This window comes from Butyricicoccus sp. OF27-2pH9A (assembly GCF_027693185.1).
Taxonomy (GTDB): Bacteria; Bacillota; Clostridia; order Oscillospirales; family Butyricicoccaceae; genus Agathobaculum; species Agathobaculum butyriciproducens.
Map to the genome: position 1 here is coordinate 171,171 of NZ_JAQEXK010000002.1, position 115,343 is coordinate 286,513.

The 115,343-nt window shown below is 55.7% G+C and carries 104 protein-coding genes, 7 tRNA genes, 1 pseudogene and 2 riboswitches (2 of these 114 cut by a window edge); of the genes and pseudogenes, 61 read left to right on the forward strand and 51 right to left on the reverse strand.

Annotated features, from left to right (window positions below; all coding sequences use genetic code 11):
* The 4 genes in view from PG722_RS02865 to PG722_RS02880 are tightly spaced (at most 20 nt apart) and all read right to left on the reverse strand, a layout consistent with a single transcriptional unit that may run on beyond the window.
* Positions 1-196: the start of a hypothetical protein gene (locus PG722_RS02865; RefSeq protein ID WP_270579589.1), read on the reverse strand. Its footprint begins 1,364 nt before the window's first position; only the first 196 of its 1,560 coding nucleotides appear in the window; its start codon is at positions 194-196; its stop codon lies off the left edge, out of view.
* Entirely contained in the window at positions 186-377 is a 192-nt protein-coding gene (locus tag PG722_RS02870; RefSeq protein ID WP_270579590.1) for a hypothetical protein, read from the reverse strand. The genes PG722_RS02865 and PG722_RS02870 overlap by 11 nt, the downstream gene beginning before the upstream one ends.
* A gap of 19 nt (positions 378-396) precedes the next feature.
* A complete protein-coding gene (locus tag PG722_RS02875; protein WP_270579592.1) occupies positions 397-1,671 on the reverse strand; it encodes a phage terminase large subunit in 1,275 nt (424 codons plus the stop codon).
* Between the two features lie 20 nt (positions 1,672-1,691).
* Entirely contained in the window at positions 1,692-1,904 is a 213-nt protein-coding gene (locus PG722_RS02880; protein WP_117489714.1) for a hypothetical protein, read from the reverse strand.
* Between the two features lie 163 nt (positions 1,905-2,067).
* Between PG722_RS02880 and PG722_RS02885 the strand changes: the two genes are divergently transcribed.
* The 5 genes from PG722_RS02885 (at position 2,068) to ppdK (ending at position 10,918) form a co-directional block, all read left to right on the forward strand.
* A complete protein-coding gene (locus PG722_RS02885) occupies positions 2,068-2,889 on the forward strand; it encodes a Cof-type HAD-IIB family hydrolase (protein ID WP_118478082.1) in 822 nt (273 codons plus the stop codon).
* Positions 2,890-3,039: 150 nt separating this feature from the next.
* Positions 3,040-5,607, forward strand: coding sequence for a DNA translocase FtsK (locus PG722_RS02890; RefSeq protein ID WP_270579593.1), 2,568 nt, complete (start codon positions 3,040-3,042; stop codon positions 5,605-5,607).
* Between the two features lie 122 nt (positions 5,608-5,729).
* Positions 5,730-6,224, forward strand: a complete 495-nt coding sequence (locus PG722_RS02895; RefSeq protein WP_118728812.1) for a flavin reductase family protein — start codon at positions 5,730-5,732, stop codon at positions 6,222-6,224.
* A 124-nt stretch (positions 6,225-6,348) separates the two neighbouring features.
* Positions 6,349-8,064, forward strand: a complete 1,716-nt coding sequence (locus PG722_RS02900) for a trypsin-like peptidase domain-containing protein (RefSeq protein ID WP_270579594.1) — start codon at positions 6,349-6,351, stop codon at positions 8,062-8,064.
* Positions 8,065-8,284: 220 nt separating this feature from the next.
* On the forward strand, positions 8,285-10,918 hold the full coding sequence (ppdK, locus tag PG722_RS02905) for a pyruvate, phosphate dikinase (protein WP_270579595.1): 2,634 nt from the start codon (positions 8,285-8,287) through the stop codon (positions 10,916-10,918).
* A 284-nt stretch (positions 10,919-11,202) separates the two neighbouring features.
* Here the strand turns inward: ppdK and PG722_RS02910 are convergent, their stop codons facing one another.
* The 4 genes from PG722_RS02910 to sigK all read right to left on the reverse strand — a co-directional run bounded on the left by PG722_RS02910 (position 11,203) and on the right by sigK (position 14,581).
* Entirely contained in the window at positions 11,203-12,957 is a 1,755-nt protein-coding gene (locus tag PG722_RS02910) for a 1-deoxy-D-xylulose-5-phosphate synthase (RefSeq protein ID WP_270579596.1), read from the reverse strand.
* Positions 12,958-13,077: 120 nt separating this feature from the next.
* Entirely contained in the window at positions 13,078-13,542 is a 465-nt protein-coding gene (locus PG722_RS02915; protein ID WP_270579597.1) for a zinc ribbon domain-containing protein, read from the reverse strand.
* 123 nt (positions 13,543-13,665) lie between these two features.
* Positions 13,666-13,739, reverse strand: a tRNA-Gln gene (locus tag PG722_RS02920).
* A 134-nt stretch (positions 13,740-13,873) separates the two neighbouring features.
* Positions 13,874-14,581, reverse strand: coding sequence for an RNA polymerase sporulation sigma factor SigK (gene sigK, locus PG722_RS02925; RefSeq protein WP_270579599.1), 708 nt, complete (start codon positions 14,579-14,581; stop codon positions 13,874-13,876).
* Between the two features lie 345 nt (positions 14,582-14,926).
* Here sigK and yajC point away from each other — a divergent pair, with 345 nt between their 5' ends.
* From yajC to PG722_RS02980, 11 genes are all read left to right on the forward strand, one after another.
* Positions 14,927-15,280, forward strand: a complete 354-nt coding sequence (yajC, locus tag PG722_RS02930) for a preprotein translocase subunit YajC (RefSeq protein ID WP_242988051.1) — start codon at positions 14,927-14,929, stop codon at positions 15,278-15,280.
* Between the two features lie 60 nt (positions 15,281-15,340).
* Positions 15,341-15,757, forward strand: a complete 417-nt coding sequence (locus PG722_RS02935; RefSeq protein WP_117751058.1) for a TIGR04086 family membrane protein — start codon at positions 15,341-15,343, stop codon at positions 15,755-15,757.
* Positions 15,758-15,769: 12 nt separating this feature from the next.
* Positions 15,770-15,913 carry a six-cysteine ranthipeptide SCIFF gene (scfA, locus tag PG722_RS02940; RefSeq protein WP_110435348.1) on the forward strand — a complete coding sequence of 48 codons (144 nt, stop codon included), beginning with the start codon at positions 15,770-15,772 and terminating at the stop codon, positions 15,911-15,913.
* A 70-nt stretch (positions 15,914-15,983) separates the two neighbouring features.
* The gene (gene scfB / locus PG722_RS02945) at positions 15,984-17,363 is read left to right on the forward strand and encodes a thioether cross-link-forming SCIFF peptide maturase (protein WP_118728816.1); all 1,380 of its coding nucleotides are present in this window, start codon (positions 15,984-15,986) and stop codon (positions 17,361-17,363) included.
* A gap of 98 nt (positions 17,364-17,461) precedes the next feature.
* On the forward strand, positions 17,462-17,956 hold the full coding sequence (locus PG722_RS02950; RefSeq protein ID WP_118478096.1) for an NAD(P)-binding domain-containing protein: 495 nt from the start codon (positions 17,462-17,464) through the stop codon (positions 17,954-17,956).
* Between the two features lie 71 nt (positions 17,957-18,027).
* Positions 18,028-18,561, forward strand: coding sequence for a hypothetical protein (locus tag PG722_RS02955; protein ID WP_270579600.1), 534 nt, complete (start codon positions 18,028-18,030; stop codon positions 18,559-18,561).
* A 225-nt stretch (positions 18,562-18,786) separates the two neighbouring features.
* Complete coding sequence (locus PG722_RS02960) at positions 18,787-19,251, forward strand: MarR family winged helix-turn-helix transcriptional regulator (RefSeq protein ID WP_118359970.1); 465 nt, start codon at positions 18,787-18,789, stop codon at positions 19,249-19,251.
* Complete coding sequence (locus PG722_RS02965; RefSeq protein WP_110435343.1) at positions 19,244-20,194, forward strand: AEC family transporter; 951 nt, start codon at positions 19,244-19,246, stop codon at positions 20,192-20,194. The genes PG722_RS02960 and PG722_RS02965 overlap by 8 nt, the downstream gene beginning before the upstream one ends.
* A 697-nt stretch (positions 20,195-20,891) precedes the next feature.
* The gene (pdxR, locus tag PG722_RS02970; RefSeq protein ID WP_270579601.1) at positions 20,892-22,298 is read left to right on the forward strand and encodes a MocR-like pyridoxine biosynthesis transcription factor PdxR; all 1,407 of its coding nucleotides are present in this window, start codon (positions 20,892-20,894) and stop codon (positions 22,296-22,298) included.
* 87 nt (positions 22,299-22,385) lie between these two features.
* Positions 22,386-22,886 carry an RNA polymerase sigma factor gene (locus PG722_RS02975; RefSeq protein WP_270579602.1) on the forward strand — a complete coding sequence of 167 codons (501 nt, stop codon included), beginning with the start codon at positions 22,386-22,388 and terminating at the stop codon, positions 22,884-22,886.
* On the forward strand, positions 22,852-23,892 hold the full coding sequence (locus tag PG722_RS02980) for a hypothetical protein (protein ID WP_119214338.1): 1,041 nt from the start codon (positions 22,852-22,854) through the stop codon (positions 23,890-23,892). The genes PG722_RS02975 and PG722_RS02980 overlap by 35 nt, the downstream gene beginning before the upstream one ends.
* Before the next feature lie 34 nt (positions 23,893-23,926).
* On the opposite strand, the gene dinB is transcribed toward PG722_RS02980, so the two are convergent.
* Positions 23,927-25,132 (reverse strand): DNA polymerase IV, encoded by a 1,206-nt coding sequence (dinB, locus tag PG722_RS02985; protein ID WP_270579603.1) that lies wholly within the window; start codon positions 25,130-25,132, stop codon positions 23,927-23,929.
* A gap of 98 nt (positions 25,133-25,230) precedes the next feature.
* Positions 25,231-25,333: riboswitch (TPP riboswitch) on the forward strand.
* A gap of 71 nt (positions 25,334-25,404) precedes the next feature.
* Here dinB and thiS point away from each other — a divergent pair.
* On the forward strand, positions 25,405-25,599 hold the full coding sequence (gene thiS, locus PG722_RS02990) for a sulfur carrier protein ThiS (protein WP_202183585.1): 195 nt from the start codon (positions 25,405-25,407) through the stop codon (positions 25,597-25,599).
* 205 nt (positions 25,600-25,804) lie between these two features.
* On the forward strand, positions 25,805-26,440 hold the full coding sequence (gene thiF / locus PG722_RS02995) for a sulfur carrier protein ThiS adenylyltransferase ThiF (protein WP_117751049.1): 636 nt from the start codon (positions 25,805-25,807) through the stop codon (positions 26,438-26,440).
* Positions 26,441-26,487: 47 nt separating this feature from the next.
* On the opposite strand, the gene mscL is transcribed toward thiF, so the two are convergent.
* Positions 26,488-26,901: a large conductance mechanosensitive channel protein MscL gene (gene mscL, locus PG722_RS03000; RefSeq protein WP_270579604.1), complete on the reverse strand. Its 414-nt coding sequence runs from the start codon at positions 26,899-26,901 to the stop codon at positions 26,488-26,490.
* Between the two features lie 79 nt (positions 26,902-26,980).
* Here mscL and PG722_RS03005 point away from each other — a divergent pair, with 79 nt between their 5' ends.
* The 3 genes from PG722_RS03005 to thiC all read left to right on the forward strand — a co-directional run bounded on the left by PG722_RS03005 (position 26,981) and on the right by thiC (position 30,617).
* Positions 26,981-27,745, forward strand: a complete 765-nt coding sequence (locus tag PG722_RS03005) for a thiazole synthase (protein ID WP_116704713.1) — start codon at positions 26,981-26,983, stop codon at positions 27,743-27,745.
* Between the two features lie 22 nt (positions 27,746-27,767).
* Positions 27,768-28,958: a 2-iminoacetate synthase ThiH gene (gene thiH, locus PG722_RS03010; protein WP_270579605.1), complete on the forward strand. Its 1,191-nt coding sequence runs from the start codon at positions 27,768-27,770 to the stop codon at positions 28,956-28,958.
* A 336-nt stretch (positions 28,959-29,294) separates the two neighbouring features.
* Positions 29,295-30,617, forward strand: coding sequence for a phosphomethylpyrimidine synthase ThiC (gene thiC / locus PG722_RS03015; protein ID WP_118760816.1), 1,323 nt, complete (start codon positions 29,295-29,297; stop codon positions 30,615-30,617).
* A 237-nt stretch (positions 30,618-30,854) separates the two neighbouring features.
* On the opposite strand, the gene PG722_RS03020 is transcribed toward thiC, so the two are convergent.
* The gene (locus PG722_RS03020) at positions 30,855-31,172 is read right to left on the reverse strand and encodes an RNA polymerase sigma factor (RefSeq protein WP_110435333.1); all 318 of its coding nucleotides are present in this window, start codon (positions 31,170-31,172) and stop codon (positions 30,855-30,857) included.
* The gene (locus PG722_RS03025; RefSeq protein ID WP_116704711.1) at positions 31,150-31,392 is read right to left on the reverse strand and encodes a hypothetical protein; all 243 of its coding nucleotides are present in this window, start codon (positions 31,390-31,392) and stop codon (positions 31,150-31,152) included. Before PG722_RS03025 ends, PG722_RS03020 begins: the two co-directional genes overlap by 23 nt.
* A 156-nt stretch (positions 31,393-31,548) precedes the next feature.
* On the opposite strand from PG722_RS03025, the gene spoIID reads away from it, so the two are divergent.
* On the forward strand, positions 31,549-32,508 hold the full coding sequence (gene spoIID, locus PG722_RS03030; protein ID WP_270579606.1) for a stage II sporulation protein D: 960 nt from the start codon (positions 31,549-31,551) through the stop codon (positions 32,506-32,508).
* Positions 32,509-32,742: 234 nt separating this feature from the next.
* Here the strand turns inward: spoIID and PG722_RS03035 are convergent, their stop codons facing one another.
* The 10 genes from PG722_RS03035 to PG722_RS03080 all read right to left on the reverse strand — a co-directional run bounded on the left by PG722_RS03035 (position 32,743) and on the right by PG722_RS03080 (position 46,768).
* Positions 32,743-35,190 (reverse strand): glycogen/starch/alpha-glucan phosphorylase, encoded by a 2,448-nt coding sequence (locus PG722_RS03035; protein ID WP_270385298.1) that lies wholly within the window; start codon positions 35,188-35,190, stop codon positions 32,743-32,745.
* A gap of 343 nt (positions 35,191-35,533) precedes the next feature.
* Positions 35,534-36,970, reverse strand: a complete 1,437-nt coding sequence (glgA, locus tag PG722_RS03040) for a glycogen synthase GlgA (protein ID WP_270579607.1) — start codon at positions 36,968-36,970, stop codon at positions 35,534-35,536.
* A 192-nt stretch (positions 36,971-37,162) separates the two neighbouring features.
* Positions 37,163-38,290, reverse strand: coding sequence for a glucose-1-phosphate adenylyltransferase subunit GlgD (gene glgD, locus PG722_RS03045; RefSeq protein ID WP_118284662.1), 1,128 nt, complete (start codon positions 38,288-38,290; stop codon positions 37,163-37,165).
* Positions 38,291-38,305: 15 nt separating this feature from the next.
* Positions 38,306-39,514 (reverse strand): glucose-1-phosphate adenylyltransferase, encoded by a 1,209-nt coding sequence (locus PG722_RS03050; protein ID WP_117489682.1) that lies wholly within the window; start codon positions 39,512-39,514, stop codon positions 38,306-38,308.
* Positions 39,515-39,610: 96 nt separating this feature from the next.
* Complete coding sequence (glgB, locus tag PG722_RS03055; RefSeq protein ID WP_270579608.1) at positions 39,611-41,782, reverse strand: 1,4-alpha-glucan branching protein GlgB; 2,172 nt, start codon at positions 41,780-41,782, stop codon at positions 39,611-39,613.
* A gap of 242 nt (positions 41,783-42,024) precedes the next feature.
* Positions 42,025-43,254, reverse strand: a complete 1,230-nt coding sequence (locus PG722_RS03060; protein ID WP_270385305.1) for a competence/damage-inducible protein A — start codon at positions 43,252-43,254, stop codon at positions 42,025-42,027.
* A gap of 86 nt (positions 43,255-43,340) precedes the next feature.
* Positions 43,341-44,510: a tRNA uracil 4-sulfurtransferase ThiI gene (gene thiI / locus PG722_RS03065; protein ID WP_227109306.1), complete on the reverse strand. Its 1,170-nt coding sequence runs from the start codon at positions 44,508-44,510 to the stop codon at positions 43,341-43,343.
* Between the two features lie 23 nt (positions 44,511-44,533).
* Positions 44,534-44,920, reverse strand: a complete 387-nt coding sequence (locus PG722_RS03070) for a hypothetical protein (protein ID WP_270579611.1) — start codon at positions 44,918-44,920, stop codon at positions 44,534-44,536.
* Positions 44,921-44,925: 5 nt separating this feature from the next.
* On the reverse strand, positions 44,926-45,600 hold the full coding sequence (locus tag PG722_RS03075; protein ID WP_270579613.1) for a hypothetical protein: 675 nt from the start codon (positions 45,598-45,600) through the stop codon (positions 44,926-44,928).
* 40 nt (positions 45,601-45,640) lie between these two features.
* Positions 45,641-46,768 carry a cysteine desulfurase family protein gene (locus tag PG722_RS03080; protein WP_270579614.1) on the reverse strand — a complete coding sequence of 376 codons (1,128 nt, stop codon included), beginning with the start codon at positions 46,766-46,768 and terminating at the stop codon, positions 45,641-45,643.
* A 223-nt stretch (positions 46,769-46,991) separates the two neighbouring features.
* Between PG722_RS03080 and PG722_RS03085 the strand changes: the two genes are divergently transcribed.
* Positions 46,992-48,275, forward strand: a complete 1,284-nt coding sequence (locus PG722_RS03085) for an adenylosuccinate synthase (protein ID WP_110435320.1) — start codon at positions 46,992-46,994, stop codon at positions 48,273-48,275.
* A gap of 407 nt (positions 48,276-48,682) precedes the next feature.
* Here the strand turns inward: PG722_RS03085 and PG722_RS03090 are convergent, their stop codons facing one another.
* Positions 48,683-49,762, reverse strand: a complete 1,080-nt coding sequence (locus tag PG722_RS03090) for a 6-phosphofructokinase (RefSeq protein ID WP_270579615.1) — start codon at positions 49,760-49,762, stop codon at positions 48,683-48,685.
* Positions 49,763-49,953: 191 nt separating this feature from the next.
* Positions 49,954-50,068: riboswitch (ZMP/ZTP riboswitch) on the forward strand.
* Positions 50,069-50,144: 76 nt separating this feature from the next.
* On the opposite strand from PG722_RS03090, the gene pflB reads away from it, so the two are divergent.
* Together pflB and pflA are read left to right on the forward strand one after the other, a co-directional pair.
* Positions 50,145-52,373, forward strand: a complete 2,229-nt coding sequence (gene pflB, locus PG722_RS03095) for a formate C-acetyltransferase (protein WP_270579616.1) — start codon at positions 50,145-50,147, stop codon at positions 52,371-52,373.
* A gap of 182 nt (positions 52,374-52,555) precedes the next feature.
* Complete coding sequence (gene pflA / locus PG722_RS03100) at positions 52,556-53,254, forward strand: pyruvate formate-lyase-activating protein (RefSeq protein WP_118760830.1); 699 nt, start codon at positions 52,556-52,558, stop codon at positions 53,252-53,254.
* 685 nt (positions 53,255-53,939) lie between these two features.
* Here pflA and PG722_RS03105 read toward each other — a convergent pair.
* Entirely contained in the window at positions 53,940-54,095 is a 156-nt protein-coding gene (locus PG722_RS03105; protein ID WP_270579617.1) for a hypothetical protein, read from the reverse strand.
* Positions 54,096-54,401: 306 nt separating this feature from the next.
* Between PG722_RS03105 and PG722_RS03110 the strand changes: the two genes are divergently transcribed.
* The 6 genes from PG722_RS03110 to PG722_RS03135 all read left to right on the forward strand — a co-directional run bounded on the left by PG722_RS03110 (position 54,402) and on the right by PG722_RS03135 (position 58,784).
* Positions 54,402-55,220, forward strand: coding sequence for a P-loop NTPase (locus PG722_RS03110; protein ID WP_117751035.1), 819 nt, complete (start codon positions 54,402-54,404; stop codon positions 55,218-55,220).
* Entirely contained in the window at positions 55,217-55,657 is a 441-nt protein-coding gene (locus PG722_RS03115; RefSeq protein ID WP_110435316.1) for a NifB/NifX family molybdenum-iron cluster-binding protein, read from the forward strand. Before PG722_RS03110 ends, PG722_RS03115 begins: the two co-directional genes overlap by 4 nt.
* Before the next feature lie 203 nt (positions 55,658-55,860).
* Complete coding sequence (locus PG722_RS03120) at positions 55,861-57,165, forward strand: bifunctional folylpolyglutamate synthase/dihydrofolate synthase (protein WP_270579618.1); 1,305 nt, start codon at positions 55,861-55,863, stop codon at positions 57,163-57,165.
* Positions 57,166-57,322: 157 nt separating this feature from the next.
* Positions 57,323-57,643, forward strand: a complete 321-nt coding sequence (locus PG722_RS03125) for an anti-sigma factor antagonist (protein ID WP_110435314.1) — start codon at positions 57,323-57,325, stop codon at positions 57,641-57,643.
* A complete protein-coding gene (gene spoIIAB, locus PG722_RS03130) occupies positions 57,643-58,080 on the forward strand; it encodes an anti-sigma F factor (protein WP_110435313.1) in 438 nt (145 codons plus the stop codon). The genes PG722_RS03125 and spoIIAB overlap by 1 nt, the downstream gene beginning before the upstream one ends.
* Positions 58,077-58,784, forward strand: a complete 708-nt coding sequence (locus tag PG722_RS03135; protein WP_243022076.1) for a sigma-70 family RNA polymerase sigma factor — start codon at positions 58,077-58,079, stop codon at positions 58,782-58,784. The genes spoIIAB and PG722_RS03135 overlap by 4 nt, the downstream gene beginning before the upstream one ends.
* A gap of 257 nt (positions 58,785-59,041) precedes the next feature.
* Here the strand turns inward: PG722_RS03135 and PG722_RS03140 are convergent, their stop codons facing one another.
* Positions 59,042-59,452 (reverse strand): hypothetical protein, encoded by a 411-nt coding sequence (locus PG722_RS03140; protein ID WP_270579619.1) that lies wholly within the window; start codon positions 59,450-59,452, stop codon positions 59,042-59,044.
* Positions 59,449-61,863 (reverse strand): ATP-dependent helicase, encoded by a 2,415-nt coding sequence (locus PG722_RS03145; protein WP_270579621.1) that lies wholly within the window; start codon positions 61,861-61,863, stop codon positions 59,449-59,451. Before PG722_RS03145 ends, PG722_RS03140 begins: the two co-directional genes overlap by 4 nt.
* 138 nt (positions 61,864-62,001) lie before the next feature.
* Between PG722_RS03145 and PG722_RS03150 the strand changes: the two genes are divergently transcribed.
* On the forward strand, positions 62,002-62,376 hold the full coding sequence (locus tag PG722_RS03150) for a DUF4186 domain-containing protein (RefSeq protein ID WP_161273685.1): 375 nt from the start codon (positions 62,002-62,004) through the stop codon (positions 62,374-62,376).
* Positions 62,377-62,457: 81 nt separating this feature from the next.
* Here the strand turns inward: PG722_RS03150 and PG722_RS03155 are convergent, their stop codons facing one another.
* A complete protein-coding gene (locus tag PG722_RS03155) occupies positions 62,458-62,652 on the reverse strand; it encodes a hypothetical protein (RefSeq protein WP_118284672.1) in 195 nt (64 codons plus the stop codon).
* Between the two features lie 439 nt (positions 62,653-63,091).
* Between PG722_RS03155 and PG722_RS03160 the strand changes: the two genes are divergently transcribed.
* The 18 genes from PG722_RS03160 to panD all read left to right on the forward strand — a co-directional run bounded on the left by PG722_RS03160 (position 63,092) and on the right by panD (position 86,799).
* The gene (locus PG722_RS03160) at positions 63,092-63,616 is read left to right on the forward strand and encodes an adenine phosphoribosyltransferase (RefSeq protein ID WP_110435309.1); all 525 of its coding nucleotides are present in this window, start codon (positions 63,092-63,094) and stop codon (positions 63,614-63,616) included.
* Positions 63,617-63,678: 62 nt separating this feature from the next.
* Entirely contained in the window at positions 63,679-65,040 is a 1,362-nt protein-coding gene (locus PG722_RS03165) for an NCS2 family permease (RefSeq protein ID WP_118728844.1), read from the forward strand.
* A gap of 230 nt (positions 65,041-65,270) precedes the next feature.
* A complete protein-coding gene (locus tag PG722_RS03170) occupies positions 65,271-74,576 on the forward strand; it encodes a type II secretion system protein (RefSeq protein ID WP_270579622.1) in 9,306 nt (3,101 codons plus the stop codon).
* 21 nt (positions 74,577-74,597) lie between these two features.
* A complete protein-coding gene (locus tag PG722_RS03175; RefSeq protein WP_270579624.1) occupies positions 74,598-75,452 on the forward strand; it encodes a hypothetical protein in 855 nt (284 codons plus the stop codon).
* Positions 75,445-75,807, forward strand: coding sequence for a type IV pilus modification PilV family protein (locus PG722_RS03180; RefSeq protein WP_270579626.1), 363 nt, complete (start codon positions 75,445-75,447; stop codon positions 75,805-75,807). Before PG722_RS03175 ends, PG722_RS03180 begins: the two co-directional genes overlap by 8 nt.
* Before the next feature lie 4 nt (positions 75,808-75,811).
* The gene (locus PG722_RS03185; protein WP_270477277.1) at positions 75,812-76,507 is read left to right on the forward strand and encodes a type IV pilus modification PilV family protein; all 696 of its coding nucleotides are present in this window, start codon (positions 75,812-75,814) and stop codon (positions 76,505-76,507) included.
* 86 nt (positions 76,508-76,593) lie between these two features.
* Positions 76,594-77,040, forward strand: coding sequence for a prepilin-type N-terminal cleavage/methylation domain-containing protein (locus PG722_RS03190; RefSeq protein ID WP_270579628.1), 447 nt, complete (start codon positions 76,594-76,596; stop codon positions 77,038-77,040).
* Positions 77,040-77,498: a hypothetical protein gene (locus PG722_RS03195; RefSeq protein ID WP_270417777.1), complete on the forward strand. Its 459-nt coding sequence runs from the start codon at positions 77,040-77,042 to the stop codon at positions 77,496-77,498. Before PG722_RS03190 ends, PG722_RS03195 begins: the two co-directional genes overlap by 1 nt.
* A gap of 147 nt (positions 77,499-77,645) precedes the next feature.
* Positions 77,646-78,413, forward strand: coding sequence for a prepilin peptidase (locus PG722_RS03200; protein ID WP_270579630.1), 768 nt, complete (start codon positions 77,646-77,648; stop codon positions 78,411-78,413).
* Positions 78,414-78,434: 21 nt separating this feature from the next.
* The gene (locus PG722_RS03205) at positions 78,435-79,223 is read left to right on the forward strand and encodes a type II secretion system F family protein (RefSeq protein ID WP_270579631.1); all 789 of its coding nucleotides are present in this window, start codon (positions 78,435-78,437) and stop codon (positions 79,221-79,223) included.
* A gap of 9 nt (positions 79,224-79,232) precedes the next feature.
* Positions 79,233-79,691, forward strand: a complete 459-nt coding sequence (locus PG722_RS03210) for a type II secretion system F family protein (protein WP_270579632.1) — start codon at positions 79,233-79,235, stop codon at positions 79,689-79,691.
* Between the two features lie 41 nt (positions 79,692-79,732).
* The gene (gene pilM, locus PG722_RS03215) at positions 79,733-81,169 is read left to right on the forward strand and encodes a type IV pilus biogenesis protein PilM (protein ID WP_270579633.1); all 1,437 of its coding nucleotides are present in this window, start codon (positions 79,733-79,735) and stop codon (positions 81,167-81,169) included.
* Positions 81,166-81,870 carry a hypothetical protein gene (locus PG722_RS03220; RefSeq protein ID WP_270579634.1) on the forward strand — a complete coding sequence of 235 codons (705 nt, stop codon included), beginning with the start codon at positions 81,166-81,168 and terminating at the stop codon, positions 81,868-81,870. Before pilM ends, PG722_RS03220 begins: the two co-directional genes overlap by 4 nt.
* The gene (locus PG722_RS03225; RefSeq protein WP_270579635.1) at positions 81,867-83,549 is read left to right on the forward strand and encodes a GspE/PulE family protein; all 1,683 of its coding nucleotides are present in this window, start codon (positions 81,867-81,869) and stop codon (positions 83,547-83,549) included. The genes PG722_RS03220 and PG722_RS03225 overlap by 4 nt, the downstream gene beginning before the upstream one ends.
* A 273-nt stretch (positions 83,550-83,822) precedes the next feature.
* Complete coding sequence (locus PG722_RS03230) at positions 83,823-84,689, forward strand: Rossmann-like and DUF2520 domain-containing protein (protein ID WP_442867820.1); 867 nt, start codon at positions 83,823-83,825, stop codon at positions 84,687-84,689.
* A complete protein-coding gene (gene panB, locus PG722_RS03235) occupies positions 84,686-85,531 on the forward strand; it encodes a 3-methyl-2-oxobutanoate hydroxymethyltransferase (protein WP_118284685.1) in 846 nt (281 codons plus the stop codon). Before PG722_RS03230 ends, panB begins: the two co-directional genes overlap by 4 nt.
* A gap of 20 nt (positions 85,532-85,551) precedes the next feature.
* The gene (gene panC / locus PG722_RS03240) at positions 85,552-86,400 is read left to right on the forward strand and encodes a pantoate--beta-alanine ligase (protein ID WP_270579636.1); all 849 of its coding nucleotides are present in this window, start codon (positions 85,552-85,554) and stop codon (positions 86,398-86,400) included.
* A 3-nt stretch (positions 86,401-86,403) separates the two neighbouring features.
* Positions 86,404-86,799 (forward strand): aspartate 1-decarboxylase, encoded by a 396-nt coding sequence (gene panD, locus PG722_RS03245; protein ID WP_270579637.1) that lies wholly within the window; start codon positions 86,404-86,406, stop codon positions 86,797-86,799.
* Between the two features lie 622 nt (positions 86,800-87,421).
* On the opposite strand, the gene PG722_RS03250 is transcribed toward panD, so the two are convergent.
* Positions 87,422-87,922, reverse strand: coding sequence for a DUF2798 domain-containing protein (locus PG722_RS03250; protein WP_119189164.1), 501 nt, complete (start codon positions 87,920-87,922; stop codon positions 87,422-87,424).
* Between the two features lie 266 nt (positions 87,923-88,188).
* Here PG722_RS03250 and PG722_RS03255 point away from each other — a divergent pair, with 266 nt between their 5' ends.
* The 4 genes from PG722_RS03255 to PG722_RS03270 all read left to right on the forward strand — a co-directional run bounded on the left by PG722_RS03255 (position 88,189) and on the right by PG722_RS03270 (position 92,455).
* Complete coding sequence (locus PG722_RS03255; RefSeq protein WP_270579638.1) at positions 88,189-90,732, forward strand: heavy metal translocating P-type ATPase; 2,544 nt, start codon at positions 88,189-88,191, stop codon at positions 90,730-90,732.
* The gene (locus PG722_RS03260; protein ID WP_118478176.1) at positions 90,729-90,995 is read left to right on the forward strand and encodes a metal-sensing transcriptional repressor; all 267 of its coding nucleotides are present in this window, start codon (positions 90,729-90,731) and stop codon (positions 90,993-90,995) included. Before PG722_RS03255 ends, PG722_RS03260 begins: the two co-directional genes overlap by 4 nt.
* An 81-nt stretch (positions 90,996-91,076) precedes the next feature.
* Complete coding sequence (locus PG722_RS03265) at positions 91,077-91,493, forward strand: hypothetical protein (protein ID WP_270579639.1); 417 nt, start codon at positions 91,077-91,079, stop codon at positions 91,491-91,493.
* Positions 91,494-91,552: 59 nt separating this feature from the next.
* Positions 91,553-92,455, forward strand: a complete 903-nt coding sequence (locus PG722_RS03270; RefSeq protein WP_270579640.1) for an S-layer homology domain-containing protein — start codon at positions 91,553-91,555, stop codon at positions 92,453-92,455.
* A gap of 111 nt (positions 92,456-92,566) precedes the next feature.
* Here the strand turns inward: PG722_RS03270 and PG722_RS03275 are convergent, their stop codons facing one another.
* Positions 92,567-92,800: a helix-turn-helix domain-containing protein gene (locus PG722_RS03275; RefSeq protein WP_227109326.1), complete on the reverse strand. Its 234-nt coding sequence runs from the start codon at positions 92,798-92,800 to the stop codon at positions 92,567-92,569.
* An 87-nt stretch (positions 92,801-92,887) separates the two neighbouring features.
* On the opposite strand from PG722_RS03275, the gene PG722_RS03280 reads away from it, so the two are divergent.
* Positions 92,888-93,091 (forward strand): hypothetical protein, encoded by a 204-nt coding sequence (locus tag PG722_RS03280; RefSeq protein WP_161273694.1) that lies wholly within the window; start codon positions 92,888-92,890, stop codon positions 93,089-93,091.
* A gap of 499 nt (positions 93,092-93,590) precedes the next feature.
* Here PG722_RS03280 and PG722_RS03285 read toward each other — a convergent pair.
* From PG722_RS03285 to PG722_RS03310, 6 genes are all read right to left on the reverse strand, one after another.
* A tRNA-Val gene (locus PG722_RS03285) sits at positions 93,591-93,666 on the reverse strand.
* Between the two features lie 4 nt (positions 93,667-93,670).
* Positions 93,671-93,746, reverse strand: a tRNA-Lys gene (locus PG722_RS03290).
* Positions 93,747-93,795: 49 nt separating this feature from the next.
* Positions 93,796-93,870, reverse strand: a tRNA-Gln gene (locus tag PG722_RS03295).
* Between the two features lie 71 nt (positions 93,871-93,941).
* Positions 93,942-94,018 (reverse strand) — tRNA-His (locus PG722_RS03300).
* Positions 94,019-94,044: 26 nt separating this feature from the next.
* Positions 94,045-94,121 (reverse strand) — tRNA-Arg (locus PG722_RS03305).
* A gap of 32 nt (positions 94,122-94,153) precedes the next feature.
* Positions 94,154-94,227, reverse strand: a tRNA-Gly gene (locus PG722_RS03310).
* Between the two features lie 155 nt (positions 94,228-94,382).
* On the opposite strand from PG722_RS03310, the gene PG722_RS03315 reads away from it, so the two are divergent.
* Positions 94,383-95,081: a response regulator transcription factor gene (locus PG722_RS03315; protein ID WP_270579642.1), complete on the forward strand. Its 699-nt coding sequence runs from the start codon at positions 94,383-94,385 to the stop codon at positions 95,079-95,081.
* Positions 95,065-96,708: a sensor histidine kinase gene (locus tag PG722_RS03320; RefSeq protein WP_270579643.1), complete on the forward strand. Its 1,644-nt coding sequence runs from the start codon at positions 95,065-95,067 to the stop codon at positions 96,706-96,708. The genes PG722_RS03315 and PG722_RS03320 overlap by 17 nt, the downstream gene beginning before the upstream one ends.
* 34 nt (positions 96,709-96,742) lie before the next feature.
* Here the strand turns inward: PG722_RS03320 and PG722_RS03325 are convergent, their stop codons facing one another.
* From PG722_RS03325 to PG722_RS03370, 10 genes are all read right to left on the reverse strand, one after another.
* Entirely contained in the window at positions 96,743-96,997 is a 255-nt protein-coding gene (locus PG722_RS03325) for a DUF4177 domain-containing protein (RefSeq protein WP_181967608.1), read from the reverse strand.
* Positions 96,998-97,096: 99 nt separating this feature from the next.
* Positions 97,097-99,379, reverse strand: coding sequence for an ATP-dependent Clp protease ATP-binding subunit (locus tag PG722_RS03330; RefSeq protein ID WP_270579644.1), 2,283 nt, complete (start codon positions 99,377-99,379; stop codon positions 97,097-97,099).
* A gap of 64 nt (positions 99,380-99,443) precedes the next feature.
* A complete protein-coding gene (locus PG722_RS03335; protein WP_270579645.1) occupies positions 99,444-100,070 on the reverse strand; it encodes a CvpA family protein in 627 nt (208 codons plus the stop codon).
* The gene (locus PG722_RS03340) at positions 100,057-101,310 is read right to left on the reverse strand and encodes a DUF5711 family protein (RefSeq protein ID WP_270579646.1); all 1,254 of its coding nucleotides are present in this window, start codon (positions 101,308-101,310) and stop codon (positions 100,057-100,059) included. The genes PG722_RS03335 and PG722_RS03340 overlap by 14 nt, the downstream gene beginning before the upstream one ends.
* A 64-nt stretch (positions 101,311-101,374) precedes the next feature.
* Positions 101,375-102,151 carry a tRNA pseudouridine(38-40) synthase TruA gene (gene truA, locus PG722_RS03345; RefSeq protein ID WP_270579647.1) on the reverse strand — a complete coding sequence of 259 codons (777 nt, stop codon included), beginning with the start codon at positions 102,149-102,151 and terminating at the stop codon, positions 101,375-101,377.
* Positions 102,152-102,288: 137 nt separating this feature from the next.
* Positions 102,289-103,092: an energy-coupling factor transporter transmembrane component T family protein gene (locus tag PG722_RS03350; protein ID WP_270579648.1), complete on the reverse strand. Its 804-nt coding sequence runs from the start codon at positions 103,090-103,092 to the stop codon at positions 102,289-102,291.
* Positions 103,086-103,961, reverse strand: coding sequence for an energy-coupling factor transporter ATPase (locus PG722_RS03355; RefSeq protein WP_118646016.1), 876 nt, complete (start codon positions 103,959-103,961; stop codon positions 103,086-103,088). Before PG722_RS03355 ends, PG722_RS03350 begins: the two co-directional genes overlap by 7 nt.
* 19 nt (positions 103,962-103,980) lie before the next feature.
* Positions 103,981-104,832 (reverse strand): energy-coupling factor transporter ATPase, encoded by an 852-nt coding sequence (locus PG722_RS03360; protein WP_118753494.1) that lies wholly within the window; start codon positions 104,830-104,832, stop codon positions 103,981-103,983.
* 88 nt (positions 104,833-104,920) lie between these two features.
* Positions 104,921-105,787, reverse strand: a complete 867-nt coding sequence (locus PG722_RS03365; RefSeq protein ID WP_118359849.1) for a class I SAM-dependent methyltransferase — start codon at positions 105,785-105,787, stop codon at positions 104,921-104,923.
* Positions 105,788-105,973: 186 nt separating this feature from the next.
* Positions 105,974-106,198, reverse strand: a complete 225-nt coding sequence (locus tag PG722_RS03370) for a hypothetical protein (protein WP_118478196.1) — start codon at positions 106,196-106,198, stop codon at positions 105,974-105,976.
* A gap of 183 nt (positions 106,199-106,381) precedes the next feature.
* Here PG722_RS03370 and rlmD point away from each other — a divergent pair, with 183 nt between their 5' ends.
* Both rlmD and PG722_RS03380 read left to right on the forward strand, forming a co-directional pair.
* Positions 106,382-107,746, forward strand: coding sequence for a 23S rRNA (uracil(1939)-C(5))-methyltransferase RlmD (gene rlmD / locus PG722_RS03375; RefSeq protein ID WP_270579650.1), 1,365 nt, complete (start codon positions 106,382-106,384; stop codon positions 107,744-107,746).
* A 14-nt stretch (positions 107,747-107,760) separates the two neighbouring features.
* Positions 107,761-108,009: a hypothetical protein gene (locus PG722_RS03380; protein WP_118359829.1), complete on the forward strand. Its 249-nt coding sequence runs from the start codon at positions 107,761-107,763 to the stop codon at positions 108,007-108,009.
* A gap of 374 nt (positions 108,010-108,383) precedes the next feature.
* On the opposite strand, the gene PG722_RS03385 is transcribed toward PG722_RS03380, so the two are convergent.
* Together PG722_RS03385 and PG722_RS03390 are read right to left on the reverse strand one after the other, a co-directional pair.
* A complete protein-coding gene (locus PG722_RS03385) occupies positions 108,384-108,815 on the reverse strand; it encodes a hypothetical protein (RefSeq protein ID WP_270579651.1) in 432 nt (143 codons plus the stop codon).
* A 13-nt stretch (positions 108,816-108,828) separates the two neighbouring features.
* Positions 108,829-109,437: a recombinase family protein gene (locus PG722_RS03390; RefSeq protein WP_270579704.1), complete on the reverse strand. Its 609-nt coding sequence runs from the start codon at positions 109,435-109,437 to the stop codon at positions 108,829-108,831.
* Between PG722_RS03390 and PG722_RS03395 the strand changes: the two are divergent.
* Positions 109,324-109,761 (forward strand): annotated as a pseudogene (locus PG722_RS03395) (DUF4316 domain-containing protein); the annotation flags it as partial. The gene PG722_RS03390 and the pseudogene PG722_RS03395 overlap by 114 nt on opposite strands.
* Before the next feature lie 420 nt (positions 109,762-110,181).
* On the opposite strand, the gene PG722_RS03400 reads toward PG722_RS03395, so the two are convergent.
* Positions 110,182-110,451, reverse strand: coding sequence for a helix-turn-helix domain-containing protein (locus tag PG722_RS03400; RefSeq protein ID WP_243022604.1), 270 nt, complete (start codon positions 110,449-110,451; stop codon positions 110,182-110,184).
* 229 nt (positions 110,452-110,680) lie between these two features.
* On the opposite strand from PG722_RS03400, the gene PG722_RS03405 reads away from it, so the two are divergent.
* Positions 110,681-110,833, forward strand: coding sequence for a hypothetical protein (locus tag PG722_RS03405; RefSeq protein ID WP_158574609.1), 153 nt, complete (start codon positions 110,681-110,683; stop codon positions 110,831-110,833).
* A 73-nt stretch (positions 110,834-110,906) separates the two neighbouring features.
* Here the strand turns inward: PG722_RS03405 and PG722_RS03410 are convergent, their stop codons facing one another.
* From PG722_RS03410 to PG722_RS03420, 3 genes are all read right to left on the reverse strand, one after another.
* On the reverse strand, positions 110,907-113,336 hold the full coding sequence (locus PG722_RS03410) for an ABC transporter permease (protein WP_270579654.1): 2,430 nt from the start codon (positions 113,334-113,336) through the stop codon (positions 110,907-110,909).
* Positions 113,333-114,007: an ABC transporter ATP-binding protein gene (locus PG722_RS03415; protein ID WP_117489470.1), complete on the reverse strand. Its 675-nt coding sequence runs from the start codon at positions 114,005-114,007 to the stop codon at positions 113,333-113,335. The genes PG722_RS03410 and PG722_RS03415 overlap by 4 nt, the downstream gene beginning before the upstream one ends.
* A gap of 112 nt (positions 114,008-114,119) precedes the next feature.
* Positions 114,120-115,343: the 3' portion of a sensor histidine kinase gene (locus PG722_RS03420; protein WP_270579655.1), read on the reverse strand. The gene runs 27 nt beyond the window's last position; only the last 1,224 of its 1,251 coding nucleotides appear in the window; its start codon lies off the right edge, out of view; its stop codon occupies positions 114,120-114,122.

Here is a 115,343-nt window from a genome sequence, read left to right on the forward strand (position 1 = left end):
CAAACAGGTTGACGCAGCGGCGCAGCACGTTGAAGATCAGCGGGTCGAGGGACTGCACGCGCAGACCCTCCCACTGCCTGCCGAGGTAAAACGCCTCGTTGCGTCGAACACGGTCGTATAAACCGATCGAGCGCTTGTAGTCGCGGTCACGCTCATATTTCTTCCAGATTGCCGTCGGTGACGGATCAAATTTCATCGTTGTCCTCCTCTCGTCCGTAGTTCATCAGCGCCGCCAGATCGCGGCTGAGCGTATCCTCCGGCGTAGATTCTGCCATGTGCTCCTTCGGCAAACGTCGCGGCAGAACCACACCGCCGGAGATGACTGCACCGGTCAAAACCAGCACCGCCGCAGACAGCGTGTAACATAAAATTTCCATCAAATCCTCCTTTGCTGTGCTAAAACCTGAGAAATTCGCCTACCTCGCAGTCATACGCCGACTGAGGGACCGCCTTAACCGGTTCGTACACGGTCGCGGCGTACCCGCGGAGCGCATCCGGCGCATGGGTCAGCTCGTGCGGCGTGTTCGCTGTGTCGGACGGATTGCGCTTGTCGTGCTGCAGCGCAGGCAGCGTGCGGATCAGATTGCGGCAGGTGTCGAAAATCGTCAGTCTGGGACGAACGGCGCCGTCCGTATCCTTGCGCGGCATGAGCAGTTCGTGCAGCGCCAGCCATCCGGCGACGCGTTCATTGCTGCTTTTGACAAAATCCAGTCCGCTGTCCGCGAACAGTTCTACCGCGCTTCTGCCGGTTTCCTGCCGTCGGTTCCACAGATCGGGCGGCGCGAGACGGCAGTCGATGTGTTCTCCCGCCGTCTCACAGGCAAGCATCTGCGCCGCTGCATCCGAAATGATGAGTCCCGGACGGTAGAGTTCGCGGTAGACCACGCTGTGTCCGTCCGGACTTTGCGCGATCCAAAGCGCTGCCAGCATGTCCAGACCGTAGTCGATGGTCAGGCAGCGCCGCCAGTCGTGCGGGATGGCATACGGCTTTACAACATGCAGGTCGCGTGAGAATTCGCTGAAATACTGTCCCTCGTTCAGTTCCCACACGCCGTCGAGCAGTGCTTTCCGGTCGGTGGGAGAGAGCAGCTTCAACCGCTTCTCGTAACCTGCATCCGCCTTGCGGAGAAACGGGTTGTCGCCCAGTCTTGCGGGCAGGAACAGCCGCGTGCCGCCGTCGAACTCGCGCACGGTGTCCGGCGGCATGGAGTCGATAAACCGGCTCTTCACCCACTGGTGACCGACACCGCCGGGATTGGTCGTTGCCTTGACCTGCTTGGGGAATCCGTTCGTGCCGCGGATACGCGACAGCAGATAGGTGAACTGGCTTTCGGTGAAATGTGTCAGCTCATCGAACCGGATGACATCGTATTCCGCGCTCTGGTACCTGGTCACATCGCTTTCCGCGTCGCAGTACCCGAATTCCAGCGCCGAACCGTTTGCAAAATCCCACCGGTGCTCACTCACCTTGTATTTTGCAATGCACTGCGGATACAGCCGCAAAGCCGCCGGTACAAGCGAGCGCTCCAGCTCCGGCATGGTCCGTCGCAGCATGAGCTGCCGCGAACCCGGATAGCACACCGCAAACCGCAAAGCATCGAGCAGCTGACCGTGGCTTTTGCCGCCGCCGGCCGCGCCGCCGAACAGCGTTTCAAGCGTGTCCGACTGCATGAACGCCGCCTGCCGCCGTGTTACGGGGAATTCGTATCGTCTACGATCCGAAACACGATCTCCACCGGCTGAGCTTCGGTCTGCTCGCCGCCCAGCATCACGCCCTTGCCGACCGTCCGGTCGAGGATTTCCTTGATCGCGCTGAGCCGGCTGTTCGCCGGTGCTTCCGCATCGTCTGCGATGTCGTACAGCATGCGGATCAGCCGATCCGGCTTTTCGTTTTCGCTGCACATGGCCTCACCTCCTTTCGATGAGCCATAGAATAGGAGCAAAATCCGAATTTGTCAAGAACAAATGTTCGATTTTTTATTTACTTGCAATTTTTGCCCAGCTGCGGTATGCTGAATAAGATGGAAAATATGCGGCGCAGCAGCGCCAGTATCAGGAGGAAAGAAGATGAAAAAAATCGACCTTATCGCGCTCGATTTAGACGGAACCGCGCTCAATCCGCAGAATCAGGTTTCTCCGGCGACCGCCGATGCCGTGCGCCGTGCCCGCGAGAGCGGTATTCATGTTGTGGTCTCCACCGGACGAATCTGCGGTGAGGCACGCGACTTTGCACTCATGCTCGGCACGGATGACCAGATGGTCACCTCGGGCGGCGCGACGCTGTCGAGTGTGTCGCAGGAGCGCTGCACCATGCGCATGTCCATGCCGTGGGAAGCTGCCGTGCGTGCGTCTGCCGTGGTGGAGCGCATCGGCATGATCACGATGGTGTATGCAGGAGAGACGCTGCTCATTACCCCATATGATGATATCGAATTCGGCAAATATAAGTCGAATGAAGGCTATTTAAGCTCGAAAAAAGTTGTGCCGTCTGTCGCGGAATATATTGCCACAAACCATGTTTCGGTCGATAAAATGTTCATCCGCAGCCATGACCCGGTCATGCTTGTGCGCGCCCGTGCACAGTTGGAACAGATCCCGGGTATCCGCGTGATGAGCAGCGCGGCTGACAACCTCGAGGTCATCACGCCGGCCGCGGACAAGGGCGTTGCCCTCGGCATGCTGTGCCGTGAGCTGGGCACCGACCTCGACCACGCCGCCGCCATCGGTGACAGCGAAAACGACCTCGAAATGCTGAACGCCGTAGCCCTCCCGATTGCGATGGGAAACGCAAGCGCAGCCGTTAAAAATCTGTGCCTGCGCGAGACGCTCACCAACGCACAGGACGGCGTAGCAGCCGCCATCGACCGCATCATCGCGGAGAACGGCTAAACGAGCAGACCGGCCGCTGTTTTCCGGAAAAACAGTGGTAAAAATCGGATTTCTATGCTATAATATACTTGCAGAGTATCCGCAGAAAGCGGAAAAACGGCGCAGAACGCCGTCAGATTGAATCACAAAGAAAGTTGAAGGATAGAAGTTTTGGCTGCAAGGAAAACCACAACTAAAAAATCGACGAAAAGCGCGCCCAAGGGCAAGCGTGCGGCACAGCCGCAGCCGGAGGAACTCGGTCCGATCCTGTCCCGTCCGGTCTGGGGCGCAATCTGGGGCATTGTCGGTCTGCTGTGCCTGCTGTCGATCCTGCCGATCGACGGCGTGCTGCTCAAGTGGCTGCACCGCGGCATCGGTGCGCTCATCGGCAAGGGCGCGTATGTCATGCCGTTTGCGCTGATCGGCATCGCCGTGCTGCTGTTTGCGCGTCCCAAGGGTCCCGTGCGCCTGCGCGGAACGTGTATCGCGCTCATGCCGCTGCTGATCGGCAGTATCATTCACGCCTTTTCGTGTGCAAATGAGTACGACCTGTCCATGAGCACGCTCAGCGGTCTGCTCTCTACCGGCATGGAAGGCTCGTCCGGCGGTCTGCTGGGCGGCGGTCTGTACATCCTGCTCGAGTGGGCGCTCTCGTCCATCGGCGCACTGCTCATCCTGCTGGTGCTGTTCATCGTGACTTTGCTGGTGGCCTGTCGCATCACGCCGCAGGCGTTGTACGACATGGTTCGTCCGCCTGAGTATGAATACGAGGACGAGGAGGAGCGTGAGCGCTACGAAGCGCCTGTTCAGCTGCCGAACATCCACGAAGCGGCAGCTGCGCATGCACAGCGCCGAGAAGAGCGCCGTGCGCACCGTAAATCCGACTTTGACATCCCGATCGACGCCGATCCGCCCGGAGAGGATAAGCCGGGCGAGGAACTGATCGACCCGAACAAGCGTCACGGCAAGGCAATCGCGCCGGACGAATATCTGCGCTCACTGCGCGATAACGTGAAGAAAAAGGCCGGAAGTATTATGGATCTGGTCGAAAACAAGCAGCCGGAGGAAGCATCGGTGCACGTTTCCGAGCCGGAGTTCGAGCAGGAAGCGGCTCCCGCACCGGCATCCAAGCCGAAAAAGACCGAGAACATCTCGGAAATCGAGCAGGCGGCCATGAACGAGCAGATCGACGAGAGCCAGAAGGCTCCCGCGCCGGTGTACGACTACCCGCCGATCGACCTGCTGACGCAGGGCAAGCACGCTTCGGTAGCCGGTGCGGAGACCGAGCTGCGCGAAAGCTCGGCGTGCCTGCTCGATACGCTCGACTCGTTCAACATCGAGGCACAGATCATCGGCATTGTCCGCGGACCGTCGGTCACCCGCTTTGAGCTGACCATCCCGCGCGGTATCAAAATCTCGCGCATCACCGCCCTGTCGGACGACATTGCACTGTCGCTCGGCGCGGCAAACGTGCGTATCGCGCCCATTCCGGATAAGGTCGCGGTCGGCATCGAGGTGCCGAACAAAACCGTCAATACGGTCTTTATCCGCGAGTGTATCGGCTCGCCTGCGTTTGCTAACGCGAAAAGCCGCCTGTCCTTTGCCGTCGGCAAGGACATCACCGGCAAGCCGGTCATCGGTGACATTGCCAAGATGCCGCACATGCTGATTGCCGGTACCACCGGCTCCGGTAAGTCGGTGTGCATCAACTCCATGCTGATCTCGCTGCTGTACAAGTCCACGCCGGAGGAAGTCCGCCTGATCATGGTGGACCCGAAGATGGTTGAGCTGGGCAACTATAACGGCATTCCGCACCTGCTGATTCCGGTTGTTACCGATCCGAAAAAGGCCGCCGGTGCGCTCAACTGGGCGGTTGGTGAGATGGAACGCCGCTATAAGCTGTTCGCAGACCATCAGGTGCGCAATCTGGTCGGCTATAACGACCTCATGCGTTCCGAAAAGGCCAAAGCCGAGCAGACCGAGGACGGTCATCCCGAGCAGTATCAGGTGCTGCCGCAGATCGTCATCGTTATCGACGAGCTGGCTGACCTGATGATGGTCGCCGCCAAGGAAGTCGAGAACTCCATCTGCCGTATCGCGCAGAAGGCACGAGCCGCAGGCATGCACCTTGTTGTAGCAACGCAGCGTCCATCGGCTGACGTTATCACCGGTATCATGAAGGCAAATATCCCGTCGCGTATCGCGTTTGCGGTAGCCAGCCAGATCGAGTCGCGTATCATTCTGGACACGACCGGCGCAGAAAAGCTGATCGGCAAGGGTGATATGCTGTATGCACCGCTCGGTGAGGGCAAGCCGACCCGTGTACAGGGCTGCTTCATCTCCAACGAGGAGATCGAAGCTGTTATTGCCCGCATCAAGGAGACCAGCACCGCCGAGTACAGCGAGGAAATCCTTGAGCACATCGAGCAGCAGGCCGAGCAGGTGGGCAATAACAAGGGCGGCGGCAGCAGCGGCACGAACGATTTGGGCGACGATGAGGATGAACTCATAGAGGAAGCCATCGAGGTCATCATGGACTGCCGCCAGGCATCCACATCCATGCTGCAGCGCCGTCTGAAGCTGGGCTATTCGCGTGCCGCGCGTATCATCGACCAGATCGAGGACCGCGGTATCATCGGCCCGTCCGAAGGCTCCAAGCCGCGCCAGATCCTCATCTCGCGTGAGGACTGGCAGGAGATGAAACTGCGCCGCACAATGCCGCTCGACAAGCAGCAGTAATGGAAAATGAACGCTATCTTTGCGCGCGAAGCGCGTATTGAATCCGGCACTTTGTGCCATTCCATAATTATCCATTTTCAATGCTCAATTTGCTAAACAAATCTCTTAGGAGGTAACATATTATGAAGAAGATCAACATTGCCGAAAAGTCTTTCAATCCGTTCGATCTGATCGGTCAGAAGTGGATGCTGATTTCCGCAGGCACTGAGGACAAGTGGAACACCATGACCGCAAGCTGGGGTGCTGTAGGCGTTATGTGGGGCAAGCCGAGTGCGACCTGCTATATCCGCAAGAGCCGCTTCACCAAGGAATTTGTAGACGCAGGCGAGTATTTCACCCTGACCGTGCTCAAGGACGGCCACCGTGATGCGCTGAACAAGATGGGCTCCAAGTCCGGCCGTGACATGGATAAGATGCACGAGAGCGGCCTGACGCCGGTATTCGTAGAGGGTCAGCCGACCTTCGAGGAGGCCGAGCTGGTACTCATCTGCCGCAAGCGCGGTGTGACCGACATCGCACCGGACGATATGGCGCAGGAAGTGCAGGACAAGTGGTACGGCGATCACGACTACCACACCATGTATATCGGCGAGATCGTAGCCGCTTACGAGAACTGATTTCACAGAAAATTCACCAATTCCTCACGGTTTTGGTGTATCATCAAGAAAGAAGTACAGGGTCGCTCTGCGGCCCTGTATCCCAATCCACAAACCCACGCCTCAAAAGGGAGGAATGCAATTCGTGAAAAAACGATTGCTCAGTCTGATCACAGCGGCTGCGCTGATGGTCGGCATGCTGCCTGCGGCTTTTGCGGGCTATGAAAACTTTACTTCGAAAACAACGTATCCTGCCGGACAGTTCACCGACGTGCCCTCAACCGAGTGGTACGCGCAGAATGTTCAGGCGGCGTATGAATACAAGCTGGTGGACGGCGTAAACGCCACCCAGTTCAAGCCGAACAGCAACCTGACGATCGCACAGGCGATCAAGCTGGCGGCGTGTCTGCACAGCACCTATGTCAGCGGCAGTGCGGATTTTGACAAAGTCCGTCCGTGGTATCAGCCGTATGTGACGTATGCGCTGGAAAATGGTATTATTAACACGACTTATGTGAATTACGATCAGCCGGCGACCCGGGCACAGTTTGCGTCCATCTTTGCAAACGCGCTGCCGGAGGACGCTTTGACCGCGATCAACGACATTGCGGACGGTGCGATTGCGGACGTGGAAATGTCGGCAGGCTATGCCGCTGATGTGTACCGTCTGTACCGGGCGGGCGTGCTCACGGGCAGCAACAACGCGCACGATTTTAAGCCGAACACCAACATTCGCCGCAGCGAGGTTGCGGCTATCGTCACCCGTATGGCAAAGCCGGATCTGCGGCAGAGCTTCACCATCGAAGCACATGTCGGCATGACGGCGGACGAGGTGTTCAGCGCCTGTGTACCGGCGATTTTCAAGCTGTACGCCTACGATTACAAGAATAATATCCTCGGCATCGGCAGCGGCGTTGTGCTCAGCGCACGCGGCGACGCGGTGACCTGCGGACACCTTGTCAACGGCGTTTACCGCCTTGTGGCCGAGATGTACGACGGCACCAAGCGTGAGGTCACGATCTACAACTTTGACGCGGACGCGGACATCGCGCATATCCGTGTCGTCGGCAGCACGCTGCCGTACCTCGGTGTTACCACTGAGGTCGAGAAAGGCGACACGGTCTACGCGCTCGGTTACCCGGGCGGCGGCGCCGCAACGGTCACGACCGGCAAGGTGACCGACCCGGAAAACGACGATTACCTTGCACCGATGATCGAAAGCACGGCGCAGGTCATCAGCGGCAATTCCGGCGGTGCGCTCATCAACGATGAGGGCAAGGTTGTCGGCATTACGGTCAGCAGCCATTCCGGCGGCGTACCGTCTTACTCGGTGCCGATCCGCTACCTGAACAGCCTGATCGGAGACGGTGCGGCGTACTCTCCCGGCGAGTATAACCGCAACCACAAGCCGGATGCGTCGCGCTGCTACAGCAAGCACTATCCGGTGCCGGATTTCGGCACGGTGACCGGTGTCACACTGCTTGGCACCATCCGGGAGGGCACCACGACCACCTACTACTACGACAGGGGAGAGGTAGAAGCCGGCGACAAGATTCTGCTCCGCTACTACGCCGCACTGGGTGAAAATACCTTCTACCAGTTCACCGGCGGCTCGTTCACCTCGTCCTCGACGTATCCGTATTCGGTCAAGCTCTACGAGACCAGCTACGACGGCATCCCTGCGATCAGTGTCGTGGTTTCCAGCAATTCCTTCGCTTCTATCGGCGGTCTGCCTCAGACCGCCGATTTTCTTTGCAGGAATTTGTGCATTACGCCTAATGAAATGAAAGCTGATGGGCATGAAACGTATTTACGCCCAAAACACCGTAAAAATCGAGAAAAACAGGAAAAGATAAAATAAAAATCGGATAAAATTTCTGATAAATTAAAAAGACAGATTTTACGCAAACGTTTGAGTTTTGGTTAAAAATACATAATTGGTCAAAGTGCACAATATATTCGTGGGAAATCGGTATAATACTACAATGGAATATTTCACCGCTAACGTGCTATAATGTGCTTGCGTGATAAAGAGAATGAGTATTAGAGAGAGCATCAATCGAAACGGAGGAAATACCCAAATGAAAAAGTATGTTTACATGTTCCCGGAGGGCAACGGAAAAATGCGTGAGCTGCTTGGCGGCAAGGGTGCCAATCTGGCTGAAATGACCGGACTGGGCATGCCTGTGCCGCAGGGTTTCACCATCACCACCGAGGCCTGCACCCGTTATTATGAGGACGGCAAGACTATTTATCCGGATATTCAGGATCAGATTCTGGAGTACCTCGATCAGCTTGAAAAGGTTACCGGCAAGACTCTCGGCGATCCCGAGAAGCCGCTGCTCGTATCCGTTCGCTCGGGTGCGCGCGCATCCATGCCCGGCATGATGGATACCATCCTCAACCTCGGCATGAACGACGAGATCTGCGAAGCAGTTGCCAAGCTGACCAATAACCCGCGTTTCGCACGCGACTCCTACCGCCGTTTCATTCAGATGTTCTCTGACGTTGTTATGGAGCTGCCTAAGTCCTCCTTCGAACAGTTTATCGATCAGGTTAAGGACAAAAAGGGCGTAAAGATGGACAATGAGCTGGACGCGGACGATATGTCCGAGCTGATCGTCCTGTTCAAGGATCACTACAAGAAGTCCCTCGGCGAAGATTTCCCGCAGGACCCGAAGAAGCAGCTGATGGAGGCTGTCCGCGCAGTATTCCGCTCGTGGGATAATCCGCGTGCAAACACCTACCGCCGCATGAACGACATCCCGCACAGCTGGGGCACTGCCGTAAACGTACAGTCCATGGTATTCGGCAATATGGGCGAGACCTCGGGCACCGGCGTAGCCTTCACCCGCAACCCGGCCACCGGCGAAAAGAAGCTGTACGGCGAGTTCCTGATGAATGCACAGGGCGAGGACGTTGTAGCCGGTATCCGCACGCCGCAGCCGATCTCTGCGCTGGCAGATACCATGCCAGAGGTTTATCAGCAGTTTGTTGACATTTCCAGCCGTCTTGAGAAGCATTACGGCGATATGCAGGATATGGAGTTCACCATCGAAAACGGCAAGCTCTACATGCTGCAGACCCGTAACGGCAAGCGCACCGCACAGGCAGCGCTCAAGGTAGCGGTTGATCTGGTAGACGAAGGCGTCTGCACCAAGGAGCAGGCGGTTATGAAGGTCGAGGCAAAGCAGCTTGACGCACTTCTGCACCCGACGTTCGATCCGGCAGCTCTCAAGGCAGCTACGCCGATCACCACCGGCCTGCCGGCATCGCCCGGTGCAGCCTGCGGCGCGGTTTACTTCACCGCAGATGCTGCAGCTAAGGCCCACAAGACCGGCATCAAGGCTGTCCTCGTCCGTCAGGAGACCTCTCCGGAGGATATCGACGGCATGGCCGTATCCGAAGGCATCATGACCGCCCGCGGCGGCATGACCTCGCACGCAGCCGTAGTAGCCCGCGGCATGGGCACCTGCTGTGTAGCAGGCGTAAACGGCATCAAGGTTTCCGAAGAGGATAAGACCCTGACCTTTGCCGACGGCACGGTAGTGCACGAGGGTGACGTTATTTCGCTCGACGGCTCCACCGGCAACGTATACCTCGGCGAGATCGCAACGCAGGAGGCTGAGCTGACCGGCGACTTCGGCCGCTTCATGGGCTGGGCTGACGAGATTCGCACCCTGCACGTTCGCACCAACGGCGATACCCCGCGTGATGCAACGCAGGCCCGTAAGTTCGGCGCAGAAGGCATCGGCCTCTGCCGTACCGAGCATATGTTCTTCGAGCCGGCCCGCATCAAGGCGGTTCGTGAGATGATTATTTCCGATACGCTCGAGCAGCGCAAGGCGGCTCTGGCCAAGATCCTGCCGATGCAGCGCGGCGACTTTGAGGCAATTTACCGCGCGATGGGCGGCCTGCCGGTAACCATCCGTCTGCTTGACCCGCCGCTCCATGAGTTCCTCCCGCACGAGGATGACGAGATCAAGGAGCTGGCCGATGAGATGGGCGTATCCTTCGACAAGCTCAAGGGCAAGGTAGAAAGCCTGCACGAGTTCAACCCGATGCTGGGTACCCGCGGCTGCCGTCTGGACGTTCTCTATCCGGAGATCGCCGAGATGCAGACCGAGGCTATCGTATCCGCAGCTATCAACGTCTGGAAGGAAGACGACCTGCATATCACGCCGGAGATCATGGTTCCGCTGGTATCCGAGGTCAATGAGCTGCGCTTCGTAAAGAAGGTTATCAAGGCTAAGGCTGACGAGCTGATCGAGCAGTCCGGTCTGAAGATGAAGTATATGGTCGGCACGATGATCGAGACGCCGCGTGCCGCAGTCACCGCAGGCGATGTGGCCAAGGAAGCAGAGTTCTTCTCCTTCGGCACCAATGACCTCACCCAGATGACCTACGGCTTCTCCCGTGATGACGTGGGCCGCATTCTGGAGACTTACTTCGACAAGAAGATCCTCGAGTCCGATCCGTTCGCTCGTCTGGACCAGAACGGCGTAGGCCGCTTGATCCGCTTCGCTGTTGCAGAAGGCAAGCGCACCCGTCCGGACATCAAGCTCGGCATCTGCGGCGAGCACGGCGGCGACCTGTCCTCCGTCGAGTTCTGCCACAATGTTGGTCTGAATTACGTTTCCTGCTCGCCGTTCCGCGTGCCGATCGCACGTCTGGCAGCGGCACAGGCTCGCGTAAAGGAGCTTGGACTGGCATAAACCTCCCCAAACTTGACATACAGCGCGAAAGGCTTCGGAGCAATGCTCCGAAGCCTTTCACGCTTGGGCTGTCGCGGAACCACGGTTCCACCGACAAGCAGGAACGGACCGTGGGCCGTTCCAAAGTCGTCCGAAAGTTCCTATTCAGAAACTTTCTCCCTCCAGATGTAAAAAACCGAACGCTATCCTTGCGCGGCTTTTTTGGCCGCGCTGCGTGGCGCATGTCCTCGGTTTTCTTGCATTTGCAGAGCAAATGCTATTTTATGCGCGCTTACGCGCGATTTTTAGAGAACCTTCTCCACATCCTCCGCAATCTGTTCTGCGGTGAGGTGATTGTCCTTCAGTACCTCGTCTACGTCATAGCGGTCGAGGAACTCCTTCTTGAGACCAAAGTTCAGTACCTTCATGTCAGAGTCACCGTAGAAACGCGCAATCTTCTCACCGAAGCCGCCGTCGAGTACGCCGTCCTCGAGGGTGATGACCACGTCGTGATCTGCCTTGAGGCTCTCGAGCAGGTCAGTATCCACGCCGGTGATATAGTACGGGTTGATAAGGGTCGGCTGTACGCCGGTCTTTTTCTTGATGAGCGCCGCCGCCTGCTCGCCGAGCGGGTAGAACGAACCCAGACCGATCACGGCAACCCGGGCACCCTTCTCCTTAACCTCGTAGGTGTTCAGCCTGCCGAAGTCCTTGGTAACAGCCTTTTCGTCCGAAACCAGTGCGCCGCCCGGCATGCGGATAACGACCGGATGCTCGTTCTGCTCAATGCTCCAGTCGAGCATTGCCAGATATTCTTCCTTGGTAGTCGGCGCCAGATAAACCAGGTTGGGGATGTTCGCCAGCATCGGAATGTCGTACAGACCGAGATGCGTTACATCGTTCATGCCGTAAACCGAGCCCCACGCAACGATAATGGTAGCTGCGTTGCTGTTGATGCACAGGTCCTGCGAAATCTGGTCATAAGCGCGCTGAATGAACGTGCTGTACACGCCGTAGACCGGCTTGCCGCCGTTTGCTGCGATACCGGACGCCAGTGCAACCGCGTTCTCCTCGGCAATGCCTACGTCGATGAACTGCCTGCCGGCCTTCTTACGCATCTCCTCGGTGAAGCCAAGCACGGTCGGCGTACCCGAGGTGATCATACACACAGACGGGTCATCCTGCATCTTCTTCATCATAAAGTCGAGCGTAATGCTCTCGTAGCACTCACCGCTCATGTCCATCAGCGGCTCGCCGGTCTCCGGATGGAACGGAGCACAGTAGTGCCATGCCTCCTTGTGCTGCTCGGCAGGCGCGTAGCCCTTGCCCTTCTGGGTGACGATGTGCACAACAACTGGCTGCGTGCTGTCCTTTACGGCCTGAAATGCCTCGATAAGCGAAGCAATATCGTTGCCGTCGGCTACAAAGCGGTAATCCAGACCCATCGCACGGAACAGGTTGCACTCGGCCTTGCCGCCCGTCTCGCGCAGCAGGCGCAGGTTCTGATACAGACCGCCGTGATTCTCCGCGATGGACATATCGTTGTCGTTGACAAGGATAATCAGGTTTCCGTCCAGCTCTGCCGCATAGTTGAGTGCTTCGAGCGCTTCGCCGCCGCTGAGCGAACCGTCGCCGATGATAGCAACCACGTTGCCGTCCTCACCCTTGAGGTCGCGGCCCTTGGCCAGACCGCAGGCCAGACTGACCGAGGTGGAGGTGTGGCCGATGGTGAAATGGTCGTGCTCGCTCTCGTGCGGGTTGCTGTAGCCGGAAACGTCGTCGTAGTGCTCCTCGTAGAGAAAGGCGTCCTTGCGGCCGGTCAGCATCTTGTGCGGGTAGGACTGGTGGGAAACATCGAATACAAACTTATCCTTCGGGGACTCGAATACATAGTGCAGTGCGATGGTTGCCTCTACCATGCCGAAATTCGGACCGAAATGGCCGCCGTGACGGCTCAGCTTGGTCAGCAGTGCATCACGTATTTCGGACGCAAGCACGGTCATCTGCTTAATGTTCAGCTTCTTCACGTCAGCGGGACCGTTGATGTTCTCGATATACATAGTTTTCCTCCTGAATATTTTTTCTAAACTCACTCTATCACTTGGAGTGTGCTCCAAGTCAAGCGGTTTTACGAAAAATTATGCAAAAATAAAAGCACCTGATACCAGGTGCCTTAATACTCAAATAGATGAGGAAAACGCTTCTCCATTCACCGTCCAGTGCGCTTTTCCGTCCTGCACATACAGCTCGGTGCCGCCGCGTTTGCAGCCGGCGTTCAGAAAAACAGCTGTGCCGTCCGGATTCAGGCGATAGAGATTGTAGCCGAAGTCCTCGGCAGCGCGGTAACGCACGGTGTGCCCGAACACAAAGCCGACCAACGTGCCGTCGTCCAGAGAAACATAGTTGGTAAAATCAAAGCCCGCATACGGCGTCGCGCCAAGCTCGGACTGCTTCATCAGACCGCGCTCGCGCTGATAGGCAGGGGACTCGAGATAAGCCATGCTGTTCGGATACAGCATCGCGTACGAGGGATATTTTTTGCCGGAGGGGACAGCACCTGCGCCGACCTCACCGACCTTTGTGCCGCAGTTCATGCAGAATTTTGCGCCGTCCGGCAGCTGCGTGCCGCAGTTCATGCAAAACATGGTAATCGCTCCTTTACATATGCTTTAGTATATCGGGAGAGAGACCGTCTGTCAAATAGCCGTCACAGGAAAACCACGAAAAGGAAAAAGAAAAACCGTCTTTTCAAAAAAGACGGTTTTCGGTGGCAGCCGAAGAAGGATTCGAACCCTCACAAACAGAGTCAGAGTCTGTCGTGCTACCTTTACACAATTCGGCTATTTGTTAAGTTTTGCTGTCGCTTTTGATGACTCATCGCTGACGACTTGTTTAGTATATATCAGAATCCGGGATTCGTCAACCCTTTTTTCAAAAAAAATTAAAATTTTTTTCGGAAGGGGACAACCGTCGCTTTTACGGCGGCCGTCCCTCGCGTTCGAGAGCCTCCCGCAGCTTTTCGAGCGCACGCTTTTCAATGCGCGAAACATAGCTGCGCGAAATACCCAGCCGCACGGCAATCTCACGCTGCGGCTGGGGAGAGGCCAGACCGATGCCGTACCGCAGGCGGATGATCTCGCGTTCCCGCGGAGAGAGACAGCCTGCCAGCGCGCGGTGCATGGCATGGTATCGGTCCTGTTCCTCAACGGCGGACAGACCGCTGTCCTCGCAGCAGATGATATCCTGCAGGGCAAGCGCATTGCCGTCGCCGTCCGATTCGAGCGTGTCCGAGAGCGAAAGCTCGCCCGCACTCTTGCGCTTCTGCCGGAAATACATCAGCAGCTCGTTCTGGATGCATTTGGAGGCGTATGTCGCCAAGCGGATATTTTTATCCGCCTTAAAGGTGTTCACGGCTTTAATCAGCCCTATCGTGCCGATGGACAGCAGATCATCCTGCTCCGTACTTACGGCGTAATACTTTTTCACAATATGTGCTACCAGTCTGAGATTGTGCTCGATCAGCTTTTCCCGTGCCTCGGCGTCCCCGTCCTGCTGCATGCGGCGCAGCAGAACCGCCTCCTCATCGGGCGTGAGCGGCTTGGGAAACGACCCGTCCGCGCCCTGTACACGCAGCACAAAGAAGAAAAATGCGCCGCCGAGCGCAAATAAAGCAGGAAAAAGCATGGTCAGCACCTCGTTTCGATAAGATACTGCTATTTTATGCTGTGAATAGCTTAAGTAGCACAAATAAAGAGGCAGTACCGCATAATACAGCAAGAGCGATTTACGAGTAAATTTTGCGTACTGATTAGGCGCGGTTTCGCAGCAATGTTTTGTGTATTGCAAGAAATCGCGGCAGCGCGGATGGAACTCGCGCAAGGAACCGGGGCCGACATCAGGATACAAAATTTCCGTAAAGCGCCGCAGCTGAATTATGTGGTATTGCCTCCAAAAAGGACTTGTAATTTGACAGAATATCCAGTATAATATAGTGAGTATTTACAGCAAATTGCATAGGGAGGTGTAACCATGGTTATGGCATTGGACAAAATGCCGGCTCTGTCGGATTATGGCGCGATCATCGCGCAGTTTTTGCCGTTTGTAGTTCTGATCGTCGTATTCTACTTTTTCCTGATCCGTCCTCAGCGCAAGCGCGACAAACAGGAGCGCGATATGCGTAACTCCATCGAGATCGGTGATGAGATTTCCACCATCGGTGGTTTTATCGGCCGCGTAGTCAGCATCAAGGACGACGTTCTGGTCATCGAGTCTTCGAGCGACCGCACGAAGCTCAAGATTTACCGCTGGGCAATCCGCGGTAAGGAGGCTCCGGCGACCGAGACGGTCGAGGCGCCCAAGGAAGCAAAGAAGGACGCAAAGTAATAACCCCATTTCTTGCCGAATAGCATGACATATAAATAAAATTCGGCGGGAGGCTATGAAATGATGAGAAAAACCAATGAGGGTCAGTCGCCGGTCGGTATCCTTTTACCATCGGTGCTTGCCGGATTGCTCGGTACTCTGCTGCTGATGCTGCTCGGTGCGGTGCTCGTTCACCGCGGCACATTGGCAGAAGGGGCAATAGCGCCTTGTGCACTGGTATTCCTTGCACTCGGCAGTGCGCTTGCCGCACTGGTTGCTGCAAAGCGCGCAGGCGAAAAACAGTTTTACTGGTCGCTCGGCGCAGGTTTTGCGGTTTTTCTGATCCTGCTGATCGTTGCGGTGCTGCCGCTCGGTCAATCCATTCATTTTGTACGCACGGTGATCAGCCTGCTCTGCTCGTTGATCGCCTCGGCACTGGGCGGTTACGCCGGTGCCAATATGCGGAAAAAGAAGCGTTACAGCCACATCAAAAAATAGGAGGGAAATCAAATGAAGCATATTTCTACCCTGACTTCTGCAACCCTGAAGCAGACTGCAGCACACGGCGGCTGCGGCGAGTGCCAGACTTCCTGCCAGTCCGCATGCAAGACCTCTTGCACCGTGGCAAACCAGAAGTGCGAGCACGCAAAGTAATCACGCTTAAAAGGAATATGCAAGGCGCGCCTGCGGGTGCGCCTTGTTCCTGTATATCGGAGGAAAATAAATGATTCATCGTTATCAGAAAAAAGGGCTGAATTTCGTGCTCGATGTCAATTCGGGCGCGGTACATCTGCTCGATGATATCAGCTATGCAGTGTCCGGACTGCTGGATGAAAACATGGGTGATACCTGTCCGCAGAGCATCATTGACGCCCTGCCGGACTACACCGCGGACGAGATCCGCGAGGCATATGACGAGCTGTACGAGCTGAAAAAGGCCGGTCAGCTGTTCGCGCAGGATGACTACATCGACGTAAGCCGCTACATTCCGGTGAATGCACCGGTTAAGGCTCTGTGCCTGCACGTAGCGCACGACTGCAACCTGCGCTGCAAGTACTGCTTCGCATCTACCGGCGACTTTGGTCAGGGCCGCAAGATCATGCCGCCTGAGATCGCCAAGAAGGCCATCGACTTTGTTATCGCGCGTTCCGGCGTGCGTCACAACATCGAGGTCGATTTCTTCGGCGGCGAGCCGCTCATGGCGTGGGATACCGTTACCCAGACGGTCGATTATGCCCGCAGCCTGGAGGAGAAGCATAACAAGAAGTTCCGCTTCACCATCACCACCAACGGCCTGCTGCTCGATGAGGACAAGCGCAAGTACATCAACGAGAACATGGACAACTGCGTGCTGTCGCTTGACGGCCGCCGCGAGGTCAACGACGAGTTCCGCAAGACGGTAGCCGGTACGGGCAGCTACGACACCATCGTGCCCAAGTTCAAGGCGCTGGTGGACGAGCGTGACCCGAACCTCGATTACTACGCGCGCGGCACGTTTACCTCGCACAACCTCGATTTTGCTGAGGATGTGCTGAGCATCGCGGATGCAGGCTTTGACCGCCTTTCCGTCGAGCCGGTAACGGCTGACCCGGGCTGCGGCTACGACTTGACCGAGGACGATCTGCCGAAGATTGAGGCCGAGTACGACCGTCTGACCGATATCATGCTCGAGCGTAAGAAGGAAGGCAAGCCGTTTACCTTCTTCCACTTCATGGTCGATCTGGATCAGGGCCCGTGTGTTGTCAAGCGTCTGCGCGGCTGCGGTGCGGGTTATGAGTATGTAGCCGTAACGCCGGACGGCGATATCTATCCCTGCCACCAGTTTGTCGGCAAGGATGAGTTCAAGCAGGGCAGTGTGCTCGACCAGTCCTTCAATATGGACATCGCGCAGAAGTTTGCCGGCATGAACATCTATTCTCGTCCGAAGTGCCAGAAGTGCTGGGCGAAGTTCTACTGCTCGGGCGGCTGCTCGGCAGCAAACTACAACATGAACCACGACATGAACGACTCCTACGACCTCGGCTGCGAGATGGAGCGTAAGCGTCTGGAATGTGCAATTTACCTAAAGGCAATGGATAAAATTTGTGCAAATCAGTCGAAGTGATGAATTGCAAAAAGAATATGTAAAATCCGTTGCGAAACGGGCTGTTTGTGCGTATAATTGCTCTTGTATTTGTACTGCCCTGTGAAGGAGATGATATTATGCCGCAGAATGTACTGGTTTCCGTGCTTGGTGAAGGTGAATATCTTCAGAAGCTGATCCGCGCCATCCTGGAGAAGGAGGTCATACCGCAGCGCAATCTGTTCCTGTCCGCGAAGAATGCGGCGGCCTGCAAGGCTGCAGAGGGCTACGACGAGGTTCGTATCTGCGAGGACGAACTTGCTGCCGTGATCAAGAGTGAGATCGTGCTGCTCACCGCTTCGAAGCGTGAAATGCCGACCGAGCTTGCCAAGATTTCCAGCAGTTCGCAAAAGCGCGTGGTAGTTTCCGTGTGCGACAGCGAAAAGGTGGATCTTGCGTACCTGGCTGACCGCATCGCCGCTGCAACCGAGTTGATCGCGGCCGTGCTGCACCGTGACGAGGAAGGCAAGCTGTATGCAACCTACGAGATCAACAAAAAGGCACGCCCGTTCCTGCGCCAGCCCTGCAAGGACATGGTGGACGCGATGTGCGAGATGATCAACGAGGAAGGCTAAGTCCGTCTGCAGTTCTAAAAAGATAAAACCGGGAATATGCTGTTCTATGACTTTTCCAAGGGGGAAGACGTATGAACAAACAGCATATTCTCGGTTTTTTTGACGATTTGGTGCGGACGCCGGTGTTCCTGTTCCTGTGTGCGATGTTCCTGTGCGGTGCAGCGGCGGGCGGTCTGACCGGTCTGCGGGCCGGCGAAAGGGACGGCGCGGCAGTGCTTTCCGGTCTGCTGGCTGAATTGCCCGCGCATGTGGTGCAGAGCACGCTGTGCGCGCTCATCTGGGTGCTGCTGCCGCTCGTGTGCGCATTTTTGCGCCCGAGAGAGCTGCTGCTGAGTGCGGTTGCCGCGGCACGCGGCTTCGTACTTGCCATGACCGTCGCGGTCAGCGTGGGAGAAGGAAGCGTCCTCATCATCGGAGCAGCCGGCGTACCCGCCGTGCTGAGCGTCTCCGCGCTGCTTGCCGCATGCTCTATGGTCTGGCAGGGCGGCGAAGCCACCGGACGGTATTCGCTTCGAACGTGCAGGATGCCGTATTTCCTGTGTGTTACGCTCGCCGTGCTGAGCGCCCTCCTGAGGGCCGCGATAGCGGCACTGTGCAATGTGTAAGTTTGCACAAAAATGCACAAATGCACGATCAGGATAGCGTGAAACATAGATTGAAAGTTTTGCAAAGAGTGAAGAGATTCTGCAAGGCAGGCGTTCAAAGAGGAAGGGACACCGTAGGTGTCCCTTCCTCTTTGCCCTTGCCGAGGGCACGGCAGTGTTGCAATTTCGACAAATCCATGCTAATATTTAGTTAGATTAACGAACTAACGGAGGGACAGCACGAACATGGAAGACGCAGAGCAGCTCAATTCCTTTCTGGTCGATGTGTTCGGCCGGATCAATAAAATCGAAGAACGCGCTATGGCTGGCGGACTGGGCAGCGCGGTGTCCATCACCGAAATCCATATCATCGAGAAGATCGGTGACAGGGAACCTGTGCGTATGAGCGAGGTTGCCAGGTCAATCGGCGTAACACTGGCCACGCTGACTGTTGCGTGCGACAAGCTGGTCTCCAAGGGACTGGTGCGCCGCGTGCGCAGCCAGGAGGACCGCCGCGTTGTCAATATCATGCTCACTGACAAGGGCAGGGCCGCCTACGAGTACCACAAGGACTTTCACGAGCGCATGATCGCGTCTTTGGTGGACACGCTCTCGCCCGAGCAGACCGCGCTTTTAGCGCAGAGCTTGGAGAAACTGCAGGACTTCTTCCGCCACGAGGAAGCAGCCGTGGAGGGAGAAACCAATGGATAACCTGATATTCTGTCTGAATGCCACCGTGCCGATTTTTGCGATCATCGTGCTTGGCCGCTGGCTGCGCAGCAAAAACTTTTTCACCAAGCAGACGCTGACCGACATCGACCGTCTGTCGTTCAAGGTGCTGCTGCCGATCCTGCTGTTCCGCGATATCGCGCAGGGACGCATCACCGAGCAGTTCGACCCCGTGTTTTTCTTTTTCTGCGCGGGTGCGACGACGGTGTATTTTTTTGCCGTCTGGATCGGCGCGTCCCTCTTTCTCAAGGATAAGAGCATGGTTGGCGCGTTCACACAGGGCGCTTTCCGCGGCTCACAGGCGATTCTGGGCGTGGCCTTTGTGCAGAATCTGTACGGAAATGCCGGTCTTGTGCCGCTGATGATCGTGGCGAGTGTGCCGCTGTACAACATCTTTTCGGTGCTGGTGCTGACTGTCACCGCGCCGGACGCACAGCAAGCGGACCACCGCGGCCTGGTCGGCAAAACGCTACGCGGTATCATCACCAACCCGATCATACTGGGTATTTTCGCGGGTCTGCCGTTCTCGCTCCTGGCAATCGACTTTCCGCCGATGCTGGACAAGGGTCTGTCCATGCTGGGCAACTGCGCAACGCCTATGGCGCTGCTGAGCATCGGCGCGGGCTTTGAGGGCGCAAAGGCCATCAAAAAGCTCGGCCCGACCTGTGCAGCCGTATTTATCAAGCTGGTGCTGCTGAGTGCTATCTTTCTGCCGATGGGCGTGGCGCTCGGCTTCCGCGAGCAGACACTGGTGGCTATCGTCATCCTGTGCGGTGCGCCGAGCACAGCGTCCGGTTATGTTATGGCGAAAAATATGGGCGGTGATCATGTGCTGTCATCGTCGATTATTGTGCTCAGCACGGCGCTGAGTGCGGTTACGCTGACATTGACGCTGTTCATTCTGCGTTCGATGGCGCTTATTTAACGTAAGTTTTTCGCCTTCGAGGCGAGGGGAACGCCGGCGGTTTCGCCGGGGAAACCAAAAGGGTAGACACCTGCGGTTTCTACCCTCTTGGGACTCCCGTTTCCCTTTGGGAGAGCACGGCGAAATTTGCAGAGCTGAGACTATGGGGGAACGGCCGTACTGTTCATCTTCCGTAGGGGCGGCCAATGGCCGCCCATTTCTCAACCGCAGATGCTCAAGCTGTTTTCTGACTGCTACACAGATCGGCGGCTCTATGCTGGGTGCGGCATAACAGTGCCGCACGAATCGTTAGTCTGGAGATTGTAGACAGCACCTGCGAATATAGACACTTGGTAACATTTATCTTCGTAGGTGCCGTCTGTGATAACACGCTAACGAATTGCGCGACACGGGGATGTCGCGCCTGCTGGAAGTAGCCGGTCTGTGTAGCAGTAAGCTATCCGGGAACTGCAAATATTTTACGAAACAAACGCAAGAGTAACCCGACTGTCGTACCCCTATTTTCGCAGCGGTCGCCGGTCTCTGGTCTGCGCCAGACTATGACAGGAAACGGGTGATTCACAAGAGGGTAGAAACCTTGGTGTCTACCCTCTTGTGCGCCCGCGCGGCGTCAGCGCAGATTTCGTTCGCTTGCAAGCGATAACTCATAAAATCAGCACAGATTTTGCAAAAGACGCAAAGAAAGGAGCCTCCGACCATGCTGACTTACCACCTTAAACCGCACGATCAACAGCCGCTCTATGAGCAGCTTTACCACGCTGTCCGCGCGGACATCATGTCCGGCGCCTTGCCCGGCGGCACGCGCCTGCCGAGCAAACGCAAGCTGGCGGCTAATCTGCGCGTCAGCCAGATTACCGTGGAAACCGCCTACGGCCAGCTTGCCGCCGAAGGCTACATCGCCTCTGCGCCACGGCGCGGCTACTTTGTGCAGGAGCAGCTTGCCGTGCCGATTTCCGAGCCACAGGAGCCATCCACACCGCCTTTGCCGCCGATTTCCGCCTCCAAGGAGACCTATCCTTACGATTTTCGCACGGATTTTGTCGATAACGGCTGCTTTCCGTTCTCCACATGGGCGCGGCTGTCGCGCAGTGTGCTGAGCGAATACTCGAGTGCGCTGCTCCGTGCGACCGACCCATGCGGCGCGGCGGAACTTCGAGAGGAGATCGTGCGCTACCTGCACGACTTCCGCGGCATCAATGTCTCGCCGGACAACATCCTCATCGGCGCAGGCTCGGAGTATCTGATGCACCTTGTCATTCAGCTGCTCGGCCGCGACCGCGTGTACGCGCTCGAGAACCCCGGCTACCGCAAGCTGTACCAGATTTTCGCAGCGAACGGTGTGACCGTGCGTCCGACACCGCTGGACAAGCACGGTCTGCGTGCTGACGCGCTGACCGCGAGTGACGCATCGGTGGTATACCTTACGCCGTCGCACCATTTCCCGCTGGGCACGGTTATGACGGCTGCCCGCCGACTGGAAATCCTTCGCTGGGCGTCGGAAGCGCCCGACCGCTACATCATCGAGGATGACTACGACAGCGAATTCCGCTATGCCTCACGCCCGATTCCGGCGTTGGGTGAGCTGGACAGGACCGGACGCGTCGTGTACGTCAACACCTTCGCGAAAAGCCTTGCACCCGGACTGCGCATCGGCTATCTGGTGCTGCCGAATGCGCTGATGGCGCGCTATCGCGAACGGTTTTCGCGGTACTCGTCTACCGTACCGAGCTTTGACCAGCACACGCTGGCGGCCTTCATGCACACCGGCGGCTTCGAGCGGCACATCAGTCGCAGCCGCAAGATCTATCAGGCACGCCGCGACGCGCTCATGGCCGCACTTGACCGCGAGCTGGCCGACCTGCCGCATGAGGTCTCGCGCTCGGAGGCCGGTCTGCACCTGCTGCTGCACATGCGCAACGGCATGCTCGAGCACGAACTTATTGAGCGTGCAAAGGCGGTCGGTGTGCGTGTTTACCCGCTTTCGGCGTACTATACGCCGCCGGTCAAGCCGCCGCGAGCAACGCTTGTGCTCGGCTATGCCGGTCTGACCGAACAGCAGATCGACGAGGCGGCAAAGCTGCTCAAGCAAGCGTGGACAAAATAAATACAACCCGAAATGCGATAAATTTCTGCGAAAATTTGTAGCACTTCGGGTTTTTATTTCGTATTATCGGTGAAAGGAGGATGGAGCATGACCACAAAAACACCCGAACAACTCGTCAGCATCTACGGTGACATGGTATACCGATTGGCGTATGCGCAGACGCGCAGCCGTCACGACGCGGACGATATTTTTCAGGAGGTCTTTCTCCAGACCGTGCGTAAAAAGCCGGTTTTCGACAGTGTGGAGCACGAAAAGGCATGGCTGCTGCGGGTGACGCTCAACTGCCTGAAAAGCCACTGGCGCATGGCATGGCGGCGGCACGACACACCGCTCGATGATCGCATTCCGTTTCCCGAGCCGGAGGACAGCGCGCTGGATGAAGCGTTGCGGCGGCTGACGCCTAAGTACCGCGCGGCAGTGCATTTATTCTACTGCGAGGGTTACACCGCAGAGGAGATTGCGCGCATGAGCGGGGAAAAACCGTCCACGATACGCACACGGCTGACGCGCGCACGGGCACAGCTGCGCGAATTGATGAAAGGAGAACTGGACGATGGATTTTCACAAGCAGTACCGCGACATGAATGAGAATATCACGCCGAGCGACACACTGGTGCAGCAGACGATCGCCAAAATGGAGAGCGGCAGGCCGCACAGAGCGCGAAAACCGCTCAAGATCATCCTTGCGGTTGCGGCGGCACTGGCCTGCGTGAGCACCGCCGTAGCTGCCAATCAGGAGGCGGTTCTGCGGGTGCTGTACCAAATCGCGCCCGGCATGGCAGAGTACCTGCAGCCGGTCGGGCAGGTCTGTGAGGACCGGGGCGTTAAGCTGGAGGTCGTTTCGGCGGACGTGGAAGGCAGCACAGCAAAGGTGTATTTGTCGCTGACCGATACCACCGGCAGCCTGTTCGGCGATGCCGCGCCGGATATGTACGACAGCTGGCATTTGGATTATCCGCGCTTGGGCAGAACTGCACCGCTGTCCTGCGGCTGCTCGACGGTTGACTATGATCCAAGTACCCACACGGCAACATATTTTCTTCAAATTGACGATTTGGGAGGAGATGTTCCGGCAGGCGCGTTCAAGTTTTCGTTTAACAAGCTGCTGATTGGAAAAGTAGAGCAGGAAGATGTTCCGGTAACGGCGGATTTGTCCGCAGTGACGCAGAATGCACCGACCGAGAACCACGATATCAACGGTCTGAGTGCGTCGGATATCTCGCTGTACGAAACCATGCACGACTATGATTTTCTTGTTCCGCAGGGCACTTTGTGGCAGAGTGAGAATGGGGTATGCGCACTGATTGCTGCCGGATGGCGAAATGGAGAACTGCATTTGCATTATCGCACAGATGGTTCGCTGACGCTGGATAATCACGCAGATTTTTCGACCTTGCACCTTGCGGACGGCACGGAACGGATGTGCGAATACGCGGTATCCTACAAGGATTTTGACAACGATATGGATTACACAGAGTACGTTTTCCCGATGGCATACGAGGATGTTGCCGGCTGTACACTTACCGGTGATATCTACACCGCAAGCGACCTGATGGACGGCAGCTGGGCGGTATCCTTCCGGCTGACGCAGTAACGCAAAAATGAGGACATATCCGGTAGATATGTCCTCATTTTTTATCCTTTTTCTTCACCGAACGCGCGAACATGACTGATTTATCACCGAATTTCTGCCGCAGCGCGTCAACCGTCTGGTCGAGCTTATGCTGACGGTCGCGCTTCTGGATATCCTCGGCGGCGTCAAACAGCGTAAGCTGCTCGCACGACTGATTTTCCGGCAGCAGATTGGCTGCTGTGACCGAGAGCAGGCGCACCGGCTTGTCCATCGGCCAGTGCCCGAGCAGCAGCTGCATGGACAGGTCGATGAGCGCACGCGTGGAATTGGTAGGCCGCTCAAGCGTTATTTGACGCGAGCGGTTGTGAAATTCCGGGTCGCGGATGCCGAGCTGCACGGTCTGGCACACCATGCCGCGCTTTCGCAAACGTCTGCCGACATTGTCGCACAGCGCCGTGATGCCCATGCGGCATTCGTCCGCGCCGAGCAGATTGTGCGAGAACGTCATGCTGTTGCCGACCGATTTGACCTCTCGTTCCGCGTAAAATGAGCGCACAGGCTCATCGTCCTCGCCTCTGGCGTAACGCAGCAGAAGATCGCCGTTTTTGCCCAGAATGCTGTGGATAAACGCCGGATCGCAGGCGGCAAGCTCGCCGATCGTGCGTACGCCCAGTCGGTTCAGCCGGTCGCTGGCGCGTTTGCCGACATACAGGAGCGTGTTCGCGGGCAAGGTCCACACGCGCTGCTTGAAATTTTCGCGCGAAAAGACCGTCGTGCCATCCGGCTTTTTGTAATCGCTGCCGAGTTTGGCGAACGCGCGGTTGAACGACACGCCGACCGAGATGGTCAGTCCGACCTCCTCGCGCATGCGGCGGCGCAGCTCGTCCGCGATATGCTCGCCGGAGCCGAACAGGTGCATCGAGCCGGTAACATCAAGGAAGGATTCGTCAATGCCGAACGGATCGACAAGATCGGTGTACTGCAGGTACAACTCGTTGCATTTGCGCGAAAACTTCACATATTCGCTCCGATGCGGTGCTACCAGCCGTAAATCCGGGCATTTTCGTTTCGCCTGCCAGATGGTCTCGGCGGTCTGTACGCCGAAGGCTTTGGCCTTCTCGTTCTTGGCGAGAATGATGCCGTGGCGGCTCTCCGGATCACCGCAGACGGCGGTTGGTCCGTCGGCAAGCGACGGGTCGAGCAGCGTTTCCACACTTGCGAAAAACGAGTTGCAGTCGCAGTGCAGAATGGTTCTGTCCATCGGTCATCATCTCCTCCCGAACGAATGTTTGCATCGTATAACTGCATTATATCCGAAAAAAATGTGCTTGACAAGTGGGAGAATGAGGTGCATACTGTATTTGCAAGCAAGGGTGCCGTGATGAGCGGCTGAGAGGGCGAGAGCCTAACCTTTTGAACCTGTTGGTTAGCACCATCGTAGGGAAGCTGTCGCATACACTTGAAATTTTAATGCTCCGGTTTTACCGCATGGTGAGACCGGAGCATTTTTCTTGCGGAAAAGAGGATATTTGCATGAAAGTAAACGGTAACGAACGCGCTGTTCCCGCAGAGGGCACGGTTCTGGCGCTGCTGAAGGAGCTGGGTCACGACCCGCAGCGTGTGGCTGTCGAGAAGAACGGCACCATCATTCCGCGTGCGCAGTTCGCGGAAGAGCAGCTGACCGATGCCGATCATCTGGAAGTCGTATGCTTTGTGGGCGGCGGCTGATATTCTTCGGTTGAAACTACAGTTTCAATCGAGAGGGGACATATCCGCGTTTTACGCAGTATGGCCCAAAGAAATTTGCGCATCGCAAGCGGCACACAAATTTCTTACTGGTATGAAAACCGAGATACATGCTCCCGGTTTTCATAGAAATTGCAATGCAATTTCCGATTAAATGCACGCTGCGCGTGATTACAGGAGAATTCCCATGATTTTAACCAAAGAACAACTGCATGACGCACTGGTGGAACGCCACGGCGCGGATATTCAGGCTAAGCTGGACAAGGCGTGTGTCGGCATTGCGGGTCTGGGCGGGCTTGGCTCCAACCTTGCGATCTTTCTGGCGCGGCTGGGTGTCGGTCATCTCATCCTCGTGGATTTCGATGTGGTGGACATCACCAACCTCAACCGACAGCATTACACGATGAAAGACCTCGGTATTCCGAAAACGCTCGCACTTGTCGAGCAGCTTGAGGCCATCAATCCCTATCTCACTTACGAGACTTACACCGAGCGGGTCGTTCCGTCCAACGTGGAGCGGCTGTTCTCCGGCTGTGATGTGGTCGTGGAGGCGTTCGACAAGCCGGACCAGAAGGCCATGCTGCTCGAGAATCTGCTTACCAGACTGCCGGAAAAGCCGGTCGTATCGGGCAGCGGCATGGCAGGCTACGGCTCAGCGAACCTGATCAAGACCGAAAAACGCTTCGGCCATGTGTATCTCTGCGGTGACGGTACAAGCGATGTAGCCGACGGTCTCGGCTTGATGGCGCCGCGCGTAGCAGTCTGCTCGGCACACGAGGGAACCATGGTGCTGCGTCTGCTCATCGGCGAAACGGAGCCGTAAATAGAAAATGGAGAACGGAAGCCGCAGCTTTCATTCTCCACTCTCCATTATTCTTTCGGCTGATCGGAACCGCAATGTGCACACTTGACAGCTTTGATCGGAATCTCGCTGCAGCAGAATGGGCAGACCTTGGTGGTCGGCTCTGCGGGTGCTTCCGGCTTTTTGCCGAGCGCGGTCAGCTTATTGACTGCCTTGAGCAGACAGAACAGTACGAACGCCATGATCAAAAAGTTGATGATCGAGGTGATGAACGCACCGTACTTCAGCTCGACGCCGCCAATCTTGAGCACGAACGCGCTCAGGTCGGTGCTCCCGGCCGCACCGAGGATCGGGTTAATGAGGTTATCGGTCAGTGAAGTCACAATGCTGGTGAACGCACCGCCGATGATAACACCGATTGCCATGTCCATCACGTTGCCGCGCAGCGCGAAGGCTTTGAATTCTTCGATAAACTTTTTCATTTTTACGTTCCCCCTTCTTATTTATGCTATCAGTTTATACGTTTCCCTTAAATGGGTCAAGAAAAAAGGAGTTTTTCACATGAAAGATACACTTGTAATCGGCGGACACGAGTTCCAGTCCCGCTTTATCCTTGGTTCCGGCAAGTATTCGCTCGACCTGATCAACGCTGCTGTGCAGAATGCAGGCGCACAGATCATCACGCTGGCGCTGCGCCGAGCAAATGAGGGCGGTACGGCTAACATCCTCGACTATATCCCGGAGGGCGTAACGCTGCTGCCGAACACCTCGGGTGCCCGCAATGCCGACGAGGCAGTTCGCATTGCGCGTCTGTCGCGTGCGTGTGGCTGCGGCGATTTCGTCAAGATCGAAATCATGCGCGACAGCAAGTACCTGCTGCCGGACAATCAGGAGACCATCCGCGCGACCGAGATTCTCGCAAACGAAGGCTTTGTTGTCATGCCGTATATGTATCCCGATCTGAACGTTGCGCGTGATCTGGTCAACGCGGGCGCGGCCTCCATCATGCCGCTGGCGGCTCCCATCGGCACGAACAAGGGTCTTGCTACCCGCGAGTTCATCAAAATCCTGATCGACGAAATCGACCTGCCGATCATTGTAGACGCAGGCATCGGCCGTCCGTCGCAGGCTTGCGAGGCAATGGAAATGGGTGCGGCAGCCATCATGGCGAACACCGCGATTGCCACCGCAGGCGATATTCCGGCGATGGCTGAGGCGTTCAAGCAGGCGATTGAGGCAGGCCGCACGGCGTACCTTGCCGGTCTGGGCCGCGTCCGTGAGACGGCGTCGGCATCCTCTCCGCTGACCGGTTTCCTGCAGGATTAAGACGGAAAGAGGGATATTTGTCATGGAAAACGAAAAAAACGAAATGATTTCCGCGAAATACATCACCGCTGATACCGACCACATGGAGTACCAGCCGGGCATGGACAATATCGGCTCCGAGGTGCAGGACGAGGTCATTTCCCGCATGAACGCCTATGACGCGGATGCCTATACGGCGGCTGACGTACTGCGTGCGCTCCGCAAGGATGTTCTCTCGCCGGAGGACTTCGCGGCGCTGCTGTCTCCCGCGGCGCTGCCGTTCCTTGAGCAGATGGCGCAGCGCGCACAGGCGGAAACGCGCAAGCATTTCGGCAACTCGGTGCAGATGTTCACACCGCTGTATATCGCCAATTACTGCGAGAATTACTGCATTTACTGCGGTTTTAACTGTCATAACAAGATCCGCCGTGCCAAGCTGGATATGGACGAGATCGAACAGGAGCTGAAGGCCATCGCGGAGACCGGTCTGCAGGAAATCCTCATTCTGACCGGCGAGAGCCGTGCCATGTCGCCGGTATCCTACATCGGTGAAGCCGTTAAGCTGGCGCGCAAGTATTTCCGTGTCATCGGCATCGAGATTTATCCGCTCAACGTGGATGAGTACGCTTATCTGCACGAGTGCGGTGTGGACTACGTCACCGTATTTCAGGAGACCTATGACGACCAGAAGTACAAAACCCTGCACCTCGGCGGTCACAAGCGCATTTTCCCGTATCGCCTGAACGCGCAGGAGCGTGCACTGATGGGCGGCATGCGCGGTGTCGGCTTTGCGGCGCTGCTCGGTCTGTCGGACTTCCGCAAGGATGCGTTTGCGACCGGTCTGCACGCGTATCTGCTGCAGCGCAAGTATCCGCACGCAGAGATCGCATTCTCGTGTCCGCGCCTGCGCCCGATCATCAATAACGATAAGATCAACCCGAAGGACGTGCACGAGCCGCAGCTGCTGCAGGTCGTTTGCGCCTACCGCATCTTCATGCCGTTCGCGTCCATCACTATCTCAACCCGCGAGCGCGCGGGCTTCCGCGATAATATCATCGGCATCGCCGCCACCAAGATTTCCGCCGGCGTAGACGTCGGTATCGGCGGTCACTCCGGCGAAGATAAGGGCGATGAGCAGTTCGAGATCTCGGACGGCCGCTCGGTCGATGAGGTGTATAACGCAATCGTAGAGCATAATCTGCAGCCTGTAATGGCCGACTATCTGTACGTTTAACGACTTCTAAGGGGGACTCTGTCCCCCTTAGATACCGAAAAAGTTCCATAGAAACTTTTTCGGATAACCCCCTCACCTTTGCACGGCAAAGGTGGTTCGGGACACGCGTCCCAAAGTATAGGGAACAAAGTCCGGCAAAGCTGGACTTTGTTGAAGTATTGTAACGGCGCATTGCGATGCGCCGAGGGGGACAGCGTCCCCCTTAGAACAAGGCTTGTCAGCCGCCGAAGTGCGGCAATCTGCTGAGGACAGAGCGCACCGCATGCCACTGCAGATTTATATGAAAACCGCACTCCGGAAGCAATAAATTTTATTCCGAAGGAGTATCAGTAAGCCATGAGAAATTATGCAACGCAGATGGATGCCGCAAAGCGCGGTATCGTCACGCCGGAGATCGAAACGGTCGCCAAAAAGGAAAACCGTCCGGTCGAGTTCATCATGGAACGAGTCGCAAAGGGTACGATTGCGATTCCGGCGAACATCAATCACAAAAGCCTGTCCGCAGAGGCGGTCGGCGACGGCACCCGCGTAAAGATCAATGTCAATCTCGGCATTTCGGGTGACTGCAAGGACTACGAGATGGAGCTGCGCAAGGTGCGCATGGCCGTTGACATGGGCGCGGAGTCCATCATGGACCTGTCCAACTACGGCAAGACCAACACCTTCCGCAAGCAGCTGATCGACATGTCGCCCGCGATGATCGGCACCGTGCCGATGTACGACGCGATCGGGTATCTGGAAAAGGATCTGCTCGAGATCACCGCACAGGATTTCCTCAAGGTTGTTGAGGCGCACGCCAAGGAGGGTGTGGACTTCATGACCATTCATGCGGGTATCAATCGCCGTGCGGTCGAAGCCTTTATGCGTGAGGGCCGCAAAATGAATATCGTCTCCCGCGGCGGCTCGCTGCTGTTCGCGTGGATGAAGATGACCGGCAATGAGAATCCGTTCTTTGAGTATTACGACGAGGTGCTGGACATTCTCCGCCGCTACGACGTTACCATTTCGTTGGGTGATGCACTGCGTCCGGGCTGCATTGATGATGCGTCCGACGCGGGTCAGATCAGCGAGCTGATCGAGCTGGGCAATCTTGCACAGCGTGCGTGGGCGAAGGACGTGCAGGTTATGATCGAAGGCCCCGGCCATATGGCGATGAACGAGATTGCGGCCAATATGCAGATGGAAAAGCGCCTTTGCCATGGAGCGCCTTTCTATGTCCTCGGGCCGCTCGTCACCGATATTGCACCGGGTTACGACCATATTACCTCGGCCATCGGCGGCGCTATTGCCGCACAGGCGGGCGCGAACTTCCTGTGTTACGTTACACCGGCGGAGCACCTGCGCCTGCCGGATGAAAATGACGTGCGCGAAGGCATCGTTGCCAGCAAGATCGCGGCCCATGCCGCCGATATCGCACTCGGTTTGCCCGGTGCGCGTGACCGCGATAACGCAATGGCGGACGCGCGTCATAAGCTGGACTGGCCCGCGCAGTTCGCGCTGGCACTCGACCCGGAAAAGGCCGAGCGCTTCTATAATCAGGTTCCGCCGACCGAGCGTCATACCTGCTCGATGTGCGGTAAAATGTGCGCTGTGCGTACCACAAATATGATTCTTGAGGGCAAAGAAGTCAAATTCTGCTCGGAAAAGGGCGCATGCTGATGCTTCGGAATAAAAAAGAGCGGTCGGGAGACCGCTCTTTTTTGAAGCTGTCGAAAAACTAACGTTTTCCGAGCCACTTCTCGATAAAAACCACGCTTTCGGTCGAATTCCGAAGAAAAATCGCGCCTTGCAGGCAGGATTCCGTTTGCTTCGCAAGTGTTCGATCTCGATTCGGCAATCAAACAAAACCGGTACATAAGGAGAAAAACCTCTGTATGTGCCGGTTTTCGCTTGCAGCTAAGAAAAATACTGATGTCTCAGCTCCAGATTGTACGCAAGCAGCGTCCGCAGCCGCTTTTTGCCGCGGGAGCAGTGCCGCGATACCGCCGATGGACTGATCCCAAGCCGTTCAGCGCACTGCTTGCAGGATAATCCCTCCACCTCGATCATCCACAGCACCTCGTACTGCCGCGGTGTCAGCTGCTCGCGCATGGCCCGGAAGAAGGCCGTGCGGAATGCCTGACGGAAGCCGCGGTCGTCCTCCGCGAGCAGACCGAGATACTGCCGGTAGGCCAGCCGTGTCGCTGTGTGCTCAGACAGCGCGACAGTCCGCATGCGCGTCACCTTCTTCGCTGTGGTCGTGGTAGTGCTCCATCAGGAATACGGTCTGGCGGCTTTCGTTGATCAGCGTCTGCAGAAATTTCGCGCGCTGCTTGAGCCGGTAGCGCACCTCCGGCTGACGCGCACGCTTCTGCGCCGCCTGAAGCTGCTTGATACGCAGCTCCAGCAGAGCGACATTTACACGGTATTCCTGTGCCATCTCACACAATTTCATGGCGGCCCCTCCTTACGATATACGAACAAATGTTCGATTCTTTATGTCCCTTATAATACAACATAAAGTATGAGTTGTCAATGAAAAACTATATTTTGTGTTATATTCCAAAAATCCGCATCATACACTGTGGTAGAGAGGGAAGGAGGAGATACCATGCACAGACTGCTGCTGACCGGTGTCGGGCTGGTGCTGGTGCTGTATTTGCTGCCGGTATTTTACCCAGCGGAAACGGACAAGACAGAGCCGCAGACACCCTCAGAAAGCGTCACAGCGGCAGCAACAGACGGCTTAACCATCACGGTTCTGGTGAACGGCAAGGCGCAGGAAATGCCGCTGGAGACCTATGTGGAAGGCGTGACGGCGGCAGAGATTGCGGACGATTTTCCGGTTGAAGCCATCCGCGCACAGGCGGTCGCAGCGCGGACGTACGCGGTGTATAAGCAGTCGAGAGGACGGCCGGCAGAGCATCCGGATGCGGATGTCTGCGACGATTACAGCCATTGTGCGGCATATCAGCCGGACGCGGTCAAGACGTTCAGCACCGGCTATTCGCGGATACGCAAGGCCGTCAAGGACACGGCAGGGCAGATCCTGACCTGCGACGGTGCACCGATTGCGGCTGTGTTCCACTGCGTCAGTGGTCCGAAGACCGAGTCTGCCGCCGATGTCTGGGGCGAGGATATTCCGTATCTGCAAAGCGTGGTCAGTCCGGGCGGCACGCAGTACGCCGGATACGAGAGCGAGGTGACGCTAACGGCGGATGCGTTCCGCGAAAAGGTAGCGCAGACTTTGCCAAAAGCGGATGTGAGCGGTACGCCCGACCGCTGGTTTGCATCCTCGGTGCGCTCGGCGGCTGGCGGTGTGAAAACCGTGAAGCTCGGCGGCGTGACCGTCGAGGGAACCGCAGTGCGGGCGCTGTTCGGCCTGCAGTCCACGAATTTCACCATCACAACCACCGAGGACAGTATTACGTTTCACACCATCGGATACGGACATGGTGTTGGTCTGTCGCAGTACGGTGCTAAATATATGGCGGAGCAGGGAAGCGATTACACAGAAATACTGGCTCACTATTATCCGCATACAGAGTTGAGATTGGAGAGCAGAGAGTGAAGAAAATGGAAAAATGAGAATGGAAAATTGCGAACCTTGTTCGCATATGAAAAGGAGCGCATTGCGCGACAAAAAAGGCAGGACATGTGCCTGCCTTTTTTAACAAACAGGAAAATCCCCCGAAAACCAAGAAGTTTTCGGGGGATTTTTCTGCAATAGCCCTTACAGGCTTGCCTGGCAAGGGCGTTTCTCGATAGAAAGGACGGTTACGTCCTTTCTATCGAAGGCGAAGCCTTAGAATGCAAAGTTGGTCTTAACTCTCCAGATATTCTGTGCATACTCAGCGATCGAGCGGTCCGCTGCGAAGCGGCCGGAGTTTGCAATGTTGATCAGAGCCATGCGGTTCCACTGATCCTGATCGCGGTAAGTCTGGCTTACACGCTCCTGTGCTTCAGCGTAGGATGCGAAGTCCTTCAGGCTCATATAGCGGTCAGCCGGGCCGCCGTTGCCGCCGTGCAGCAGCAGGTTGGCAATATCGGTGTAGTCCACGCCGTCACCGAAGCCGTGGATCATCTGATCGAGCACGCGGCGGATCACCGGATCGTTCTGGTAGATGACCATCGGCTCATAGCTGCCGGAAGCGGCCAGTGCCTCAGCCTCGGGCGTCTCCATACCGAAGATGAAGATGTTCTCCTTGCCGACTGCCTCGCAGATCTCGACGTTTGCGCCGTCCATCGTGCCGATGGTCAGAGCACCGTTCATCATGAACTTCATGTTGCCGGTACCGGACGCTTCCTTGCCGGCGATGGAAATCTGCTCGGAAACCTCGGCAGCCGGCATGATGATCTCAGCCAGCGATACCTTGTAGTCCTCGAGGAATACGACCTTCAGCTTGTCGCGTACTGCCGGATCGTTGTCGATCATCTTGGAGATGGAGTTGATCAGCTGAATGGTCTTTTTCGCAACTGCATAGCCCGGTGCGGCCTTGGAGCCGAAGATAAAGGTGCGCGGAACGAAATCCATATCCGGATTGTCCTTCAGCTTGTGGTACAGGCTGATAATGTGCAGAATGTTCAGCATCTGGCGCTTGTACTCGTGCAGACGCTTAACCTGTACGTCGAAGATGGAGTCCATGTTGACTTCGATGCCGTTGTGCTCCTTGATATAGTCCGCCAGACGCTGCTTGTTGTGGCGCTTGATCTCGCCCAGCTTGTTGAGCAGCTCCTTGTCGTCTGCATAGTTGTTCAGAACCTGCAGCTCGGACGGATGGGTGCGGTAGCCGGTGCCGATCTTGCTCTCGATCAGCTCAGCCAGCTCCGGGTTGGCCTCACACAGCCAGCGGCGGTGTGCAATGCCGTTGGTGACGTTGCAGAACTTGGAGGAGTAGATCTTGTAAAAATCGGTGAATACACGCTCCTTGAGGATCTCGGAATGCAGCGCGGATACGCCGTTGATGGAGAACGAGCCTGCGATAGCCAGATGCGCCATGCGGACGGTATCGTCGGCAACGATAGCCAGCTTGGAGATCTTCTGGAAGTCGTTCGGGAAGTAGTTCCACAGCTCCTTGCAGAAGCGCTCGTTGATTTCGTAGATGATCTGCATAACACGCGGCATCAGCTCCTGAACGAGCGATACCGGCCAGCACTCGAGGGCCTCAGGCATAACGGTGTGGTTGGTGTAAGCAACAGACTGGCTGGTGATGTTCCAGGCCTGCTCCCAGCTCATGTCGTTCTCGTCCATCAGAATGCGCATCAGCTCCGGAATAACCAGGGTCGGGTGCGTATCGTTGATATGCAGGACGTGCTTGTGCGCGAAGTTTTCGAGCGTGCCGTACTTGGCCTTGTGCTTTGCGCAGATGTCCTGCAGGGTTGCGGAAACCAGGAAATACTGCTGCTTGAGACGCAGAGACTGACCCTCGCGGTGGTTATCCTCCGGATAGAGGACCATGGAGATGGTCTCTGCCAGTGCGTGCTTCTCCAGTGCCTTCAGATACTCACCGGAGGAGAACAGCTTCATGTCCAGTGCGATCGGGCTCTGAGCCTTCCACAGGCGCAGACGCGCGATGTTGTTGGTGCCGTAGCCGGAGATCGGCATATCATACGGAACTGCCAGAACCGGCGTGTAATCGTGGTAGTTGACAACCAGCTTGCCGTTATCGTCGAAGTAGGTGTCAACCGTGCCGCCGATCTTGACCTCGCGGGTCTCATCCATTGCCGGAATCTGCCAAACCTCGCCGGTAGACAGCCAGGAATCCGGCAGCTCGACCTGCTGGCCTTCTACGATCTTCTGCTTGAAAATGCCGTGCTCGTAGCGGATGGAGTAGCCGGTGCCGCGTACGCCGTCGGTCGCCATGCCGTCCATGTAGCAGGCAGCCAGACGGCCAAGACCGCCGTTGCCCAGACCGGGATCAGCTTCCTCCTCGAAGATGTCCGCCATCTCGAAGCCCATGTCCTTCAGGGCTGCGGTCAGAGCGTCCAGCATACCGAGGTTGTAGGCGTTGTTGCGCAGGCTGCGGCCGACAAGAAATTCCATGCACAGGTAATGCACCTGACGCTCTCCGTCTTGCTCTACCTCATTCTGGGTTTCGATCATGTGCTCGGTCAGTGCATCGCGCACTACGAGGGCACAAGCCTCGTATACCTGATCCTTGGTAGCGTCCTCTACCTCGCAGGCAAAATGTCGCTGCAGTTTACCTGCAATGGCTTCTTTCAAAGCGGTCTTTGTGTACTGGGTCTTTGGCATGGTCTTTCTTATCTCCTCACATAATTTTGGTAGGCAGTCCCACGCGGTTGCATCGGCGGTGCTTGTCGGAAATTTTGTGCCCTGATTTCGTTGCGGCTTTTTGCAATACACAAAGTATTGCTGCAAACCCGCGCCTCGTCAGGACGCAAAATTTGCTCGACAATCCCTCGCCGCTGAACCGCGCGGGACTGCCTTGGAGGTACTGCTGAGCGATGCGGCTGCCGCATTACTCGTCAGCACCTCTAAGGGTGCCGTAGATTTCAATGGGATGAAAATTACGGAATCACCAGTTACCGTCACCGTATTCCCTCAAATCGGGTGACGGGTCGGGCTGACAGGTCGGTTACTGACCCATCGCGGTCTTGTAAACCTCGATATATTTATCGGCAGAGCTGCCCCAGCTGAAGTCGCTCTGCATACCCTGCATAATCAGCTTGCTCCACGCAGGCTTGTTAAAGCGGAATACGCCGCAGGCCTCGCGGATAACGTGCAGCATGTCGTGCGCGTTGTAGCTTGCAAAGGTGAAGCCGTTGCCCGTGCCGGCATAATCGACAAAGGCGTGAACGGTGTCCTTGAGGCCGCCGGTCTCGCGGACGATCGGAATAGTGCCGTAGCGCAGTGCGATCATCTGTGCCAGGCCGCACGGCTCAAACTTGGACGGCATCAGGAACATATCGGCGCCTGCGTAAATGCGGTTTGCCAGATCGCCGGAGAACATGATGGACGCGGAAACCTTATCCGGCCAGCGGCGCTTTGCCTCGATGAACATCTGCTCATAGCGGTAGTCGCCGGTGCCGAGCACGATCAGACGAACATCATCCGCCAGAATATCCGGCAGGACTGCTTCGATGAGGTCGAGTCCCTTCTGGTCAACAAAGCGAGTGACAATGCCGATAACCGGCGTGTTTGCATCGCCCTCGAGGCCGCAAAGCTTGAGCAGTTCGGTCTTATTGACCTGCTTATCCTGCGGATTGTTCGGGCCGTATTTCTTGAAGATCTTGCTGTCGGTCTCCGGATTGAACGCATCCATGTTGATGCCGTTCAGGATGCCGTGCAGCTTGTAGCTGTTCATGCGCAGCACGGAATCCAGACGGTAGCCGTAGTATTCGGTCTGGATTTCGTTGGCATAGGTCGGTGAAACCGTGGTGACAGCCGTGGAAGCTACGATAGCAGCCTTCATCAGGTTGACGTCGCCGTCCATCGCCATAAAGCCGGAGCGGAAGTGTGCATCGTCAATGCCGAGCACATACTCCAGAATCTCACGGCCGTAGCGGCCCTGGTACTGGATGTTGTGGATAGTGAACACGGTCTTGATGTTCTCGTAGAACGGACGGGAAGCGAACATCAGGTTGTAGTAAACCGGAACGAGGGCGGTCTGCCAGTCGTTGCAGTTGATCACATCCGGCTTCCACTCCAGATCGGGCAGTACCTCGAGTACCGCCTTGGAGTAGTACGCGAAGCGCTCTGCGTCGTCGTACTCGCCGTAGATCTGGCCGCGTGCGAAGTAATACTCATTATCGATGAAATAATAGGTAACGCCGTCTGCCTCATAGCGGAAGATACCGCAGTACTGGTTGCGCCAGCCCAGACGGACGTAAGCGTTTTTGATGTAATAGAACTTTTCGCGCATACTCTGGTCGATCGCAGAATACAGCGGGCAGAATACACGCACGTCATGTCCCTTGGCAGCGAGTGCCTGCGGGAGCGAACCTGCTACATCGCCCAATCCGCCGGTTTTGATGAACGGAGCGCATTCGCTGGTAACATACATGATTTTCATAAAGCCGAGCCTCCCCAACAGAGAGTGCGGAAACAGCGCTGACCGTTTCCGCACCCGTTGTAATTTTATTATACTCGTTTCTGTCTGAATGTAATATAGCAATATTTCACGAACATTTGCGCTGCGGAAAATGCGTTTTTGCTGTGATAGCAACTTCTAAACAGAAGTTTATGCGGATTTAACAGAAAAGGATCAAACGGTTGCGTTTTTTGCGATGGTGATCGGATAATTTTCGTGTCCCATCATCGTGCGGCCATCACGGATAATAACATTGCGGTCGGTGATGACATGACGGAGCGAAGCCTCGGTCAGAATGCGTCCGCCTTCCATGATGATGCAGTTATTGACCTCGGCGCCCTTTTCAATCACAACGTCGCGGAACAGGACGGAGTTCTTTACCTTGCCCTCGATGCGGCAGCCGTCGGCGATGAGGCAGTCCTCTACGTCGGCTTCATCGCCGTAGTAGGTCGGAGCCTCGTCCTTGATGCGGGTCAGGATCGGACGAGTGCGCTTGAATACCTCGTTGCGGACATCCTTGTCGAGCATGTCCATGTTGGAGCGGTAGTAGTCGAAGGTGTCCTCGATCTTGACAGCGTACTCGTTGAACAGGTAGCCAGCTACCGTGCCGTCCATCAGAGCACGGGTGAGGAACTCGCGCTCAAAGTGGATGCAGTTATGGGTTACGCAGTCGGACAGCATGTGGATAAGGTACTGGCGGCTCATGACGTAAATTCCGAGTGCCGCATGCTTGCACTTGCCCTCGTTGCAGTCTCCAACGCGGATGTCAACGGCTTCCTTCTTGCGGTTCAGCTCCACATAGGTGGTGAACGGGGAATTCTTCTGCTTCTTGGTGCATACCATGGTCAGGTCTGCGCCGGACTTGATATGGCGGTCGATCACGTCGTCGAGCGGTACATTGGCAACAATGTCGCCGTCCGCTACGACTACATAGTCTGCACGGTTCTTCTGCAGGAAGTCAACCGCACCGGCCAGTGCGTCAATCTTGCCGCGGTACTCGCCGGTTACCAGCGGAGATGCCTTCTTGGAGTAGGAGTACGGCGGCAGCAAGGTTACGCCGCTGTTCTTGCGGGAAAGATCCCAGTCCTTGGCATTGCCGATGTGGTCGATCAGGGACTGGTACTTGTCCTTCATCAGTACGCCTACGCGGTAAATGCCGCTGTTTACCATATTGGAAAGCATAAAGTCGATAATGCGATACCGGCCGCCCCACTGTACCGCACCGACCGTGCGGTGCTCGGTGATCTCGCGGAGATCGTTGTCGGTATCAAATGCAATGATCATGCCTAAAACGCTGTTCATGTTTGTGCCGCCCCCTTACTTTACGTCCGGCAGATCCTCGTCTGCCATTTCCTTAGCGGCCAGCTTTGCGCCGCTGCCGATGCGAACGCCTTCGGCTACTACCGCAACGCCCCAGTTGTCTACGTCGCTGTCGGACGGGCTGCCGCCGACTTCCGCGCCCTTGGCGATAACGGCCTTTTCGGCTACGATGGAGTAGCGCACGGTCGCGCCTTCCTCAACCACGGCACCCGGCATCAGGATGGAATATTCCACCTTGGCACCCTTGCCAATCTTAACATCCGAGAACAGGACGGACTCGGAAACGTCGCCGTAGATCTCACAGCCCTCGGAGAGCAGGGTATGGGTAACCTTAGCCTGTTTGGAGGTGAAATGCGGAGGCGAACCGGTGGTGCGGCCGTAGATTTTCCAGCTGTCATCGGAAAGCTGCAGGCCGGAGTTCGGAGAGAGCAGATCCATGTTTGCTTCCCACAGGCTCTCGATGGTGCCTACGTCCTTCCAGTAGCCCTTGAAGCGGTAGGAAACCAGCTTTTCACCGTTATTCAGCATCGCCGGAATAATGTCCTTGCCGAAGTCGTTGGAGGACTGCTCGTTGGCCTCGTCATTGATGAGGTATTCCTTCAGCTTCTTCCAGGTGAAAATGTAGATGCCCATGGAAGCCAGCGTGGACTTCGGCTCCTTCGGTTTCTCCTCGAATTCGTAGATGGTGCCGTCCGGCTTGCAGTTCATGATGCCGAAACGGGAAGCCTCGGAAAGCGGAACGTCCAGCACCGCGATGGTCGCGTCAGCGCCGGTCTCCTTGTGCTGCTGGAGCATCTTGTTGTAGTCCATCTTGTAGATGTGGTCGCCCGAGAGAATGAGGACGTACTCGGGATCGTAATCCTCCAGGAACTGAATGTTCTGGTAGATGGCGTTTGCGGTGCCCTTGTACCACTCGGTCTTTTTGCTCTCGTACGGCGGCAGAACATAGACGCCGCCGCGCAGGCGGTCGAGGTCCCACGTCTGGCCGGAACCGATGTAAGCGTTGAGCACATGCGGCTCGTACTGGGTCAGCACGCCGACAGTATCAATGCCGGAGTTGACGCAGTTGGAAAGCGGGAAGTCGATAATACGGTACTTACCGCCGAACGGTACGGCAGGCTTAGCGACCTTTTTGGTCAGCACATACAAACGGCTGCCGCGGCCGCCTGCGAGCAGCATGGCTACGCATTCTTTTTTCCGATACATGTAAATTCTCCTTTTTCACAGTTTGCATCGCTGCGATCTATACGCCGTCTGGCGTATCCCCTCTGTGTATCTCTTTTGCAGCAAACTTGCGCTTGCTTATTTAGAACCGCCGGTTGCGGTTACTGCCTTGTCTGTCGGTACGGAAACCGCTTTTTCGGTGGCTTTCGCAACTGCCTTGGTTCCGGTGCGTGCCACCGCCTTTTCAGTGGTCTTTGCAACGGATTTGGAGCCGGTCTTGGCTACGGCCTTCTCGGTTGTGCGGGCAACGGCCTTGGTGCCGGATTTCGCAACTGCCTTGGTCGAGCGGGTGCGCTTTGCCGGTTTCTTGGCAGCCGCGGCTTTTGCGGCCTCGATCTCTGCCTTGGTGCGGCGCTTGGCTCTTGCCTTGCCCTTGAAGAACAGCACGCCGAAGCGCGGAATCTTCAGAACAATGGACTGTTCCTGACCGTGCATGGGCTTGTTTTCGGTCTTGAGCTTGCCGTTTGCCATGCCGCTGCCGCCGAACTCGGTCTTGTCCGAGGTGAATATCTCCTCATAAGTGCCGGTGATCGGAACGCCGATGCGGTATTCCTGCTGCTCCTCCGGAGAGAAGTTGACAACGACCACGATATCTGAGCCGTCCTTCGCCACACGGCGGAAGGCGATGATGTTGTTGCGGTTGTCCTCATGGCTGATCCATTCAAAGCCGCGCCAGTCGGTATCCTGCTCCCACAGCTGCGGAGTAGCAAGGTAGAAGTGATTGAGCGCCTTGACGTACGCCTGCATCTGGCGGTGCGCCGGATAATCCAGCAGCATCCAGTCCAGTCCGCGCTGGTACGCCCATTCGGAGAACTGTGCAAACTCGCCGCCCATGAACAGCATCTTCTTGCCCGGGTGTGCGGCCATGTAGCCGTACAGCGCGCGCAGACCGCCGAACTGATTTTCATACGGAGGCGGCATCTTGCTAATGAGCGAGCACTTGCCGTGCACGACCTCATCGTGCGAGAGCGGCAGAATGTAGTTTTCGGAAAAGGCGTACATGAACGAGAAGGTGATCTTGTCGTGCATGTCCTTGCGGAAGAACGGGTCCGCCGAGCAGTAGCACAGCATGTCGTTCATCCAGCCCATGTTCCACTTGAAGTTGAAGCCCAGACCGCCGTCATAACCCGGCTTGGTCACCATCGGCCATGCGGTGGACTCTTCGGCGATCATCATAACGTCCGGATGATCGGTCAGGATGTACTCGTTGAGCAGCCGCAGGAAGTCAACGGCCTCGAGGTTCTCACGGCCGCCGTGAACGTTCGGCCGCCATTCGCCCTGACGGTTGTAATCCAGATACAGCATGGAAGCGACCGCGTCCACGCGCAGGCCGTCCATGTGGAATTTCTCGATCCAGAACATCGCGGAGGAGAACAGCAGGTTTCTCGTGGAGACCTTGCCGTAGTCGAATACGCGCGTGCCCCATTCCTTGTGCTCCATCTTGAGCGGATCGGCGTATTCGTACAGGTGCGAGCCGTCAAACTCGACCAGTCCGCAGCCGTCCTTCGGGAAGTGTGCCGGAACCCAGTCCATGATAATGCCCAGACCGGCCTGATGCGCCTTGTCGATCAGGTACATCAGATCCTTCGGCGTGCCGTAGCGGCTGGTGGCGGCAAAGTAGCCGATTACCTGATAGCCCCACGAGCCGTCGAACGGATACTCGGTCAGCGGCATAAACTCGATGTGGGTGTAGCCCATTTCCTTGACATATGGCACAAGCTCGTCCGCCAGCTGGCGGTAGGAGTAGAAGTTGCCGTCCTCGTGCATCTTCCACGAGCCGAGGTGGCATTCGTAGATGTTGACCGGATTGGAATACGGCAGGTGCTTTTTACGCCAGTCCAGCCACGAGGCGTCGCCCCATTCGTAGCCGTCGAGGTCGTACGCCTTGGTGGCGTTGCCCGGACGGGTCTCAAAATGGAAGCCGTACGGGTCGGACTTGTCAAACACATCGCCGGACTTAGCCCATACACTATACTTGTACGCGGCATATTCCGGAATATTCGGAATAAATTTCTCCCAGATACCCTGTTCATCACGCGTCATATAATCGGCGTTGCGGTTCCAGTCGTTGAACTCACCCATGACAGAAACCTTTTCGGCCTCCGGTGCATAAACACGGAACAGATAACCCTGTTCACCATCCTGCACGAAAGGGTGGGCTCCCATGTAATCGAACGCGCGACAATCCCGGCCGGAATAGAAAAGCTCGCTTCGCTTTTCTGCGGCGGGTGCTGCGGATTTTTTCTTCATACAGCATCTCTCCCTTTACAGCCGCCAATGAAGGAAAATACGAATATTTTCCAACAGTTTGTGTACTTCGACAGAATTTTGGCGGAATACCCTCACTTTAGTTAGATATAGTATACATCACATAAATAGAAAAGTCCAGCAATTTAGCACAATTACTGGACTTTCTTTACAGAAATTTTGTTTGCTTTCCACATCATTTGAGCGGAAATGACAAAATAACGTACAATTCGATATAAATTTGTTCAGAAAATATGGCGGCGGATGAGATCAAGCGCAGTAGAAGCAGCCTGCATGCGCACGCGGTCGCGGCCGAGCGAGGACTGCATTTTGCGGGTAAAGAACTTGCCGTCGTACCAAACGCTGATATAGACCAGACCGGTCGGCTTGTCCTCGGTGCCGCCGCCCGGGCCGGCAATGCCAGTGATGCCTACGCCGATGTCCGAGCCGAGCGCATTTGCAACGCCGACAGCCATCTGCTCTGCGGTTTCGGGAGATACCGCGCCGACCGTGTCGAGGGTCTCCTTCTTCACGCCGAGCACTTTCATCTTGACACTGTTGCTGTACGAGCATACGCCGCCGAGGTAGTAATCGGATGCGCCCGGGATGTCGGTCAGACGTTTGGACAGCAGACCGCCGGTGCAGCTTTCGGCTACTGCGAGGGTCAGCTTGCGCTCGCGCAGGCCGTCGCCGACTACCTGCTCGAGAGAGTCAACGTCTACGCCGTAAACGTCGTCGCCGAGCAGCTTCAGGATTTCGTCAACGACCGGATCGAGCAGCTTTTCGCATTCTGCTGGGGTGTCCGCCTTGGCGGTAACGCGCGCGAAGCACTCCGAGGTGCGGGCATACGGCGCAATCGTCGGATTTGCGCTTTTTTCCATCATGTCGTGCAGGATATTCTCCATGTTGCTTTCGCCGAGGCCGAATACGCGGATGTTGCGGGATACGATGCAGCCGCCTGCCAGCTTGTACAGATACGGCATTGCACATTCCTTCCACATCGGGTTGCACTCGCGCGGAGGACCGGGCAGCATGAGAACGTGCTTGCCATCGGCCTCAAACGCACAGCCGGGCGCCGTGCCCCACAGGTTGGTGAATACGGTGCAGCCCTCGGGCAGCCATGCCTGCTTTTCGTTGTTCTTGGTCATTTCGCGGCCAATGGTCTTGAAAAAGTCGGTCAGACGGTCCATGGATGGCTGATGCAGCACCATCTTTTTGCCGAAAACGGTTGCCAGCGTCTCCTTGGTCAGATCATCAAGGGTTGGGCCAAGGCCGCCGGTGGTGATGATGATGTCAGCACGGTCCTTTGCCTCGCGGACTACGCGCTCGAGACGCGCCGGATTGTCACCGACAACGGTCTGGTAGAATACATTGATGCCCAGCTCGGACAGACCCTGCGAGATGAGCTGTGCATCGGTGTTTACGATGTCGCCCAGCAGGATCTCTGTGCCGACTGCGATAAGTTCTGCGTTCAATGGATTTTCCTCCTTTGGAAAAACGTGATAGAGGTTATATTGCAGGGCGGGGTGTCCCCGCCCTGCGGCATAGCGAATACCTGTGTTTACGGCAGATGAATAATCTCCACACCCTTAACCGCCTCGTCCACGAGTGCTTCAACGTCGAGGTGGCTCTCCGCCTCGAGGATTTTCGGCATCTTCGGCTTGGTATTCGGGTGCTTCGGGGTAAATACGGTGCAGCAGTCCTCGTAGGGGAGGATAGAGGTCTCAAAGGTGTCGATCTTACGGGCAATCGTCACAATTTCCTCCTTATCCATGCCGATGCAGGGACGGAACACCGGCAGGTCGCACACTGCACCGGTAACGGCCATGGCGGGCATGGTCTGGCTGGCAACCTGACCGAGCGACTCACCGGTGATGAGTGCGCCGCAGCCGTACTCGACAGCTACGCGCTCGGCAATGCGCATCATAAAGCGGCGCATGATGAGCGTGAACAGCTCCTCGTGGCACTTGTCGCGGATCTCCTCCTGAATGTGGGTGAACGGCACGACCATAACGCTCATGCGGCCGCACCATGCGGTCAGCTTGCGGCCCAGCTCAAGCACCTTCTCCTTGGCGCGCTCGGACGTATACGGATAGCTGAAAAAGTGGATGCCGCACAGCTCCAGACCGCGCTTGGCCATCATCCAGCCGGCAACAGGGGAGTCAATGCCGCCGGAGAGCAGCAGCGCTGCACGGCCGTTCGAGCCGATCGGCATGCCGCCCGCACCCGGAACCGGACCTGCGTGTACAAAGGCGTACTTCTCGCGCATCTCAACGTGCACGGTCAGGTCGGGATGGTGCATGTCCGGACGGACCTCCGGGAAAAGATCAGCAAGCTCGCCGCCGACGTGCTGGCTGATTTCGGTGGAGGTCATCGGGAATTTCTTGTCGCCGCGCTTGGACTCGACCTTAAAGGTCTTAGCCGCCGCAAAATTGGGTGCCAGATAGTCCTTTGCGGTCGCAATGACGCTCTCGAGCGTCTTTTCCGGGCAGACCGCTGCACGGGAGATGGTCGCAAAGCCGAACACACGGCTTGCGCACTCCATAACCGCATCTGCGTCCGCATCGTCCGGAATCTCTACATAAACGACCGACTGGCGCATGGTGATCTCGCAGTCTGCAACGTGCGCCATGCGGCGCTTGAGGTTTTTCAGCAGACGATCCTCGAAGGTTTTGCGGTTGAGTCCCTTGAGGACGATCTCACCGCACTTGAGCAGTAATACTTCTTTCATTTATTGTCTCCTTGATGGTAAATTTATTCGTTTGCGCTGATGATTTCCTTCTCCTCAGCGGTCATCAGGCTGTCGCGGTCGGCGCTGTCCGAGCCGAACTCCAGCTTGGTTTTTACATAGTCATCATCCGGCAGGTTGAACACCTGTGCCAGATAGTTTAAGTAAACGTCCGCCATGATTTCCAGCTTGCCGTAATCGGTCTCCCACGGTACGAGCGACTGCGTGCCGACGCTGACCGTGCCGTCCTCCCGGCGGTCGATTTTGACCGGCAGACTGCATTCCTCTGCACGCTTTTCGGCAGTGTCCGGCAGGCTGTCGTAAAGGCCCTCCATCCAGAAGCGGCATTTGCCGTCATATACGGCGAGCTTCTGCTCCGAGCCGTCCGGTTTGGTGATGGTTTTGTATTCCATATAGATTAAACTCCTTGTTTTTGTTCCTCGTCAATGGTTCCGCGAAAATAAGAAACAAGAACACCGTATTTTTCGCCATCCTTGTTTGCGGAAAAGGCATAGTAGTCGGACTTGTCCGCAGGTTCGGGCGCAGTAAAGTAGAGAGCCTCGCTGTCCCGACCGTCTTTATATGCGGTATTGTTATTGGGATTGACTTTGTAGTAAGCGTAGTCGGTATAGCCTGTCTGCTCAACGATATTCTGCGCCTGTGATGCGGTAATCGGGTGGGTAATCAGCAGAAATGCGCCGGTAACACACAGAGCGACTGCCATAGTAACCGCATAGGCAGTGGAATTTTGCTCTCGATATCTTAGCTCGATAATGCTCAACGTAGCCCAAAGCGGCAGGAAAATCCAGTTGTCGAGAGAATACGGTTCCGTGAACAGTATGTACGGAATGGTGCAGAGGATACCGCAGAATATCAGCTGACAAAGCCGTGTAACGATATGATTAGGCGGAAACCATGGTTCTCGTTCCTCGCCTGTGCGCCCTGCGGCTGATGCAATAAAAACAGCGCAGGTAGCGCCAACCAGCACAGGATTGTCCAGCAGCATCCGGCCGTACACGAAGAAGTGCAGACCGAAAATCACGGCCGTGCAGATACAGCAGATACCGGCGTTCATAATATGTTTTTTACTCATAACCCTACCTCCTCGCAATAATTCCTAATTACGAATTAGCTTATCTGCGGAACATTTTCGCGCCCTTTTTGACCGCTGCCACAAAAGCATCCACATCTTCCTTTGTGTTGAACGGTGCAAACGACACGCGCAGTGCGCTGTCCGTGCGCGCTTTCGGCAGACCGAGCGCCTTGAGCACACCGCTCTGCTTGCCCTTGGAGCAGGCCGAACCGCTGGAAATGTAAACCTCGTCCCCCTCGAGTACATGCAGCATGACCTCGCTCTTGCAGCCGGGCATGGAAAGATTGACAACGTGCGGAATATCGCCTTCACCGTTCATTACAGCATCCGGCAGCTCGGCGCTGACCTGCTGCTTGAGGTAGTCGGCGAGCTCCTGCACATGGGTGTAATCCTCTTCAAAATGCGCCATGCGGATCTCGCACGCCTTGGCAAATGCTGCGATATTCGGCACGGCTTCGGTGCCCGGACGCATGCCGCGCTCCTGACCGCCGCCGAAGGTCAGCGGCGGCAGACGCAGACCCTTCTTGACATACAGTGCACCGATGCCCTTGGGTGCGCCGATCTTGTGGCCGGAAACGCTCATCAGGTCACAGTTCCATTTTTTCGGCGTCAGGCGTACACGGCAAAGACCCTGTACGGCATCAATGTGGAACAGCGCCTTGGGTGCCTTGGCCTTGAGCAGCTTTCCGAGCTGTTCGACCGGCTGCACCGTGCCGATCTCGTTGTTGACCAGCTGGCAGGAGAGAAGAATGGTGTCCTCGGTCAGTGCTTCGCTCAGCACCTCGGGCGTGATGTGGCCGGTTGCATCCGGCGCAAGGAAAACCACGTCGAAGCCGTCCGCAGCAAGCTGCTTTGCGGTGTTGATGGTTGCCGCGTGTTCGATCTCGGTCGTGATGATGCGGCCTTTCTTATGCCGGTTGAGGTGTGCCGCGCCGCGCAGACTGATATTGGTGCTCTCCGTGCCGCAGGCGGTGAAATATACTTCCTCGGGCAGACAGCCGAGCGCAGACGCGACCGTCCTGCGGCTGTCCTCAAGCAGATGCGAGGCCTCCAGACCCATGCGGTGCAGGCTGGACGGGTTGCCGAACTCCTCGCACATCGCGTGAACGGCCGCTTCGGCTGCTTCGGGCAGCACGCGGGTCGTCGCCGCGTTATCAAGATAATGCATAGAAAAACGAACTCCTTCATCGGGGCAGACCGCCGTGCGGCCATACTTCCCGCTATTATAAAATATTTTACAACGGCGAGCCGCCTTTTACAAGACAAAAACGTGTAAAACGGCATTGAAAAGTAGAAAAGGGTATGCTATAATTTTAAAGGTATGGCTGTTACCTATTATAAGTATACTGCGTGACAAGAGCACGTTGCAGATAGAAAGGGAGGAAATCCTAATGCCAGGTAAGGTAATTCTCGGCGCCCAGTGGGGCGACGAAGGCAAGGGTAAGTTTATTGATATTTTCGCAGGCAAGGCGGATTTGGTTGTCCGCAGCCAGGGCGGCAACAATGCCGGTCACACCGTTGTGGCCGGTGGTGAGAAGTACAAGCTGCAGCTGATTCCGTCCGGCATCCTGTATCCGGAGTGCGTCAACGTCATCGGCCCGGGTGTTGTTGTCAATCCGAAGGCTGTCCTCGGCGAGATCGACGGCCTGCACGAGAAGGGCGTTTCCACCGACAAGCTGTTCATCGACGCACGCTGCCACTGCATCATGCCGTGGCACCTTGAGCTGGATGCGCTCAGCGAGGCAGAGAAGGCCAAGGAAGGCACCGCGATCGGCACCACCAAGAAGGGCATCGGCCCGACCTACATGGACAAGTCCGAGCGCAGCGGCATCCGCATGCACGATTTTGTAGACGCAGAGCGTTTCGAGGAGGTTATCCGCGAGACCTGTGCCCGCAAGAACCGCGTGATCACCGGCGTTTACGGCGGCGAGCCGATCGACGCGGATGCCGTTATCGCAGAGTACAAGGTTTACGCAGACCGTCTGCGTCCGATGGTGCGCGACACCACCGTTATGACCTATGACGCCATCAAGTCCGGCAAGGAAGTGCTGTTCGAGGGTGCACAGGGCACGCTGCTCGACCTCGACATGGGCACCTATCCGTATGTTACCTCGTCTCATCCGGTAGCAGGCGGCTGCTGCATCGGTTCCGGTGTCGGCCCGACTGCCATCAACGAGATCATGGGTATCTTTAAGTCCTACACTACCCGTGTAGGCGAGGGTCCGTTCCCGACCGAGCTGTTCGATGAAACCGGTGACTACATCCGCAATGCAGGCGGCGAGTTCGGTACCGTTACCGGCCGTCCGCGCCGTACCGGCTGGTTCGACGCAGTCGTTGCACGCTATGCGGTTCGTGTAAACGGTCTGACTGACGTTGTCATCAACAAGATCGACCCGCTGCGCGGCCTGCCGAAGCTCAAGGTCTGCGTTGCATACAAGCTGAAGAACGGCGAGACTGTTACTGAGTTCCCGGCAAACTTCATGGATCTGGTAGACTGTGAGCCGGTTTACGAGGAGTTCGACGGCTTTGATGAGGATATCACCAACTGCCGTTCCTTCGAGGAACTGCCGGCAACCGTGCAGTCCTACATCAAGGAGCTGGAGCGCATCATTGAGTGCCCGATTACCATGCTTGGCGTAGGTCCTGCTCGTGATCAGGTTATGACGATCAAATAATTCGTCCGAAACCACGCTTTCGGACGAGAGGGACGTACCGAGCCAATGGCTCGGATACGTCCTATACGGGATTTTGCGCGTCCGCCTTGGCGGGCACACAAAATCCCTTTTTTCTTGTAAAAAAACGCAGGCGCTATCCTTGCGCGGCTATGTCCGCGCTGCGCGCGCATGTCCTGCGTTTTTTTGCATTTGCACGGCAAACGCGATTGAATGCCGCCGTGAAACGGCGGTCGTGCACGGCACGGGACAATGACTCAGATTTCTGAACGAAATCCTGTCATGTAGTTGCGGTTTGCAAGCAAACCGGAATTTTATATGTGCTTTTGCACGAAAAAAGGACGCATATTATGCGTCCTTTTTGGAACGGATTAAATAGCTGCGTTCATTCTCCATTCTCAATTCGGCAATCAGTCGCCCATCGACAGTCCGAGTGCTCTTGCCTGCTTCACCAGTTCGCCATCGGGCGGAACGGTTTTCAGCTTGCCTGCGACCTCGGTCAGCGGAACCGGTACGATATGGTTATCCTGCAGCGCGACCATATAGCCGAATTTTTTCTGCGTGATAAGCTGCGCTGCCGCTACGCCGAACCGGCTGGTCAGCACACGGTCGGCCGGGCAGGGAGCACCGCCGCGCTGGTAATGGCCCGGAATGGTAACGCGGATCTCCTGCCCGGTCAGCTCCTTGAGTTCGTCCGCAATGCGGTAGGAGATGGACGGATAGGTCATCGCCTCGCGCGCCGCCTTGAACTCCTTTTTGCTCATTTTCGCCTCGTCCTGACTTATCGCGCCCTCAGCCACTGCAATGATGGAGAATCGTTTGCCCGCCTTGGCACGCTTTTCGATCGCTGCGGCAATCTTCTTTGCGGAGTAGGGAATCTCCGGAATGACGATGACATCTGCGCCGGAGGCAATGCCTGCGTACAGCGTCAGCCAGCCGGCTTTATGTCCCATAACCTCCACGATGAACACACGCGAGTGCGAAAATGCGGTGGAATGGATGGAATCAATAACCGTGGACGCGATATCAATCGCGGACTGGAAACCGAACGTCAGCTCGGTGCCCCACAGATCGTTGTCGATCGTCTTGGGCAGCGTTACCACGTTGACACCCTTCATGCTCAGTAGGTTTGCGGTCTTGTGCGTGCCGTTGCCGCCCAGAATGACCAGACAGTCAAAGTCTGCCTTTTTCACCGTGTGCAGCATTTTATCCAGCTTGGTCTCCTCGCTGTCCTCGATGGTCTTGCGCATTTCCTTGAACGGCTGGCGCGACGTACCGAGAATAGTGCCGCCGACCGTCAGAATATCCGAAAAATCCTCGGGCAGCATTTCGTGGTAATCGCCCTCGATCAAACCGCGGTAGCCGTCCCGAATACCATAGATGGTTACTTTATCTCCCAGTTCATTATACAGTGTTTTCGCTACACCGCGCAGTGCCGCGTTCAGACCCTGACAGTCGCCGCCGCTGGTCAGCATACCAATCTTCAACATACTCGTCTGCCTCCTGACTCTGTTTTCCGCATTCTATATGTGTACAATGCGCAGTATCATATTTTTACTATACCCTATTTTGTGTAAATTGAAAAGATACTTTACACAGATTCCACGGTTTTTTCACATGGATTTTTTGTGACTTTCGGCAGTTGCATATTGAACGGCAGATGTGTTATGCTAATGCCAGACAGATTCCCTGCAACTGACGGACACAGGTGGAGCGCAAACCACCGGGGAGCAGGGAGTTCCGTAATCAGATGCACCGTGAAGTGTATCTCAATGCCGACCGTCTGGGCAGTGTCGCAAGTAATACGCGATGCTGTCCTTTTTTGTTACCATAAAAAAGGACAGCAGACAGCACAAACAGGAGGAAAAGAACATGAACGCATGGAACAACTTTAATGGCGGCAACTGGGAAAACGAGATCAATGTCCGCGACTTTATCCAGAAGAATTACACCCCGTATGATGGTGACGGCGCTTTTCTGGCTCCGGCTACCGCACGCACGACTGCGCTGCGTGAGAAGTTCGATGCACTGCTCGCGGAGGAGCGCGAAAAGGGCGGTGTCCGTAATATCGACACCGAGACCGTTATCACCATCACGGCCTTCGGCCCGGGCTATCTCGACAAGAACAACGAGGTTATCGTCGGTCTGCAGACCGATGAGCCGCTCAAGCGTGCATGCAATCCGTTCGGCGGTATGCGTATGGTCCGTGATGCGTGCAAGCAGTACGGCTATGAGGTTTCTCCCAAGATTGAGGAGGAGTTCAAGTACCACAAGACCCACAACGACGGCGTATTCTCCGCATACACCAAGGACGTTCGTGAAGCGCGTCATGTTGGTCTGCTGACCGGTCTGCCGGATGCTTATGGCCGCGGCCGCATCATCGGTGACTACCGCCGCGTGGCGCTGTACGGCGTGAATCGCCTCATCGAGGAGAAGCAGAAGGACAAGGATGCGCTCGGCAGCGTGCCGACCACCGAGAAGGAAATCCGCTGCGCTGAGGAGCTGAGCGACCAGATCAAGGCGCTCAAGGACATGATCGCAATGGCGGCTTCCTACGGCTTTGATATCACCCGTCCGGCGGAGAACGCAAAGGAGGCCGTTCAGTGGCTGTACTTTGGCTATCTGGCCGGCATCAAGGAGCAGAACGGCGCCGCAATGAGCCTTGGCCGCACCTCCACCTTCCTCGATATCTACTTTGAGCGCGACATTGCGGCAGGCCTGCTCACCGAGAGCGAGGCACAGGAGATCATGGATGATTTCGTGCTGCATCTGCGTATGGCGCGCCACCTGCGCACGCCGGAGTACAACGAGCTGTTCGGCGGCGACCCGATGTGGATCACCGAGGCAGTCGGCGGCATCGGCGAGGACGGCCGTCACATGGTTACGAAGAACAGCTACCGCATGCTCAACACCCTGTACAACCTGAACGCTGCCGCAGAGCCGAATCTGACCGTTCTGTGGAGCGAAAACCTGCCGGAGAACTGGAAGAAGTTCATCGCAAAGGTATCCATCGACACGGATGCCCTGCAGTACGAGAACGATGATGTTATGCGTCCGTACTACGGTGATGATTACGCCATCGCGTGCTGCGTATCCGCGATGCGCGTCGGCAAGGACATGCAGTTCTTTGGTGCGCGTGCCAACATCGCAAAGCTGATGATGATGGCAATCAACGGCGGCCGTGACGAGAACAAGTTCGAGCAGGTCGGCCCGGAGATGCCGGTCATGGACGGCGATGTGCTGGATTATGAGGAGGTTCTCCGCCGCATGGACTTCTACCGTCCGTGGCTGGCTAAGACCTACGTTTCCGCGATGAACACCATCCATTACATGCACGACAAGTATGCCTACGAGAAGAGCCAGATGGCGCTGCATGATACTGAGGTGCGCCGCCTGATGGCGTTCGGCATTGCGGGCATGAGCTGCATGGCAGATTCGCTTTCCGCGATCAAGTATGCCAAGGTAAAGCCCATCCGTAATCCGGAGAACGGCATTATCGTGGATTTTGAGATCGAGGGCGATTTCCCGAAGTTCGGCAATGACGACGATCGTGTAGATCAGATCGCATGTGAGCAGGTCGAGAAGTTCTATCAGGCACTGACGCAGTTCCCGCTGTACCGCGGCGCAATTCATACGCTGTCCATCCTGACCATCACCTCCAACGTAATGTACGGCAAAAAGACCGGCAACACGCCGGACGGCCGCCGTCACGGCGAACCGCTGGCACCGGGCGCAAACCCGATGAGCGGCCGTGATGTTTCCGGCGCGCTGGCATCGCTCAACTCGGTTGCAAAGCTGAGCTACACCTACTGCCGCGATGGTATCTCCAACACGTTCTCCATCACGCCGGGTGCGCTCGGCAAGACCGATGAGGAGCAGGTGAACAACCTTGTTGCCATCATGGGCGGATACTTCGCGCAGAACGCGCATCATCTGAACGTAAATGTACTCAACCGCGAAACCCTCATGGCGGCTTACGAGCATCCGGAGCAGTACCCGAACCTGACCATTCGTGTTTCCGGCTACGCGGTCAACTTCTACAAGCTGAGCCGCGAGCAGCAGCGTGAGGTTATTTCGCGTACGTTCCACGAGGCGATTTAACCTCTAAGGGGGACGCTGTCCCCCTTAGATACCCAACCGGTTCCTTGCGAAACCGTTTGGGATAACCCCCTCTCGCCCGCACAGCGGACGAGGACGCGCCGCCGCGGCGCGGGCAGAGGTATGGTTCCGCGGCAAAGCCACGGAGCCATTTATTTTTCCCGAATAGAAAGGAAAGTGGCAATATGACCGGAAACATTCATTCCATTCAGTCCCTCGGCGCGGTGGACGGCCCCGGCGTGCGATACGTCGTATTTATGCAGGGCTGCCCACTGCGGTGCGTCTATTGCCACAATCCCGATACCTGGCTGACCGAAGGCGGCACACCGACCGACGTGGACGAGCTGGTCCGCAAGGCTCTCCGGTTTCGTCCGTACTGGAAGAATGGCGGCGGCGTAACCGTCACCGGCGGCGAACCGCTCCTGCAGGCCGAATTTGTTGAGGAGTTTTTCGCCAAGCTGCATGAGCACGGCGTACACACCGCGCTCGATACCTCCGGCGTGGGCAATCTCTCCAAAGCGGAAAAGGTGCTCGCGCACACGGATTTGGTCCTGTGCGACCTGAAATTCCTCACCAAAGCGGATTATCTCAAGAACTGCCGCGCGGATTTCGACCAGATTGAGCGTTTCCTGCAGCTGACCGCGATGAAAAACGTGCCGCTGTGGATTCGGCATGTGGTTGTGCCCGGTCTGACCGATGGTATGGACCATTTGCGCCGCGTCAAAGCCAAGGCGGAAAGCTATCCCAACTTTGAAAAGCTGGAGTTTCTGCCGTTCCACAAGCTGTGCATGGAAAAATATGAACGGCTCGGTCTGGAATTTCCGCTGAAGGATACGCCTGCCATGAACCCGGATGCCCTGAAAACCATGGTCGCACAGCTGTAACACGGTAAAACGGGAACCAAGCGGCAAATTATGAACTTTAGGCAACACCGCGTCTTGTCAGTACGCAAAATTTACTCGCAAATTACTCTTGTTCAATTATGCGGTGTTGCCTTAGAAACAAACCTTTCAAATTATGTTCAAAATTCGTTCACACATTTTGCGGCAAAGTGCGGTATACTAACATTGTCGATGAGGGAAGCCGCAATCCCGAACGACACAGCCTACTGATTTTTTTATTTCTCTTTTACCCCCTTTATTTTGTGAAATGACCGAAAACACCCTGTTTCCGTTCCCCCTCGGAGGCAGGGTGTTTTCCTGTCCGAAACCGGGTTTTCGACAGTACACAAACCTTTCAAATTCTGTTCAAAATTCGTTCACACATTTTGAAGCAAAGTGCGGTATACTAACATTGTCGATAAGGGAAGCCGCAATCCTGAATCGATAGTCATCTACAATCTTTTATTTCTCTTTTACCCCCTTTATTTTGTGAAATGATCGAAAATGCCTCGGTTCCGTTTCCCCCACGGAGCCGGGGTGTTTTCCTGTCTCGGAGTATCTTTGAAATGGTTAAGCAGGGTACTTGTTTACATTGTTAAAAATATTTCAAGGTCTGTTCACGATTTGTTCACAATTAAAGGGTGTCTGCGCGATATACTATAGGTGTCAGTAAGAGTTTCCCCTTTTCTCAAACTGACAACCTCTTTTCTTTGATTTTATCACCTTTTCTTAAACTCTTTTCATTTGCATCAACGAGAACGCCCTGTTTCCTTCCCCCGGGAAACAGGGCGTTTCTCTTTTGGTGCCAAACTGCGGTTTGAACGATATGCTGTTTTCTTTTCATATCCTTCACAGCATATTCAAATTTCGTTCACACATTCGGCATAAAAAGACGGTATACTGTACTTGTCAGTGAGGGAGAGCCGCAAATCCCGCATTGACGTCATCCGATTTTTTCATTTCTCTTTTTCCCTTTTTTTCAATTTGTGTTTTTAACCGAAAGCACCGCTGTTTCGTTCCCCCACGAAACAGCGGTGCTTTTCTGTTTTGGGCATTTGTCAATAAATAAGCCGGTGCTATGCTTGCGGAAAACGTTTTTTTAGGGTATACTGTTTTTTAGGCAAGATATATAGGTAAGGAGTTGTTTTTTATGGGTTGCTCGCATAATTGCGATAGCTGCTCGTCTAACTGCGGCGGCGAAAAGAGCCTCAAGGTTGCAGCCAATCCGGCGGCCTCTGTTAAAAAAGTCATCGGCGTTGTTTCCGGCAAGGGCGGCGTAGGCAAGAGCCTGCTCACCTCGATGATGGCGGTCGGCATGACGCGCAAGGGTTATTCCTGCGGTGTGCTGGATGCCGACATCACCGGTCCGTCTATCCCCAAGACCTTCGGCGTACACGGTCAGCTCGAGGGCTGCGAGGAAGGCATTCTTCCGGCACGCAGCGAAGGCGGTGTACAGATGATCTCGATCAATCTGGTACTGCCGCATGAGGACGATCCGGTTATTTACCGCGGTCCGATCATCGCGGAGACCGTCAAGCAGTTCTGGTCGGACGTTGTATGGGACGACGTAGACTTCCTGTTTGTCGATATGCCTCCCGGAACAGGCGATGTACCGCTGACCGTGTTCCAGTCCCTGCCGGTGGACGGCATCATCGTTGTTACCTCGCCGCAGGATCTGGTCTCCATGATCGTCGGCAAGGCGGTTAAGATGGCGAAGATGATGAACATTCCGGTGCTCGGCATCGTGGAGAACTATAGCTATCTGGCATGCCCGGACTGCGGCAAGCACATTTCGGTATTCGGCGAGAGCCATATTGACGAGGTAGCCGCGCACTACGAGCTGCCGGTTCTGGCCAAGCTGCCGATCGACCCGAAGCTGGCTGCGGCGGTTGACGCAGGCAAGATCGAGGATGCAAAGCTGCCGGACGAGCTTTCCGGTGCGCTTAAGACCGTGGAGGGTCTGTTATGAACATTGGCGTAGCATATGAAAACGGCCGGATCGCCAAGAATCTGGGCGACTGCCGTGAGGTGCTCATTATCACCACCGAGGGCCGGGAACCGGTCGGCAAGCGCATTGCCGGGATTGCCGGCACATCCGCGACCGACCTGATCAAGTTCGCCGGTCTGGAGCAGATCGACGTGCTCATCTGCGGTTCGCTCGGTCTGGCAACGCGCAACGCACTCGAGATGCTCGGCGTGCTGCTCGTGCCCGGCTGCGAAGGCTCGGCGGAGGAATCGGTTGCAAAGTTCCTCGTCGGTGAAAAGCAGGGTGACCCGACCATCCTCGAGATCGGCCGTGAGGAAGATCCGGATGATCCGATGGCATGCATGCACGACTGTGCAAAGTGCTCCGGCTGCGGCCCGAGCGAGCTGCTCAAGCAGATTCCGGTCGAGGAGATCAAGTAAAACTATAAAAACCACCGAATTTCGGTGGTTTTTATAGTTTTAATGGAGAATTGAGGATGGAGAATGGAAAATGATTGTTAAGATGAAGCGAGTGCCGCTCCTTTTACGGAAAGGTAATTCTCCATTTTTCATTCTCCATTCTCAATTTGATGAAACTGTGTTATAATCAAATGTATCATTATAATATAAGGAAAGAAGCTATTATGGATACCGAAAATCCGAAAACGGCAATCGAATACATACACTCTCTCGGCAGATTTTCCGGCAAGCCGGGTCTGCACCGTATCAAGGCGCTGTGCGAGGCGCTGGGAAACCCGCAGGACAGACTGAAGTTTGTTCATCTTGCGGGCACGAACGGCAAGGGCTCGACCGCGTGTATGGTCGCCTCGGCGCTGCAGGCGGCCGGACTGCGCACCGGACTGTATACCTCGCCGTATCTGGTGCAGTTTTACGAGCGCATCCGCGTGGACGGTGTGATGATCTCGGACGACGATCTGACGCGCCTGTGCGAACGGGTAACGGTGGCGTGTGAATCGCTCACACTGCCCGAGGGTGAGACCATCGGCGAGTTTGAGTTCACGACCGCACTGGCATTCCTCTGTTTTGTTGAGCAGGAATGCGATATTGTGGTTCTCGAAACCGGTCTGGGCGGCCGCTGTGACGCGACAAATGTCATCAAAAATACGGAGGTCTGCGTTATTACGCCGATTTCGCTCGACCATATGGCGGTGCTCGGCAACACGGCGGCGGTCATTGCGGCCGAGAAGGCAGGTATTTTCAAGCCGGGTACGGCGGTTGTCTGCGCGGACGGTCAGCCGAACGATGTACAGCGGGTGCTGCGCCGTGCCTGCGATGCGGCGGGCGCTGTCTGGTTCGGCGGAGCGGAGGACTGCCGCGTGCTGCGGTGCGATATCAGCGGTTCGGCGTTCGTGTATGAGGGACAGGGATACACCATTGCCATGCCCGGACGGCATCAGCTGCAGAATGCGCGGACGGCTCTGCGGGCGCTGAACGCACTGCGTGAGCGCGGCTGGAACATTCCGACCGAAGCCGCCGTGCGCGGTCTGGCGCGGGCGCGTATCGCAGGCCGGCTGGAACGCGTGGTCGATCAGCCGCTCATCCTGCTTGACGGCGCACACAATGCCGCAGGCGCGGACGCGTTGTGTCACGCGGTGGATGAGCTGCTCAAGATGAAGCGGCTGCACGTTGTGATGGGCATGGTGCGCGACAAGGACTACGAAACCTGTGTTCACGAGGTAGCCAGCCGCGCGGACGACTTTTACGCCTGTGTGCCGGATGCGGGTGAGCGTTCGCTGGATGCACACACGATTGCAGAGCTGGCGCGGCAGTCGTGCAAGAGCGTGTACGAGTGCGAATCCGCCGAGCACGCCATTGAGCTTGCACTGGAGCATGCGAAGATGAACGACTGCATTCTTATCTGCGGTTCGCTGTACCTTATTGGTGAGTGCGAGAAGATTTTGCGCGGGCGACCGAAAGCGACAGATTAAAATGGAATAAACAGGTAAAATAAGGCTTGTACTTTGAAAGTACAAGCCTTTTATTTTTGTGTCAGTTGTTTTCAATAGGTATATTGTTTGGTATATCGCAGGGCGGGATACCATGCGAAATAAGAGGTAATATTTTGCTGATTTCGAGGTGACATATATGCTGCAAATCACGCAGAGAAGGCAGGAGGGCACGTTGATCGCGGTGTACACCGGTGAGCTGGACCATCATGCAGCACGGGCGGCGATCGAGCAGACCGAGGATCTGCTGGTGCTGTTTCCGTGCGAAAAGCTGGTGCTCGACCTGTCCGAGCTGACGTTTATGGACAGCTCCGGTCTGGCGGTCGTCCTGCACCTGTACCGCACCTGTGCCCGCAGCGGACGCGAATTTGCGGTGCGCGGCACACCGCCGCAGCCGATGCGGGTGTTTGAAGCAGCCGGTCTGCCGCAGGTGATGGTTTTTGAAAGGGGGAAGGAATAATGCGGGCGGTCATCAACAAAATGAGCCTGAAATTCGAGAGCCATTCGGTCAACGAGGCGTTTGCGCGGCAGGCGGTCGGCGCATTTGTCGCGCAGCTGGACCCAACGATGGAGGAACTTGGCGACATCAAAACCGTGGTCTCCGAGGCGGTGACGAATGCCATTGTGCACGGCTACGCGGACAAATGTGGATTTATCACGGTCACGGTGCGGCTGTTCGAGGGACGCGCTCTGGAGCTCAAGGTAAAAGACGCCGGATGCGGCATTGAGAATGTCGAGCAGGCGCGCCAGCCCATGTTCACCACGGGCGACGACACGCGCAGCGGCATGGGATTCACTATCATGGAGACATTCACGGACAAAATGCGCGTGCGCTCCACGCCGGGAAAGGGAACGCTGGTTGCGATGGTCAAGGTGCTGAAGGAGCGGCAGGCGTGACCGGAGAAATGCGCACGCTGCTCGAGCAGGCGGCTTCGGGCGACAGGGACGCGGAAGCGCGGCTGATCGAGGACAACAGCGGTTTAATCTGGTCGATCGCGCGGCGGTATTACGGGCGCGGCACCGAGCCGGACGATCTGTATCAGCTGGCGTGTGTCGGCTTCATCAAGGCCGTGCGCGGTTTCGATGTGTCGCTCGGCAACGAGTTTTCTACCTATGCGGTGCCCAAAATCGCGGGTGAGATTCGGCGGTTTCTGCGGGACGACGGTGCGGTCAAGGTCAGCCGGGCGGTCAAGGAACGCGCGGTTCGTGTGCGCCGCCTGCAAAGCGACTGGGAGAGCCGGAACGGACGGTCACCGACCGTATCAGAACTGGCACAGGCCGCCGGATTGACGGTCGAGGAAGTAGCGGCCTGCGAGCAGGCGGACGTGTCGGTGGACTCGTTCGAGCGGGAGCTGTCCGGCGGCGGACGCGTAGGTGATCTGGTCGGTGACGAGGGAATGGAGGAGAGAACCTGCCTGCATCTGTCGCTGCACGAGGCACTGCAGGACTTGCCCGACCGCGACAGGCAGGTGCTCAGTCTGCGCTATTCGCGTGATTTGACACAGCAGCAGGTCAGCCGCATCGTCGGTGTGTCGCAGGTGCAGGTCTCGCGCATCGAAAAACGCGCCATAGAGAAGCTGAGGGAAATGCTGAGAGAGTGAAAAAGGAGTTGAGACTGTCGAAAAACTTCGTTTTTCCGACAATCTGTGTTTTGACTTCGCAAAACACGGACATCCGAAAGTTCCCGTGCGGAAACTTTCTCCCTCTGAAAGTATGAAAACCGAGGTACATGCCCCCGGTTTTCATGCATTTGGGCTGCAAATGCTATTTCATACGCGCTGCCGCGCGACAGCATCAGTATCGCGAAAACGAACTTAATTGACAGCCTAAAAAGGAGTTCTCGTGAGAGAACTCCTTTTTATTTGTGCGGCGACAGAAGGATTTGTCCCATCAGCACACAAATTTCAACCAGATACGCAGTATAAAACGCAAGTATCACTTTGCCAAGCCGCAATTCAGCTGCAATCGAGCAGTACAGCAGAAACGGAAAGCTGACGATTGTCAGAAGCACGATCAGCGCCGCAATCTGAAATTTACTGCGCGGCAGCCGCCCCAATCGGAATACAATCATACCGATAAGAAAAATAACGGTAAATACCGCAAACAGAATCGCGAGCTGGCGGCGGCCTGCATGCAGTGCGTCTGCACTGACATCCGGTGGAACATCGGATAAAATACCCGTGAGATACCACAGCGGGAGCGCACATATCACGAAAAACGTGAGCGCGAGATGGTGCAGCGCTAGGCAGAATTCCTGTCGTTTGCTCATAATTTGTGCATAAACTGTCCGGCCGACTTGGCCATCAGCCGCTTGGTGCCCTTCTGATCAAATGCAATTTCGAGCAGGGCATCGCCGCCCATCGGCTTTACCGATACGATCAGTCCATCGCCGAAGGCCTTATGGAACACGCGGTCGCCGGCGGCAAAGTTCGGCAGCGGCTTGCTTTTAGCTGCCGAGGCCAGTGACGCGCTCGGCGCAGTATTTGCGGCAGAGACATACCGCGCGCGCGCCACTTGCGGACGTGAAAGCGTTGGATCGGGTGCAGTTGCGTTTGAGAACCGGCGGCTTTCGGTGATATTGCTCTCAAGCAGCTCCTCCGGCATCTCATCAACAAAGCGCGACGGATGCGAATACTGCGTGCGGCCGTACAGCAGGCGGCGCTCCGCGCAGGTGAGATACAGCTGCTCCTTCGCGCGGGTGACGGCAACGTAGCACAGGCGGCGTTCCTCCTCCATGTCCTCGTCCTTCTCCATTGCACGGAAGCCGGGGAACAGCCCGTCTTCCATGCCCGCGAGGAATACGACAGGGAACTCCAGACCCTTGGCGGCATGCATGGTCATCATGATAACTGCGTCATCGTCCTCGCCGGACTGGTCGGCATCCGTGTACAGCGCCATGTTCTCGAGAAAATCGCCGAGCGACGGCGTTTCGGTCTTGTCCTCGTAATCGACAATGTAGGATTTCAGCTCTTCAATGTGCTCAATGCGGTTTTCCTCTTCTGCGCCGCCCTTTAGCTGCAGCGCACGGATGTAGCCGCTTTTGTCCATGAGTTCATCGTACAATTCGGAAAGCGAGACAAATTCCCGCAGTTTGCGCAGATTTTCGATCATCTCGCCGAACTTCTCCATTGCCGCGGCGCCGCGGGACAGGGCAGGGTACTGAGAAGCATGGCATACCACATCATACAGCGTCGTGCCGTACTCGACGGCAAGCTGCATGGCGGTTTCGACCGATTTATCGCCAATCTTGCGGGCAGGCGTGTTGATAATACGGCGCAGACGCAGCTCGTCCGCAGGATTTTCGATCACCCACAGGTAGGCGAACATGTCCTTGACCTCGGCGCGCGAGAAGAAATCGCGGCCCTTGTACACGCGGTACGGGATGCCCGCACGGATGAACGCGGCGGCAATGTTATCTGAAAGCACGTTGTTGCGGTACAGAACGGCAAAATCTCCCCATTTTCGGCCCTGCTCCACGCCTTCGCGGATGGTATCGGCAATGTAGGCCGCTTCGCCTTCCTGGCTGTCCGAGCGGTGCAGACGGATTTTCGCACCGTCACCGTGGTCGGTCCACAGCTCCTTGCCCTTGCGGCCGACGTTGTTGCGGATGACCTCGTTTGCGGCATTGAGAATGTTGCCGGTCGAGCGGTAATTCTGCTCCAGACGGATGGTTTTCGCGTCCTTGAACTGCTTTTCAAACTCCAGAATGTTCGTGATGGTTGCACCGCGGAACTTGTAGATACTCTGGTCGTCATCGCCGACAACGCAGATGTTCTCGTAATAGCCTGCCAGCAGGCTGGTGAGCACATACTGCGCGTAGTTGGTATCCTGATACTCGTCCACGAGAACATAGCGGAACTGGCGCTGATAGTATTCCAGCACCTCGGGGTTGTTCTGCAGCAGCAGCACGGTTTTCATGATAATATCGTCGAAATCCAGCGCACAGGCCTTTTTCATGGCCTTTTCGTAATCTCGGTAGACGTCTGCGACCTTTTCACGGAAGTAGTCACCGGCGGCATCCGCGCTGAACTGACGCGGGGTCATCAGCTTGTCCTTTGCGCGGGAGATCATGCCCATTACGGTTCGCGGATCGAAATTCTTGGGATCGAGATCGAGCTTTTTCATTACGTTGAGAATGACGCGCTTCTTGTCGTCCTCATCGTAGATGGTGAACGCGCTCTCAAAGCCGAGCAGGTCAACGTGCTTGCGCAGAATGCGCAGGCATGCCGTGTGGAAGGTGTACGCCCAGACAGCGGACGCGGCTTCCTCGTCGCCGAGGGCAAATTCCAGACGCTCGCGCAGCTCACGCGCGGCTTTGTTGGTGAACGTGATCGCAATCACCTGCCACGGGCGGGCGGGATTCATCGCGCACAGGTGCTCCGCGCGGGCGCGGTTCTCCGGCTTAGGATCGGTCAGGTATTCGGTCAGGAACAGAAGATCGTCTTCAGTCGCCCAGTCGGGCGCAAATTCACTTTCCAGTCCGTCGCCGAACTTGAGAATGTTGATGATGCGGTTGATGAGCACGGTCGTCTTGCCGCTGCCCGCACCCGCCAGGATGAGCAGCGGGCCCTCGGTCTGATAGACAGCCTCGCGCTGCTTGTCGTTTAACTTGGAAAAGCGCTGTTCGATGATCGCACGCCGGACAGCAGCATATTTCATATCAAATTTGGTCGGTTCCATAGGTTTCCTCGTTTCGTTTGAAGATACAGAAAATCAAATGCAGAGATAGTATATCATATTCGGGAAAAGAAAACAAATGTTCTATCCGGATTGCGTAAAAAAGTCGATCGGAGTATACTATAAAAAGAGGTGAGCACAATGACAGACAAACAGCGGCAGGAAACCTATGCGCAGATGCTCGTGCGGCTTTCGCGCTCGAATTTCCGCAGCCGCTTTCATTTGAAGGCGCAGGACAAGCAGTATATCCGCGAGAAGGGATGGAACACGGTTGCCGACCACGCGGCAGACTTCGTTTCCAAGCGGCTTGCACCGGCCGCGCCGAAAAACGACGGCAAGCAGACACCCATGCGCGGGCATCCGGTGTTCATCGCGCAGCACGCGACCGCCTGCTGCTGCCGGGGCTGTCTGGAGAAGTGGCATGGCATCCCGCAGGGCGTGCCGCTTTCGGCGGAGCAGCAGGTCTATATCGTTGGAATGCTGATGAGCTGGATGAGGAGAGAAATGGAAAATTGAGAATTAGAGTGAGAGTGAAGAGAGACTTGCGGTTTACCGCTCTCCATAGAATAAAAAAGAGACGCAGTTGCGTCTCTTCTGCTATTTTGGCATATAGCTGCGGATAATACATAGTATGAGTGCGATTCCGCTGGAAACACCAATCAGGTATTGATGGTTGATATAATCGTCCATCGTGTGCGGTGTGTGGGCAGTCAGAGTGATCCAAACCGCAATTCCGACAGCAATCATGGCCGACAGGACACAGAGAATATTGATAACGCTTTTTCGATTCATCACAGCAGCCTCCCATCATAAACAAGGTTAGTCGGTATATACACAGCATAGCACAGCGATAGGAAGAACGCAATAAATGTGATGCAGATGGTTACAGTAAATAGCGGTTATATAAAAGGTAAGAGGTACTAAAGATGAAACTCTCAGATGCCGTCCGTAACCACCGGGCCAACGAGCTGCGCGGCGCCGCGGGTGCGGTGAACCGCCCAGTCGTCCGGACGGCGCCCGCTCCATATCCGATAGTGAACAATTTGATGAGAATTTGTATAGCTGCAATAATCTTCATGATAAAAATCTGCATTTCGTACAATCAATCTCTTGTCACAAACGACACGATTTGATAATATATAAAGTGTATTGCTGTTTTGCTTGCCAAATGACAAAACAGCATAATTGATTCTCTGCCGGGCGGCAGGGATAAGGAGGAAATTGAGGTTTCATGAGTAAGGTTGAGCAGTATATCACCAGCATTCCGGATTTTCCGAAGGAGGGCATCATCTTCCGCGATATTACCACCGTGCTCGGTGATGCGGACGGCTTCCATCTGGCGGTGGACGAGATGACTGCGCTGCTGGACGGCGTGGAGTTTGACGCAATCGCCGGTCTGGAATCCCGCGGATTCCTGTTCGGTGCACCGATGGCGTACAATCTGCATAAGGCATTCATTCCGATCCGCAAGCAGGGCAAACTGCCGCGTGCAACGTCCCGCATGTCCTACGAGCTGGAATACGGCATGGAGACCATCGAGGTACACCGCGATGACATCAAGCCGGGGATGAAGATCGTCGTTGTCGATGACCTGATCGCTACCGGCGGTACGCTTGAGGCGGCTGTCCACCTGTTGGAGCAGCTCGGCGCGAAGGTCGTCAAGGTTGTCTGCCTGCTGGAGCTCAAGGGTCTGCACGGACGCGACCGCATCAAAACCTGTCCGGCGGAGACGGTTGTCGCTTACGAGGGGAAGTAAGTAAAATTATCATTTCACAGTAATCAAGGCGAAAGCCTGAAAATTAAAAAGGGGGTTATTCGATGTTTGAACGTGTTTTCAAGCTATCGGAACACAAAACCACAGTCAAGACCGAGGTCATGGCCGGTATCACTACCTTTATGACCATGGCGTACATCCTTGCCGTAAACCCGAGCGTACTCGGCTCCACCGGTATGGATACCACCGCGGTATTGCTGGCAACCGCTCTGGCATCCTGCCTGGGCACGCTGTGCATGGCGTTTATGGCAAACCTGCCGTTCGCGCTCTCTGCCGGCATGGGTCTGAACGCCTTTATGGCGTACACCGTTGTTGCAGGCTATGGCTACAGCTGGCAGGTTGCGCTGCTGGCCGTATTCATTGAGGGCCTGATCTTCATCGTCCTGTCGCTCACCAACATCCGTGAGGCCATCTTCAATGCCATTCCGCTGACGCTCAAAAAGGGTGTTTCGGTTGGTATCGGTCTGTTCATCGCCTTCATCGGCCTGCAGAACTCCGGCCTGTGCGTGGACTCCGCAACGCTGGTCGGCATCATCAGCTTCCCGGAGAATTTCCACACCGCAGGCATCTGCGCACTGCTGACGCTGATCGGTCTGTTCTTCACCGCAGTATTCTACACCCGCAAGATGAAGGGCGCCATCCTGTACGGCATCCTGCTGACCTGGATCCTCGGCATGATCTGTCAGGTGACCGGCCTTTACGTTCCGACGCCGGACGCAGGCTTCTATTCTCTGTTCCCGAGCTGGGGCATGACCGACTTCTCCAGACTGGGTCTGACCTTCGGCCAGTGCTTCAATGTTGATTTCAGCGCGGTTGGCATCGTAAACTTCATCGTTGTCATCTTCTCGTTCCTGTTCGTTGATATCTTCGACACCCTCGGCACGCTGATCGGTGTTGCCACCAAGGCGAAGATGCTCGATAAGGACGGCAAGCTGCCGGGCATCAAGCCCGCTCTGCTGGCAGACTCGATTGCAACCTCCGCAGGTGCAATTCTGGGTACTTCCACCACCACCACCTTTGTTGAGTCCGCATCCGGCGTTGCAGTCGGCGGCCGTACCGGCCTGACCGCTCTGGTTACCGGCATCCTGTTCCTTGTATCCACGCTGTTTGCGCCGATCTTCACCGCCATCCCGTCCTTCGCAACCGCTCCGGCGCTGATCATGGTTGGCTTCCTGATGGTAGGCACCGTAACCGAGATCAACTTCGATCTGGACAACCTGACCGAGTCCATCCCGGCTTATCTCGCCATCATCGCTATGCCGCTGTTCTACAGCATCTCCGAGGGTATCTCTCTGGGCGTTATCTCCTACGTTCTGCTGAATGTTGCAGCCGGCAAGGGCAAGAAGGTTGCTCCGCTGATGTACGTTCTGGCAGTACTGTTCGTACTCAAGTACATCTTCCTTTAATTAAGAAATCGTAAAGATTACAGAAGGCTGCCGAAGCTCGCTTCGGCAGCCTTTTTTGTATGGCATGAAAATCATGGTGAATATCAGAGGAAATACGCGAAAACAGTGGGGATTGCAGTTGAACGGTGTCGATACTTGACAGAAAACGTAGGAGTTAGTAAAATATAAAATGACTAAATTGGGGCAGTATACCCATTTATCCTATATCTGAAGGGAAGGAGGCAGCGAATATGACACAGCAGCGCAAAAAGTGCGGAAAAGGCGGCTTTACCCTCGTAGAGCTGGTAGTTGCACTGGTCATTCTGAGCATTCTGTTTGCTATCGCTGTACCGAGCCTTCTGGGGTATATCCATCTGTCGCAGTTCCGAAAGAATGAATCGTACGCTAAGACCATGTATCTGTCGGCAGAATCCGAGCTGACCTACCTTCGTACCGGCGGTGAATGGGAGTCGTTCTGCAGTAGGGTGAAGAAGGAAGGCGTGCTGAATCAGTCGTTTGATGAGTCGGACGAGGACCGGAAAAAGCTGGTCGGCCGTATTTACGGCATTCGTCTGGATGCAGGCGAATACGCAGAAGGTGAGCTGTCGGGTGACGGTGCGCTCGTCGGTGCGCTTCTTTCGCAGGATACCTATGATAAAAGTGTGCTGAATGCTGCAATCTGCATCGAAATCGACGTGGAAAGCGGTCAGGTTTATTCGGTTTTCTACGGCACAAACTGCAAGGGACTGTACTACGGATCGAATGAGGACAGCAAACCGGCGGATATGTCCGGTAGCTGGCTGGATATTGATTACAGCAAGCGCGGCCGCGATACGCGCAGGGAAGAACGGCTGGGCTATTACTCGGTTCAGGATGCAGTCAATGCTGTCAGTCTGGATGCGACTAAGCTGAAGATCACCTCGATCAATCTGGTAAACGGTGAAACTTTGTCGCTGAACTGGTCGAGCAATGTGAAGGATCAGGATCTGGATAAGGTTTATTACGAGGTCAAGCTGTACAGCAGTGAGGATAAAGCACAGCTTCTGTCGATCAATATTCCGGGCAGGGATTTGAAAACGGGTTCGCAGTCGGTTGCGGTTACGACCGAGGATAATGCGACGAAGAATTATACCTTCCCCATGGAATATGACCGGACCGGCAAGCGGGCAACACTCGTGCTGGACGGTATGATGAATGCGAAGCTGTACGACCGGTTGGACAAGCTGTCTGATGATAAAGCAGCCTTCCGGCAGAGCAGCGATACCAGCATCACGCGCTTCGGCGGCAAGCTGGAAACCCCGCTGAATGTTTACGCAGCCGTGCAGGTGTTTCCGGACCCGAACGCAGAAAACACCCGCGGTGAGGAGTATCAAAAGAGTGACGCTATCGAATCCAATAAGGCGAACACGCTTTTCGGTGACGGCACCCGGTCGGATAACAGCCGGTGCGAGATCGAAACCTTCCGTCATCTGTCCAATATCCGTTATATGGATACGACGGCGGCATTTGCCGTTACCGCGCGTTCACTGGACTGGATGAGCGACAGTGTAAAGGTTTACGGTACGGCAGCCCGCGGCGCACTTTCGGTTTCCACCGGCAAGGATATCGGCTTCCCGAGCATCCCTGCGCTGCGCAGCAATCAGACACTGGACGGCACAGGCGGTCTGCTGAACCGCATTGCCGGCGTGTTTACCGGCGGGAATGTCATCAGTAATCTCAAGCTGGATAAGACCTCGATTGCCGATGACGCAGAGTATCTTGGTCTGTTCCAAAAAAACGCAGGCACGATCCAGAATCTGCGTCTGCTCAATCCGCAGGTGGAGATTGCCTCGGACAAGCTCAAGGGTGTCGGCGCAGTCTGCGGTTACAGCAATGGCTCTTTGAAGGGCGATACCGTGGACGGCACCGAAGCCGAGGTGGAAGCTGCGCTGACCTCGGCACAGGCGCAGGGCATCGGCGGTGTGGCCGGTGTGATTGAGGTCAGCGATTCTAAGTCAGTAATCAAGCTGTCTGCATCGGGTACCGTAACCGGTACGCTGCCGACCGGCGATACTGCGCGCGGTATCGGCGGTATTGCGGGCAGCCTGACAACAAACGGTGCCGCAGTCAAGACCCTCACCAACAGCGCTGCTGTAACGGGCAATCGCTCGGTTGGCGGCATTGCAGGCTATTTTTCCGGCAAGGATCAGGCCACGGGAAAAGATATGGCTGACTGCAAAAATGAGGGGCTGATTCTCAGCAGCACAGCCGCAGATGATCATTCGCTGGCAGGACATTATATCGGCGGCATTGTCGGCTACGCGCATAACGCGTCTCTTTCCGAATGCAGAAGCCGTGCCGGATATGCGGACGGCTACACCTATAAGCAGGAGGATAGAGACAAGCTGCGCGGCAGATATGTCGGCGGCATTGTCGGCTACGGCGAACAAAGTGTGCTGTATGACTGCGAGACCGAGGCAAACGGCTACGTTCTCGGCAGCGAGTATGTCGGCGGCATCATCGGTGCGCTGAATCAGTCTGATACGCAGACGGCACTGCTCAGTGAAAACGGCACCAGAACAACCGTTAACGCAAGCTATGTCATCGGCAATTCGTATGTCGGCGGCATCATCGGTGAGAATAAAGGCGGTTCGACGATCAAAAACTGCGTCAACACAGGTGTCGTTGCAGGATACAATGTATTTATCGGCGGTATTTGCGGTGCAAATGAGAACAATGCGGCCATCATAAACTGTGCAAGCTATGTTTCGGACACCAATAATGCGATCTACAGGCGTGTCACGGACTGGGGAGCCGTCGGCAGCTATGCGGGCGGTCTGACCGGCTACAACAGCGGCACGATCATCTTCAGCGACAAGGATAACGCAGTCTCTAACCGGAGTGTGGCGGGCATCGTCGTCGGCAAGCATTATGTCGGTGGTCTGGTCGGCTATAACGACACAGACGGCACGATTGATATCAATTATACGCTCATCGGCGGCCGTGTTGCCGCAACCGGAGACTGCGTCGGCGGTCTGATCGGTCTGAATGCTTCGACAAAGCTGCTCGAGAAGAAGCTGACCATCAAGCCGAGCAGTGTGCAGGGACGGTACTATGTCGGCGGTGCGATCGGTGCAAATGTGGTCAATCCGGGAGAGGATGTCACGGTCAGCGGTCTCAAGGTCGACAACAGTCTTGGCACGGTCACTGCAGAGGCATTCTGCGGCGGTCTGATCGGCTATCAGCGCACCTACACGGAGAAAGACCGGGCAGGCGGAACGCTGTATGCGCTTCTGCCGGGCATCGCGGCAAACAACAGCAATGTGCCGGGAACGGTCAAGGCATCTACCAATACGCATACCATCATCATCACAGCGGACGGCAACAGTGCAGGCAGACTGTCTGCAGTTTCCAACAACATGACCATCCGCGCGTATGCGTATGCAGGCGGCATTATCGGCAGCTGTGAGCCGCAGACCCGGATGAAGGTGGAGCACTGCCTGAACGCAGGCGGCTTTGACCGTCCGGCAGAGGACACCTTCCCGGACAGCAAGCTGAAAACCGGTGTGGATATGGTATCCTATCTGCAGGCGCAGAAGTACACGGATGCCGCGAAGGCACTCTCCGATGAGCTGGGCAGCAGCGAACTGCGTGTTTCCGTCATCGGCGGTGTGATCGGCGTCAACGGTGAGAATCAGGTGATAGACCACTGTGCCAGCAAGGGCACGATGAACGGTCTGAATGCCATGGGCGGCGTGGTCGGTCTGAACGAGGGCATCATCCGCGACTGCACGCTCTCCGGCAGCATGGGCAGCGCAACGCAGGATTATATCGGCGGTATCGCGGGTCTGAACGTCGGCGGCAGGACGGCGGGCACGATTGAAAACTGCACGACCGAGAAAAACTGCACCGTCACCGGACGGAATACGGTCGGCGGCATCGTCGGCTATAATCTCAGCGGCGGCAGGATACAGAACAATACCAGCAGTGCCAATGTCAGCGGTGCAGGCCGTGTCGGCGGTATTGCGGGCGAAAACGGCGGTGCGATCGTGCTTTCGAGCACACCGGCAGGAAAGCGCCGTGTCAACGGCAGCGGCAGCGGTGTCGGCGGCGTGATCGGCGTGAATACCGCAACCGGCACGCTCAGTCCGGCAAGCGGCAGCATGCAGGGCGATGTCATTGCCGCGGATAACAGGCTGACCGTGCGCGGCAGCAGTATGGTCGGCGGTATTGCCGGCATTAACCGCGGTACACTCGGCGGCACGAGCATCAACTGCCTGACCAATCAGGCGGCAGAGGTCCGCGCAGCGGCGGGCAGTGCAGGCGGCGTTGTCGGCGCGCAGGAGGGCACAAAGGCTGTTCTGCGGTACGCGAAGAATCTCGGTCAGGTGACCGCAAATGTCGGTGCGGCAGGCGGCATTGTCGGCATGAACAGCGCGGGCAGCACGGTCGAGAGCTGTATCGGCAACGGCAGCGTCACCAGTAACGACGGCTATGCAGGCGGTGTTGCCAGCGAAAACTACGGCACGATCAGGAGCTGCAGCGTCGGCACGGATAACAGGGTAACACTCATCACCCGCAACAAGACTGCGGCAGGCGCGATCTGTGCGGTAAACTACAAGGGTGGTACGGTTCAAGGAGCGGTACTCGGCGATCATATCACGATTTCCGGCAGTGCATTCATTCTGGGTGCTGTTGTCGGAGACAACAGCGGTATGGTTACTGAAACCGAGGTTTCGCAGCAGCCGACATACAGCGTTTCCGCAAGCACGCTGCAGGTCGGCGGTGCAGTCGGCATCAATCGAGCGGGCGGTACGGTCAGCAAGGTGAAGGTCACCTCGAATTTCGAGAAATTCACGAAGTATACCTATCTCGGCGGTGTAGTCGGTCAGAATAATGCAAGCGGCAAGGTAACCGAATGCACTTACTCCGGCACGGTCGATGAAGGAAAGAGTACGGTCGGCAACTGCTACGGCGGCATTGCCGGACTGAACGGCGGTCTGCTGCAGGGCAGTACCGTTTCCAGGCTGACACTGACGGCGGACGGTGTGTACACCGCAACCTCCACCAGTTCGGCGGCAGAGAAGGAACGCCTGTCCTCGCATATCGGCGGCATTGCAGGCAAGAATGATACGACCGGCATCATCGAGCAGTGCTACATAGACAATACCGGAACCGGCACGATCACGGTCAAAAACGGCATGGTCGGCGGTGTGACCGGCTATAACAAGGGCACGATCACCATGTCCGGCGATAAGAGCACCGAAGCCTTGATGGAAAATGTCAGCAAGGTGAGCGACCTGCTGTCCAATGCCGAGGCACAGAAGCTGTCTGCGGATTCCACCTGGGTAAAGTGGGCAGACCGGACGGATGTGGAAAAGCTGTCCTACAACGGCGGCAGCAAGAGCGTAGCGGCAGACCGCACCATGCAGATCATCGTATCGAGCAACGGCAACCTCGGCGGCGTGGCGGGCTACAATGCGCCGACCGGTGAGCTGAATCGCTGCGTCAGCGGCAGCTGGCTGCTGGTCAACAAGTCGGACGGCATCGGTGTCGGCACCGGCGGTATTGTCGGCATGAACGAGAGCGAAAAGGACCTGTCCTATCTGCTCAATCAGGCGTTTGTCGGCCGCCAGCGGAGCAGTAATGCGACCAACCGTTTTGCAGGCGGCATTATCGGTACGCAGTCGAATAAGACCACCACGGATTGGATGATCCGGAATTGTGTCAATTATGGTACTGTTTATGGCTATCACTCGAATTATTCGGGCGGTATTGTCGGTCAGTGGACGAATAACGGCGGCATAATCGAAGGCTGTTATAACTATGGCAATCTGCAGACCACATTTAAGGCGGATTGGGTAGGCGCTTCGGGCGGTATTGTAGCACAGCTGTATCATGCGGCCTCCAATCAGGATTTTGATATTATCAGCTGTCAGAACCACGGCAGCGTTTACAGCCGCAATGGTGAGAGTAAGGCAGACGGTGCGAATGACAGTGCCGGCATTCTTGGCAATATTACGGCGTATGAAGCGACTAAAGCTGGAGATGGACAGAAGTATACGATCAACGTGGTAGACTGCGTGAACGCACCCGGTGTGAAAATTTACGCAGGCTCGATGGCTTCCGGTATCGTCGGCTTCTTTTCTACGGATAATGTGCTGTCGAAAAGCTATAACGATGCACGGTATTCCATCGGTATTTCGACCGAAAATATTGTGCTGAACATTGATCGCTGCCGCAACTATGCGGAAAAGCTGGTGGGTGATCCGTATTCTGCAGGCATTATGGGTGATCGCTACGAGCGCAATGGCAAGAGCGGCAGTTCTAAAATTGCCGCAGGCAATACCTACATACAAAATTGTTTTTCCGTCAGCCAGGATACAAACAAGGATTGGTCGATTGCTGCTTTTGGAAATGATTTTGGCCTGATATCGGATAAAAATAATGTGGGAAACAACTATTATTTTTATGATACCTGGGGTTTGACAAACGATGTAGGACATACGTTTCAGTATGGTTATCGAAGTGAATCGCGCAAGGCGTATTCGCGTATGATTGCCTTCGGCAATCTGGGTATCGAAGGCAAATGGAAGGATAAGACCTTTGCGGCGATTGCAGGTCCGAATCTGGATTCTGTGGATACGGACAATAATCAGCTGTACTACAACATGACAAACGACAACACAACGATTGACGATAATGGTATCATTCGTACTTCGGGTGAAATCACCGGACGTGTTTTGTTTGTTATGCCGGATTCTCCGACCTATCGAACGATTTCGCAGACGACAGGCAACAATCAATCGTGGCTGCGGCCGAATATCTACCGAGTGAATGGCTTGTTTAATCAGAACGGCAAGCTGCTTGACGAGTACGTCCGCACCAATTACCGCGATATGGAGCACAGCAAGACGGCATCCGGTGCACTGGATGACTCCTTTGACGTTTCGCTCCGGCAGAACGATGACGGTGCCTTCAACGTCTCCATCACGGACGACGACCGCCCGCTGTACTACGAGGGCAGGGTGTTCGTTGACGGTGAGGAGGTACTGTCCAATCTGCGCTTTATCCCGAACCGAAAGGGACAGGGACAGTGGGACCCGAAGCTGAACGGCACACAGGCGTACGGCTCCGGTACGACCAGCGGTTCGTTCCAGCTGCCGGCAAGCCTTGCGGCAGACACAGCAGGCAAGACCATTACATTGTCGGTTCGTGCTGTCAGTCTGTTTGAGGATACCGCGCCTTCTGCATGGAAAACTGCGGCGACGCAGAATGTGTCGGTGCTGCCGACACCGGATGTCAATATCCGACTGGTGAGCCATTGGAACAATGGCGCTAAATACCAGATCTCGCTGAAAAACCTTGCGGATTATGCGGTCTTCAGCAACTGGAAGATTACCTTCAGGCTTGGCTCGCAGACCGTGACTATTGATCAGAACAACCATACCGCCGAGATCAACGGCGATGATTTGAAGGAGCTGATCGTCACGGCAGCGGCAGGCATTACGAACGGCATTCAGCCGGCCTCCGTGACGGATACCATCCCGACTGACACGCCGAAGTACAAGCCGGACGGCAGCATCAACAAGCTGTCGGTATCGTACTCGGGCAGTACGGTGGATGATTGCACGGTCACGGCTGCACTGACGGTCAACGAGCCGCAGATGGAAACACCGCCGATTTACCGTATCGAGGTGCTCGGCACGGTTGGCACAAATGAGTATGTTTTTGCGTATGAGGATGTGCTGACCTCGGCGGGCAACACGGTTACGGCAAACTTCCGCAACCTGCCGAAGGAGTATTTCGCGGAGAATGTCACAAATCGTCGGGTGCGTGCATGGTACGCCGCCTCCGGTCTGGGACCGGTTTACACCTATGGTGATACCCGGCAGACCGGCGATGCGTCTGTTACGCTGCGGACTTACAGCGCGGAGGGCGTTCAGCAGCAGGACAGGATCATTTACAGTCATGTCCTTGGCCACGCAATTGACTTTGCAAACTACATTAGAACCGAGGCTTTGAACATCAAGCCGCTGACGGCGCCGGAGCTGAACGACCCGGTACTGATGCAGGAAGATAACGGCAGTATCAGCTACCGGTTCTCGTGGACGCAGCCCGGTCAGGGGACTGCAGCGCCGCACTACAGCGTCAAGCTGACCGGCATTACTGCGGCAGGCGCAAGAATCGGCATTCCGGTCAACGAGGTTTACGGTACGCAGGAGAATCCGAATACTTCCCAATCGTTCACCATCAGCGCGGACGACTGGCAGTACGCCGAGGTTGAGCTGACCGTTACCCGTCTGGGACAGGCATACGGCGAGGTTGGCCTGAGTACGACGAAGAAGTACGCTGTCAAGCAGCGCCTCGAGCGTCCGGGACAGCCATCGGTAATCAACCCGGATACCAACGAGCTGGAATACACCATCGGCTGGAGTGCCATCGGCAGCGAAAACGGCTGTGCAGGCTATCAGGTTTATGTGCAGCCGGAGGGCGAAACGGCCGCTGCCCTGGGTGCGCTTGTGCCCGTCAGGGGCGGCACCTGCTCGGTAAGCCGCAGTCTGGAGGATTACGCCGGCAAGACCATCGACCTCTATCTGGTGGCGGTGGCTGCTGATGATTCCGGCTACGCGGACAGCCCGAACGGTATCGTGTACACGATGACCGTGCCGATGCGTCTGGATACGCCGAGCGTCAAGTGGTCGTACAACTGGAATGCGGCAGCAAACAACCCGATTCCGGCGGCCGGCTTCCGAAGCGGCGGCCTGCAGGTCACCGTTACGCCGGAGAATGAGGCCAGTGTACCGCCCGGCGGCAGCACCTATCTGCTGCGGGCAAAAATCACTGGGACGGACGGCACAACGGTGACTTACCCCGTTTCTGCAATGAGCGAAAGCGGCGGCAGCTACGTCTGCAGCCTGACCAATCTGGATACGAAATACGCAGGCTGTTCTGTACGGTTTGAGGCTCGTATTTCGCAGTCGGCGGGACAGGTAAGCTCGGTCTGGGTATCGAGCGGCGATGTGGTATTCCCGCGTGTGAAGCTGGAAGCGCCGAGCGCGTCGCTGGCAAACGTGAATGAGGCGCTTGAGGTCAGCTATGGCCCGATGAATCGTCTTATCAACACGGCAGAGTGGGCTGCACAGCTTACCGCGCTCTCGTGGAACGAGGTGGCAGACGCTGACCTGTATCGGATTGAATTGACCGATAAGGACGATAATTCCACGACGGTTACCGTCGATATGAGCGGGAACCTGCCGGAGATTATCATAAATGGTCAAAATACGTTTGCAGTTGCAGGGGATGACTGGTATACTGTAAAACAGGGCAGTGCGGTCAACGGCAGATACAGCCTTACCAATGGCAGCATTCGTTATTACAGCTATCAGCCGGATACCATGCTGCAGGTGAAGGACGGCACATTTACATTGAAGCTGCCTAACATTTTCTCCGTGGTAACGCACGAGAATCAGACCCTGCAGCTGACGAATGGTATACAGATCAGCAGGGTAACTGTCATTGCGGACAGCAAGAGCGACCGTTATACGGAATCCGATCCTGCTGAGCGCAGATTTTAGTTACGAAGGGAGGCGGCAGACATGAAGCGGATACGTCAGGGATGGGACACCCTGCGGCGCAGCAAGCGAAGCGGTGTTTCGCTGATCGTAGCACTTTGTGCTGTCGCCGTCCTGATCGGGCTTTCGCTCAGTATCGTGTATTCCTCATCCATGCTGCTCTCGCGGGCCAACCGCAAGATCGGCAGGGAACGCTGTTATCAGCTGGCGCAGTCCTTTGCACAGGTGCTGGACAGCGAACTGCAGGAATACAAAACAATAAAGCCCGAATTAGATACCAATTTTGCGCCGGAAGGCTGTTTCTACCGTGAAGTGAACAACATTTTAGCGGAAGATACGGGATTGGGTATTTACGATCCGGACCGTTCAGATGAAACCACTGCCTGCTATAATGCGGGTTCGACCGAGGATAACTACGGCAGGATTACGATTCTGCTCCGTGATGTTACCGATGCGCAGGACCCGATCACAGGCGATACCTTTGAATACGATGCTCGGAACGAAGGCACCGAAAAAGCAGAGCAGACAACCTTTAACAGACATCAGGTTTGGGTGGGCGTCAAGGCGGAAAAGGGAGCGGACAGCTACATGTACACCACAGAATACCGCCGAAAGGACAGTTTTCAGCCAATCTACACATGGGAAGGGGAAGACGGCGTCAGCGGACAGTTCCCGGTCTACTGGGTAAACGGCCGCTTTTGCCGAAGTGCCAACGGCGAGGAGCCGGTAGAACCCAAGGTCATTGGCGAGGGCAAGGATGCCCGCACGGAGCATGTGGAGATCAGCTACACCTATGATATCAACAATCCAACGTACAGCCGATACGAACCCATCCACAAGCCGGCAGCCCGGACAACCGGAGGTGCAGCCGATGAATAGACTGATTCGCGTGCTGCGCGACCGCCGGGGCGAATCCATGGTGGAAATTCTGGTTTCCACGGTGGTGTTCATGCTGCTCCTGGGAGCGCTGAACGGCGCAGTCGGCTTTGCCGCAAATGCGCAGCGCAAGTCGGAGCAGCTCCGCAGGGACGCGACCCAACTGCAGGAAAGCGTGCGCGGGAGTGCAGAAGTCGCGGACGGCGAAGCTGCCGCATACGATTTTAAAGTAACGACGTCGGACGGCGAAGATACCGATATTGACGCCTTCCGCGTACAGGTAAAAAAGCAGACCGTAAACGCCAAAACCGAGGACGGCAAAACCGTGCCCTTCTACCGGTTTGCGAAGGGAGAGTGACGGCATGAAACGCATTCGCTCAATCCTGCGCGGCCGGGAAGGCATGACACTGGTGGAGCTTGTGGTCGGCGCCGGACTGCTGTGTCTGGTCATCGGCGTATTCAGCGCGTCGCTGCGGCCGGCGGCCGAGGTATCGCGCCGCACGCAGGAGCTGAACAGCGCTGAGCTGATCGCGGACGACCTGCTCGAAACCGTGCGCAGCAAGGTGGAGACCGCCACGGATTACATCAAATGCTACGATAACGGCACGGACGTAACGAATAAAACCGGCTCGTCCGAAGGCTCGGCGATCGAGTTTGGCTATGAGACCGAACAGGGATATAACGCGGCGGAACTGCTGACGGCAGACGGCTGCGGACCAACCAAAATCGTGATTGCCGATAAGGACTCCGGTGAGCAGCCTCGGGTGGAAAAGGGTTATCTTGTCGAGCGTTATTATAAAGATGGCTACAGTCAGGATGCGGACGGCAATCCCATTGCCCGAGCCATGACGAAAACCTACGCAGAGGGCTTTTATATGGGGCTGCGCGCCGGACTGCATTTCAAAATCGACGAAGCAAAGCACACCGTTACCGCCACCGTGACAATTTACCGCGATAAGGATTTGACCGATAAAATCTATTCGGATTCGCTCATCATTGACCTGCGGTACGATATTTCGGTGAAAACCGGGGTGACGGCAACGAAAAAGCCGGCATAACGGCAATACAATATGTGTAACTCTGCGGAGCACCGCCGCGGTTTACAGAAATAGAAAAACAAAAATGAAATTGGAGGAATAAGATCATGATGGAAAAAATGATCGCGCTGCAGCAGAAGCGCCGCAGCAAGAAGGGCGGCTTTACGCTGGTAGAGCTGATCGTGGTTCTGGTTATTCTGGCGATTCTGGCAGCACTGCTGATTCCGGCTCTGACTGGTTATATCGACAAGGCTCGTCAGAAGCAGGTTGTTGCTGAGTGCCGTCAGGCAGTAATGGCGGCTCAGACACTGTATGATGAAGCATATGGCACGGGCGTTAAGGCTACTGTTGACAAGACCCTGACCTTTGACAACTATAAGGCTAAGGTAGACAAAGATCTGAGTAAGACTCTGGAACTGGCAGAACTTACCGATAAGGGTACGTTGTCGAATATTACCGTAACTGATGGTAAAATTGCAACGTTGACTTGGACGAGCAAGACCCATACTAAGCCTTGCACCTACGCTGACGGCAACTATACTGTTGCTGACTAATGATTAACCGCACCGAACGCCACGGACCGACTGCGCCGATCAAATACGGCGCGGTAAGCTGGTGGCTGACGGTGGTGTGTGTGATCCTTCTGGCTGTGATCGCGGCGGCGGGCAGCGTGCTCGGTCTGCTCTATCGGGCAGACGCGCATGTGGCGCTCGGCAATGCAAAAACGGTGCGTATGGCGCTATACGCCGCCTCGATCGAGGCCTACGGCGAAAACCGTCCCTTCACGGACTCCGCCCATGAGGGCGGGGTCTCGGAGGCGGTTTACAACGAGGTGCTGACAGCCTGCAAGGTGCCCGGTGATTTCTGGGTGCTGCAGACCGACGAAAACGGCTATACCGTACAGCAGATGATCTACACCGAAGGGGATTTCACCGTAACCTACACCGCCGATCCGGTCACTTGGAACGTGTCCGTCGGTGTTGACCTGATTCATGCCGCCGCAGCACAGTGAACGCACGGTGCGCGTTCGCCGTCGGACGGTATGGCGGGTCACAGCCCCTTAACAGTTAAGTGGCTGTGACCTGCCATGCGGTTTTCTGCATGGTAGATTCTATTTGTAAAAAATCATTCCAAACCAACCCAAACGAGGAGGAAACCAATGCTTTACATTGCCTATGCTGTATTATGGCTGTTACGGTTTGCATTGGGCGCGTGCGTATTCAGCTTTCTCGGAGTGGTGGTATGGCGCCTGCCGCGCAGAGAAAGCGTGGTGAAGGGACGCAGTCACTGTCCGGCGTGCGGGCGCACGCTGTCGGCGGCGGAGCTGCTCCCGTGCCTGAGCTTTCTCCTGCAGGGCGGCAAATGCCGCGGCTGCGGTGCAAAAATCCCCGCAAGGGATTTCTGGATCGAGGTGCTCGGCGGCTTGTGCTCCTGTGCCTGTGCATATGCCTTCGGCGGCGAGAGCGCACAGGCGGCGCTGGCGTTCGTCGTGCTCGGTATTCTGACGGTCGTGGCGCTCATGGACATAGACACGCTTGAAATCTACGACCGGTTTCCGGCGCTGCTGTTTGTCTGCGGCATCGCTGCGCACATACTTACCCCCAGCCTGGGGATAAAATCGCGGCTGATCGGCTGCGTGATCGTCAGTGTGCCGATGCTGCTTCTGGCGCTCATCGTGCCCGGCGGTTTCGGCGGCGGTGATATCAAGCTGATGTTCGGCGCGGGCTTTTTTCTCGGCGCAAAGCTGACGGTCGTTGCCGCGTTCATCGGCATTCTGCTCGGCGGCGGCTTCGGCGCGCTGCTGCTCGCCCAAAAGAAGGCAAACCGGAAAAGCCAGTTCGCATTCGGTCCGTTTTTGTGCATCGGCATTGCGATCGCCATGTTTTTCGGAGAAACGATCGCGGACTGGTATATGGGATTATTGTAATGAATGGAGAGGAGGGTCAGCATGGCTGCATCCAACAACCGCAGGCTGACCGTCACGGTCAAACCGAACAGCAGTCACACGCTGTTCCGCTACACGGCAAAGGACATAGACGGAAAGATAGTCCGCGGCGCAATGGAGGCTGCGGACTATGACACGTTGTATACCCAATTACTCGCGCAGGGGCTGTATCTGCAGAGTGCGACCCGCCGCGGTGCGGGCCGCAAGCCGCGCACACTGCGTCCGCAGGAGCTGAGCGACCTGTGCCGTCAGCTGTCCACGCTGCTGGCTTCGGGTGTCAGTCTGGTGCGCGCGCTGACGATCATCTCGCAGGATGAGGGCATCAGCGCGGGTCTGCGCCGCATTTACGAGAATGTGCTGGGTGAGGTGCGGAAGGGCTCCAGCCTGTCCGCCGCACTCGAGGCGCAGCAGGTGTTCCCGACGCTCATGCTCGGCATGATCCGCGCAGGCGAGGGCAGCGGCAAGATAGATCAGGTCGCGGAGCGGCTCGCCCTCCACTACGAGAAGGCACATCAGATGAATCAGCAGGTCAAGTCGGCGCTCATGTATCCGATGATCCTTGCGATTCTGGCGGTCGCAGTCGTTATCGTTATCGTAACCTTCGTGCTGCCGCAGTTCAGCGATCTGTTCTCCACAATGGATTCGCTGCCGGGTGTTACGCTGGCGCTGATGGCGTTTTCCGGTTTTATGGTTACCAAATGGTATCTGATGATACTGGGTGTCGCGGCAGTGGTCATAGTTATCCGCTCGCTGCTGCGCATTCCGGCCGTCCGGCTGGAAATGGACCGGTGAAAGCTCAAAATGCCGGTTTTCGGTCCGCTCAATCAGGTTATCTGCACGGCGCGGTTCGCGCGAACCATCAGCAGCCTGTACTCGAGCGGTCTGCCGATCGTCACTGCGCTGCAGACCGCCCGTGATACCATCGGCAACGCCTACATCGTTTCGCAGTTTAATGACGTGCTTGTGCAGGTGCGTTCGGGCGTCAGCCTGTCCGCCGCCCTCGAGACGGTGGATGGCTTTCAGCGCAAGCTGTGCAGCAGCATCGCAGTTGGCGAGGAGACCGGCCGTCTGGACTCCATGCTGGATTCCATTGCGGATTCGATGGAGTACGATGCACAGCAGGCGAGCAAGCGCATGATGACCATTCTGGAGCCGATGCTGATCGTGCTGATGGCGTTTGTGGTCGGCTTTATCATTATCGCGGTCATGTCGCCGATCATCGGCTCGTACAGCGCGATAGAGAGTTCGGGGAACGTATAACCTCGGAAACGTGTAAACCTCACAAAAGGGGAGAAATGAGAATGAACACAACCGTTTTGGCGCTGCAGGAGGAGCAGGTGCTTGTCGCGGTCGGCAAGTCCGGCGCGCAGCCTTCCGTGCAGGTGCTTTACAGTGCCCCCGCACACGGCGGCGGCATGGAAAACTGGGAGAAGGCGATAGGCGCACTCTGGCAGCAGCACAGGCTGCCGACCCGCGGCATTACGCTCGTCCTGCCGGATGAGGCGGTTGCCACCAAGACTATCACCGCACCGAGCATGCCGGAAAACAAGCTGGAGGAGCTTGTGCGGCACGAAATGCGTCCGCGGGAGGATCAGCTTGCGGCGGCGGACTATGTGCCGCTCGGCACAGATGCCGAAGGCCGTCAGCAGCTGTTCTGCGCTGCCTGCCGCAAGGAAACGATGGAGGAATACCTTGCAATGACCGATCGGCTCGGTCTGCACCTGGAGAACGTTACCGTTACCATGGCAGGACGGCTCAAGCTCCTGCATGCCATGCAGTCCATGCAGGGCAAGACCTGTATTTGGCTGTGCTTTGAGGGCAGCAGCGTGCTTTCGCTGCTGGTCGAGAACGGCGAGTACCGTTATTCCAGCCGCAGCCGTATTTTCAGTGAGCCGGGCACGGTGGATTTTGGCACTGAGATGACGCGGGATGTTTCCGGTACGATGCAGTTTCACACGGCAAGCCGCTCGGGCGGCACGCTGACCGATGTGTATTACGCCGGCTGCTCGGATGATGATTTCGAGGTGTGTCTGGCGGGTATCCGCGGTCTGGGTCTGGAAGTGAGCCGTCTGCCCGAATGCCGTGCGTTCCGCGCCCTGCCGAACGGCGAGCGGCTGAACGACTGGCTCGGCTGTGCCGAGGCTTTGATTCGCGTGCTTCGTGCAAACAAGGAGCTGGATCTGCTCCGCAGCTATCGGCGTTTGTCCCGCGGCAGCAAAAAGCAGACCGGCCTGCTGCACAGCTTCTACACACCGATTGCGGTGTGTCTGGTGGTGTGCGCCGCGGTCTGGTGTGTGTTCCTGCGGATGAACAGCAGCCTGAGCCACAGAACCGACGACATCAACGACTGGCTGAACGATCCGACTGTGATCGAGCAGTACAACGAATCTGCCGAAAAGCAGCAGCGCAATGACAGTCTGGTGCAGGGACTGCAGCAGGTGCGCAATCTGACGGACGCGCTTGCCACCTATCCGCAGGTGGACAGCACCCTGATGAGCAAAATCGGCGCGGCAGGCGGCGCTCAGGTCAGCATGGTGCTGACCGGCTACGATGCGGCCACCGGCGCGCTGCAGTTTGATGCACAGAGCGGCAGCGTTATCGACATTCCGAGCTATGTGCTCAAGCTGCAGAAAACCGATCTGTTCCGCAAGGTGGACTACACCGGCTATACCTATGAGGACGGCGTGTACGTTCTCAGCCTGAACTGTATCCTGCTGGGAGAGGAGGCAGCCGAATGAACATCGTTGTAACCGAACGTGATAAAAAGCTGCTCCGGTTGGTGGCCTGTCTGGCGATAATCGTCATTTTCGGCATGTATCTCATCCGTCCTGCGATGGAAAATCACGAAACGCTGCAGAACGAGTATGACGCCGCCGAACAAAAGCAGCAGGAATATCAGACGCAGATTGCCGCACTCGCGACGATTGACGATATTATCGCGCAGAATGAAGCCGCGCTGAACACGGCAAGCGAAAAATACTACAAGGGCGATCTGGAAACCCGTCAGATGGACGATATCATCACGGGTATCGCGCTCGAGAACGGACTGTTTCCGCAGTCGCTGACGCTGACGGAGGCCGCTCCGGGTGCGGTCAGCGCGTATCTCGCCGAGCAGGAAGCTGCGCAGACGGACGGCAGTGCGGACACCTCATCCGATACAGAATCCGCCGATTCGACCGATGATACATCGGCAGCGCCGTTGCAGCCGGTCAACTGCGTTTACATCGGCACTGCGACTATCTCGGCGCAGGGCGCCGTAACCCAGTGGCTGAACTTCCTCGATGAGGTAGAGCACAGGTACAAGGGTCTGCGCGTGACCAATTTCAGTATTGCAGACTATGATTATGTGGAGAACAACACGCAGGCGGTCAGCACCAATCTGATCACCGGCACGCTGGAGATCTATATGTGTGTCAGCGACAAGGAGGCGGACGCATGAAAACCAATTTGCGTATCGGCGAAGTGCTGATGGAGCGCAATTACATCACGCAGGAGCAGATGGAGCAGGCGCTCGCCTACCAGAAGGAGCACCGTGAAAAGCGAGTCGGTCAGATCCTGATCGAGCTGGGCTTTGTCACCGAGACGCAGGTGCTCGAGGCACTGGCTGCCCGTCTGGGACTGGAGATCGTGAGCATCGGACAGATGCAGGTCGATCTGACCGCTGTCCGCATGATTCCGCGTGAGCTGGCGGAAAAGCAGAACCTGCTTGCGGTCGGCTTTGCGGACAAGAACCTCGAGGTCGTGACGAACGATCCGCTTAACTACTTTGCCTTTGAGGAAGTGCGCCAGCTGACCGGCTGTCAGGTGGTCATCCGCCTGAGTGAAATGGGTCCGCTGCAGAGCGCGATTCGCTACTATTACGCCGAGGTCGGCGCGCAGCAGGCGGCACAGACCGCCAACGAGGACTTTGCAGAGCGTAATGTGGAGATGCTGCAGGTCGAAGAAAGCGAAAGCGGCGATCCGGAAGCGCCGATCGTCAAGCTGCTCAACAGCCTGCTCGACCGTGCAATCAGCACCGGCGCGAGCGACGTGCATATCGAGCCGTTTGAGGGCAGCACGCGCGTGCGCATGCGTATCGACGGCACGATCGTCGATTATGTAACGCTGCAGCGCAGTGTGCATCAGCCGCTGATCGCGCGAATCAAGATCATGGCGAACCTCGATATTGCCGAGCGCCGTCTGCCGCAGGACGGTCATTTCCGTATCCGTGTGAGACAGAGCGAGTACGTCAACATCCGTGTATCGCTGCTGCCGACCGTGTTCGGAGAAAAGGCCGTGCTGCGAATTCTGGCAACGGCGGGTCAGGTCGATCACGCCAGCCACTTCGGCATGGATGACGAAAGCTATGCAAGGTTCCTGCCTATGCTCAACTCACCGAACGGCATTATTTATATCACCGGTCCTACCGGCTCGGGTAAGTCCACTACGCTGTACATGGTGCTCGAGTATCTGTCGCACCGGCAGGTGAATATCTCCACGGTTGAGGATCCGGTGGAGAAGAACGTGCCGAGCATCAACCAGACGCAGGTCAATCCGGTTGCCGGACTGACGTTTGAGTCCGGTCTGCGCGCGCTGCTGCGTCAGGATCCGGATATCATCATGGTCGGTGAGACCCGTGACGGCGAAACCGCCGGTATTTCGGTTCGTGCCGCCATCACCGGTCACCTGGTGCTGAGTACGCTGCATACCAACGATGCGGTCTCGAGTATCGTCCGTCTGGCCGATATGGGCATCGACCATTATCTGATCGCAAACTCGCTGGTCGGTCTGGTCGCGCAGCGACTGATGCGCAAGGTGTGTCCGCACTGCGGCAGAGAGGTCGCAGTTACGCCGCAGGAGCAGGCGCTGCTCGGCAAGGATATCACGACCATCAAGCGCGGCACAGGCTGTACACACTGCAACGGCACCGGCTACCGCGGCCGTATTGCTGTGCATGAGATCGTCACGATCGACCGCAATATCCGCCGCATGATCAGCCGCGGCGCCGAAACCGAGGAGATCGAGGCCTACGCGCGGGAACAGCAGGGCATGCGCAGCCTGAAGGAAAAGGGTCTGGAACTGGTAAAACAGGGTGTTACTACACCGGAGGAGCTGCTCAGGATCGCGTATTACGCATAACCGGAAACCGCTCTGTATCTTTTGATACAGAGCGGTTTTAACGATTATGAGCAGAATTACAGAACGAAATTCGTATAAATGAACTTGCGTTCACTATTGATTGACTCCCCGGAGCCGAAAACTTTTCCTTTACATTCTTATCTCAAGCGGGTATAATACCCATTGATGGATGGCATTCCGCAGAGCGGAAGCTATACCTTGTCACAACATGTTTTTCAAATTTTTCCGACAGTGATTTTACGTTGCGTCACACCACAGAAAGCGGGTGACAGCATGAACATTGGCATTGTTGGAGCAGGAAAAGTCGGCTTTTCCTTCGGCAGACTGCTTGCCGAGAAAGGCGTGCGGATATCCGGCTATTACAGCCGCAATTCCGACAGCGCAAGAGAAGCCGCAGAATTTACAAATTCCGGACACTATACCGACCTGGGCAAACTCATCGAAGATAGTGACGCGATTTTCATCACCGTTCCGGATAATGCGATCACCGAGGTGTATCGGCAGGTCGCAGAATTTGAAATTCAGGACAAGTATATATGTCATTGCAGCGGCGCCTGCACAGCCGAGGAAGCCTTTCCGGGTATTCACGCGCAGGGAGCCTATGCAATATCCATTCATCTGCTATTTCCGATCAGCAGCAAGTATAACTGCTGGCGGGAGCTGGCAGGTGCTTTTTTTTGCGTCGAGGGAGACACGCAGGCGGTCGAGGTCTTTGTACCGCTGCTGCGCGGACTGGGGCTGCAGGTGCAGACCATTTCGCCGGAGAGCAAGGCGCAGTACCACCTCAGCTGTGCACTGGCAAGCAACTTTGTCTGCGCACTTGTGCAGCGCAGCGCCGAATTGCTGGGCGGCTGCGGATTCTCCGAAACGGACGCACTGCACGCGCTTGCGCCGCTCATGCGGAGCAATCTGGCGCATGTGATCGAGCACGGTGCCGTCTCAGCGCTGACCGGACCCATTGAGCGCGGTGACACGCAGACCGTGCAAAAGCATCTGTCGTGCCTGACGGAACGAGACGACCGGCAGCTTTACGCGCTGCTGGGACTCGAACAGGTCAAAATGGCACAGGAAAAACATCCTGAGCAGGATTACGGCACGCTTGCCGCCCTGCTGAATAGGGAAAAGGAGCAGAACGAATGAAGAACACAGTGAGCACATTTCTCTCGATGAAGCAAAACGGCGAACGCCTCACCGAGATTACCAGCTACGATTACACGACCGCCAAGCTGGTGGAAAAAGCGGGCATCAACGCCATTCTGGTGGGCGATTCGCTCGGCATGACCATGATGGGCTATGACACGACCCTGCCGGTTACGATGGAGGACATGATCCACCACAGCGCCTGCGTCGTGCGCGCGTGTGAGAACACCATGGTCATCATGGATATGCCGTTTATGAGCTATCAGGCGTCGGTTTCCGAAGCCGTGCGCAACGCAGGCCGACTGATGAAGGAGGCTCGCGGTCATGCGGTCAAGCTGGAGGGCGGCGCAGCCGTTGCCGAGCAGATTCGCGCCATTACGGATTCTGGCATTCCGGTGCAGGCACATATCGGCATGACGCCGCAGAGCGTCAACGTGTTCGGCGGCTTTAAGGTACAGGGCAAGGGCGAGGATGCGGCAAAGCGGCTGCTCGAGGATGCCTTCACCGTACAGGAGGCCGGTGCATTTTCGGTCGTGCTCGAGTGCGTACCGCCCAAGCTGGCGGCGCTCATCTCGAAAAAGCTGACCATCCCGACTATCGGCATCGGCGCGGGCGCAGGCTGTGACGGACAGGTATTGGTTTATCAGGATATGCTCGGCATGAATATGGACTTTACGCCCAAGTTCGCCAAGCAGTTCGACAATATCGGTGAGCGCATGGTGGACGCGTTCCGCGCTTACATGAACGAGGTGCAGAACGGCACGTTCCCGACCGAAAAGCAGAGCTTTGTCAAGTCCGACTGCAGCGATGAATATCTCGCCAAACTCGACGCTGAATTTTGAGAGAAACAGGAGCATATACAATGAAAATCGCAACAACCATCGCAGAAGTACGCGCACAGGTGCGCGAGTGGAAACAGCAGGGTCTGACCGTCGGTCTGGTGCCGACCATGGGCTATCTGCATGAAGGACACGCCAGTCTGGTCAAAACGTCTGTGCAGCAGTGCGACCGCACGGTAGCGTCCGTGTTCCTCAATCCGACCCAGTTCGGTCCGGGTGAGGATCTGGAGACCTATCCGCGTGATTTCGAGCACGACTGTGCACTGCTGACCGAGTGCGGCTGTGACATGGTGTTCCATCCTGAGGTGTCCGAGATGTACCCGGACGGCTTTGCCACCTTTGTTGAGGTGCAGTCCGAAATGCCGCGCCAGCTGTGCGGCAAGACCCGTCCGATTCATTTTCGCGGCGTGTGCACGGTCGTTTCCAAGCTGTTTAACATCGTAACGCCGGATAAGGCATTCTTCGGTCAGAAGGACGCACAGCAGCTGGCGATCATCCGCCGCATGGTGCTCGACCTGTCTATGAGCATTGAGATTGTCGGCTGCCCGATCATCCGTGAGGCGGACGGTCTGGCGAAGTCCTCGCGCAATACCTATCTGAGCGCAGAGGAGCGCAAGGCGGCGCTCGTGCTGTCGCGCGCTGTAAAGCTCGGTCAGGATCTGGTACAGAACGGCGAGAAGAACGCGGATGCAATCGTCAATGCCATGCGTGCGCTTATCGAGCAGGAGCCGCTCGCGCGTATTGATTACGTTTCCGCAGTGGACGGCCTGACCATGCTGCCGGTGCGTGAGATCAACGGCGGCGAACTGGTCGCTATGGCGGTTTATATCGGCAAAACACGCCTGATCGACAACTTTTCGGTGGAGGGATAAGGCATGACAGTACAGATGCTCAAGGGTAAAATCCACCGTGCAACGGTCAAGCAGGCCGAGCTGAACTACGTCGGCTCGATTACCGTTGATGCCGATCTGCTGGATGCGGCCGGTATTTATGAATATGAGAAGGTTGCCATCGTGGATATTGAGAACGGCAACCGCTTTGAGACCTATACGATCGCCGGTGAGCGCAGCAGCGGCATGATCTGCCTGAACGGCGCCGCAGCACGTTGTGTCAGCGTCGGTGATAAGGTCATTCTGATGGCGTACGCGCAGCTGACGCCGGAGGAGGTCAAGAACGGCTATGCTCCGCAGGTCGTGTTTGTGGATGAGGAAAATAAGATCGTCCGCACCACTACCTATGAGAAGCATGGTCTGCTCAAGGATATGGCGTAATGAAAAAGGAGAACCCGGGTGGGTTCTCCTTTTTTGTTGGTGTCAAGGTGAGCGGTTCTGCAAGGTAGGAGGTAGGAGTTGATGGATAGGTGAAATCCGTAGGTGCCGTCCGTAATATCCAGACAAACGAGTTGCGCGACACGGGTATCCCCCAGGGGACCTTCTCTTGCCCTTCGGGCAATTCACCTTGTGTCGCGCCTGCGGAGAGTAGCCGATATGTGTAGCAGTACGGAATCTGGCATTGCGTAGAGGTAAAGAAATGGGCGGCCAATGGCCGCCCCTACGGTAGAAAGAATCCTCTGCCGTTCCTTTATAGTCTCAGTTCTGCAAATTTCGCCGTGCTAAGAGGAAACGGGGAGATTCATAAGAGGGGTACGCGCTCATTAAATCCGCGCACGGCGCGGGAAAAAGGTTTAGTGGCCTACGGGCAAACCTTAGGTGTCCATCCCTCTTATGTGCCCGCGCGGCGTCAGCGCACGTCCCCGCGCTCCGCAGAGCGCAATTCCCTGCTTGGATTAAGCGAAAACCTTCTCGCCCGGAAAGGGCGTATTGCTAACGCAACTCGTGTGTCCCGCAAAACCGGTGCCGAGTAAACCGGCAAATCAAAATTTTCGATTGAAGATTAAACCGACTCCATCTCCGTTGCAGAGGACTTGTCTGCGTTCTCTCGGAACAGCAGACCGAAAATGCGGCGCACCAGCGGACCGGCTGCAAAGAACTGCCACAGCAGCGCCATCGGGAAGTTCATAACGGTGGTCTGCACCCAGATTGCAAAGAACTGTGCGTTATGGCTGTCCTTGAACAGCAGGGTGGCAAAGAAGCTCATGCACGGGCACATCAGCCATACGGATGCAGCCGAGATAGCGAGCATAATGCTGGTCTGGCTGGCTTCGCGCGGATTGACAAGGCGGAATGCAACCTTCATCGCCAGTTTGCCGACAAACACCAGCTCGAGCAGAATTGCGATAACAGTCATGATCGGCCACTCGTGGAATACCGCGAGGAATACCCAGTTCTGCATGGAACCGGTGTTCAGCACGATGTTGTACGCTACCATGCCGTATACCATGACAGAAGCCATAATAATGGTGTAAATAACGTCCTGAAATTTGTTTTTTGGCATTTTGTTTTCTCCTTTTTGTGTATGTGAAATATTTTTTGATAACGAATAGAAATGCAGCTGAACGCAAAAAAATAGGACGAAGTAAACTTTCGTCTACTTCGTCCTATGGACTACTTCAACTACCATTAATTATAGATATCATACCATATTTTGTGGGTGTTCGTCAAGGCTAACTTCGTTCTTGACAATACTGTTCCCTGGGTGTATACTTTGTCTGTAAATAGAACCCCCTCCCGTAGGGGAGGGGTACAGATAGGAGATGCGATATGAAACAACGGTTTCGGGTGGGCGGCATGAGCTGCGCGGCCTGCTCCGCCCATGTGGAGAAAAGCGTTTCGGCGGTGCCGGGTGTCAGCGGCGTGCAGGTAAATCTGCTCGCCGGCAGCATGGCGGTCGAGTACGACGAAAACGCGTGCGACGCACAGACGATTATAAAGGCGGTCGAGTCCGGCGGCTACACGGCTGCGGTGGACGATGGCAGGCAGACCTCGGCTCCGGCGCAAAGCCCGCAGGCGGACGAGGCGCTGAAGGAAATGAAGACCCGCATTATCGTTTCGGCGGTGTTCATGGTCGTTTTGATGTACTTCTCGATGGGTGAGATGGTCGGGCTGCCGCTGCCGTCCTATGCGGCAGGCATGGACGGCATGTTCAATCTGGCGCTCACGGAGCTGATCCTCACGCTGCCGATTGTCATTATCAACCGCAAATATTATATCAACGGCTTCAAAACGCTGCTGCATCGTGCCCCGACTATGGACGCACTCATCGCCGTCGGCTCGGGTGCGGCGCTCGTGTACGGCATTTACGCGCTGATTCAAATCGCGCTCGCGCCCACGCCTGAGGCAGCCCACAGCTTTATGCACGACCTGTATTTTGAGTCCGCAGGCATGATTCTGACGCTGGTAACGCTCGGCAAGTTCTTTGAGGCGCGTGCCAAGCGCAAGACCGGCGAAGCCATCGCGGCTTTGATGGACCTGCGTCCGCAGACCGCCGAGGTCATTCGTGGCGGTCAGACCATGCAGCTGCCGATTGAGCAGGTACAGGTTGGCGACCTCGTTATCGTGCGCGGCGGTCAGTCCGTGCCGGTTGACGGCAAGATTACCGAGGGCAGCGCCTATCTGGACGAAAGCGCCATCACCGGTGAGAGCATGCCGGTCGAAAAGCATGTCGGCGATACCGTAATCGGCGCAACCGTGTCCAAGAGCGGCTATGTTGTTATGAAGGCATTGCGTGTCGGCGACGATACGACCTTGAGCCAGATCATCCGTCTGGTAGAGGAGGCAGGCGCCTCCAAGGCGCCTATCGCCAAGCTGGCCGATAAGGTTGCGGGCGTGTTCGTGCCGGTCGTTATGGGCATCGCACTCGTGACGGCCATTATCTGGCTGCTGGCCGGCGAAACGCCGAGCTTTGCGCTCACACGCGCGATTTCGGTGTTGGTTATCTCGTGCCCGTGCGCACTGGGACTGGCTACGCCGGTCGCTATCATGGTCGGCACAGGTGTCGGTGCGAAAAACGGCGTGCTGTTCCAGTCGGCGGAGGCGCTCGAGAATCTGCACAACGTAAACGCAGTTATTATGGATAAGACCGGCACCGTAACCGAAGGACGTCCGGTCGTAACCGACGTAAAATCCTTCGGTGTGGAGTCGGCTGACCTGCTCTCACTGGCGCTGTCACTCGAGAGCCGCAGCGACCATCCGCTGGCGGACGCCATTGTGCGCTATGCACGCGAGAAGAACGCGCAGGAGCGTTCGGTTACCGACTTTGAGATGCTCGAGGGGCAGGGCATTCGCGCATCCGTGGACGGCGTGCCGTGCTTTGCGGGCAACCGCCGCATGCTGCTCGCCAACGGTCTCGCGCTGTCCGGCTCAATGCAGAAGCTGGGCGATGAGTTTGCCGCAGCAGGCAAAACGCCGCTGTTCTTTGCGGCAAACCGTCAGATTGTCGGTATTTTTGCGGTCGCTGATGTGCTCAAGCCGACCAGCAAGGCGGCAGTCGAAGCGCTGCGCAGCATGCACATCGACGTAACGCTGCTCACCGGCGACAATAAGAAAACCGCCCAGTCTATCGCGTCCGAGCTTGGCGTGACCGATGTGATCGCTGAGGTGCTCCCGCAGGACAAGGAGCGCATCGTGCGCGAAAAGCAGGGCAAGAATCGCAAGGTTGCCATGATCGGTGACGGCATCAACGATGCACCGGCGCTTGCGCGTGCCGATGTCGGCATTGCGATTGGTGCGGGCACGGACGTGGCTATCTCGTCTGCGGACGTTGTGCTGATGAAGAGCGACCTGATGGACGCGGTGGATGCCATCCGGCTGTCGCGCCGGACCATGCGCAACATTCGCCAGAACCTGTTCTGGGCGTTCTTCTACAACTGCATCGGCATTCCGATTGCGGCGGGTCTGCTGTGGGTGCCGTTCGGCATCAAGCTCAGTCCGATGATCGGCGCGGCGGCAATGAGCCTTTCGTCCGTCTGCGTGGTATCCAACGCGCTGCGCCTGCGCTTTTTCAGCGCAACACCGAGAAAAACGGCGGGGACGCCTGCTGTTTTGCCCATAAGCGGCGAAAAGCCGCTTACGGCACATAAAAAGGAGGAAAATGTTATGGAAAAGACAATCAAGGTTGATGGCATGATGTGTCAGCACTGCGTGGCACATGTCAAAAAGGCACTCGAGGGTGCAGCAGCCGGCTGTGATGTTGCGGTCGATCTGGATGCAGGCAAGGCAGTTGTTTCGGGCAAAACGCTGCCGGAGGATGCCGTTCTGACCGCAGCCGTCACCGAGGCGGGCTATGAGGTGGTTGACATCAAATGATGGCAGATCGTAAAAAGGTCGAGCCGCTGCTCAAAACCGCGCGCGGGCAGATCGACGGCGTGCTCAAAATGATCGAGGACAACCGCTACTGCATGGATATTATGATGCAGCTGCAGGCGGTGGAATCGCTGGTGCATAAGGCGCAGAGAGAGGTTCTTCGCGGACATCTTTCCGGCTGTGTGCAGGATGCGTTTGAGACCGGAGATCAGAACGAACGCGAGCAGAAGATTGCAGAAATCATCAAGCTGCTGGATAAAGCGTAAACGGAAGGACGTGCCCAAAGGCACGTCCTTTTTGTTTGAAAATTGAAGATTTGTGCAGTTTCCGCAATCAGAAACTGCGGTATGATCGAAATCGGTGCCGACACGGTTATCAAGAACAACGGCAGCAAAACTCAGTATGGCGGCGGTATCCGCAATTACGGTGAAATTACTGTTTCTGCTGGTGCACAGCTGTATAACAACCATGCACTGATTGCTGGCGATGATATTTACAACGGTACCTATAAGTATAAAACTTACACTTGCGATGGCTGCATCACTTTTGCACCTGTCGGCAAGGACTGGGTACTGGACAACTGCAACGACCCGATCGTAGGCTGGTATCACGACGGCAAGGAAAAGCTGACGGACAATGCCTACAAGCGCTGGAACGGCGATGGTAAAGGCGATGCCTACTACGCTATGAATACACGGTTAGCGAAGAGGCTGTTTCCGATGCACTGGCGCTCAAGGCTGCACACGGTCAGTTCTGCAGCGTAACCTACGAAGTAACCGGCGACATTCCGTCTGATGCAGGCGCAGTTCCGGCGGCAGCCAAGGTGAAGAAGGGCGGCAGCTACACCGTCGCACCGGTACAGACCACCTCTCAGAGCCGCTACACGTTCAGCGGCTGGCGCAGGGAGGACATCAATGAAATCGTAACTGCGATTGAGAAAATCGACAAGGACATCAAGCTGATCAGCGTATGGACCCGCAGATCGTCCGGTGGTGGCGGCGGCAGCAGCAAGCCGACCGTTGACATTCCGGATGATGTACCGACCGGTCTGAACGGTGACGATCACTTTGCGTACATTGTCGGTTACCCGAACGGCAACGTCGAGCCGAATGGAAATATCACCCGCGCAGAAGTGGCAACCATCTTCTTCCGTCTGCTGACCGAGGAAGTCCGCACCGCAAATTCCACCCAGTCCAACAGCCTGTCCGATGTGACACGCGGTCAGTGGTTCAACCACGCCGTCTCCACGCTGTCCTCGATGGGCATTGTGAAGGGTCATAACGATGGCACGTTCGCGCCGAATGCGCCGATCACCCGTGCGGAATTTGCCGCAATCGCCGCTCGCTTCGACGATAAGAACACGGATACGTCCTCGAAGTTCACGGATATCGCATTCCACTGGGCAAAGAATGAGATCGGTATCGCCGCAAACAAGGGTTGGATCAACGGCTATCCGGATGGTACGTTCCGTCCGAATCAGTATATCACTCGCGCAGAGGCGATGACGCTTGTCAACCGCGTACTCAACCGTCTGCCCGAGAACAGCAGCGATCTGCTCGACAGCATGATCAAGTGGCCGGATAATTCCGATGCTTCCGCATGGTACTATCTCGCTGTGCAGGAGGCTACCAACAGCCACGCATACTCGGATAAGAGCAAGGACGATAAGTACGAAAAGTGGACCACCATCCGCGACGCTCGTGACTGGACCGAGCTTGAAAAGTAAATTATTCGTTTCGGTAAACCGCGAACCACAGATGATATAGCAAGTATCGTTTTACCGGGCACAGCAGAGGCAGGAAAAAATTGCTTTTCCTGCCTCTGCATTTTTCTTGTTCTATTGTGCGAATAGGTCGTTGTAGGTGATACCGAAAACTTCTACGAATTTGTCGATTTCAAAGACTGAGGTCTGCCGAAAGCCGCTTTCAATGCGGGCAATAATTTCGCGGCTAAGGTCGCAGCCGACAACCTGCATGCGTGCGGCTAATTCTGTCTGCGTCCAGCCGTTTTTTAACCGATATTCTCGAACCTTGCCGCCAATATGGCGGGTGAGAGGTGTGGTGCGTTTCATAGTTAATACTCCATAGATATAACTTTTTCTTGATTATGGAGTATTTGCGTGCTAATGTTGTTATATACATATAACGTGGGGTGCAAAATGGACTACGAAACATTATATTTTGAATTACTGGAAGATGTGCAGAATTTTGAGAAATCGGTGCAGAAGCAGATGGAAGAATTGATTTCGTTGAATTTGTACCGTCGAGCACGCATGGCCATGCAGGAAAATGGTAATTCTGAACCGGAAAACGACGCTGAACAGGAGTTGTTGGAACGGCTGCATAGAAAATCAGATAGGTGAAATGTAAGCAGAGCGAAATCCGCAGGTGCCGTGCGCAACAACGCGCAAATGAGTCGCGCAACACTGTTATCCCTCAGGGGACTCTCTCTTGCCCTTCGGGTAATTCACCTTGTGTCACGCCTGCGGAGAGTAACCCGCATGTGTAGCAGAACGGTATCCGGCACTGCGTATAGGTTTCGACATGGGAGCACACTGTGCTCCTCTACGGTAGAAAAAATCCTCTGCCGTTCCCCTATTTCGCAGCGGTCACATGTCGGCAATCTGCGCCAGACCATCCCGAAAGGAAGTGGGAGTTAAGAGGGTAGAAACCTTGGTGTCTACCCTCTTGCCCCGCCGCGGGGCGCGGCGAATCCCCGCGCTCCGCAGAGCGCAACTCCTCGCTTGATTTCAAGCGAAAAACCTCCCGCCCGGAAAGGGCGTATTGCTAACGCAACGTGTGCACCAGATAATCGGTGCTTCTAAAGAAAAAGAAAAAGCACTTACTTTCGTAAGTGCTTGATGGTGGAAGTTACAGGGCTCGAACCTGTGACCCTCTGCTTGTAAGGCAGATGCTCTCCCAGCTGAGCTAAACTTCCATTTTGGTGACCCAGCGGGGATTCGAACCCCGGACACCCTGCTTAAAAGGCAGGTGCTCTGCCGACTGAGCTACTGGGTCAGGTCAAAAAAGTTTTGCGCTGAGTATGAAATTAAGTCGTATGCCGTAATGGCAGGGACGGCTGGATTCGAACCAGCGAATGTCGGCGTCAAAGGCCGATGCCTTACCGCTTGGCGACGCCCCCGTATTCGTTTGCTCGAAACAGCGTTACCCTAAAGATAACGCGCTGCGTTCGCAGCGCGTCACAGGGTTATATGGGGTGGGTAAAGGGACTCGAACCCTCGACCCTCGGAACCACAATCCGATGCTCTAACCAACTGAGCTATACCCACCATATAAAGTTTGCAGCCGACGGAAATGGCACGCCAGGAGGGATTCGAACCCCCGGCCTACTGCTTAGAAGGCAGTTGCTCTATCCGGCTGAGCTACTGGCGCATATCAATTCCGACAAACCCATTCGAAGAAAATGGAGCGGGTGATGGGAATCGAACCCACGTGTTCAGCTTGGAAGGCTGACATTCTACCATTGAACTACACCCGCGGGTCTTTCTGACGCTCATTTAGTATATCAATAAAACCCTATAATGTCAACATCTTTTTTCAAATTTTTTTGAAAAACTTTTTTCGGCCAAATTTGCAAAGAACATCAAAAGGGCAGATGGTCATGCTATACTGTAATCAAAGGAGGGAGAGAGCATGAAAGCAACGATCTTACTGGCCGAGGATGAGCAGGCCATGCGTGAGGTGCTGACCGACTACTTCACCGCAAAGAGCGGCGGCGATTTTACGGTCGTGGCTGCGCCGGACGGCGACACGGCGCTGCACCTGATCGAAACCCGGCGGTTCGACCTGCTGCTGCTCGATATCATGCTGCCGGGCACGGACGGCTTTGCGCTGTGCCGTGCGGCACGCGAGCAGGGAGACGCGCCCATTCTGTTCGTCACGGCGCGCGAGGACGAGCAGGACAAGCTGCACGGCTACGGCCTCGGTGCGGACGATTATGTGGTCAAGCCGTTCTCGCTGGCGGTGCTGTACGCCAAGGCGCTGGCGCTTCTGCGGCGGGCGCGGGGCCTCAATGCCGGGAATACATTGACAGCAGGTACCCTGTCACTCGACCCGGAACGGGGGATTGTCACAGCGGACGGCAGGCGCATCGACCTGCCGCCCAAGGAATTTGCTTTGCTGCGGGCGCTGATGGAGCGTAAAAACCGCGTGCTGACCCGGGACGAGCTGCTTAATCTTGCGTGGGGCTGGGATTTTGATGGCACGGACCGCGTGATCGACGGGCACATCAAAAAGCTGCGCCGCGCACTCGGTCCGCACGCGGACTGCATCAAAACCGTGGTGAAGCGCGGCTATAAGCTGGAGGTGGACGGAGATGAAAAACAAGCCTAAGAATTTCGGAAATTTCTTTGTTCGCGTGGGCGCGGGCTTCCTCGCGTTCTGGCTGCTGTCGATGGGCGCGTTCTCACTCCTGCTGGGACAGCAGCGCGCGGAGCTGATGGCGGCGGATATTAAGGATTCTGCGGATTGGTATACCGGCGATTATGCAAGGTATATGCTGGATTCCAAGGAGCATGAAGAAAATGATCCGGCGGAACTGCGCAGGATGCTGAAGGAACAATCCTATCAGAGAAATGCGTCTGATGCACTGATGATAGAGACAGCCATTACCGATCAGAGCGGCAATATACTGCAGAGCGACCGCTGGTGGCTGACCCTGACAGATGATGCGGATACCCAATACTTAGTAGATATGAGTGATCAGCCGCAGAATGTTCTCGAAGCAATCTACGTCGGCAGCGGCGTAGCCGATTTGGAGGCGCTGCCACATGATATACGTTTTGAGGCATGGGTAGATAGCGATGAAGCCTACTTGAAGTCGGTAACCGTGCGTCCGTATGAAGAAGTAAATGGCAAATTAAAGCTGACCGACGAAGTGAATACGGTCGAGTGCGCGTATGACGCGGACAAGATGAGCAATCTGCCGCTCAAAACGCTGACAATCAGCCGCATATCCTATCCAGGCACTCCGGGAACGAACGAAAGACCGACTGCAAAGCAGGAAGCAGCCGATATGACTTCTCCGAAACGAAAAGAAATGCGTGCCTGGGTGGAGAACCCGAGCGAAGCAGGCAGTGCTGCACCGGTCGTGCGTCCGTGGCTGGTGCGCCAGTATCAGCGGACAATGAAATACTGCGACTATGTCGATGGCGGCTATGTCATGATGTCGTTTGCCGCGGAAGGCTGCCCGCTGAAAGCGTGCCTGCCGATTTTGGTGCCTGCAGGCGTGCTCAGCTTGATTCTGGCGATACTGTGTGCCATTATCCTCTCCTGCGCCTTACTGCGCGTCTGGCGCAAACAGGAGCGCATAGAGCGGGTACGCCGCGAAACGACCGCCGCGCTCGCACACGAGCTGAAAACGCCGCTCTCCGTGCTCAGCGCCACCGCCGAGCTGCTCGGCGATAACCTTGCACCGGAAAAGCAGGCACACTATCTGGGTGTCATTCAGCAGCAGGCGCAGCGGATGGACGGCAGTGTGCGGCAGATGCTCGAACTGTCGAGACTGGAGACCGGCGCAAAGGCTCTGCGGCGAACCGCGTTCTCTCTGGCAGAATTGGCGCAGGAGCGCCTGCAGGCGACTCTGCCGACCGATTCCACCATCCGCACCGAATTTGCAGCACAGGGCAAATTTGAGGTCAATGCAGACAGGGCACTGCTTGCGCGGGCACTGGACGCTCTGCTTGAGAACGCCGTACAGCATACACCGGAAGACGGCTGCATCACGGTGCACCTCGCGGACGGCGTGCTCTCGGTGATGAACACCGGCGACGCCATTCCGGCGGACGCGCTGCCGCGGCTGTGGGAGGCGTATTATCAGGCCGATCCGTCGCGCAGCGCAAAAGGCGACGGACTGGGACTGTCCATCGCGAAAACCGTGTTCGATCTGCACGGCTTCACCTGCGGAGCGGAGAATACCGAAATCGGACCGAAGTTCTGGTTTCGATTTGCCGATAAATAACAAAAAACCGCTCGAAAGAGCGGTTTTTGCTTTGTTAAATAACCTTTTCGAATACCATGGTTGCCTGAATGCGGTCGCCGCCCATCAGTCCCTTGCTGCCGCCGTTCGATGTAGTAATCGTGTGCAGGCGATAACCCTTTTGCGCTTGATGGTTAATCGCTTCTTCCAGTTCGGTCAGGTTGCCGGAACCGGTGCCGAGAAATTTTTCCTTCAAAGTAACCTGCAGAACAACGTAATGATAGTCCTTGCCGGATGCGGTGGAGAAAGTCGAGGAATCGCTGAAATCCATAAATAACACCTCCAGTAATTTACACGATTATACCGTATTCGACAGGAATTGTCAATCTGCGTGCAAAAGAAAACCGCCCTTTGGGGCGGTTTTCGTGTGTTAAATGGTATCCAGCTTAACCTTGCCGTCCTCAGCGGACAGGTGAGCGCCCATCAGCGGCTTATCACCGGCGACGATGGCGGTGGCCAGCGGATTTTCGATCTCCTTTTCGATCAGGCGGCGCAGATTGCGAGCGCCGTACTTGACCGAGTAGGACTTCTCGGTGAGCAGGCCGAGCAGGCTGTCGTCCCACGTCAGGCGGATATCCTTGTCTGCGAGCGTGGTGCGCAGCTCACCGAGCATGATCTCTGCGATATGGCGGAAGTTATCCTCGGACAGCTGGTTGAACGCGATAATCTCGTCAATGCGGTTGAGGAACTCGGGGCGCATGATCTCCTCGAGGGCTTTCATCACGCGGTCCTTGCTCATCTGGGACACAGTGCGGCCGAAGCCTGCCGGCGTGTTATTGGACTGCGAACCGGCGTTCGAGGTCATAACGATGACCGTGTTCTCGAAGCTGACAACGCGGCCCTGCGCGTCGGTCAGACGGCCGTCATCCAGAATCTGCAGCAGAGAATTGAGTACATCCGGATGCGCCTTCTCGATCTCGTCGAACAGAACGACAGAGTACGGACGGCGGCGGATCTTCTCGGTCAGCTGACCGGCTTCATCGTAGCCGACGTATCCCGGAGGGGAACCGATCAGGCGGGAAACCGTGTGCTTTTCCATATATTCGGACATATCAAGACGCACAAGCGCATCCGGCGAGTCGAACAGGTCGAGAGCAAGCTGCTTGACCAGCTCGGTCTTGCCGACGCCGGTCGGGCCGACGAACAGGAAGGATGCCGGCTTGCGCTTGGGACTGATGCCCGCGCGGTTGCGGCGGATGGACGCGCAGACCGCGTCTACGGCTTCGTCCTGACCGATAACGTGCGATTTCAGACGGGATTCCATATCGCGCAGGCGTGCGGACTCCTGCGCCGCTACCTTGGATGCCGGAATGCCGGTCCAGATTTCGATCACCTCAGCCAGAAGCTGCTCGTCAACCTGCGGTGCAGGCTTGGTCAGCAGCTCGTGCAGCTGTGCCTCCACCTGCAGAATGCGGCTGCGGCAGGTGGCGATCTTGGCGTAGGTCTCCTCCTCCTCGGCGCGGGCAGAGGACTGGGTCAGCTCGTCAAGCTGTGCCTGCAGGCGCTCAAGCTCGTTCTGCAGCTCGGGAATCTCGGACAGCTGCGGAGAATCCAGATTGAGGCGCGAGCACGCCTCGTCGATCAGGTCGATGGCCTTATCCGGCAGAAAACGGTCGGTGATATAGCGTTCGCTCATCTCAGCGGCACGGCGGCACATCTCATCGGAAACAGTAACGCCGTGGAAGGTCTCGTAGTACGAGCGGATACCCTTCAAAATCTCGGTGGTCTCGGCAACCGACGGCTCACCGATATAGACCGGCTGGAAACGGCGCTCGAGCGCGGCGTCCTTCTCGATATATTTGCGGTACTCCTTGAGCGTGGTCGCGCCGATCACCTGAATGTCACCGCGGGCGAGGGCAGGCTTGAGGATGTTTGCGGCGTTCATCGAGCCTTCGGAATCGCCGGTGCCGACAATGTTGTGCACCTCGTCGATGACAAGGATGATGTTGCCGATACGCTTTACTTCGTCGATCAGGCCCTTCATGCGGCTCTCAAACTGGCCGCGGAACTGCGTGCCCGCCACGAGAGCGGTCAGGTCGAGCAGATGGACCTCCTTGTTGCGCATCTTGAACGGAATGCGGCCCTCGTTGATGCGGACTGCCAGACCCTCGGCAACGGCCGTCTTGCCGACACCGGGTTCGCCGATCAGGCACGGGTTGTTCTTCTGGCGGCGGTTCAAAATCTGAATGACGCGGTCGGTCTCGCGGTCGCGGCCCACGATGTGGTCAATGCGGCCTTCTGCGGCCTTTTGGGTCAGGTTCTCGCAGTAATTGTTCAGATATTTGCGCTTTTTGTCCTCCTTGCGGGAAGAACGGGTGCGGGTCTCCTCCTGAGAGCCGCCTGCGGGCTGCCCCGGCAGAGTGCCGGCAGCGACCGGGTCGGTCTCGTGGGGTGCGTCGTCGTCCGTGCCGTCCGAACCGGCGGGAACCAGGTCGTTCAGGTCGGACAGGGAGCCAATCTCACCGGAGAGCGCTTCGAGGTCGTCCTCGGTGATACCCATTTGCTCCATGATGTTGTCGAGCGGCTTGACACCCAGTTCGCGTGCGCACTTGAGGCACAGACCCTCCTGGGTGGTCTTATCCGGTCCCTCGATTTTGGTGATGAACACCACCGCGATGTTTTTCTTGCACCGCGAGCACATTGGCATATTCATAGGTTAAACTCCTTTTAGGAATTGAGAATTGATAATAGAAAATGGAGAATTAAGGTGTTCTCCATTAAATGGCGATTGGTAAAGCGTCCACCAGCTGTTTTAGCAGCAGCGTATGCTTGACGCGCTCCGGCGAGAGATAGCCGAGCGATGTGTAGGTGATCGGGAACAGCCACTGCAGCACGATCAGCAGGATGCAGACGAATACGATGCCGGTTACAAAGCCGATGAGTGCGCCGCCTGCAGAATCGAGTGCGCTGAGCGGTGTACGCCGCACAATGAGTTTGAGGCTGCGGCCGAAAATCCAGATGAGCCGTCCGAACAGAACGCTGAACAGCACCACAAGCATAGAGAACGCGATGCTCTCCGACATGCCGACAGCCGCTTCGGTGACGCTCTGCCGCAGACCGTCCAGCACGCCTTCGGCGGTCTTGAGCGCGGCCTGTTTTTCAAACAGCTGACCGACTGCCGGCACGACCACCCACTGCGCGATATACGGCGCGGTGTACTTGGCGGCGGCAACAGACGCGGCGATCATGCCGATGCGGCCGAGCACGCCGTACAGCGCACCGACCAGTCCGCGTCGGACACCGAGCCAGACGTTGGCCAGCAGCACGGCAATAAGGATAAGGTCAGGCGCGTTGAGCAGCTGCGTCGCTGTGGAAATAAAATCGTTGATATCAGTTATCTGCATGTATTTCCTCGGATCGTTCGGAATGCGCGGTAAAGATACGCGCGTTGCGGTTGTAGAGCAGGAAAACCGTACCGTCATCGGTCATGAGCACACGACGTGCGCCGACAGCGTCATCATTGTGCCACTGCGGCTCGGCGGAGGTGTTGTAGACCGTAACGCCGGACGCAGACAGCATCGCCGTACCGGCGTTGGAGACAGCAAGCGCCGTCGGCTCTTCGGTCAGTGCGAACGGACCGTGCAGACTGCCGTTGCGGACGGTATAGAGGTCGCTGCGTGCATCGTTCAGGTAAGAGCGCACAGTGACAGCCATCGTACTGCCCTGAGAGGCAGTGGCGATCAGATCCTGCGAGCTGAGCTCGAGCAGCACATCGACCGTGCCTCTGCGGGTGACATGATACAGGCCGGTGTCGCACAGCGCGATGGCGGCGTTGTTCTCGGAATAAGTGAGCGTTACACCGAGCGCGTCAGTCAGCGCGGTGTCCGAAATCTGCTTGCCGGAGGACACATCAAAGAACAGCACATGGGATTCGAGCGTTACGCCGTTCTGCCGGAAGGCGAGAATGCCGAGCGTATTGCAGTCCGGCGAGAGCACAGCGGATACAATATAGTATTCCGATGCACAGTATTTGAAAACCTCTTTTCCTGCGGTGTCGTAAACGGCAGCGGCGGTACGGTAGCCGTGCTCGTTGGTGGTGAGCACGAAACGGCCGCAGCGGCCGATCGAACCGTTCAGAATGGTGGATTCCAGCTCCAGTTCCGCGACAGCGCCTGCCGAGCCGACCAGTGCGGCTTTGACGCCGCCGCGGTCGTACACGAGCACATGATTCGTGCTGCTCTCCACCGCGGGATCGGAGTAGCCGAGCGAATAGCGCAGCGTAGTCATGCTGCCCGCGCGGGACAGGAACAGCGCGTCACTGTCCGCGTACGCCAGACCGGATTCAAACAGCGCACCGTCGCTGAAGGTCTCGTTTTCGTAGTTGATGGTGGTGATATCGCCGTCATGCGAGCGAATACCGGCCGCAATATAGCTGCCGAGTGTGCGCAGCGAGGTCGGCGTAAAAATACGGTAGTTGGCGATCAGGAACATGGCTGTTCCCAGCACCAGAGCCCAGCCGCAGAGCATGCGGAGCAGGGCGGTCGTGCGGATACGCGCGTCCTTGCTGTCGAACAGGCGCTGACGGCGCTCCCTCCTGGAGAGCGGAAAGCGGATGATATTCTGCTTTGGGTTCTGTTCGCTCATGAAATCCCGCCTCCTTATTGTAGCGTGTTTTGTGGGTGAAAATGTGAATAAAACTTGAAAATTGTCACTCGGACAGCCGGAATCTGTCGAGTTCGGGTGTATCGTCGTACCACAGGCGGTTCATGAACAGACCGCAGGCAGGCAGGGTCGGTCCGGCCTGCTCTCGGTCGCAGGCGAGCAGTACGTCGCGCACCTGCTCGGGCGCCAGCTTGCCGCCGCCGACATACGTCAGCGTGCCCGCAATCGCGCGGACCATGTTGTACAGGAAGCCGTCGCCGCAGACGCGGATGCGGATGAGGTCATCCACCGGCTCCACCTCGCACCAGAAAATGGTACGAACCGTGCTCTTGACCGGTGTGCCCTGACTTCTCACGGAGGCAAAGTCCTGCTTGCCGACAAAATACTGTGCACCTTCCTGCATTTTTGTAATATCCAGCGGATAATTGTACCGATATGCGTACCGCGCGTGGAACGGGTCCCGCAGGGTGGAAGGGAACAGATAATAGGCGTATTCCTTTTTGGTGCAGTTGAAGCGCGCATCGAAGTCCTCGGGAACCTCGACTGCGCCGGAAACCGCAATGTCCTCGGGCAGAAAGCTATTGAGCGCATACGGCAGACGGTCCACCGGGATCGTGCAGTCTGCGTGGAAGTTTGCCACATACCGGCGGGCATGAACGCCGGAATCCGTGCGTCCGACACCGGAAACATGAACTTTTTGCTTCAGCAGATGAAAAATCGCGTCCTCCATGCTCTCTTGGATGGAAGGACCGTTTTTCTGAATCTGCCAGCCGTTATAGTGGGTGCCGTCATAAGACAGCACTACTGCAATATTTTTCATCATTTCAGTTACTCTTAGTGGGTCGTGAATGGAGAATTGAGAATGGAAAAATGGAAAATGAAGGTGCGGTGCAAAAGCGCCGATTATAATAAATCGCACTTTATGCGATACCGCAATTCTCCATTATCAATTTTCAGTTATCAAAGGCCAAAATGCTTGAGTATAATAACAACTGCGAACAAAACCGCAACCCACAATAAAGCGCAAACATCTACGCGGGCAATCTTCAGCTGGCGCATGCGGGTACGGCCAACATCGCCGCGATACAGTCGGCACTCCATGGCGGTTGCGAGTTCGTCCGCGCGGCGGAACGCCGAGATGAACAGCGGCACGAGAATCGGGATCATGGCCTTGGCACGCTGAATCAGGTTGCCGGAGTCAAAATCTGCACCGCGCGCCTTCTGTGCCGAGATGATCTTCTCGGTCTCTTCGATAAGGGTCGGGATAAAGCGCAGTGCGATCGACATCATCATGGACAGCTCATGCACCGGCGCGTGCAGCTTTTTGAGCGGAGAAAGCAGACGCTCGAGTCCGTCGGTCAGCTGAATCGGCGAGGTGGTGTAGGTGAGCATGGATGTTGCGATAATCAGCAGCATCAGGCGCAGTACCATGAAAATGGCCAGCTTAACGCCTTCCACACTGATGTGCAGGAAGTGCCACTGGAAAATGTAGGTGCCTGGTGTATAGAACAGGTTGAGCACCGCTGTGAAGATAACGATGAACAGGATCGGCTTGAGGCCGCGCAGCACCATTTGGGGCGAAATACGCGAAATACCGATGACAACGGCAAGAAATGCGATGATCAGCGCATAGGAAACCGGGCCTTGCGCGAGAAACAGCAGCACGATGAATGCCACCGTCAGCACGATCTTTACGCGCGGGTCAAGACGGTGCACCGCACTGTTGCCCGGAAAAAACTGACCGAGGGTAATATCCTTCAGCATTCGTGAGCAGCCTCCTTCCGCTTGCAGGCACGCAGGGCATCCATTGCCTGCGCTACGGTGTAGACCGAGGTATCAACATCGTGACCGCGCTTTTTCAGCTCGAGCATGACCTTGGTGATCATCGGGATGTCCAGTCCTGCGGCAATGATCTCGTCCGCGTGCGAGAAAACCTCGCGCGGCGTGTCGCAGAACAGCACCTTGGCGTGGTTCATCACAAGCAGACGGTCGGCAATCTGTGCGATATCCTCCATCGAGTGGGACACGATGAGGATGGTCGCGCCGGACTGCTTGTGGTAGCTGCGGACCAGCTCAAAAATCTCGTCACGGCCCGCCGGGTCGAGACCGGCGGTCGGCTCATCGAGCACGAGCACATCCGGCCGCATGGCGATAACGCCTGCGATGGCAACGCGGCGCTTCTGACCGCCGGACAGCGCAAACGGAGACTGGTCGGCAAGCTCGGGTGCAAGGCCGACTGCCGCCATGGATTCGCGCACGCGCTCGTCAATCTCGGCCTGCGGCAGCTTCATGTTGGTCGGGCCGTAGGCGATATCCTTTGCGATGGTCTCCTCGAACAGCTGGTATTCCGGATACTGGAACACCAGACCGACGCGGAAGCGCGTTTCGCGGCTGCACTTGCCCTTGGCATCCCAGATGGACTTGCCATCGAGCAGGACCTCGCCTTCGGACGGCTGCAGCAGACCGTTCAGGTGCTGAATGAGCGTAGACTTGCCCGAACCGGTGTGACCGATCACACCGAGAATTTCGCCTTTTTCGATTTTCAGGTCAACATGGTCAAGCGCAACACGCTCAAAGGGGGTGCCTGCGCCGTAGACGTGCGTCAAGCCCCTCGTTTCAAGTATGGTTGACATAAGATTCTCCTTCGGATAATCAATTCAAATATTCTTGTTCGAGAATATCTGCACATTCCTCGATCGAAAGTGCGTCGATCGGCAGCTTTTCGCCATCCTGCTGATCGAGGTCGTACAGGACTTCGATGGTCTGCGGTACGGTCAGGGAAGCCGCGCGCAGCTTGTCCACCTGCGTGAAGATCTCGCGCGGAGTGCCGTCCATCAGCACGTTGCCCTTGTGCATGACAACCACACGCTGCGCCTGTACGGCCTCGTCCATGTGGTGGGTGATAAGGATAACGGTGATGCCGAATTTGCGGTTCAGCTCACGGACAACATTCATGACCTCACGGCGGCCCTGCGGGTCGAGCATGGCGGTCGGCTCATCGAGCACAACGCAGCGCGGCATCATGGCGATAACGCCTGCGATTGCGATTCGCTGCTTCTGTCCGCCGGACAGACGGTGCGGCGCCTGTGCACGGTATTCGTACATGCCGACGGCACGCAGTGCATCGTCAACGCGCTTGCGGATTTCCTCGGGCGGCACGCCCATGTTCTCCAGCGCGAATGCGACATCTTCTTCAACAACGGTGGCGACAAGCTGGTTGTCCGGATTCTGGAACACCATCGAAACAGTCTTGCGCACCTCATAGGTGTTGTTTTCGTCGCGGGTGTCCATCATGTCAACGTAGCATACGCCGCCGGTCGGCAGACGGATCGCGTTGAAGCAGCCGGCAAGCGTACTCTTGCCCGAGCCGTTGTGACCGAGTACCGCGACGAACTCGCCGCGCCGGATGGAAAGATTTACGCCCTTTAGTACAGGAACGGAAAGCTGTCCGTCCTCGGTGGGATAGGCGTACTGCAGGTTTTCGGTTTTGATGATTTCACTCATTTATTTTCGTCCTTCGGTAGATTTCAAAGGGTTGATGGTACAATATGCACCGGATAAATAAAATATCGTAGGGCGGGGTGCTGTGAATTTACTCCTCGGCGATAAACCGCGCCGACGAGCCGCACGGCAGCACCAGACCGGTCGATTCGACCGGCAGGCCAAGCTCCTGCGCCTCAATCTTGCCGGCGGCGCGTTTGCCTGCGGTGATGCCGAGCAGATAGCTCATCACAGACGGCGCAAGGCCGGTAGAATAGCTGGAAATGAGCACGAACAGCGGCTTGTCGCTCAGCACGCCCATGGTCAGGTCAATGAAGTCGGCAACGTCCTCCTCGATCTTCCACGTCTCGCCGGACGGACCGCGGCCGTAGCTCGGCGGGTCCATAATAATCGCATCGTACTTGCGTCCGCGGCGGATCTCGCGCTGCACGAACTTTTTGCAGTCGTCCACGATCCAGCGGATCGGGCGGTCACTCAGACCGGAGGACGCAGCGTTCTCCTTGGCCCACTGCACCATGCCCTTGGACGCGTCAACGTGGCAGACGGACGCGCCGGCGTTTGCCGCCGCAAGCGTAGCGCCGCCGGTGTATGCGAACAGGTTGAGCACGCTGATCGGGCGGCCTGCGTGACGGATCATCTTGTCGATAAAATCCCAGTTGGCAGCCTGTTCGGGGAACAGACCGGTATGCTTGAAGCTCATCGGCTTGAGCTGGAACGTCAAATCACCGTAGTGGATAGCCCACTGCTCGGGCAGCTTGCGGATTTCCCACTTGCCGCCGCCCGCGTTCGAGCGATGATAGATAGCGTTCGGCTTATTCCAGATTTTGCAGTCCTTGTCGCGCGGCCAGATAGCCTGCGGGTCGGGGCGCTGCAGAATCTGATTGCCCCATCGTTCAATTTTTTCACCGCCGCCGCAGTCGAGCACGGCGTAGTCCTTCCAATGATCTGCGATCCACATAAATATTCTCCATTACATTATATATAAGTCGTTGTTTATACAATAATTCAGTATCTATTCTACCACCAAATATGCACTAACGCAATGAAAAGCGATTAGAAATAAAAGGTGTCAAGACAGCGTATTTTGGCGAATACAGCAAAACGGCTGCACCGTAAGGTACAGCCGTTCGAGCGGGAAAAGCGGTCAGAACCGTTCGCAGAAGCCTTCGCCGCCGTTTGCAAGCGACTTGAGAGCCGTCGCGCGGCGTTCCTCGGGTTCGTCTGAGATACATACCGCATCGGTCAGCACCTGCCGCGCCTGATACGGCAGATCAAAGAACTGCTCCATTGCCCGCGGACTGTGGCCCATTTCCTGCATAAAATCAAAGGGAATCTCGCCGGAGACCTGTTTTTTCCTGTCCTGCGCCATAATTGCACGCTCCTTTCGATTGCAGTATCTCCGAAGTTCGTGCTATAATACACTTATAAAATTAGTAATTAGGAATGAGTAATTAGTAATTATAGAGTGGAGCGTGAAGAGTTGAGAGGGAAGAGCACCTTATCTCTTCACGCTGCAATCTCCACTCTTCACTCTCATATCAAGGGGTAAGAAATGGATTTACAGAAGAACAAGGTTTATCGTTGTCAGATTACGGATTATACGGCGGACGGCACGGGGTTTGCGAAGATCGAAGGCCGGGCGGTATTTGTGCCGCGCACAGCAGTTGGCGATCAGTGTGATGTCCGCATTGTCAAGGTGACGAAAAATGTGGCGTTCGGCAGGGTAGAGAAGATTATCGTGCCGTCGGGACAGCGCATTGCGCCTGCATGTCCGGTGGCGGACAAGTGCGGCGGCTGCTGTTATCAGCACATCACCTACGGGGAAGAACTGCGTGCAAAGGAGAAAAAGGTGCGTGATGCGCTGACGCGCATTGGCGGTCAGGACGGCGCAAAGCTGCTCGGCATTACGGGTGCGCCGACGACTGAGCATTACCGCAATAAGGCGCAGTATCCGGTCGGACGGGACAAAGAGGGCAGCATCGTTACCGGCTTTTACCGTCCGCGCAGCCACGACATTGTGCCGGTGGACAGGTGTCTGATCCAGTCCGAGACGGCAGATAAGATTGCCGCTGTGGTGCGTGAATGGATGACGGAATTTTCGGTCATGCCGTACGATTATGAGAAAAAACGCGGTACGATTCGGCATATTTACGTTCGCATGGGCGAAAAAAGCGGCGAAAGCCAGCTGACGCTCATTTCCGCGACCAAGAAAATGCCCGGGCTGGACGTGCTGGTCGAGCGTTTGCGCGCGGCAGCACCGTCGCTGACGGGTATTCTGCTCAACCACAACCAGCGCGATGACAACGTGATTCTGGGTGACCGGACGGATGTTCTCTGGGGTGAGCCGATGCTGGAGGACCGCCTGTGCGGGCACACGTTTTTGCTCTCGCCCGAGGCGTTTTATCAGGTCAACCACGCGCAGGCCGAGCGTCTGTATGCGTGTGCGGTGGACTACGCCGGTCTGACCGGCGAGGAGACCGTGCTTGACCTCTATTGCGGTGCGGGTACGATCACGCTGGCGCTGGCCGAGCATGCAAAGACTGCCATTGGCGTGGAAATCGTGCCGGAGGCCATCGAAAATGCCAAGCGCAACGCGCTCCGCAACGGCATGGAGAACACAGAGTTCTTTTGTGCGGATGCGGGTCAGGCGGCGCAGCGGTTGGCTAAGCGCGGCATTGATGTGTTGGTGGTCGATCCGCCGCGCAAGGGTCTGGACGCGACTGCACGCGACGCGATCCTTAAAATGCAGCCGCCTAAGGTTGTGTATGTTTCGTGCGATCCAGCAACGCTTGCGCGCGATGTGGCGGAGCTGTGCGGCGCAGGCTATACGCTCGAGAAGGCACAGGCGTTCGATCTGTTCCCGAGAACTTTTCATGTGGAGACGGTCGCCCTCTTGTCACGGGAACAAATCCACTGACGGTTGAGGTCAGAATGGAAGTGGAAACCGGCGAGGTCAAGGAGCATCCGACCTATAAGCGTATTCAGGAGTATGTGCAGGAGAAGTACGGCTTCAAAGTCCATACGGCATATATTGCAGAGGTCAAGCGTATGGTCGGACTGGATATGCACAAAGCACCGAACGCAGTGGAGCAGAGAAAACATGAGTATCATCCCTGCCCGCCTGAAAAGGTTGAGGCAATCAAGGATGCGCTGCGGCATTTTGGCTTAATATCAGAGTGAGTTTACGGCTAAAAGCCCAGCATCACGTCAAACGGCGTGGTGCTGGGCTTATTTTTGTCGTGCTTCGGGGCTTTTTTGAGGATAAAACCGCCTGTGTGCCGTTTGCTTTTCTTTGCCATATTGACACGCTGCCCTCTGTTCGTCGTGGCGACTGTGCGTTTTCGGGATAGAAAATGGACACTTATCTTTGTATAGGGAGAAAGCAAGAGAGGAAAAAGAGAGTGAGCGCAGGCTGTGGGAACGGTGCGTAAACCGCTTGCGGTTTTCCACGGTTTCCATAGCTGCAGCGAGGGAGAAAAGGGAGAGGTGGCTTTCTCGCTCAGGCGGCTTGCCGCTGCTCTTTGGCTCTCCCTTTTCTCCCTGAATATCAGGGATTATTCTGCGTCATTGCTCGGCGTAACAGGGCGAAAGTCCTCCTGGACCCCTTCATTGAGGTCAAAGCACATGGTTTTTGCGTCGGCAACCCAGAAACCACGCACCTTGTAACTCTTGTCGGGAATCCAGTCCTCGCCAGTAACAGCGCGAAGCGGGTCAAGAAGATTTTTGTTGGAGATCGTAACAACACCTTTCTGTTCGCCTCTCGGCTTGGAGAACTTGAAACCCTTCGGTTCGTTGCTCTTGCAGGAACGGATCGCAAATACCCTCGCTTTCGCATCCAGCAGACACAAAACAAAGGCGGGATAGCCCAAGTCCTCAAGCACCTTCTTGGTGATGGTCACGCCATTCTGATTCAGGAATATATCCGGGTAGGCGTTGATGTTGGAGTCGATGGTTTCAAAGTTCAAAGCGGAAAAATCAAAGTTCATAGTTAAAATCCGTTCATTTCATGGTGTTTTGCGCCTCATCCACGTTTTTCATAAACTCCTGACGCTCCATAAAAGACCACCGGGAATCCATAATCAGATAGCCCTTGAAAGGACCATCTTTCACGCGGTATGCGACGAAGTGATTGCTCAGACGGCGCAATGTAGCTCGTTTGGCTGTGCTGTGCCGCTCTGACAGCAACTTTTGTACCTTGATCCAATCCTCTTTTTTGATAATCGCTGTGTGGTGATTTTCCTTGAAATACATATTTAAATCCGTATTTTTGACGGATTTATGGGTGCGAAAATCCTTGGTATAGGTTTTCTGCATCAAAGCATCACCGCAGTATTTCTCATTTCGGAGGATGCTGCAGACAGTACTGGCAGACCAGAGATCGTTCCCCATTGGAGATTTGATACCCTGTTCCGTCAGCGCAGCGGCGATTTCTGCCGGGGTTGCGCCCTCCAAGCAGCTTTCATAGATGTACGCAACAATTCTTGCCTCGGTCGGCTCAATGACATGAAGGACTACGGCTACGCATGGGCTGGCGTTCTTCCCGCTGGACAGGAAGCGGCTGAGAAGGCTTTGGAGAAGGGTTGCGAGGTTTACCGGCTCTATTCGGATAACACCGAGGGCTTGTGCGTGGATGCAAAGGAGATTGCCGATCATGTGGCAAAGGGCGAAATGCTCGGTATCAGCAAGGAAAGTTGGATGGTGGCTCTTGAGAAGGAAAACTACCTCAAGGCGGCGGAGATGTCGATGGAGGATGACTACGGCATGATTGATGGGATCATCAACAACGGTCCGAAGGAGGACAAGACCGCAGAGGTCAAAGCCCCCGAAACCGGTGAGAAGTCCTCCATCATGGACAGGCTCAAGTCTGCAAAGGCAGAAAAGCAGGAGGAATGCTGCTCTCTCAAAAAGAACAAAGGGGAGATTGGGCTGTGAGCAGAAGTCAGAAATGGCGGCAGGAGTGGTCGTTCTTCATAGTAGACAGTGGACGCCGGAAGTATAACCGTTTCTGCGTCCGCTGCGTCCATAGCTGCAAGCAGAGCTTCCGCGCGGATCTCATCGCCTGTCCGCACTTCTCCCGCAAGGCATCGAGGTGTAGACAGTTAGGGGTCGAAAAAGCCTGTGATTGCAAGCCTCAGAGCGGCGCAAATTGACCAGCCTAAGTGATTGTATTCCCTGCGTGGTTTCATCTTTAGCGCGGAAATAAGTGTCGATTTCGGCACTTGTTTGAATGCCCGGAAAACGAACCAAGAGCCTCTGTCGATGCCCGGTTTGGGTATCGGCAGAGGCTCTTTTTTTATGACATATTCAAAATTGCGGACAGCAGCTCTTGAACCTGTTGCCGGTATTCCGGCTTTATATCCGAAATACGTCTGGCAAGCGCAAGGGCTTCCGCTTCTGGCTCGTCAGTCCCAAAGATATTCGGTCCGCACTGACGCCGAGCAAACGGCAAAGGCGCTGCAAGGCTTCAAGAGAGATACCGGAAGCACCACGCTCAATAGCACTCAGGTGATTCGGCGTCATGCCAAGCATTTCTGAGAGCGTGTCCTGCGTATAGCCCGCCTGTTCTCTTGCCACTTGAATATTGCCGCCGATTTCAATATTGATGTCCTTCTTCTCTCGCATAGCCTCACCACCTTTGCATTTAGTGTACCTAACGGCGGTGTCATTATCCACGGTGCGCCGTCGTTGATTTTGCTAACGACATTGCGTTGACTGTCCGTGATGAGGGTGATAGAATGGAGCTACTTACCAAAAGTCGGTAGGTAGCCCGGTCGTCCTATATAGATAGGGTAAGTAACCTGCCCCTCCGGGTTGTCCATTCTTTGTTCAATCAATTTTAGGAGGGATTCTTATGGACAAAGTAAATGGAAAGCTGACAATATTTTTTGAGGAGCCGTTTGGGGTGGGGATCTTTGATCAGTTAGGGCTAAAAATAGCCGTTGACCTGTTCTTTGTAGGAAGAACGGACAAGGTTGAGACGATGGCGGGTCCTCGCAAAATTTGACTTTTATGTTTGAATCACTATAAAGGTAAGCTGCCGCCCATCTTGAGCGGCAGCTTGCTTTTTATAGAATCTACTATCCCTGATACCTTATTCTTTCTACCAGCGTTTCCTTTTTCAGATTACTGCTTAAAACACAGGAAAGCACAATTTGTAGAATACCAACCAGAAGAATCATAACAAGAATCGGGATAAGAGGAACGTGATAAACGTTCATTCCAAAAATCCCATTATGCTTCGCATAGGAAAACAGTGCATAGCCAAGGGGCAGACCGGCAGCAAGTGCGACGCAGATGGTGCCAACCGTAAAAATCAAGCCCTGTATTTGTAAGCTCAGATTCAACTGCTTATTGGTCATGCCTACCGCTTGCAGCACACCGTATTCCTGCTTCTTCGTGGTGATATTGATGATCATGGTGTTTGCCAGATTCATAAACCCAATGAGACCGACAATTGCCATGAACAGATAGCAGCCAAGCTTCATCATACGGCTTGCGTATTCTGCGTTTTGCAATTCTGCGTGATAGGTGTTCAGCTTGATATGAGAAGTATCGGAGAGCAGATCATTCAGGCTTTGTTCCACAGATGCAACATCTTTTTTATCACAGTCCACCCACAGATAGCCATAGGCTGTTCCCCTCGGATTCATGGAACGGTATACACCTTCCGGAATGACAAGATAAGTGTCCGCGCTTACAAAGGAGCCTGCGATCTTTCCCTGATAGGTATAGGTTTCGCTTCCGTTATCAAAATTGAATGTAATCGGTGCACCCGCAGAATATCCGTCAGCTTCCATCCACATGGACCATCCAAAGAAAACATCCCCGTTTTTGACAGCCTGTGCATAGTCCATGGAACCGATATCGCCATCCCCGCGCATCCTTTCAAAATCCTCTTGATTTACGATTGCAACCGGAAATTTTGTTCCGTTCAAATCTGCAGAGACGATTTCTCTCGTCAGTACATCCGTTACACCGGGGATGGATTTGATTTCTTTAATCAAAGAATCATTCAATGGGTTGTTCTGTAGGATTGTGTCCAGATTATTCTCCGAATAGGCTTCATCATAATTCTGGGAATAATCCAGCTGCAACTCAAATTGTCCATGGTTGATTGCAATCCGCGCCTCGTGCTCCGTGTCAATATTCCCAACATAATTAGAGATAATTACAAACAATACACAGGAAAGCCCCATGGTAAGAATCGTAGCAATGGTTCTTTTCGGATTGCCTGTCACATTTGCCATTGCCATGGAGAAAACGGTGACATCTTTTCTGCCTTTTCGTCTGCCCTGTTTTTGCGTTTTGGAGCCGCCAAGATACCGTGTCGCTTCGATGGGTGAAATCCGGGAAACAATTTTCATGGGTTTGCGCAGAGCCAAAACGATCGTAAGAAACGATACAAAAATGCAGATGAGCATAATTGTCAGTGAAAACAGAGGCACCTGATGGTTCTTCATTCCGGACGATACCAGATTTCCCTGCTCCACCAGCCAGTTGAAGCTGACTTTTGCAATCAGGAAACCAAACAGCAGCCCCAGCGGTATCGAAGGAACCGCCAGAAGAATGCCCTCACGAAAGATCAACTGCTTCATCTGCTTTCTGGTTGCACCCAGCGCCTTGATTTTTCCGTACTCCTGAACCTTCTGGGCGATCCCGACCTGGAAGATATTATAAATGACCACAACGGAAAACAGCACGATTCCGAGGATCAGGGTTCCACAAACCACAATCATTTCATAGCTCGGCTGCAATACCCACTGCAGGTAGAGGTCATTGATGATCACGTTTTTCTGGTCAATGCCGCAGGAATCTGCGATTTCTTTTATAACAGGCGCAACATTATTCATAGATACATTTGCAGAATCGCTCAAGGTAAAATAGATATTATATTGCCTGTCACCCTCCGCAACACGCTCATTATAAAAATCCTGCGAACCGAATACAACATAGGAAGCCTCGATGGTATATTCATCCCGGTCATATAAAATCCCGCTGACAGTAAATTCCACCGGTGCGTATTCCGACTGCATACCGGAACGGTACTCCAATGTTACGGTGTCTCCGACCTTTACATCATGGTATCCCACTGCATCAAAGAAAGCGCGTCCTGCGGCAATTTCCTGCGCCTTTTCCGGATAGGTACCTTCCTTCAACACATATTCCTGATTATAGGGAAGCATTTTCCTGACCGTTTCATCCGCACTGACAAAGCCGCCATTTTCATTTCCTTTCAGGATGCCCTCCGTACACATGATGCCGATATCAGATATCTCAGCTCTGCGTTCCACTTCTTTTAATTGCGTACCATCTGCGGCGATAAACAGGCCGTAGTTGCTTCCGTATGAGCTTGCAGCCTGATCCTTCTGTAAGAGGATCAGTCCATTTCCAATTGTACTGATAATGACCAGAAGCATGGTAGTCAGGCAAATCGCCGTCATAATGAGGACACTTCTTGTCCGATTTCTTTTGTCGTTGCTGAATGCAATTTTGCTGATCGTCCTCAATTAAAATCCACCACCTGTCCGTCCTCAATCACCAGAATACGGTCAGCAACCTGCGCGATCTCATCATCATGGGTAATCATTACAATCGTCTGTCCATATTTTTTTGCGCTCATTTTCAGCAGCGCGATCACCTCGTCACTTGTCTTGGAATCAAGATTTCCGGTTGGCTCGTCCGCAAGCAAAATCTCCGGTCTGTTTACCAAGGCTCTTGCAATCGCAACGCGCTGCTGCTGTCCTCCGGAGAGGGTATTCGGAAGATTATGAATCCGGTGTTCAAGACCCAGTGTGGTGATAATATCATTGACATAAGCTTTATCCACTTTTTTTCCGTCAAGCCCCAACGGAAGAACGATATTTTCCCACACATTGATGGAGGATACCAGATTGAATGCCTGAAATACAAATCCGATCTTTCTTCTCCGGAAAACGGCAAGCTGATCCTCCTTCATGGAATACAGGTCCTTGTCAGACAAGATCACGCTGCCGCTGGTTGGTGTATCCAGCCCGCCCAGCATATGCAGCAGGGTACTTTTTCCGGAGCCGGATTTTCCGACAATGGCGACAAATTCTCCCTGCCCAATCTGGATATTCACATGATTGACGGCTTTGACCTGATTTTCCCCCGTCCCATAAAATTTGCAAAGCTGATTCGTTTCTAATATCACGCCCACTCCAATGGCCTCCTTTTCTTATTTACCAGCATTGTATCAAAGGAACCTTTCATTTCACTTTCAAAAAGAGAGCAGAAGTCTTACAGATTTGAAAGACTTCTGCTCATCATCTCTACGAAAGTCCATTCTCCGGCAGCTGAATCAAAAAGGTACTTCCTTTTCTGACTTTGCCGGAGGCTACCGTGATTGTCCCACCATGCTGCTCAATAATCTGTCTGGACAGATACAGACCGATGCCAGTTCCGCTCTTTTCGCGGACTTCCGGCGCAGTCCCTCTGTAAAACCGCTGGAATATTTTATGGTATTCACTCTGCGGGATTCCGATTCCCTGATCCTCGATCTCAATTCTCACAAAGCCGGTTCTTTTTTGTAGACGGATCGTGATTTTTGAATGTTCTGGACTGTATTTGATGGCATTGTCCAAAACGTTAATGATTGCTTCTCCAAGCCAACGTTTATCCTGCATGAGTGCACAATGCTCCAGTGATTCGTTGCAGTCGAAAATAAGTTCTATCCCTTTCTCCGCTGCCTTTGGATACGTTCGGTTTACTGCGGAGATGATCGTATCCATAATGGGAAGTGTTTTCTGATCAAGCTGAATCAAACCTGTCTCCAGTTTGGATATTTCCAGCAGAGACTGCAACAATGTTTCCAATCCGTCCAATGCACTCCGGCAGCGGATGCGAAATTCCTGTTGCTCCGTCTCACTCAGATTGTTCCGCAGCAATATGCTAAAGCAGGTATCCAAGGCTGCAACCGGGGTTTTCAGCTGATGGGAAATGTCGGATACCATTTCCTTTGTGCTTTCCTTCTCCGCTCTGGCTTCCTCTTGCAGCAGCTGGATATGATGTCCGATTGCTTCAAGCTGAAATTTCAGTCTTTCCTGCCCGACATGATCTTCTGGGTCCGGCACTACCTCAAAGTGATTTTCCCGAAATGCAATCAGGATTTGCTCTAGCTGCTCCAATCGTTTCCGACTTTCTTTCGCCTCAACTTTCTTCCGGTAAAACAGGAACGTTAGCAAAGACAGACATAGCACTGCACTTGTACAGCCGGTTATCATGATATTCTGCCGGAAGCGCACATAAAACGAAGTCCCTTTGTTTTCCCAGTACCCGTATTGCTCTAATAATTGCTTACCTTGTTCATTGGCTTGATGGTCGTTTCCTTTCAGCCATCCTGCGGCAACATCCATGCCGGTGGTCTCTGTGCCCGCCGCAACTTCTGTCAGGATATCCATTTTACATTGATAATCCTGATAATATAAATAGGTGGTAAAGCAGTTCAATACCGCAAAAAAGAGTAGAACCGGCAGCACCAGTGACAAGGCATCAAC

Excerpts from the sequence above, each read along its gene's own strand:
- PG722_RS02870 (WP_270579590.1), bottom strand. The coding sequence starts at position 377 with ATGGAAATTTTATGTTACACGCTGTCTGCGGCGGTGCTGGTTTTGACC.
- PG722_RS02875 (WP_270579592.1), bottom strand. The coding sequence starts at position 1,671 with ATGCAGTCGGACACGCTTGAAACGCTGTTCGGCGGCGCGGCCGGCGGC.
- PG722_RS02880 (WP_117489714.1), bottom strand. The coding sequence starts at position 1,904 with ATGTGCAGCGAAAACGAAAAGCCGGATCGGCTGATCCGCATGCTGTAC.
- PG722_RS02885 (WP_118478082.1), top strand. The coding sequence starts at position 2,068 with ATGAAAAAAATCGACCTTATCGCGCTCGATTTAGACGGAACCGCGCTC.
- PG722_RS02895 (WP_118728812.1), top strand. The coding sequence starts at position 5,730 with ATGAAGAAGATCAACATTGCCGAAAAGTCTTTCAATCCGTTCGATCTG.
- ppdK (WP_270579595.1), top strand. The coding sequence starts at position 8,285 with ATGAAAAAGTATGTTTACATGTTCCCGGAGGGCAACGGAAAAATGCGT.
- PG722_RS02910 (WP_270579596.1), bottom strand. The coding sequence starts at position 12,957 with ATGTATATCGAGAACATCAACGGTCCCGCTGACGTGAAGAAGCTGAAC.
- PG722_RS02915 (WP_270579597.1), bottom strand. The coding sequence starts at position 13,542 with ATGTTTTGCATGAACTGCGGCACGCAGCTGCCGGACGGCGCAAAATTC.
- sigK (WP_270579599.1), bottom strand. The coding sequence starts at position 14,581 with ATGCTTTTTCCTGCTTTATTTGCGCTCGGCGGCGCATTTTTCTTCTTT.
- yajC (WP_242988051.1), top strand. The coding sequence starts at position 14,927 with ATGGTTATGGCATTGGACAAAATGCCGGCTCTGTCGGATTATGGCGCG.
- PG722_RS02935 (WP_117751058.1), top strand. The coding sequence starts at position 15,341 with ATGATGAGAAAAACCAATGAGGGTCAGTCGCCGGTCGGTATCCTTTTA.
- scfA (WP_110435348.1), top strand. The coding sequence starts at position 15,770 with ATGAAGCATATTTCTACCCTGACTTCTGCAACCCTGAAGCAGACTGCA.
- scfB (WP_118728816.1), top strand. The coding sequence starts at position 15,984 with ATGATTCATCGTTATCAGAAAAAAGGGCTGAATTTCGTGCTCGATGTC.
- PG722_RS02950 (WP_118478096.1), top strand. The coding sequence starts at position 17,462 with ATGCCGCAGAATGTACTGGTTTCCGTGCTTGGTGAAGGTGAATATCTT.
- PG722_RS02955 (WP_270579600.1), top strand. The coding sequence starts at position 18,028 with ATGAACAAACAGCATATTCTCGGTTTTTTTGACGATTTGGTGCGGACG.
- PG722_RS02960 (WP_118359970.1), top strand. The coding sequence starts at position 18,787 with ATGGAAGACGCAGAGCAGCTCAATTCCTTTCTGGTCGATGTGTTCGGC.
- PG722_RS02965 (WP_110435343.1), top strand. The coding sequence starts at position 19,244 with ATGGATAACCTGATATTCTGTCTGAATGCCACCGTGCCGATTTTTGCG.
- pdxR (WP_270579601.1), top strand. The coding sequence starts at position 20,892 with ATGCTGACTTACCACCTTAAACCGCACGATCAACAGCCGCTCTATGAG.
- PG722_RS02975 (WP_270579602.1), top strand. The coding sequence starts at position 22,386 with ATGACCACAAAAACACCCGAACAACTCGTCAGCATCTACGGTGACATG.
- PG722_RS02980 (WP_119214338.1), top strand. The coding sequence starts at position 22,852 with ATGGATTTTCACAAGCAGTACCGCGACATGAATGAGAATATCACGCCG.
- dinB (WP_270579603.1), bottom strand. The coding sequence starts at position 25,132 with ATGGACAGAACCATTCTGCACTGCGACTGCAACTCGTTTTTCGCAAGT.
- thiS (WP_202183585.1), top strand. The coding sequence starts at position 25,405 with ATGAAAGTAAACGGTAACGAACGCGCTGTTCCCGCAGAGGGCACGGTT.
- thiF (WP_117751049.1), top strand. The coding sequence starts at position 25,805 with ATGATTTTAACCAAAGAACAACTGCATGACGCACTGGTGGAACGCCAC.
- mscL (WP_270579604.1), bottom strand. The coding sequence starts at position 26,901 with ATGAAAAAGTTTATCGAAGAATTCAAAGCCTTCGCGCTGCGCGGCAAC.
- PG722_RS03005 (WP_116704713.1), top strand. The coding sequence starts at position 26,981 with ATGAAAGATACACTTGTAATCGGCGGACACGAGTTCCAGTCCCGCTTT.
- thiH (WP_270579605.1), top strand. The coding sequence starts at position 27,768 with ATGGAAAACGAAAAAAACGAAATGATTTCCGCGAAATACATCACCGCT.
- thiC (WP_118760816.1), top strand. The coding sequence starts at position 29,295 with ATGAGAAATTATGCAACGCAGATGGATGCCGCAAAGCGCGGTATCGTC.
- PG722_RS03020 (WP_110435333.1), bottom strand. The coding sequence starts at position 31,172 with ATGCGGACTGTCGCGCTGTCTGAGCACACAGCGACACGGCTGGCCTAC.
- PG722_RS03025 (WP_116704711.1), bottom strand. The coding sequence starts at position 31,392 with ATGAAATTGTGTGAGATGGCACAGGAATACCGTGTAAATGTCGCTCTG.
- spoIID (WP_270579606.1), top strand. The coding sequence starts at position 31,549 with ATGCACAGACTGCTGCTGACCGGTGTCGGGCTGGTGCTGGTGCTGTAT.
- PG722_RS03035 (WP_270385298.1), bottom strand. The coding sequence starts at position 35,190 with ATGCCAAAGACCCAGTACACAAAGACCGCTTTGAAAGAAGCCATTGCA.
- glgA (WP_270579607.1), bottom strand. The coding sequence starts at position 36,970 with ATGAAAATCATGTATGTTACCAGCGAATGCGCTCCGTTCATCAAAACC.
- glgD (WP_118284662.1), bottom strand. The coding sequence starts at position 38,290 with ATGAACAGCGTTTTAGGCATGATCATTGCATTTGATACCGACAACGAT.
- PG722_RS03050 (WP_117489682.1), bottom strand. The coding sequence starts at position 39,514 with ATGTATCGGAAAAAAGAATGCGTAGCCATGCTGCTCGCAGGCGGCCGC.
- glgB (WP_270579608.1), bottom strand. The coding sequence starts at position 41,782 with ATGAAGAAAAAATCCGCAGCACCCGCCGCAGAAAAGCGAAGCGAGCTT.
- thiI (WP_227109306.1), bottom strand. The coding sequence starts at position 44,510 with ATGAAAGAAGTATTACTGCTCAAGTGCGGTGAGATCGTCCTCAAGGGA.
- PG722_RS03070 (WP_270579611.1), bottom strand. The coding sequence starts at position 44,920 with ATGGAATACAAAACCATCACCAAACCGGACGGCTCGGAGCAGAAGCTC.
- PG722_RS03075 (WP_270579613.1), bottom strand. The coding sequence starts at position 45,600 with ATGAGTAAAAAACATATTATGAACGCCGGTATCTGCTGTATCTGCACG.
- PG722_RS03080 (WP_270579614.1), bottom strand. The coding sequence starts at position 46,768 with ATGCATTATCTTGATAACGCGGCGACGACCCGCGTGCTGCCCGAAGCA.
- PG722_RS03085 (WP_110435320.1), top strand. The coding sequence starts at position 46,992 with ATGCCAGGTAAGGTAATTCTCGGCGCCCAGTGGGGCGACGAAGGCAAG.
- PG722_RS03090 (WP_270579615.1), bottom strand. The coding sequence starts at position 49,762 with ATGTTGAAGATTGGTATGCTGACCAGCGGCGGCGACTGTCAGGGTCTG.
- pflB (WP_270579616.1), top strand. The coding sequence starts at position 50,145 with ATGAACGCATGGAACAACTTTAATGGCGGCAACTGGGAAAACGAGATC.
- pflA (WP_118760830.1), top strand. The coding sequence starts at position 52,556 with ATGACCGGAAACATTCATTCCATTCAGTCCCTCGGCGCGGTGGACGGC.
- PG722_RS03105 (WP_270579617.1), bottom strand. The coding sequence starts at position 54,095 with ATGAAAAGAAAACAGCATATCGTTCAAACCGCAGTTTGGCACCAAAAG.
- PG722_RS03110 (WP_117751035.1), top strand. The coding sequence starts at position 54,402 with ATGGGTTGCTCGCATAATTGCGATAGCTGCTCGTCTAACTGCGGCGGC.
- PG722_RS03115 (WP_110435316.1), top strand. The coding sequence starts at position 55,217 with ATGAACATTGGCGTAGCATATGAAAACGGCCGGATCGCCAAGAATCTG.
- PG722_RS03120 (WP_270579618.1), top strand. The coding sequence starts at position 55,861 with ATGGATACCGAAAATCCGAAAACGGCAATCGAATACATACACTCTCTC.
- PG722_RS03125 (WP_110435314.1), top strand. The coding sequence starts at position 57,323 with ATGCTGCAAATCACGCAGAGAAGGCAGGAGGGCACGTTGATCGCGGTG.
- spoIIAB (WP_110435313.1), top strand. The coding sequence starts at position 57,643 with ATGCGGGCGGTCATCAACAAAATGAGCCTGAAATTCGAGAGCCATTCG.
- PG722_RS03140 (WP_270579619.1), bottom strand. The coding sequence starts at position 59,452 with ATGAGCAAACGACAGGAATTCTGCCTAGCGCTGCACCATCTCGCGCTC.
- PG722_RS03145 (WP_270579621.1), bottom strand. The coding sequence starts at position 61,863 with ATGGAACCGACCAAATTTGATATGAAATATGCTGCTGTCCGGCGTGCG.
- PG722_RS03150 (WP_161273685.1), top strand. The coding sequence starts at position 62,002 with ATGACAGACAAACAGCGGCAGGAAACCTATGCGCAGATGCTCGTGCGG.
- PG722_RS03155 (WP_118284672.1), bottom strand. The coding sequence starts at position 62,652 with ATGAATCGAAAAAGCGTTATCAATATTCTCTGTGTCCTGTCGGCCATG.
- PG722_RS03160 (WP_110435309.1), top strand. The coding sequence starts at position 63,092 with ATGAGTAAGGTTGAGCAGTATATCACCAGCATTCCGGATTTTCCGAAG.
- PG722_RS03165 (WP_118728844.1), top strand. The coding sequence starts at position 63,679 with ATGTTTGAACGTGTTTTCAAGCTATCGGAACACAAAACCACAGTCAAG.
- PG722_RS03170 (WP_270579622.1), top strand. The coding sequence starts at position 65,271 with ATGACACAGCAGCGCAAAAAGTGCGGAAAAGGCGGCTTTACCCTCGTA.
- PG722_RS03175 (WP_270579624.1), top strand. The coding sequence starts at position 74,598 with ATGAAGCGGATACGTCAGGGATGGGACACCCTGCGGCGCAGCAAGCGA.
- PG722_RS03180 (WP_270579626.1), top strand. The coding sequence starts at position 75,445 with ATGAATAGACTGATTCGCGTGCTGCGCGACCGCCGGGGCGAATCCATG.
- PG722_RS03185 (WP_270477277.1), top strand. The coding sequence starts at position 75,812 with ATGAAACGCATTCGCTCAATCCTGCGCGGCCGGGAAGGCATGACACTG.
- PG722_RS03190 (WP_270579628.1), top strand. The coding sequence starts at position 76,594 with ATGATGGAAAAAATGATCGCGCTGCAGCAGAAGCGCCGCAGCAAGAAG.
- PG722_RS03195 (WP_270417777.1), top strand. The coding sequence starts at position 77,040 with ATGATTAACCGCACCGAACGCCACGGACCGACTGCGCCGATCAAATAC.
- PG722_RS03200 (WP_270579630.1), top strand. The coding sequence starts at position 77,646 with ATGCTTTACATTGCCTATGCTGTATTATGGCTGTTACGGTTTGCATTG.
- PG722_RS03205 (WP_270579631.1), top strand. The coding sequence starts at position 78,435 with ATGGCTGCATCCAACAACCGCAGGCTGACCGTCACGGTCAAACCGAAC.
- PG722_RS03210 (WP_270579632.1), top strand. The coding sequence starts at position 79,233 with ATGCCGGTTTTCGGTCCGCTCAATCAGGTTATCTGCACGGCGCGGTTC.
- pilM (WP_270579633.1), top strand. The coding sequence starts at position 79,733 with ATGAACACAACCGTTTTGGCGCTGCAGGAGGAGCAGGTGCTTGTCGCG.
- PG722_RS03220 (WP_270579634.1), top strand. The coding sequence starts at position 81,166 with ATGAACATCGTTGTAACCGAACGTGATAAAAAGCTGCTCCGGTTGGTG.
- PG722_RS03225 (WP_270579635.1), top strand. The coding sequence starts at position 81,867 with ATGAAAACCAATTTGCGTATCGGCGAAGTGCTGATGGAGCGCAATTAC.
- PG722_RS03230 (WP_442867820.1), top strand. The coding sequence starts at position 83,823 with ATGAACATTGGCATTGTTGGAGCAGGAAAAGTCGGCTTTTCCTTCGGC.
- panB (WP_118284685.1), top strand. The coding sequence starts at position 84,686 with ATGAAGAACACAGTGAGCACATTTCTCTCGATGAAGCAAAACGGCGAA.
- panC (WP_270579636.1), top strand. The coding sequence starts at position 85,552 with ATGAAAATCGCAACAACCATCGCAGAAGTACGCGCACAGGTGCGCGAG.
- panD (WP_270579637.1), top strand. The coding sequence starts at position 86,404 with ATGACAGTACAGATGCTCAAGGGTAAAATCCACCGTGCAACGGTCAAG.
- PG722_RS03250 (WP_119189164.1), bottom strand. The coding sequence starts at position 87,922 with ATGCCAAAAAACAAATTTCAGGACGTTATTTACACCATTATTATGGCT.
- PG722_RS03255 (WP_270579638.1), top strand. The coding sequence starts at position 88,189 with ATGAAACAACGGTTTCGGGTGGGCGGCATGAGCTGCGCGGCCTGCTCC.
- PG722_RS03260 (WP_118478176.1), top strand. The coding sequence starts at position 90,729 with ATGATGGCAGATCGTAAAAAGGTCGAGCCGCTGCTCAAAACCGCGCGC.
- PG722_RS03265 (WP_270579639.1), top strand. The coding sequence starts at position 91,077 with ATGATCGAAATCGGTGCCGACACGGTTATCAAGAACAACGGCAGCAAA.
- PG722_RS03275 (WP_227109326.1), bottom strand. The coding sequence starts at position 92,800 with ATGAAACGCACCACACCTCTCACCCGCCATATTGGCGGCAAGGTTCGA.
- PG722_RS03280 (WP_161273694.1), top strand. The coding sequence starts at position 92,888 with ATGGACTACGAAACATTATATTTTGAATTACTGGAAGATGTGCAGAAT.
- PG722_RS03315 (WP_270579642.1), top strand. The coding sequence starts at position 94,383 with ATGAAAGCAACGATCTTACTGGCCGAGGATGAGCAGGCCATGCGTGAG.
- PG722_RS03320 (WP_270579643.1), top strand. The coding sequence starts at position 95,065 with ATGAAAAACAAGCCTAAGAATTTCGGAAATTTCTTTGTTCGCGTGGGC.
- PG722_RS03325 (WP_181967608.1), bottom strand. The coding sequence starts at position 96,997 with ATGGATTTCAGCGATTCCTCGACTTTCTCCACCGCATCCGGCAAGGAC.
- PG722_RS03330 (WP_270579644.1), bottom strand. The coding sequence starts at position 99,379 with ATGAATATGCCAATGTGCTCGCGGTGCAAGAAAAACATCGCGGTGGTG.
- PG722_RS03335 (WP_270579645.1), bottom strand. The coding sequence starts at position 100,070 with ATGCAGATAACTGATATCAACGATTTTATTTCCACAGCGACGCAGCTG.
- PG722_RS03340 (WP_270579646.1), bottom strand. The coding sequence starts at position 101,310 with ATGAGCGAACAGAACCCAAAGCAGAATATCATCCGCTTTCCGCTCTCC.
- truA (WP_270579647.1), bottom strand. The coding sequence starts at position 102,151 with ATGATGAAAAATATTGCAGTAGTGCTGTCTTATGACGGCACCCACTAT.
- PG722_RS03350 (WP_270579648.1), bottom strand. The coding sequence starts at position 103,092 with ATGCTGAAGGATATTACCCTCGGTCAGTTTTTTCCGGGCAACAGTGCG.
- PG722_RS03355 (WP_118646016.1), bottom strand. The coding sequence starts at position 103,961 with ATGTCAACCATACTTGAAACGAGGGGCTTGACGCACGTCTACGGCGCA.
- PG722_RS03360 (WP_118753494.1), bottom strand. The coding sequence starts at position 104,832 with ATGAGTGAAATCATCAAAACCGAAAACCTGCAGTACGCCTATCCCACC.
- PG722_RS03365 (WP_118359849.1), bottom strand. The coding sequence starts at position 105,787 with ATGTGGATCGCAGATCATTGGAAGGACTACGCCGTGCTCGACTGCGGC.
- PG722_RS03370 (WP_118478196.1), bottom strand. The coding sequence starts at position 106,198 with ATGGCGCAGGACAGGAAAAAACAGGTCTCCGGCGAGATTCCCTTTGAT.
- rlmD (WP_270579650.1), top strand. The coding sequence starts at position 106,382 with ATGGATTTACAGAAGAACAAGGTTTATCGTTGTCAGATTACGGATTAT.
- PG722_RS03380 (WP_118359829.1), top strand. The coding sequence starts at position 107,761 with ATGGAAGTGGAAACCGGCGAGGTCAAGGAGCATCCGACCTATAAGCGT.
- PG722_RS03385 (WP_270579651.1), bottom strand. The coding sequence starts at position 108,815 with ATGAACTTTGATTTTTCCGCTTTGAACTTTGAAACCATCGACTCCAAC.
- PG722_RS03400 (WP_243022604.1), bottom strand. The coding sequence starts at position 110,451 with ATGCGAGAGAAGAAGGACATCAATATTGAAATCGGCGGCAATATTCAA.
- PG722_RS03405 (WP_158574609.1), top strand. The coding sequence starts at position 110,681 with ATGGACAAAGTAAATGGAAAGCTGACAATATTTTTTGAGGAGCCGTTT.